The 108350-nt window shown below is 73.3% G+C and carries 130 protein-coding genes, 4 tRNA genes and 3 pseudogenes (1 of these 137 running past the window's edge); 67 read left to right on the top strand and 70 right to left on the bottom strand.

Features of this window, described 5'->3' with window-relative positions:
* Together ACFSJS_RS22845 and ACFSJS_RS22840 are read left to right on the top strand one after the other, a co-directional pair.
* Positions 1–1791, top strand: the 3' portion of a protein-coding gene (locus ACFSJS_RS22845) for a tetratricopeptide repeat protein (protein ID WP_380903393.1). Its footprint begins 390 nt before the window's first position; only the last 1791 of its 2181 coding nucleotides appear in the window; the start codon falls outside the window, past its left edge; its stop codon occupies positions 1789–1791.
* Between the two features lie 455 nt (positions 1792–2246).
* Positions 2247–2831, top strand: a complete 585-nt coding sequence (locus tag ACFSJS_RS22840; protein ID WP_380903391.1) for an HD domain-containing protein — start codon at positions 2247–2249, stop codon at positions 2829–2831.
* A 3-nt stretch (positions 2832–2834) separates the two neighbouring features.
* Here the strand turns inward: ACFSJS_RS22840 and ACFSJS_RS22835 are convergent, their stop codons facing one another.
* Positions 2835–3059 carry an e9imm peptide gene (locus ACFSJS_RS22835; protein ID WP_380903389.1) on the bottom strand — a complete coding sequence of 75 codons (225 nt, stop codon included), beginning with the start codon at positions 3057–3059 and terminating at the stop codon, positions 2835–2837.
* Complete coding sequence (locus ACFSJS_RS22830; protein WP_380903387.1) at positions 3034–3540, bottom strand: NUDIX domain-containing protein; 507 nt, start codon at positions 3538–3540, stop codon at positions 3034–3036. The genes ACFSJS_RS22835 and ACFSJS_RS22830 overlap by 26 nt, the downstream gene beginning before the upstream one ends.
* Positions 3541–3827: 287 nt before the next feature.
* Here ACFSJS_RS22830 and ACFSJS_RS22825 point away from each other — a divergent pair, with 287 nt between their 5' ends.
* Entirely contained in the window at positions 3828–4046 is a 219-nt protein-coding gene (locus ACFSJS_RS22825; RefSeq protein ID WP_380903385.1) for a hypothetical protein, read from the top strand.
* A 141-nt stretch (positions 4047–4187) separates the two neighbouring features.
* Here ACFSJS_RS22825 and ACFSJS_RS22820 read toward each other — a convergent pair whose 3' ends face one another.
* The 5 genes from ACFSJS_RS22820 to rpsB form a co-directional block, all read right to left on the bottom strand.
* The gene (locus tag ACFSJS_RS22820) at positions 4188–5348 is read right to left on the bottom strand and encodes a phosphatidate cytidylyltransferase (protein WP_380903383.1); all 1161 of its coding nucleotides are present in this window, start codon (positions 5346–5348) and stop codon (positions 4188–4190) included.
* Positions 5349–5369: 21 nt separating this feature from the next.
* Positions 5370–5927, bottom strand: coding sequence for a ribosome recycling factor (gene frr / locus ACFSJS_RS22815; RefSeq protein ID WP_380903381.1), 558 nt, complete (start codon positions 5925–5927; stop codon positions 5370–5372).
* Positions 5928–6102: 175 nt separating this feature from the next.
* Positions 6103–6873 (bottom strand): UMP kinase, encoded by a 771-nt coding sequence (gene pyrH, locus ACFSJS_RS22810; RefSeq protein WP_380903379.1) that lies wholly within the window; start codon positions 6871–6873, stop codon positions 6103–6105.
* Positions 6874–7075: 202 nt separating this feature from the next.
* Positions 7076–7912 (bottom strand): translation elongation factor Ts, encoded by an 837-nt coding sequence (gene tsf, locus ACFSJS_RS22805; RefSeq protein WP_380903377.1) that lies wholly within the window; start codon positions 7910–7912, stop codon positions 7076–7078.
* Between the two features lie 109 nt (positions 7913–8021).
* On the bottom strand, positions 8022–8921 hold the full coding sequence (rpsB, locus tag ACFSJS_RS22800; protein ID WP_380903375.1) for a 30S ribosomal protein S2: 900 nt from the start codon (positions 8919–8921) through the stop codon (positions 8022–8024).
* Positions 8922–9339: 418 nt separating this feature from the next.
* On the opposite strand from rpsB, the gene ACFSJS_RS22795 reads away from it, so the two are divergent.
* Positions 9340–10044 (top strand): M23 family metallopeptidase, encoded by a 705-nt coding sequence (locus ACFSJS_RS22795; RefSeq protein ID WP_380903373.1) that lies wholly within the window; start codon positions 9340–9342, stop codon positions 10042–10044.
* A gap of 55 nt (positions 10045–10099) precedes the next feature.
* Here the strand turns inward: ACFSJS_RS22795 and ACFSJS_RS22790 are convergent, their stop codons facing one another.
* From ACFSJS_RS22790 to ACFSJS_RS22765, 6 genes and pseudogenes are all read right to left on the bottom strand, one after another.
* The gene (locus ACFSJS_RS22790) at positions 10100–10657 is read right to left on the bottom strand and encodes a TetR/AcrR family transcriptional regulator (protein ID WP_380903441.1); all 558 of its coding nucleotides are present in this window, start codon (positions 10655–10657) and stop codon (positions 10100–10102) included.
* A gap of 55 nt (positions 10658–10712) precedes the next feature.
* On the bottom strand, positions 10713–11555 hold the full coding sequence (gene whiG, locus ACFSJS_RS22785) for an RNA polymerase sigma factor WhiG (protein WP_380903371.1): 843 nt from the start codon (positions 11553–11555) through the stop codon (positions 10713–10715).
* Positions 11556–11819: 264 nt separating this feature from the next.
* A complete protein-coding gene (gene dprA, locus ACFSJS_RS22780) occupies positions 11820–12950 on the bottom strand; it encodes a DNA-processing protein DprA (protein ID WP_380903369.1) in 1131 nt (376 codons plus the stop codon).
* Positions 12947–14338, bottom strand: a pseudogene (locus ACFSJS_RS22775) (YifB family Mg chelatase-like AAA ATPase); the annotation flags it as partial. The pseudogene ACFSJS_RS22775 and the gene dprA, both read right to left, overlap by 4 nt.
* A gap of 76 nt (positions 14339–14414) precedes the next feature.
* A complete protein-coding gene (locus ACFSJS_RS22770) occupies positions 14415–14651 on the bottom strand; it encodes a hypothetical protein (RefSeq protein ID WP_380903367.1) in 237 nt (78 codons plus the stop codon).
* A gap of 137 nt (positions 14652–14788) precedes the next feature.
* The gene (locus ACFSJS_RS22765) at positions 14789–15181 is read right to left on the bottom strand and encodes a helix-turn-helix domain-containing protein (RefSeq protein WP_380903365.1); all 393 of its coding nucleotides are present in this window, start codon (positions 15179–15181) and stop codon (positions 14789–14791) included.
* A gap of 280 nt (positions 15182–15461) precedes the next feature.
* Between ACFSJS_RS22765 and ACFSJS_RS22760 the strand changes: the two genes are divergently transcribed.
* The 21 genes from ACFSJS_RS22760 to ACFSJS_RS22660 all read left to right on the top strand — a co-directional run bounded on the left by ACFSJS_RS22760 (position 15462) and on the right by ACFSJS_RS22660 (position 25945).
* Positions 15462–15770, top strand: a complete 309-nt coding sequence (locus ACFSJS_RS22760; RefSeq protein WP_380903363.1) for an XRE family transcriptional regulator — start codon at positions 15462–15464, stop codon at positions 15768–15770.
* Entirely contained in the window at positions 15770–15967 is a 198-nt protein-coding gene (locus ACFSJS_RS22755; protein ID WP_380903361.1) for a hypothetical protein, read from the top strand. The genes ACFSJS_RS22760 and ACFSJS_RS22755 overlap by 1 nt, the downstream gene beginning before the upstream one ends.
* 92 nt (positions 15968–16059) lie before the next feature.
* Entirely contained in the window at positions 16060–16386 is a 327-nt protein-coding gene (locus ACFSJS_RS22750) for a hypothetical protein (RefSeq protein ID WP_380903358.1), read from the top strand.
* Complete coding sequence (locus ACFSJS_RS22745; protein WP_380903356.1) at positions 16383–16736, top strand: hypothetical protein; 354 nt, start codon at positions 16383–16385, stop codon at positions 16734–16736. The genes ACFSJS_RS22750 and ACFSJS_RS22745 overlap by 4 nt, the downstream gene beginning before the upstream one ends.
* Entirely contained in the window at positions 16733–16978 is a 246-nt protein-coding gene (locus ACFSJS_RS22740) for a hypothetical protein (RefSeq protein WP_380903354.1), read from the top strand. Before ACFSJS_RS22745 ends, ACFSJS_RS22740 begins: the two co-directional genes overlap by 4 nt.
* A complete protein-coding gene (locus ACFSJS_RS22735) occupies positions 16972–17100 on the top strand; it encodes a hypothetical protein (protein ID WP_380903352.1) in 129 nt (42 codons plus the stop codon). The genes ACFSJS_RS22740 and ACFSJS_RS22735 overlap by 7 nt, the downstream gene beginning before the upstream one ends.
* Positions 17097–18017, top strand: coding sequence for a YqaJ viral recombinase family nuclease (locus ACFSJS_RS22730; RefSeq protein WP_380903350.1), 921 nt, complete (start codon positions 17097–17099; stop codon positions 18015–18017). Before ACFSJS_RS22735 ends, ACFSJS_RS22730 begins: the two co-directional genes overlap by 4 nt.
* Positions 18014–18889, top strand: a complete 876-nt coding sequence (locus tag ACFSJS_RS22725; RefSeq protein ID WP_380903348.1) for a recombinase RecT — start codon at positions 18014–18016, stop codon at positions 18887–18889. The genes ACFSJS_RS22730 and ACFSJS_RS22725 overlap by 4 nt, the downstream gene beginning before the upstream one ends.
* On the top strand, positions 18886–19104 hold the full coding sequence (locus ACFSJS_RS22720) for a hypothetical protein (protein WP_380903346.1): 219 nt from the start codon (positions 18886–18888) through the stop codon (positions 19102–19104). Before ACFSJS_RS22725 ends, ACFSJS_RS22720 begins: the two co-directional genes overlap by 4 nt.
* Positions 19101–19682 carry a hypothetical protein gene (locus tag ACFSJS_RS22715; RefSeq protein ID WP_380903344.1) on the top strand — a complete coding sequence of 194 codons (582 nt, stop codon included), beginning with the start codon at positions 19101–19103 and terminating at the stop codon, positions 19680–19682. The genes ACFSJS_RS22720 and ACFSJS_RS22715 overlap by 4 nt, the downstream gene beginning before the upstream one ends.
* Positions 19679–20860 (top strand): DNA cytosine methyltransferase, encoded by a 1182-nt coding sequence (locus ACFSJS_RS22710; protein ID WP_380903342.1) that lies wholly within the window; start codon positions 19679–19681, stop codon positions 20858–20860. The genes ACFSJS_RS22715 and ACFSJS_RS22710 overlap by 4 nt, the downstream gene beginning before the upstream one ends.
* A complete protein-coding gene (locus ACFSJS_RS22705; protein WP_380903340.1) occupies positions 20857–21102 on the top strand; it encodes a hypothetical protein in 246 nt (81 codons plus the stop codon). Before ACFSJS_RS22710 ends, ACFSJS_RS22705 begins: the two co-directional genes overlap by 4 nt.
* A 74-nt stretch (positions 21103–21176) precedes the next feature.
* Positions 21177–21464 (top strand): hypothetical protein, encoded by a 288-nt coding sequence (locus ACFSJS_RS22700; RefSeq protein ID WP_380903338.1) that lies wholly within the window; start codon positions 21177–21179, stop codon positions 21462–21464.
* A 24-nt stretch (positions 21465–21488) separates the two neighbouring features.
* The gene (locus ACFSJS_RS22695; RefSeq protein WP_380903336.1) at positions 21489–23189 is read left to right on the top strand and encodes an AAA family ATPase; all 1701 of its coding nucleotides are present in this window, start codon (positions 21489–21491) and stop codon (positions 23187–23189) included.
* A gap of 46 nt (positions 23190–23235) precedes the next feature.
* Positions 23236–23820, top strand: coding sequence for a WhiB family transcriptional regulator (locus ACFSJS_RS22690; protein ID WP_380903334.1), 585 nt, complete (start codon positions 23236–23238; stop codon positions 23818–23820).
* A complete protein-coding gene (locus ACFSJS_RS22685; protein ID WP_380903332.1) occupies positions 23820–23987 on the top strand; it encodes a hypothetical protein in 168 nt (55 codons plus the stop codon). Before ACFSJS_RS22690 ends, ACFSJS_RS22685 begins: the two co-directional genes overlap by 1 nt.
* Positions 23988–24057: 70 nt before the next feature.
* On the top strand, positions 24058–24270 hold the full coding sequence (locus ACFSJS_RS22680) for a hypothetical protein (RefSeq protein WP_380903330.1): 213 nt from the start codon (positions 24058–24060) through the stop codon (positions 24268–24270).
* Positions 24267–24518, top strand: coding sequence for a hypothetical protein (locus ACFSJS_RS22675; protein ID WP_380903328.1), 252 nt, complete (start codon positions 24267–24269; stop codon positions 24516–24518). The genes ACFSJS_RS22680 and ACFSJS_RS22675 overlap by 4 nt, the downstream gene beginning before the upstream one ends.
* Positions 24519–24576: 58 nt before the next feature.
* Positions 24577–25347 carry a hypothetical protein gene (locus tag ACFSJS_RS22670; RefSeq protein ID WP_380903326.1) on the top strand — a complete coding sequence of 257 codons (771 nt, stop codon included), beginning with the start codon at positions 24577–24579 and terminating at the stop codon, positions 25345–25347.
* On the top strand, positions 25344–25853 hold the full coding sequence (locus ACFSJS_RS22665) for a hypothetical protein (RefSeq protein ID WP_380903324.1): 510 nt from the start codon (positions 25344–25346) through the stop codon (positions 25851–25853). The genes ACFSJS_RS22670 and ACFSJS_RS22665 overlap by 4 nt, the downstream gene beginning before the upstream one ends.
* 9 nt (positions 25854–25862) lie before the next feature.
* Positions 25863–25945 (top strand) — tRNA-Leu (locus ACFSJS_RS22660).
* A gap of 50 nt (positions 25946–25995) precedes the next feature.
* Here the strand turns inward: ACFSJS_RS22660 and ACFSJS_RS22655 are convergent.
* A complete protein-coding gene (locus ACFSJS_RS22655) occupies positions 25996–26367 on the bottom strand; it encodes a helix-turn-helix transcriptional regulator (RefSeq protein WP_380903322.1) in 372 nt (123 codons plus the stop codon).
* Between the two features lie 120 nt (positions 26368–26487).
* A complete protein-coding gene (locus ACFSJS_RS22650; RefSeq protein ID WP_380903320.1) occupies positions 26488–26778 on the bottom strand; it encodes a hypothetical protein in 291 nt (96 codons plus the stop codon).
* Positions 26779–26994: 216 nt separating this feature from the next.
* Between ACFSJS_RS22650 and ACFSJS_RS22645 the strand changes: the two genes are divergently transcribed.
* The 33 genes from ACFSJS_RS22645 (at position 26995) to ACFSJS_RS22485 (ending at position 50156) form a co-directional block, all read left to right on the top strand.
* Positions 26995–27135 (top strand): hypothetical protein, encoded by a 141-nt coding sequence (locus tag ACFSJS_RS22645; protein WP_380903318.1) that lies wholly within the window; start codon positions 26995–26997, stop codon positions 27133–27135.
* 34 nt (positions 27136–27169) lie between these two features.
* Positions 27170–27505, top strand: a complete 336-nt coding sequence (locus ACFSJS_RS22640) for a hypothetical protein (protein ID WP_380903316.1) — start codon at positions 27170–27172, stop codon at positions 27503–27505.
* Positions 27506–27614: 109 nt separating this feature from the next.
* A complete protein-coding gene (locus tag ACFSJS_RS22635; RefSeq protein ID WP_380903314.1) occupies positions 27615–27866 on the top strand; it encodes a hypothetical protein in 252 nt (83 codons plus the stop codon).
* A gap of 63 nt (positions 27867–27929) precedes the next feature.
* A complete protein-coding gene (locus ACFSJS_RS22630; protein WP_380903312.1) occupies positions 27930–28832 on the top strand; it encodes a hypothetical protein in 903 nt (300 codons plus the stop codon).
* Positions 28832–28978, top strand: coding sequence for a hypothetical protein (locus ACFSJS_RS22625; protein WP_380903310.1), 147 nt, complete (start codon positions 28832–28834; stop codon positions 28976–28978). The genes ACFSJS_RS22630 and ACFSJS_RS22625 overlap by 1 nt, the downstream gene beginning before the upstream one ends.
* A gap of 8 nt (positions 28979–28986) precedes the next feature.
* On the top strand, positions 28987–29532 hold the full coding sequence (locus ACFSJS_RS22620) for a hypothetical protein (protein ID WP_380903308.1): 546 nt from the start codon (positions 28987–28989) through the stop codon (positions 29530–29532).
* The gene (locus ACFSJS_RS22615) at positions 29529–30038 is read left to right on the top strand and encodes a hypothetical protein (RefSeq protein WP_380903306.1); all 510 of its coding nucleotides are present in this window, start codon (positions 29529–29531) and stop codon (positions 30036–30038) included. The genes ACFSJS_RS22620 and ACFSJS_RS22615 overlap by 4 nt, the downstream gene beginning before the upstream one ends.
* Positions 30035–30628, top strand: coding sequence for a hypothetical protein (locus tag ACFSJS_RS22610; protein WP_380903304.1), 594 nt, complete (start codon positions 30035–30037; stop codon positions 30626–30628). The genes ACFSJS_RS22615 and ACFSJS_RS22610 overlap by 4 nt, the downstream gene beginning before the upstream one ends.
* A gap of 153 nt (positions 30629–30781) precedes the next feature.
* Positions 30782–30904 carry a hypothetical protein gene (locus ACFSJS_RS22605; RefSeq protein ID WP_380903303.1) on the top strand — a complete coding sequence of 41 codons (123 nt, stop codon included), beginning with the start codon at positions 30782–30784 and terminating at the stop codon, positions 30902–30904.
* Between the two features lie 89 nt (positions 30905–30993).
* The gene (locus ACFSJS_RS22600; protein WP_380903301.1) at positions 30994–31242 is read left to right on the top strand and encodes a hypothetical protein; all 249 of its coding nucleotides are present in this window, start codon (positions 30994–30996) and stop codon (positions 31240–31242) included.
* A 151-nt stretch (positions 31243–31393) separates the two neighbouring features.
* On the top strand, positions 31394–31807 hold the full coding sequence (locus tag ACFSJS_RS22595) for a sigma-70 RNA polymerase sigma factor region 4 domain-containing protein (RefSeq protein ID WP_380903299.1): 414 nt from the start codon (positions 31394–31396) through the stop codon (positions 31805–31807).
* Positions 31804–33153, top strand: coding sequence for a terminase large subunit domain-containing protein (locus ACFSJS_RS22590; RefSeq protein WP_380903297.1), 1350 nt, complete (start codon positions 31804–31806; stop codon positions 33151–33153). The genes ACFSJS_RS22595 and ACFSJS_RS22590 overlap by 4 nt, the downstream gene beginning before the upstream one ends.
* 9 nt (positions 33154–33162) lie before the next feature.
* Positions 33163–35436, top strand: a complete 2274-nt coding sequence (locus tag ACFSJS_RS22585; protein WP_380903295.1) for a phage portal protein — start codon at positions 33163–33165, stop codon at positions 35434–35436.
* 2 nt (positions 35437–35438) lie between these two features.
* Entirely contained in the window at positions 35439–35783 is a 345-nt protein-coding gene (locus ACFSJS_RS22580) for a hypothetical protein (RefSeq protein WP_380903293.1), read from the top strand.
* Positions 35780–36421, top strand: a complete 642-nt coding sequence (locus ACFSJS_RS22575; protein ID WP_380903291.1) for an HK97 family phage prohead protease — start codon at positions 35780–35782, stop codon at positions 36419–36421. The genes ACFSJS_RS22580 and ACFSJS_RS22575 overlap by 4 nt, the downstream gene beginning before the upstream one ends.
* Positions 36421–36567 (top strand): hypothetical protein, encoded by a 147-nt coding sequence (locus tag ACFSJS_RS22570; protein WP_380903289.1) that lies wholly within the window; start codon positions 36421–36423, stop codon positions 36565–36567. Before ACFSJS_RS22575 ends, ACFSJS_RS22570 begins: the two co-directional genes overlap by 1 nt.
* A 194-nt stretch (positions 36568–36761) precedes the next feature.
* Positions 36762–38012 carry a phage major capsid protein gene (locus ACFSJS_RS22565; protein ID WP_380903287.1) on the top strand — a complete coding sequence of 417 codons (1251 nt, stop codon included), beginning with the start codon at positions 36762–36764 and terminating at the stop codon, positions 38010–38012.
* A 26-nt stretch (positions 38013–38038) separates the two neighbouring features.
* Complete coding sequence (locus tag ACFSJS_RS22560) at positions 38039–38332, top strand: hypothetical protein (protein WP_380903285.1); 294 nt, start codon at positions 38039–38041, stop codon at positions 38330–38332.
* 6 nt (positions 38333–38338) lie between these two features.
* A complete protein-coding gene (locus ACFSJS_RS22555; protein ID WP_380903283.1) occupies positions 38339–39010 on the top strand; it encodes a hypothetical protein in 672 nt (223 codons plus the stop codon).
* Positions 39010–39459 carry an HK97-gp10 family putative phage morphogenesis protein gene (locus ACFSJS_RS22550; protein WP_380903281.1) on the top strand — a complete coding sequence of 150 codons (450 nt, stop codon included), beginning with the start codon at positions 39010–39012 and terminating at the stop codon, positions 39457–39459. Before ACFSJS_RS22555 ends, ACFSJS_RS22550 begins: the two co-directional genes overlap by 1 nt.
* 2 nt (positions 39460–39461) lie before the next feature.
* Positions 39462–39911 (top strand): hypothetical protein, encoded by a 450-nt coding sequence (locus tag ACFSJS_RS22545; protein ID WP_380903279.1) that lies wholly within the window; start codon positions 39462–39464, stop codon positions 39909–39911.
* Positions 39908–40243, top strand: a complete 336-nt coding sequence (locus ACFSJS_RS22540) for a hypothetical protein (RefSeq protein WP_380903277.1) — start codon at positions 39908–39910, stop codon at positions 40241–40243. The genes ACFSJS_RS22545 and ACFSJS_RS22540 overlap by 4 nt, the downstream gene beginning before the upstream one ends.
* A 36-nt stretch (positions 40244–40279) precedes the next feature.
* Positions 40280–40858 carry a major tail protein gene (locus ACFSJS_RS22535; RefSeq protein ID WP_380903275.1) on the top strand — a complete coding sequence of 193 codons (579 nt, stop codon included), beginning with the start codon at positions 40280–40282 and terminating at the stop codon, positions 40856–40858.
* 86 nt (positions 40859–40944) lie between these two features.
* Complete coding sequence (locus tag ACFSJS_RS22530) at positions 40945–41460, top strand: hypothetical protein (RefSeq protein WP_380903273.1); 516 nt, start codon at positions 40945–40947, stop codon at positions 41458–41460.
* Positions 41433–41591 carry a hypothetical protein gene (locus ACFSJS_RS22525; RefSeq protein WP_380903439.1) on the top strand — a complete coding sequence of 53 codons (159 nt, stop codon included), beginning with the start codon at positions 41433–41435 and terminating at the stop codon, positions 41589–41591. Before ACFSJS_RS22530 ends, ACFSJS_RS22525 begins: the two co-directional genes overlap by 28 nt.
* 24 nt (positions 41592–41615) lie before the next feature.
* Entirely contained in the window at positions 41616–44453 is a 2838-nt protein-coding gene (locus tag ACFSJS_RS22520) for a phage tail protein (protein ID WP_380903271.1), read from the top strand.
* Entirely contained in the window at positions 44453–45304 is an 852-nt protein-coding gene (locus tag ACFSJS_RS22515; protein ID WP_380903269.1) for a phage distal tail protein, read from the top strand. The genes ACFSJS_RS22520 and ACFSJS_RS22515 overlap by 1 nt, the downstream gene beginning before the upstream one ends.
* 15 nt (positions 45305–45319) lie before the next feature.
* The gene (locus tag ACFSJS_RS22510; RefSeq protein ID WP_380903267.1) at positions 45320–46366 is read left to right on the top strand and encodes a hypothetical protein; all 1047 of its coding nucleotides are present in this window, start codon (positions 45320–45322) and stop codon (positions 46364–46366) included.
* Positions 46363–47577, top strand: coding sequence for a hypothetical protein (locus ACFSJS_RS22505; RefSeq protein WP_380903265.1), 1215 nt, complete (start codon positions 46363–46365; stop codon positions 47575–47577). The genes ACFSJS_RS22510 and ACFSJS_RS22505 overlap by 4 nt, the downstream gene beginning before the upstream one ends.
* Positions 47578–47592: 15 nt before the next feature.
* Positions 47593–48069: a hypothetical protein gene (locus ACFSJS_RS22500; protein WP_380903263.1), complete on the top strand. Its 477-nt coding sequence runs from the start codon at positions 47593–47595 to the stop codon at positions 48067–48069.
* Positions 48070–48080: 11 nt separating this feature from the next.
* Positions 48081–49085 carry an N-acetylmuramoyl-L-alanine amidase gene (locus ACFSJS_RS22495; protein WP_380903261.1) on the top strand — a complete coding sequence of 335 codons (1005 nt, stop codon included), beginning with the start codon at positions 48081–48083 and terminating at the stop codon, positions 49083–49085.
* A 23-nt stretch (positions 49086–49108) separates the two neighbouring features.
* On the top strand, positions 49109–49381 hold the full coding sequence (locus ACFSJS_RS22490; protein WP_380903259.1) for a hypothetical protein: 273 nt from the start codon (positions 49109–49111) through the stop codon (positions 49379–49381).
* A gap of 445 nt (positions 49382–49826) precedes the next feature.
* The gene (locus ACFSJS_RS22485) at positions 49827–50156 is read left to right on the top strand and encodes a hypothetical protein (protein ID WP_380903257.1); all 330 of its coding nucleotides are present in this window, start codon (positions 49827–49829) and stop codon (positions 50154–50156) included.
* A gap of 103 nt (positions 50157–50259) precedes the next feature.
* On the opposite strand, the gene ACFSJS_RS22480 is transcribed toward ACFSJS_RS22485, so the two are convergent.
* The 3 genes from ACFSJS_RS22480 to ACFSJS_RS22470 all read right to left on the bottom strand — a co-directional run bounded on the left by ACFSJS_RS22480 (position 50260) and on the right by ACFSJS_RS22470 (position 51372).
* Complete coding sequence (locus tag ACFSJS_RS22480; RefSeq protein ID WP_380903255.1) at positions 50260–50490, bottom strand: hypothetical protein; 231 nt, start codon at positions 50488–50490, stop codon at positions 50260–50262.
* A gap of 75 nt (positions 50491–50565) precedes the next feature.
* Positions 50566–50865, bottom strand: a complete 300-nt coding sequence (locus ACFSJS_RS22475) for a hypothetical protein (protein ID WP_380903253.1) — start codon at positions 50863–50865, stop codon at positions 50566–50568.
* Positions 50866–51120: 255 nt separating this feature from the next.
* On the bottom strand, positions 51121–51372 hold the full coding sequence (locus ACFSJS_RS22470) for a winged helix-turn-helix domain-containing protein (protein WP_380903251.1): 252 nt from the start codon (positions 51370–51372) through the stop codon (positions 51121–51123).
* Positions 51373–51551: 179 nt separating this feature from the next.
* Between ACFSJS_RS22470 and ACFSJS_RS22465 the strand changes: the two genes are divergently transcribed.
* A complete protein-coding gene (locus ACFSJS_RS22465; RefSeq protein ID WP_380903249.1) occupies positions 51552–52055 on the top strand; it encodes a DUF6415 family natural product biosynthesis protein in 504 nt (167 codons plus the stop codon).
* A gap of 115 nt (positions 52056–52170) precedes the next feature.
* Here ACFSJS_RS22465 and ACFSJS_RS22460 read toward each other — a convergent pair whose 3' ends face one another.
* The 16 genes and pseudogenes from ACFSJS_RS22460 to proS form a co-directional block, all read right to left on the bottom strand.
* The gene (locus ACFSJS_RS22460; RefSeq protein WP_380903247.1) at positions 52171–52413 is read right to left on the bottom strand and encodes a helix-turn-helix domain-containing protein; all 243 of its coding nucleotides are present in this window, start codon (positions 52411–52413) and stop codon (positions 52171–52173) included.
* A 188-nt stretch (positions 52414–52601) separates the two neighbouring features.
* A complete protein-coding gene (locus tag ACFSJS_RS22455; RefSeq protein WP_380903245.1) occupies positions 52602–54026 on the bottom strand; it encodes a recombinase family protein in 1425 nt (474 codons plus the stop codon).
* 41 nt (positions 54027–54067) lie between these two features.
* Positions 54068–54319: pseudogene (locus tag ACFSJS_RS22450) on the bottom strand (magnesium chelatase domain-containing protein); the annotation flags it as partial.
* 1 nt (position 54320) lies between these two features.
* Complete coding sequence (locus ACFSJS_RS22445; protein ID WP_380903243.1) at positions 54321–54773, bottom strand: YraN family protein; 453 nt, start codon at positions 54771–54773, stop codon at positions 54321–54323.
* 223 nt (positions 54774–54996) lie between these two features.
* Positions 54997–55320: a DUF2469 domain-containing protein gene (locus tag ACFSJS_RS22440; RefSeq protein ID WP_380903241.1), complete on the bottom strand. Its 324-nt coding sequence runs from the start codon at positions 55318–55320 to the stop codon at positions 54997–54999.
* A 13-nt stretch (positions 55321–55333) separates the two neighbouring features.
* Positions 55334–56080 carry a signal peptidase I gene (gene lepB, locus ACFSJS_RS22435; RefSeq protein ID WP_380903239.1) on the bottom strand — a complete coding sequence of 249 codons (747 nt, stop codon included), beginning with the start codon at positions 56078–56080 and terminating at the stop codon, positions 55334–55336.
* A gap of 72 nt (positions 56081–56152) precedes the next feature.
* A complete protein-coding gene (lepB, locus tag ACFSJS_RS22430; RefSeq protein ID WP_380903237.1) occupies positions 56153–57118 on the bottom strand; it encodes a signal peptidase I in 966 nt (321 codons plus the stop codon).
* Positions 57015–58094 (bottom strand): signal peptidase I, encoded by a 1080-nt coding sequence (lepB, locus tag ACFSJS_RS22425; RefSeq protein WP_380903235.1) that lies wholly within the window; start codon positions 58092–58094, stop codon positions 57015–57017. The genes lepB (ACFSJS_RS22430) and lepB (ACFSJS_RS22425) overlap by 104 nt, the downstream gene beginning before the upstream one ends.
* On the bottom strand, positions 58087–58728 hold the full coding sequence (gene lepB, locus ACFSJS_RS22420; RefSeq protein WP_380903233.1) for a signal peptidase I: 642 nt from the start codon (positions 58726–58728) through the stop codon (positions 58087–58089). The genes lepB (ACFSJS_RS22425) and lepB (ACFSJS_RS22420) overlap by 8 nt, the downstream gene beginning before the upstream one ends.
* Before the next feature lie 124 nt (positions 58729–58852).
* Entirely contained in the window at positions 58853–59200 is a 348-nt protein-coding gene (gene rplS, locus ACFSJS_RS22415) for a 50S ribosomal protein L19 (RefSeq protein ID WP_380903231.1), read from the bottom strand.
* Positions 59201–59330: 130 nt separating this feature from the next.
* Positions 59331–60182 carry a tRNA (guanosine(37)-N1)-methyltransferase TrmD gene (gene trmD / locus ACFSJS_RS22410; protein ID WP_380903229.1) on the bottom strand — a complete coding sequence of 284 codons (852 nt, stop codon included), beginning with the start codon at positions 60180–60182 and terminating at the stop codon, positions 59331–59333.
* Positions 60182–60787, bottom strand: coding sequence for a ribosome maturation factor RimM (gene rimM / locus ACFSJS_RS22405; RefSeq protein WP_380903227.1), 606 nt, complete (start codon positions 60785–60787; stop codon positions 60182–60184). Before rimM ends, trmD begins: the two co-directional genes overlap by 1 nt.
* Positions 60788–60888: 101 nt before the next feature.
* Positions 60889–61128, bottom strand: coding sequence for an RNA-binding protein (locus tag ACFSJS_RS22400; protein WP_380903225.1), 240 nt, complete (start codon positions 61126–61128; stop codon positions 60889–60891).
* 2 nt (positions 61129–61130) lie between these two features.
* On the bottom strand, positions 61131–61565 hold the full coding sequence (rpsP, locus tag ACFSJS_RS22395; protein ID WP_380903223.1) for a 30S ribosomal protein S16: 435 nt from the start codon (positions 61563–61565) through the stop codon (positions 61131–61133).
* A gap of 224 nt (positions 61566–61789) precedes the next feature.
* On the bottom strand, positions 61790–62386 hold the full coding sequence (locus ACFSJS_RS22390) for a hypothetical protein (protein WP_380903221.1): 597 nt from the start codon (positions 62384–62386) through the stop codon (positions 61790–61792).
* A gap of 205 nt (positions 62387–62591) precedes the next feature.
* Complete coding sequence (gene proS, locus ACFSJS_RS22385) at positions 62592–64007, bottom strand: proline--tRNA ligase (protein ID WP_380903219.1); 1416 nt, start codon at positions 64005–64007, stop codon at positions 62592–62594.
* Between the two features lie 209 nt (positions 64008–64216).
* Here proS and ACFSJS_RS22380 point away from each other — a divergent pair, with 209 nt between their 5' ends.
* Complete coding sequence (locus ACFSJS_RS22380) at positions 64217–65026, top strand: methyltransferase domain-containing protein (RefSeq protein ID WP_380903217.1); 810 nt, start codon at positions 64217–64219, stop codon at positions 65024–65026.
* Between the two features lie 149 nt (positions 65027–65175).
* Here the strand turns inward: ACFSJS_RS22380 and ffh are convergent, their stop codons facing one another.
* The 5 genes from ffh to nsdA all read right to left on the bottom strand — a co-directional run bounded on the left by ffh (position 65176) and on the right by nsdA (position 72710).
* Complete coding sequence (gene ffh / locus ACFSJS_RS22375; protein WP_380903215.1) at positions 65176–66729, bottom strand: signal recognition particle protein; 1554 nt, start codon at positions 66727–66729, stop codon at positions 65176–65178.
* 72 nt (positions 66730–66801) lie between these two features.
* Positions 66802–69216, bottom strand: a complete 2415-nt coding sequence (locus ACFSJS_RS22370) for a [protein-PII] uridylyltransferase (protein ID WP_380903213.1) — start codon at positions 69214–69216, stop codon at positions 66802–66804.
* Between the two features lie 70 nt (positions 69217–69286).
* A complete protein-coding gene (locus tag ACFSJS_RS22365; protein WP_380903211.1) occupies positions 69287–69625 on the bottom strand; it encodes a P-II family nitrogen regulator in 339 nt (112 codons plus the stop codon).
* On the bottom strand, positions 69622–70920 hold the full coding sequence (locus tag ACFSJS_RS22360) for an ammonium transporter (RefSeq protein ID WP_380903209.1): 1299 nt from the start codon (positions 70918–70920) through the stop codon (positions 69622–69624). The genes ACFSJS_RS22365 and ACFSJS_RS22360 overlap by 4 nt, the downstream gene beginning before the upstream one ends.
* A gap of 290 nt (positions 70921–71210) precedes the next feature.
* Entirely contained in the window at positions 71211–72710 is a 1500-nt protein-coding gene (nsdA, locus tag ACFSJS_RS22355) for a transcriptional repressor NsdA (protein WP_380903207.1), read from the bottom strand.
* 389 nt (positions 72711–73099) lie between these two features.
* Between nsdA and ACFSJS_RS22350 the strand changes: the two genes are divergently transcribed.
* Positions 73100–73789 (top strand): bifunctional DNA primase/polymerase, encoded by a 690-nt coding sequence (locus ACFSJS_RS22350; protein WP_380903205.1) that lies wholly within the window; start codon positions 73100–73102, stop codon positions 73787–73789.
* A gap of 103 nt (positions 73790–73892) precedes the next feature.
* On the opposite strand, the gene ftsY is transcribed toward ACFSJS_RS22350, so the two are convergent.
* The 5 genes from ftsY to ACFSJS_RS22325 form a co-directional block, all read right to left on the bottom strand.
* Positions 73893–75116 carry a signal recognition particle-docking protein FtsY gene (gene ftsY / locus ACFSJS_RS22345; protein ID WP_380903203.1) on the bottom strand — a complete coding sequence of 408 codons (1224 nt, stop codon included), beginning with the start codon at positions 75114–75116 and terminating at the stop codon, positions 73893–73895.
* 165 nt (positions 75117–75281) lie between these two features.
* Entirely contained in the window at positions 75282–76715 is a 1434-nt protein-coding gene (locus ACFSJS_RS22340; protein WP_380903202.1) for a sugar porter family MFS transporter, read from the bottom strand.
* A gap of 238 nt (positions 76716–76953) precedes the next feature.
* Complete coding sequence (gene smc, locus ACFSJS_RS22335) at positions 76954–80523, bottom strand: chromosome segregation protein SMC (RefSeq protein WP_380903201.1); 3570 nt, start codon at positions 80521–80523, stop codon at positions 76954–76956.
* A gap of 182 nt (positions 80524–80705) precedes the next feature.
* Positions 80706–80915 (bottom strand): hypothetical protein, encoded by a 210-nt coding sequence (locus tag ACFSJS_RS22330; protein WP_380903200.1) that lies wholly within the window; start codon positions 80913–80915, stop codon positions 80706–80708.
* Between the two features lie 283 nt (positions 80916–81198).
* Positions 81199–81516, bottom strand: a complete 318-nt coding sequence (locus ACFSJS_RS22325; RefSeq protein ID WP_380903199.1) for an acylphosphatase — start codon at positions 81514–81516, stop codon at positions 81199–81201.
* 189 nt (positions 81517–81705) lie between these two features.
* Here ACFSJS_RS22325 and ACFSJS_RS22320 point away from each other — a divergent pair, with 189 nt between their 5' ends.
* Together ACFSJS_RS22320 and ACFSJS_RS22315 are read left to right on the top strand one after the other, a co-directional pair.
* On the top strand, positions 81706–82656 hold the full coding sequence (locus tag ACFSJS_RS22320) for a CAP domain-containing protein (RefSeq protein WP_380903198.1): 951 nt from the start codon (positions 81706–81708) through the stop codon (positions 82654–82656).
* Positions 82657–82966: 310 nt separating this feature from the next.
* Entirely contained in the window at positions 82967–83260 is a 294-nt protein-coding gene (locus ACFSJS_RS22315) for a hypothetical protein (protein ID WP_380903197.1), read from the top strand.
* A gap of 156 nt (positions 83261–83416) precedes the next feature.
* On the opposite strand, the gene mutM is transcribed toward ACFSJS_RS22315, so the two are convergent.
* The 10 genes from mutM to ACFSJS_RS22265 form a co-directional block, all read right to left on the bottom strand.
* A complete protein-coding gene (gene mutM / locus ACFSJS_RS22310) occupies positions 83417–84277 on the bottom strand; it encodes a bifunctional DNA-formamidopyrimidine glycosylase/DNA-(apurinic or apyrimidinic site) lyase (RefSeq protein ID WP_380903196.1) in 861 nt (286 codons plus the stop codon).
* Positions 84278–84444: 167 nt separating this feature from the next.
* Positions 84445–85278, bottom strand: a complete 834-nt coding sequence (gene rnc, locus ACFSJS_RS22305) for a ribonuclease III (RefSeq protein ID WP_380903195.1) — start codon at positions 85276–85278, stop codon at positions 84445–84447.
* Between the two features lie 19 nt (positions 85279–85297).
* Positions 85298–85471: a 50S ribosomal protein L32 gene (gene rpmF, locus ACFSJS_RS22300; RefSeq protein ID WP_031508259.1), complete on the bottom strand. Its 174-nt coding sequence runs from the start codon at positions 85469–85471 to the stop codon at positions 85298–85300.
* A gap of 2 nt (positions 85472–85473) precedes the next feature.
* Positions 85474–86133, bottom strand: coding sequence for a YceD family protein (locus ACFSJS_RS22295; protein WP_380903192.1), 660 nt, complete (start codon positions 86131–86133; stop codon positions 85474–85476).
* 148 nt (positions 86134–86281) lie between these two features.
* Positions 86282–87457: a cell division initiation protein gene (locus ACFSJS_RS22290; protein ID WP_380903190.1), complete on the bottom strand. Its 1176-nt coding sequence runs from the start codon at positions 87455–87457 to the stop codon at positions 86282–86284.
* Between the two features lie 107 nt (positions 87458–87564).
* Positions 87565–88044: a pantetheine-phosphate adenylyltransferase gene (gene coaD / locus ACFSJS_RS22285; RefSeq protein ID WP_380903437.1), complete on the bottom strand. Its 480-nt coding sequence runs from the start codon at positions 88042–88044 to the stop codon at positions 87565–87567.
* Positions 88045–88070: 26 nt separating this feature from the next.
* Positions 88071–88688 carry a 16S rRNA (guanine(966)-N(2))-methyltransferase RsmD gene (rsmD, locus tag ACFSJS_RS22280; protein ID WP_380903188.1) on the bottom strand — a complete coding sequence of 206 codons (618 nt, stop codon included), beginning with the start codon at positions 88686–88688 and terminating at the stop codon, positions 88071–88073.
* An 85-nt stretch (positions 88689–88773) separates the two neighbouring features.
* On the bottom strand, positions 88774–89307 hold the full coding sequence (locus ACFSJS_RS22275; RefSeq protein ID WP_380903186.1) for a hypothetical protein: 534 nt from the start codon (positions 89305–89307) through the stop codon (positions 88774–88776).
* A gap of 116 nt (positions 89308–89423) precedes the next feature.
* Complete coding sequence (recG, locus tag ACFSJS_RS22270) at positions 89424–91604, bottom strand: ATP-dependent DNA helicase RecG (RefSeq protein ID WP_380903435.1); 2181 nt, start codon at positions 91602–91604, stop codon at positions 89424–89426.
* 128 nt (positions 91605–91732) lie between these two features.
* The gene (locus tag ACFSJS_RS22265; protein ID WP_380903184.1) at positions 91733–93454 is read right to left on the bottom strand and encodes a DAK2 domain-containing protein; all 1722 of its coding nucleotides are present in this window, start codon (positions 93452–93454) and stop codon (positions 91733–91735) included.
* Between the two features lie 265 nt (positions 93455–93719).
* On the opposite strand from ACFSJS_RS22265, the gene rpmB reads away from it, so the two are divergent.
* On the top strand, positions 93720–93905 hold the full coding sequence (gene rpmB, locus ACFSJS_RS22260; protein WP_093662092.1) for a 50S ribosomal protein L28: 186 nt from the start codon (positions 93720–93722) through the stop codon (positions 93903–93905).
* 190 nt (positions 93906–94095) lie between these two features.
* Here the strand turns inward: rpmB and thiD are convergent, their stop codons facing one another.
* Positions 94096–94902 (bottom strand): bifunctional hydroxymethylpyrimidine kinase/phosphomethylpyrimidine kinase, encoded by an 807-nt coding sequence (thiD, locus tag ACFSJS_RS22255; protein WP_380903182.1) that lies wholly within the window; start codon positions 94900–94902, stop codon positions 94096–94098.
* Between the two features lie 44 nt (positions 94903–94946).
* On the bottom strand, positions 94947–95891 hold the full coding sequence (locus ACFSJS_RS22250; protein ID WP_380903180.1) for a thiamine-phosphate kinase: 945 nt from the start codon (positions 95889–95891) through the stop codon (positions 94947–94949).
* A 266-nt stretch (positions 95892–96157) separates the two neighbouring features.
* Here ACFSJS_RS22250 and ACFSJS_RS22245 point away from each other — a divergent pair, with 266 nt between their 5' ends.
* A complete protein-coding gene (locus tag ACFSJS_RS22245) occupies positions 96158–96391 on the top strand; it encodes an Lrp/AsnC family transcriptional regulator (RefSeq protein ID WP_380903178.1) in 234 nt (77 codons plus the stop codon).
* Positions 96392–96679: 288 nt separating this feature from the next.
* Here the strand turns inward: ACFSJS_RS22245 and ACFSJS_RS22240 are convergent, their stop codons facing one another.
* Genes ACFSJS_RS22240 through ACFSJS_RS22230 form a run of 3 tightly spaced genes read right to left on the bottom strand, consistent with a single transcriptional unit; the run spans position 96680 to position 99656 of the window.
* On the bottom strand, positions 96680–97822 hold the full coding sequence (locus ACFSJS_RS22240) for a D-alanine--D-alanine ligase family protein (RefSeq protein WP_380903176.1): 1143 nt from the start codon (positions 97820–97822) through the stop codon (positions 96680–96682).
* Positions 97823–97860: 38 nt separating this feature from the next.
* Positions 97861–98862 (bottom strand): NAD(P)H-dependent glycerol-3-phosphate dehydrogenase, encoded by a 1002-nt coding sequence (locus tag ACFSJS_RS22235; RefSeq protein WP_380903174.1) that lies wholly within the window; start codon positions 98860–98862, stop codon positions 97861–97863.
* Entirely contained in the window at positions 98859–99656 is a 798-nt protein-coding gene (locus ACFSJS_RS22230) for a lysophospholipid acyltransferase family protein (protein WP_380903172.1), read from the bottom strand. Before ACFSJS_RS22230 ends, ACFSJS_RS22235 begins: the two co-directional genes overlap by 4 nt.
* Positions 99657–99790: 134 nt before the next feature.
* Here ACFSJS_RS22230 and cofC point away from each other — a divergent pair, with 134 nt between their 5' ends.
* Positions 99791–100459 carry a 2-phospho-L-lactate guanylyltransferase gene (gene cofC / locus ACFSJS_RS22225; RefSeq protein WP_380903170.1) on the top strand — a complete coding sequence of 223 codons (669 nt, stop codon included), beginning with the start codon at positions 99791–99793 and terminating at the stop codon, positions 100457–100459.
* Here cofC and ACFSJS_RS22220 read toward each other — a convergent pair.
* From ACFSJS_RS22220 to leuC, 5 genes are all read right to left on the bottom strand, one after another.
* On the bottom strand, positions 100431–100634 hold the full coding sequence (locus tag ACFSJS_RS22220; protein ID WP_380903168.1) for a hypothetical protein: 204 nt from the start codon (positions 100632–100634) through the stop codon (positions 100431–100433). The genes cofC and ACFSJS_RS22220 overlap by 29 nt on opposite strands.
* A 108-nt stretch (positions 100635–100742) precedes the next feature.
* Complete coding sequence (locus tag ACFSJS_RS22215) at positions 100743–101363, bottom strand: HU family DNA-binding protein (RefSeq protein ID WP_380903166.1); 621 nt, start codon at positions 101361–101363, stop codon at positions 100743–100745.
* Positions 101364–101488: 125 nt separating this feature from the next.
* Positions 101489–101743, bottom strand: a complete 255-nt coding sequence (locus tag ACFSJS_RS22210) for an SCO5555 family protein (protein ID WP_380903164.1) — start codon at positions 101741–101743, stop codon at positions 101489–101491.
* Between the two features lie 220 nt (positions 101744–101963).
* Positions 101964–102557 carry a 3-isopropylmalate dehydratase small subunit gene (gene leuD / locus ACFSJS_RS22205; protein ID WP_380903162.1) on the bottom strand — a complete coding sequence of 198 codons (594 nt, stop codon included), beginning with the start codon at positions 102555–102557 and terminating at the stop codon, positions 101964–101966.
* A gap of 8 nt (positions 102558–102565) precedes the next feature.
* Positions 102566–103990 carry a 3-isopropylmalate dehydratase large subunit gene (gene leuC, locus ACFSJS_RS22200; RefSeq protein ID WP_380903160.1) on the bottom strand — a complete coding sequence of 475 codons (1425 nt, stop codon included), beginning with the start codon at positions 103988–103990 and terminating at the stop codon, positions 102566–102568.
* Between the two features lie 152 nt (positions 103991–104142).
* Here leuC and ndgR point away from each other — a divergent pair, with 152 nt between their 5' ends.
* On the top strand, positions 104143–104862 hold the full coding sequence (ndgR, locus tag ACFSJS_RS22195) for an IclR family transcriptional regulator NdgR (protein WP_380903158.1): 720 nt from the start codon (positions 104143–104145) through the stop codon (positions 104860–104862).
* A gap of 204 nt (positions 104863–105066) precedes the next feature.
* On the opposite strand, the gene ACFSJS_RS22190 is transcribed toward ndgR, so the two are convergent.
* The 6 genes and pseudogenes from ACFSJS_RS22190 to ACFSJS_RS22165 all read right to left on the bottom strand — a co-directional run.
* Positions 105067–105139: transfer RNA gene (locus ACFSJS_RS22190), tRNA-Glu, on the bottom strand.
* 26 nt (positions 105140–105165) lie between these two features.
* Positions 105166–105238 (bottom strand) — tRNA-Glu (locus tag ACFSJS_RS22185).
* A gap of 25 nt (positions 105239–105263) precedes the next feature.
* Positions 105264–105335 (bottom strand) — tRNA-Gln (locus tag ACFSJS_RS22180).
* A gap of 424 nt (positions 105336–105759) precedes the next feature.
* Positions 105760–107250: a glutamate--tRNA ligase gene (gene gltX / locus ACFSJS_RS22175; protein WP_380903156.1), complete on the bottom strand. Its 1491-nt coding sequence runs from the start codon at positions 107248–107250 to the stop codon at positions 105760–105762.
* A complete protein-coding gene (locus ACFSJS_RS22170; protein WP_380903154.1) occupies positions 107243–108025 on the bottom strand; it encodes a fumarylacetoacetate hydrolase family protein in 783 nt (260 codons plus the stop codon). The genes gltX and ACFSJS_RS22170 overlap by 8 nt, the downstream gene beginning before the upstream one ends.
* Positions 108026–108251: 226 nt before the next feature.
* Positions 108252–108350, bottom strand: a pseudogene (locus ACFSJS_RS22165) (ATP-binding protein); the annotation flags it as partial.

Here is a 108350-nt window from a genome sequence, read left to right as displayed (position 1 = left end):
GTCACCGCGGGGCTGGCCGGACTGGCCGCCGCGCTGGACCCGGTACATGCGGCGCTGCCGCTGGCCGAGGCCGCCCAGTGGGCGGTCACCTGGCTGCAGGGCCGCACCGGATGGCTGCTGGTCTTCGACAACGTCGAGGACCCCGCCCCCCTGCGCCCCCTGCTGGGGAGACTCACCACCGGGCAGGTGCTGATCACCACCCGGCGCGACCTGCCCTGGCAGGACCTGGGCACCACCGTGTACCTGAACACTCTCACCCCGCCAGCGGCGCTGGCCGTGCTGCAGGACCTCACCGGCCGCCACAGCGAGGATGATGCCGCGGTGCTGGCCGAGCTGGCCGGTGAGTTGGGGCACCTGCCGCTGGCACTGCAGCAGGCCGGCGCCTACCTGGCCCAGACCCGCGCTCACCCGGCCGCCTACCTGGAGCGGCTGCGCACCGACCCGGCCACCACCCTCGCTGTCGCCGCCCCGGGTGATCCCCACCAGCGCACCATCGCCCGCCTGTGGACCCTCACCCTCGACGCCCTGCAGGAGGCCGATGCGGGCGCGGTGGAGCTGCTGCGGATCCTGGCCTACTGCGCCCCCGATCCCCTGCCCCGCGACGTACTGGCCCCGGCCCTGCCCGATGCGCACGCGGTGGACCAGGCGCTGGGGCTGCTGGCCGCCTACAGCATGGTCACCCTCACAAGGACCACCGTCACCGTCCACCGCCTGGTCCAGACCGTGCTGCGCACCACCACCCCACCCCCCGCCCCTCCGCCGCGGCCCTCATGGCTGCGGCGGCTCCTCCGGTGCCCCCGCGCCGATACCGCACCGCACCCCAGCGCAGCCGCTCTGTCCCTGCTCTACCTGGCCCTGCCACCCGGTAGCCCCGAGGAGGTCAGCGGCTGGCCGCGCTGGCAGCCCCTCCTGCCCCACCTCCAGGCCGTGGCCGCCCACCACGACGACACCCGCCCCCACCCGCAGGCAGCCCTCCTCCTGGGAGAGACCGGCTTCCATCTCCGAGCCCGGGGGCAGGCCGCATCGGCCCTGCCGCTGGAGGAGCGGGCCCTGGCCATCACCGAGACCACCCTGGGCCCCGGCCACCCCGTAACCGCCCTCCGCCTGGGCAACCTCGCCGCCACGCTGGGGGAGCTGGGGCGCCACACCGACGCCCTCCCCCTGGCAGAACGAGCCCTGACCACCGCCGAGACCACCCTGGGACCCGACCACCCCACCACCGCCCGCTGCCTGAGCAACCTCGCCCACACACTGGGAGAGCTGGGGCGCCACACCGACGCCCTCCCCCTGGCAGAACGAGCCCTGACCACCGCCGAGACCACCCTGGGACCCGACCACCCCGCAACCGCCCTCCGCCTGGGCAACCTCGCCGTCATGCTGACACAGCTGGGGCGCCACACCGACGCCCTGCCGCTGGAGGAGCGGGCCCTGGCCATCACCGAGACCACCCTGGGCCCCGACCACCCCGCAACCGCCACCCGCCTGGGCAACCTCGCCGTCACGCTGGGGGAGCTGGGGCGCCACACCGACGCCCTCCCCCTGGCAGAACGAGCCCTGACCACCGCCGAGACCACCTTGGGCTCCGATCACCCCACCACCGCCCGCTGCCTGAGCAACCTCGCCCACACACTGGGGGACCTGGGACGCCACACCGACGCCCTCCCCCTGGCAGAACGAGCCCTGACCACCGCCGAGACCACCCTGGGCCCCGACCACCCCGACACCGCCCTCTACCGGGGCAGCCTGTCTCACTTGAGACAGATGTCAGCCGGCGGCGATGACAGTCCTTAGCCGCCCAGGTCCGACGGGCGTTCACAGGCAATCGTTGAGAAGTGGTGCGCCATCCTCTCGACCTTCGGCAGCAGGGTGGCGGCACAGCGTACCGAGAGGGCGGCGGAGCGGCTTTGGGCGGGAGCTGCCTTGGGGCGAGAGATCGGGGCCCGTAAGCTTTCGGCGACTCGGACGGTCTGTGGACCTGCCCGCCAATGCCCGATGTGGGCCCCGACCCCCGAGGCTCGCCCCAAGGTGGCCGCCTGAAGCCGTGGAGCCGACCACCCCAGCCACCGCGGGTTTCTCCTCAGCCAACCCCTCGCCGTTCGGCGCGTGGCCGGCGGTCTGGGCCGGAGCGGGGCGAAGACAGGATCGTCGGTCCGACCGCCGGGCCGCGCGACGCCGCGCCGTGCGCGGCGGAAGCGCCTTGATGAAGTAGGGAAACTCTTACCGCGCTGCTCGGCTCCCGGGCCCTGATGTCGGTGCTTCTGCTCGGCTACCGCGTGGGCGTGTCGTCTTCGCTGGATACGCCCCAGGGCGCGGCCGAGCCGGCCGAGTCGCTGCTGCCCCCGCTCGGGAACCGATGGCTGCACACTCAGGCAGTCGCGGAGCGGGCCCGTGAGGCGTCTCCGGCCGTGCCCGAGGATGAGTGGAACTTCCTCGTCTCCGCGGCCTGGCTGCACGACATCGGGTACGCGCCCGAGCTGCGGCAGACCGGCTTCCATCCGCTCGATGGTGCCCGGCACCTCGAATCGCTGGGCGCTCCGCGTCGGCTCGTCTGTCTGGTCGCCCACCACTCCGGCGCCGTCTACGAGGCTGAGCAGCGGGGTCTGGTCGCCGAGCTCAGCCCCTACGAGCGGGAAGAATCACCGCTCCTGGACGCCCTGATCCACTCGGACATGACCACCGGACCGGCGGGCCAGCGCTTCGACTCCGGCCGGCGCATTGACGAGATCCTGGTGCGCTACGAACCGGGCAGTGAGGTGCACACCGCGATCAGCAAGGCTCGCCCCTGTCTCGGCGCTGCGGTCGAGCGCACTCGGGCACGTCTTGGCGGATGACTGTCACCGGGCAGTCGACCTGTACGCCAAGGCTCGATCGACCACCTCGTCAGCGGTGGTCTCAGGCCCCCGGTCGCAGTGGATGTAGTCGCCGACGTGGGGACAGACCAGGCCGCGTTCGAAACCGTCCACCAGGGCGTCGCCCTCTGCCTCGTCGGCGTAGTCGCCCTCCAGCAGGCGCCGCACCAGGAGGAGCGCCTCCTCACGGGTCATGGTGCGACCGGTCATGTGTGATCTCCCATCCGATGTAGGGCTGTGCCCGGTCTTCGAGACCGTGGTCGATCCGCATCCGCATCGACGGATGGATGTTCAGCTCGTCCAGCCGGTCCGGGGCGACGAACGCGACTTCCTCGCTTTCGCTGCTGGTCCGCAGCTCATCGTCCGTGATCCGCGCGGCGAAGCAGATGGAGAGCTGCTGCCGTACCTCGCCGTCGTCGTAGGCCATGACGTGCGCGGAGCTGGGGTAGGGGCCGACCAGTCCGGTGATCTCGACGTCCGAGCCGGTCTCTTCCCTGGTCTCGCGTACCGCCGCGTCGGGTGCCGACTCGCCGAGGCCGGCACCGCCGCCGGGCAGCGCCCAGAGGTCGTTGTCGGTCCTGTGGATCAGCAGGACTTCTCCGGCCCCGTTCCGGGCCACCGCTGTCACGGAAGGAACGAGGTTGTTCGCCTTGGGCGCCTGCGGATCGTTGAGGTAGTCGACGCGGGCCATGCCCTCAGTGTGCCGCGGACGCCCGCGGCCATGCGGACCCGGCCCGGTCCCAGTCGTCGTCGAAGCTGCGCATGTAGTGCCGGAACGTCCGGCCGCCGAGTGCAGGCACAACCCCTCCGGTGCCGCAGATCGACTCCGATCCCCGGGCCGGAGCAGGGAGGCCGTGGTCACCCTCGGCCGTCGTCTGTCATCGTCGGCCGCCCTCGCACGGCCCGGCGCCCCCGTGAACGGCGTCACGACCGCCGCTTCCGCCGGTGAGGCGAACGGGGTCGCGGGAAAACGGATGGATGACTCCTCGATTGCGCCGCATCGCCGACGCGGCCGCCACGGCGGCGTCCATCGCCGTGGCCTGCCTGCTGTGCTTCGGCTCCCCCCGGGACTGGGAGGGCGGTCCGGAATGGATGCGCTACGGCCTGCCGGCGGCCTCTGTGGGGGGAGTGAGGTTCGGCGCCCGGCTGATGTTCTCCGGCGCTGCGAAGGGCACGGCGGACACGGCACCCGGCTAGCCGGCGGGTGCGGCCCCGGGGGAGCCGCTGAACCGGGCGGGCGGTCACCGTTGGAGGAGTGGCGGGCCGTACCGCGCCGCGGACGCCCCGGGGCCCGGCGCCGTGCGGCGCCGGGCCCCGGGGCGGGCGGGAGGAGCCGTGTCAGCCGGCGCCGACGAAGACGGTCAGCAGCAGCCAGACCACGGGGGCGGTCGGCAGCAGGGAGTCCAGGCGGTCCATGATGCCGCCGTGCCCCGGGAGCAGGGTGCCCATGTCCTTGATGCCCAGGTCGCGCTTGATCATCGACTCGCCGAGATCGCCCAGGGTCGCGCTGACGGCCACGGCCAGACCGAGCAGCAGCCCCTGCCACCAGACGCCGCCGTCGATGAGGAGGTGCATGCACAGCGCGCCGGCGGCCATGGCGAAGGCCACCGCTCCCAGCAGGCCCTCGCGGGTCTTTCCGGGGCTGATGCGCGGGGCCAGCTTGCGGCGGCCGAAGCGCCAGCCCACGGCGTACGCCCCGGTGTCGCTGACGACGGTGAGCAGCAGGAAGGTGAGCACCCGCTGCGGCCCGTCACCGTCGGCGGCGAGCATCATGGCGACGAAGGTGGCCAGGAAGGGGACGTAGAAGGCGGTGAAGACACCCGCGGTGACGTCCCGCAGGTAGTTCACCGGCTCCTCCGTCATCCGCCACACCAGGACGGCCAGGGCGGTGAGCGCCACCGCGACCCAGGCGCCCTCCGCGCCCCGGACGTACCCGGCGACGATCATCGCGGAGCCGCCCACGGCCAGCGGCACCAGCGGCACCCGGATCTGCTTGCGTTCGGCGAGACGGGAGGTGAGCTCCCACAGCCCGACCACGACGGCGACCACTATCACGCCGAGGAAGACGGGCTTGTAGACGAAGAGCGAGGCGAGGATGACGGCGCCCAGCCCCACGCCCACCCCTATGGCGGCTCGCAGGTCGCGGCCGGCCCGCTTGCGGCTCCGGGAGCGGCCGTGGGGAGCGGGGCCGACCGGGGCCGGGGTCGCCTCGGGGCCGGCCGACGGTCCGGGGAGACCGCCGCCGGTGCGGGGGCCGTCGCCGGGCGGACGCCCGGCCGCCCGGCCGTCGCGATCGTCCTGGTCACCGCCGGGGGCGTCGGGCACGATGGGCATAGGCCGAGTCTGCGACGCGTCGCCGCCCTCGCGCACGTAACCCGCCGGGGCCGGAGCGGCCTCCGTACGGAGCGGGGAGTGCGGATCCCTGCCGGAGGGGCTCCAGTAGCCGGATCGGCCGGGGGGTCCGGCGCCCGGCGGCGCTCCCCAGGATGAGTCGTTCACGGAAATCGCAGCCCTATGACCTCAGACCTCGAGCAGTTCGGCTTCCTTGTGCTTGAGCAGCTCGTCCACCTGTGCGACGTACTTGGCGGTGGTGTCGTCGAGCTCCTTCTCCGCGCGGCGGCCCTCGTCCTCGCCGATGTCACCGTCCTTGACGGCCTTGTCGATGGCCTCCTTGGCCTTGCGGCGGACGCTGCGGATGGAGATCTTGGCGTCCTCGGCCTTGGTCTTGGCGACCTTGATGTACTCGCGGCGGCGCTCCTCGGTCAGTTCCGGGAAGACGACGCGGATGATGTTGCCGTCGTTGGAGGGGTTGACGCCGAGGTCGGAGTCACGGATCGCCTGCTCGATGTTGCGCAGCGCGCTCTTGTCGAACGGGGTGACCACGGCCATCCGCGGCTCGGGCACCGAGAACGACGCGAGCTGGTTGATCGGGGTCATCGCGCCGTAGTAGTCCGCCACGATCTTGTTGAACATCGCCGGGTGCGCACGGCCGGTGCGGATCGCGGCGAAGTCCTCCTTGGCGACGACGACCGCCTTCTCCATCTTCTCCTCGGCTTCGAGGAGGGTCTCTTCGATCACCACGTGCTCCTGGTTCGATGATTGAGCCGGAAAGCCCTGATTCCTGCACGGTGTCCGACCGGCAGGCTGTTGTCCATCCCCGTACCGTGCCCATCGTGCGGCACGGAGTTGCCGCGCCGGGGCCGTGTACACCGACCCCGGCACGGACGTCGTGTTGCGTGCCCGGTGCCGGTGGTCAGCTCCGGGAGCCCTGGTCGCTCACCAGCGTGCCGATCTTCTCACCCCGGACCGCCCTTGCGATATTGCCCTCGGCCAGCAGCTCGAAGACGAGGATCGGCAGTTTGTTGTCGCGGCAGAGGGTGATGGCGGTGGCGTCGGCGACCCGCAGCTCGCGGGCGATGACCTCGCCGTACTCCAGGGCGTCGAACCGCACCGCGTCGGGGTTGGTCGCCGGGTCGGAGTCGTAGACGCCGTCGACACCGTTCTTGCCCATCAGCAGGGCCTCGGCGTGGATCTCCAGGGCGCGCTGGGCGGCGGTGGTGTCGGTGGAGAAGTACGGCATCCCCATGCCCGCGCCGAAGATGACCACACGCCCCTTCTCCAGGTGCCGTACGGCGCGCAGCGGGATGTACGGCTCCGCGACCTGGCCCATGGTGATGGCGGTCTGGACGCGGGAGTCGATGCCCTCCTTCTCCAGGAAGTCCTGGAGGGCGAGGCAGTTCATGACCGTGCCGAGCATGCCCATGTAGTCGGAGCGGGCCCGGTCCATGCCGCGCTGCTGGAGCTCGGCACCGCGGAAGAAGTTGCCGCCGCCGATGACGACGGCGATCTCGGCGCCGTCGCGGACCACGGCGGCGATCTCACGGGCGACCTTGTGCACGACGTCGGGGTCGACTCCGAGCCCCCCGCCGCCGGCGAACGCCTCGCCGGAGAGTTTCAGCAGGAAGCGGCGGCGGCCGCGCTCCTTGTCGGAGGCTTTGTCTCCGGGGTCGATGCCCTGTTTCATGCGGATCTCCTCGTGCACATGCTGAGGAGGCCATTGCCGGTGGTCCCTTTCGGTCCCTGGTAGCGGCAATGGCCTCCTCGTCACAACTGCGGTCGTCCTGTCCGGGCGCGCCGTGCACGCCGTGCGCGACGACCGGGACGGGCCCCGTGTTCGACCCTAGCCGGGTGTGTCCGGTCCGCCGTGGACGTCACGGCGGTGCGGGTCAGGCGCCGACGCGGAAGCGGGCGAAGCGCTTCAGCGTGACACCGGCCTCGTCCAGCACCTTCTGGACGGACTTCTTGTTGTCCTTGGCGAAGGGCTGGTCCAGGAGGCAGTTCTCCTTGAAGAAGCCGTTCACGCGACCCTCGACGATCTTCGGCAGGGCCTGCTCGGGCTTGCCCTCCTCGCGGGCGGTGGCCTCGGCGACGCGGCGCTCGTTGGCGACGGTCTCCTCCGGCACGTCCTCGCGGGAGAGGAACTTCGGGGCGAACGCGGCGATGTGCTGCGCCACGTCCTTGGCCACCTCGGCGTTCTCCTGCTCCAGCTCGACCAGGACGCCGACCTGCGGCGGCAGGTCCGGGCTGGTGCGGTGCATGTAGGCGGCCACGTAGCCGCCGGAGAACTGGGCGAAGCGGTCGAGGACGATCTTCTCGCCGAGGGTGGCGTTGGCCTCGTCCACGTACGCCTGGACGGTCTTGCCGGACTCGATCTCGGAGGCGAGCAGGGCCTCGGTGTCGGCCGGGGAGGTGGCGGCGACGTGCGCGGCGATGGCGTCGGCGACGGCGACGAACTTCTCGCCCTTGGCGACGAAGTCCGTCTCGCACTTCAGCTCGACCAGCACGCCGGAGGTGTTGTCGTCGGCGATCAGGGAGACGACGGCGCCGTTCTCGGCGGTGCGGGACTCGCGCTTGGCGACGCCCTTCTGGCCCTTGACACGGAGGATCTCGACGGCCTTGTCGACGTTGCCCTCGGCCTCGTCCAGCGCCTTCTTGCAGTCCATCATGCCGGCGCCGGTGAGCTCGCGGAGCTTCTTGACGTCGGCGGCGGTGTAGTTCGCCATGGTCGGTGAATCTCTTCCCGGGAAGTCGATGAGGATGGATCGAGTGACGGGTGTACGCCGGGGGCGGCGCTCACGCCACCGCCCCCGGCCGTACCACCTGCGGCGTGGGTCAGGCCTGCTCGGCCGGCTCCTCGCCCTCGGCGGGGGCGGCCTGCTCGGCCGGCTTCTCGTCCTCGGCGGGGGCGGCCTGCTCGGCGGCCGGGGCCTCGGTCTCCTTGGTCTCGGCGGCCTTCTGGGCGTCGCCCTCGAGCAGCTCGCGCTCCCACTCGGCGAGCGGCTCGCCGGCGGCCTTCTCGCTCTTGCCCTCGCCGGCACCGCCGGAGCGGGCGATGAGGCCCTCGGCGACAGCGTCGGCGATCACACGGGTGAGCAGGGTGACGGAGCGGATCGCGTCGTCGTTGCCCGGGATCTTGTAGTCGACCTCGTCCGGGTCGCAGTTGGTGTCGAGGATCGCGACGACCGGGATGTTGAGCTTGCGCGCCTCACCGACGGCGATGTGCTCCTTCTTGGTGTCCACGATCCAGACGGCGCTGGGCACCTTCTGCATGTCGCGGATACCGCCGAGCGTCTTCTCCAGCTTGGCCTTCTCGCGGGAGAGGACCAGCAGCTCCTTCTTGGTGAGGCCGGAGGCGGCCACGTCCTCGAAGTCGATCTGCTCGAGCTCCTTCAGGCGCTGGAGGCGCTTGTGGACGGTGGAGAAGTTGGTCAGCATGCCGCCGAGCCAGCGCTGGTTGACGTAGGGCATGCCCACGCGGGTGGCCTGCTCGGCGATGGCCTCCTGCGCCTGCTTCTTGGTGCCGACGAACATGATGGAGCCGCCGTGGGCGACGGTCTCCTTGACGAACTCGTAGGCGCGGTCGATGTACGACAGCGACTGGAGCAGGTCGATGATGTAGATGCCGTTGCGCTCGGTGAAGATGAAGCGCTTCATCTTCGGGTTCCAGCGGCGGGTCTGGTGCCCGAAGTGGACGCCGCTCTCCAGCAGCTCCCGCATCGTGACGACGGCCATGGCCGTATCTCCTCGGAGTACTCGGTTGTCCGCGGCGGCCGGACGGCCGCCGCTCCTGACGCCCCGGCGCGCTGCCTGCGAAGCCGTTGGGGGCCGGTGGCCGTTCGTCTTGCAGGACCGAGTGCGCGGCCGCCGCGGGGGCGGCGGGGCGTGCGAAGTCGACCCGGTGACCCGGATCGCACCAGAAGTGTACGGGACCGGGGAACCGGCAGGCGACACGCACCGGGTGCGCGCGGAAGGCGCCGGCGGGAGCGGCCGCGGCGGACGGCCGGGCCGGACGCGGGGTGGGGAGGGGGCGGGTCGCCGGGCCGTCGGCGCCTCCACCGGAACGGGTGACGGAGTTCTCCACAACCGGCCGGTACTCCACCGTTCCGGCCGCCCGCCCGCCCCCGTCCCCGCCCTCCCTCACGCTGGGGCCATGGGACTTCGACTCTGCGCGGTACTGCTGTGCTGCCTTCCGTTCCTCTCCTCTTGGGCGGCGCCCGCCCGCGCGGCCCCCGCGGACGGCGGTGCCGCCGGCGGAGCCGGGCGGGTCCGGCCGGTGCCGGGACCGGTGGAGCGCGGCTGGCTCCCGCCTCCCGAGCGGTGGGCGGCGGGGCACCGGGGGGTGGACCTGGCGGCCCGGCCCGGAACTCCGGTGCGCGCCGCGGCGGCGGGCCGGGTCTCGTTCGCGGGGAGGGTGGCGGGGCGGGGTGTGGTGTCGGTGGAGCTGGCGGGTACGGGTACGCCGCCGCTGCGCACGACGTACGAACCGGTCGCGGCGCGGGTGAGCGAGGGCGACCGGGTCGGGGCGGGCGACGTGGTGGGCGTCCTGGAGGCGGACGGCTCCCACTGTCCGGCCGGCTGCCTCCACTGGGGGCTGCGCCGCGGCGACTCCTACCTGGATCCGCTGTCCCTGCTGGGGTCCGGGCGCTCCCGGCTGCTCCCGGTGCTGGGAGCGCCTCCGGAGCGGGGGCGGCCGGGAGCGGGGGACGCCTCGGGGGCGCCGGAGCCGGCGCGGGCGGTGGCCGGCGGGGCCTCGCCCGCCGGACCGGCGGCCGGGGGGACGGCGGCGGCCCTGGCGGCGGCCGCGCTCTGGGCGCACCGGCGCCACGTCCGCCCGCGCGGCCGCCCCTCCCCGTGAGGCGGACGGCCGCCGGCCCCGGACCCGCGGCGGGGCGGGAGGGGAAGGGGCGGGCTCAGCCTCCGACGCCGTACAGCACCATCGACACCGCCGCCCGGGCGATGCGCTCCGGTTCCTCGGCGGCTCCCAGTTCGAGGCGGCGGACCGCCGCGTCCACGACGCCCTGCAGAAGGGTGGCGGTCAGCCGGGGGTCCTCGTGGCCGAGCGAGGTGAGGGCGTCCACGACCATGGTGATCAGCCCGCCGTGAGCGGCCCGGATCTTCTCGCGGGCGCCGGCGTCCAGCTCGCCCGCCGAGATCGCGACGACGGCCCGGTGGCGGCGGTCCCCGGCCAGCGCCAGCTGCCGCCGCACATACGCCTCGACCTTCGCCTCGGGGGTGCCCGCCTCCGCCATGGCGGCTTCCACCTCGGCCGCCCAGACGGGGAAGTCGACGGCGCACAGCTCCTCGACGACGGCGGCGCGGGAGCGGAAGTACTCGTAGACGGAGGAGCGCGCCAGTCCCGTGCGTTCGGCCAGCGCGGGGAAGGTCAGTGCTTCGGTTCCGCCTTCGGAGAGCAGGGATCGTGCTGCCTCCAGCAGGGCGTCGCGCTGCATCGTCCGGTGCTCGGCCACGGAGGCCGCTCGAATCCTGGGCACGGGTCCCACTGTACGGACCGGGGGTTCCGGCTCAACGGCCGACGTCCGCGAGCTTGGCCCTGAGCTGCAGCACGGACTTGGTGTGGATCTGGCTGACCCGGCTCTCGGTCACCCCCAGCACCTGTCCGATCTCGGCGAGGGTGAACCCTTCGTAGTAGTAGAGGGTCACCACGGTCTTCTCGCGCTCGGGGAGGGTGTTGACGGCACGGGCCAGCAGCCGCCGCAGTTCCCGGTCCTCGGCGATCTCGACGGGGTTGTCGGCGCCGGTGTCCTCCAGGGTCTCCATGAGGCTGAGGCGGTCGCCGCCCTCACCGCCGGCGTGGAGGACCTCCTCCAGCGCCACCATGTTGGCCAGCGGGAACTGACTGAAGATCCCGTGGAGCTCCTCCAGGGGGATCCCCATCTCGTCGGCCACCTCGGCCTCCGAGGGGGTGCGCCGCAGCGTCGCCTCCAAGGCGGCGTGGGCCCGCTCGAAGGCACGGGCCTTCTGCCGGACGGAGCGGGGGATCCAGTCCAGCGCCCGCAGCTCGTCGATCATGGCCCCGCGGATACGGGTGATGGCGTAGGTCTCGAACTTGATGGAGCGGTCCGGGTCGAACTTCTCGATGGCGTCGATCAGCCCGAACACCCCGGAGGAGACGAAGTCGGCCTGCTCCACGTTGGCGGGCAGACCGACGCTGACCCGTCCGGCCACGTACTTGACCAGGGGCGAGTAGTGGAGGATCAGCTGTTCCCGCAGCCGCTCGTCGCCCGTGCGCTTGTACGTCCGCCACAGCTCGTCGAGCGATCTGGGCGGGGCAGGGCGCGCAGCACCGTCGGCTGCCGTCGGTTCTGCCGTGGCCGTGCGGTCGGGCCCGGGGGTGTGGTGGGGCATACGTCGTCTTGAGCCGTTCTGCCGTGTTCTGTGCGCTGACGCCTGTGGGACCGGTGGGGACCAGGGGCCATGGGAGCCTAGCGTGACCGGAGTGTCGCTCAGTGCGACGAACGGTCGGTCGGGCATCCGCAGATACGTTCCGCTACCCGCACCTCGGGGTTACCCCGGTGGCCGGGCCGGGGTGGCGCAGCTATGCGGAACGAACCATTCAGCGGTCATGTTCTCACCCTTTCACCCGACCGCTCGGGGTCAAGGATTCCTCTGTCACCTGTTGGAGTGTTGGTTCTCCCGCCCCGCCAGTTGCCAGTGGTCACCGTGCCGCTCGACGAAGCCGAGCGACCTCAGTTCCTGGAGGCGGGCGAGTGCGCGCTCCCCGGTGAGGGCGGACGCACGCGCCACCGCGTCGGCCGTGATCGCGCTGCGGGCCGGCAGCGCCTCCAGGACGCGCGCCGTCTCGGGGGCCAGCAGGTCGCGCGGGAGGGTCGGACCGCGCCGTTCGGGGGCGAGCTCCCCGATGGCCCCGACGAGTTCGACGACCTCGTCGGCGTCGGTGACGACCTGGCCCTCGCCGCGCAGGAGTTGGTGGACCCCGGCCGACAGGCTGCTGGTGACCGGGCCGGGGACGCCCATGGTGATCCTGCCGAGCGCCAGCGCCCGCCGGGCGGTGACCAGGGAGCCGCTGCGCAGTTCGGCTTCCACCACCACCGTCCCCCTGGTGAGGGCCGCGATCACGCGGTTGCGCAGCACGAAGCGGCTGCGGGTGGGATGGGCGCCGGGCGGCAGCTCGGCGACCAGCAGTCCCTCCTGCCCGATGCGCCGGATCAGGGAGCCGTTGCCCGGTGGGTAGGCGACGTCGACCCCGCAGGCCAGCGCGGCGACGGTGGCCCCACCCGCGGCGAGCGCGCCGTGGTGGGCGGCCGCGTCGACCCCGTAGGCCGCGCCGGAGGCCACCGTCCAGCCGCGTGCGGCCAGGCCGGAGCCGAGGACCGACGCGACGTGGGCCCCGTAGTCGGTGCAGGCACGGGCCCCGACGACGGCGACCGAGCGCAGGGCCCACAGGCGCAGCGAGGCACGGCCGAGCACCCACAGTCCGACGGGACGGACCTCCCCGAGGTCGTCCAGCTGGCTCGGCCACTCGTTGTCCCCCGGGCAGACGAAGCGCCCGCCGATTCTGCCCGCGGCCTCGAGGTCGGCTTCGGGGCACAGCCCGCGGGCCCGCCCGCACAGTCCGGCCCAGCGGGTCCGCGAGACGCCCGGCAGCGGCGACCCGGAGGCGAGGGCCTCGAGCGTCCCCACCGCCCCATAGCGGTCGAGCCACCTGTTCAGTGCCGCGTCACCGGGTTCGCCGACCCTGGTGAGTGCCGCCCGCGCCGCGCGCTCCTCCTCGCCGGTCACCTCCGGCCCCCGGTGGGCGCCGCGCCGCGCCTCACTCCCGTGCGCAGTTCCAGCGCCCCGTCCACGTCCTCGGCGGTGGGCCGGTCGTGTCCGGCGAGGTCGGCCAGAGTCCAGGCGACCCTGAGGACCCTGTCCAGACCGCGCGCGGTGAGCAGGCCGCGTTCCATGTCCTCCTCGGCGCGGCCCAGGGCTCCGGGCGCCGTGGGCCAGCGGGTGCGCAGTTCGTGGCCGGGCACCTCGCTGTTGGTGTGCCAGGGCGTACCGGCGTACCGGGCGGCGGCGCGCTCCCGCGCCGCCCGGACCCGCGCCGCCACGGCGGCGGTGGACTCCCCGTGCGCGGTGGGCGAGATCAGTTCGGCGCGGGTGACGGGCTCGACGGTGACCCGGAGGTCGACACGGTCCAGGAGGGGGCCGGAGAGACGGGAGCGGTAGCGCCGGACGGAGGAGGGCCGGCACTCGCAGCCGCCGCCCCTCGATCCGTGCCGGCCGCAGGGGCAGGGGTTGGCCGCCAGGACGAGCAGGAAGCGGGCGGGCATGCGCATCATGCCCTGGGCCCGTGCCACCGTGACCCGACCGGACTCCAGCGGCTGGCGCAGCGCGTCCAGCACCCGCGCGCTGCACTCGGCGGCCTCGTCCAGGAAGAGGACGCCGTGGTGGGCCAGGGAGACGGCCCCGGGCCGGGGCAGGCCGCTGCCGCCGCCGACGAGGGAGGCGGTGGTGGCCGAGTGGTGGGGTGCGCAGTAGGGCGGCCTCTCGACCAGCGGGCGGCCCGGGGGCAGGGTGCCGGCGACGGAGTGGACGGCGGTGGCCTCCAGGGCCTCCTGGGGGGTGAGGGGAGGCAGCAGACCGGGGAGCCGTTCGGCGAGCATGGTCTTGCCGGCGCCGGGCGGCCCCGTGAAGAAGAGGTGGTGCCGGCCGGCCGCGGCCACCTCCAGGGCCCTGCGGGCCGCGGTCTGGCCGGCCACCTCGGCGAGGTCGACCTGCCGCTCACCGGCCGCCCCCGGAATCGCCGATCCGGTGCCGGGCACGGCGAGTCCGGCGAGCAGGGCGGCGGCGGGGCCGTCCTCGGCCGGGTCCTCGTCGGGGACGGGCGCGTCGGTCAGGACGGCGACGAGCTGGCGCAGGGAGCGGACGCCGAGCACCGACACCCCGGGGACGAGGGCCGCCTCCGAGGCCGTCTGCTCGGCGACGACGACCTGGCGGTGCCCGGCCTCGGCGGCGGCCAGGACGGACGGCAGGACGCCGCGCACGGGCCGCACGCGGCCGTCGAGCCCGAGTTCCCCGATCATCACCAGATCGGTGAGGGTGCGGGGGTCGATCAGCTCCGCGGCGCCGAGCACCGCGCACGCCACGGCGAGGTCGAAAACCCGCGAATCACCCTTATAGACGTGCAGGTCACAGCGTTACGGGCATGAGAGAGGGCCCCGGCCGCAGCCAGAGCCCCGCATCTCACCGCCCGCACACTCAGCCCCTGTCGGGCCCACTCTCCTGGGCCGCCCCCGGCAGATCACCGGGCCAGTGCTGCTCCCACGTACCGCTGTCGATCTCGTACTGCAATCGCTGCTGAAGCGATTCGGCGATCCGCTCCACCGGCTCACCCTTCTTCAGCAGGAAGTCGATCCGGCCCGGCTTCTCCATCACCATCGTGACCTCTCCCCCGGGCAGGGTGTCGACAACTCTGACTCGTGCTTCTGGAACCACCCGCAGCTCCTCACACCTAGGCGCACGTCCCCCGTGCGCGCACGACGGCCACAGGGCCCCCCTGCCGGCCGCGCCCCCAAGCGCGATCACCAGAATGCCCGTTTGAGCTGCGAGTTACCAGAGGCACAGACGGGACACTACTGTCCGTCATCCTCCCCGGAACGCCTGGACCGGGCGAACGCCTCGACCATCGCCCGCAGCGCGCGCCGGTCCTCCTCGGAGAACGTCTCCAGGTAGTCCACGATCGCCCGCGCGTCGCCGTCGGTGGAGTACTCCTCACTGATTCCGAGGAACTGCTGGCCGGCCGCCCGGGCAACTTGCTGCGGGGGGAGTCGCAGGCCGCGCGCCAAGGCTTCGAGGCGCTCGCGGGAAGGGATCTCGCGGATCTTCCCTTGTTCGAGGCGCGTGATCCATGAGGAGTGAAGCGTGGGGTCCCCAGACGCTTCGGCTACGCGGGCGAGGCTGACGCCCAGCTCGGCGCGGCGCTCCCGCGTCAGGCGCGACAACTGGTCGCGGGTCTCTTCGAGCATGGCAGTCATCATCTCGTGTCTCCGTGTGCGCGTGTCTACCTGGGGTTGGTCAAGCCTCAGCAATCCCGCTGGTTACAGCGGCTCGCGTTGCACCACGGGAACGTAGTGTCCCCTAACTGACATGGGTTGCGCCAGTGGGGGCACGTGTCGCACGTCAACAACTCGCCACTCCTGCGCCAGAACGCATATGCCACTCCCATGGAGTAGACACGACGTTCCCGCCGTGCAATGCTTATTCCGCTCCCACACGGGAGCGAAACACCGCAGGAGGAGCATGCACATGCCGCACCACCGGCCAGCACCCGACGACAAACCGCTCCGCTACCGGCCCGTGAACCGCCAGATGCTGCGCCAGATCATGCAGCGCACCGGCGACGGCACCAGCGCCTCCATGCGCGACATCGCCGCCGCCACCGGCGTCCACCCCAGCCTCATAAACGAGGTCCTCTCCGGAGAACAGGACACCGTCAGCCCCGACGTCGCCGCCGCATGGGCCGAGCGCGTCGGATGCGACCTCCTCGTCCTGTGGGTGCCGGTCCAGCGAACCACCACGGCACGCACCCGCCGCCACGCCAGGGCGGTCGCCTGATGGCCGGGCAGTTCGACCGCGAAGCGGCGATGCGCCGGCTGGGTCCGGCCGCGGTGGAAGCAGCTCGTCGGGAGGTGGCCGCGGCGCCGCCGCTGTCCCCCGAGATTCGGGCCCGGCTGCGGGCCCTGTTCGCGCCGGCCGTGGCGAAGGCCGCGGCCCGCCGGGCGGCTGCTGCTGAGCAGCAGCGCGCCGCCTGACCCCCTTCAACGAGGCAGGGGCCGCCCCAACAGCCAAGTCCGGGCGACCCCCATGGCCTCACCCCTACACCGAGTGAAAGAGAGGCAAGGCCGTGAATTCACAGCCTAACCGTCAGAACGGCGCCGCGAGGGCGCTGGTACAGCTCACCGATGAGTTCCCCGGGCTGCCGATCGTGGAGTGGCACGTCCACAGCTCCGGCACCCTGCATGGCCACCTGCACGGCGGAGGGTTCGAGGCGCTGGGCGCTTGGGCTGGGGTGCTGGGTGGCGAGATCGCTCCGGTGGGCCGTGACTGGGCGCTGGATGGGCGGCGGGTGCGGACGCATCGGCTGGCCACGACGTGGCGTGATGTGCGGGTTGAGGTGGTCGTGGTGGTGCCGGTGGGCGCTGCTGCTGCTGGTGAGCAGGTGGCCGCGTGAGCGCCCGGGAGCCGCTGACGGCGGAGCGCGAGGCCGAGCGCCGCGAGCGATATGTAGAGGCGGTGCTGCGGGTGACGAGCGCCGCTGGCCTCTACAGGGACATCCACCCCTACATCTACCCGGTGCTGAACGTGGCGGACGAGGAGATGGCCGCGCTGCGGGCCGAGGTGGAGCGGCTGGAGCGCGAGCGGGACGAGGCGCGGGCGCGGGTCGCCGAGCTGGAGCAGCAGACCGCCGCCACCGGGCCGACCTGCCCGAACATGCTGGCCGTCAACGGGCGCGCCACGTCCTGTTCGGGCGCGTCCGGTCACGACGGCGAATGCACCCCCGAGGCGGGTGAGCCCCGGTGACGACCGCGCTGATCGTGCTCCTGAGCGCCGCCGGCCCCACCGCCCTCGCGTGCGGGCTCCTCGCCGAACGCATCGCCCCACCGTCGGGCCCGGCCCGGACCGCACCCGCACTCGACACCTGCGCCGCATCCGGATGCACCCGCCCGGTCCTCACCGGCCAGCCCTGGTGCTCCGGCCTGTGCCGCCACCTCGATGACCCGCGCGACTACTACGACGACCTCTGGGGGGACGACGAGTGCTGACCCACGACTGGGCCGACGAGCCCACCGACGACGAGCCGACCGACGACTACGCGCAGGCCCTCGCCGAGGACGGCTACAGCCTCCGCCAGCAGCGCCGCATCGTGCGGGGTGAGGCCGCGTGACGATCGCACCCGAGCGCGCCGGGGCTTCGGCCCCGGCCGTTCCGGCCGACCTCATCGGCTGGTTCGAACCCGGCACCCCCGAATGGCACGCCGCCCGCGCCCACGGCATCGGCGGCAGCGAGATCGCCGCCGTCCTCGGCCTGAGCCCGCACGAGTCCCCCTTCTCCCTCTGGCACCGCAAGGCCGGCCGCATCGGCCCGGTCGAGGAGTCCGAGGAGATGTACTGGGGCAAGGTTCACGAGCCCGCCATCTGCGCCCGGTTCGCCGCCCTCCACCCGGACCTGACCGTCGTCCCCTCCCCGACGTATGCGGCGGTCGGCCGGCCGTGGCACATCGTCAACCCCGACCGGCTCGCCATCACCGCCGACGGCTCGGTGGAGGTCGTGGAGGCCAAGACGTCCCGCGACGGCATCGGCTGGGGCGACGAGGGCACTGACCAGATCCCCGTGCACTACAAGGCGCAGGTCCGCTGGTACTGCGCCGCCCTGGCCGCCCGCCGGGCGCACGTCGCCGTGCTGATCGCCGGGTCGGAGTACCGCGAGTACATCGTGGAGCACGACCCCGCCGACGAGGCCCTGATGCTCGACCGCGCGCAGGCGTTCATGGACTCCCTCGCCGCAGGGACACCGCCGCCGATCGACGGCCACACCGCCACCTATCAGGTGGTCAAGGCCCTGCCCGACGGGGTGGAGGACGTGGACGTGGAGATACCCGGCCCGCTCCGGGACCGGTACTTCACCGCCCTCGACGCCTGCAAAGCCGCCGAAGAGGAGAAGCGCGCCGCCTCCGGCCTCGTCCTCGCCGCGATCGGCAACGGCCGCCGCGCCACCTGCCTCGGCGAACACGTCGCCACCCGCACCGCCCGCAACGGGCGCACCCACAGCCTTCAGCCCGCACGCACCAGGAGCAACCCGTGACCGAACAGTCCGTCTCCGCCGCCGTCGCCGTCCGCGACACCGGCCCCGCCGCCATGGTCGAGCAGTACCGCACCGAGTACGCCGCCCTCGTCCCCTCCCACGTCAACGCCGACCAGTGGATCCGTCTCGCCGTCGGCGCCATCCGCGGCAACAACGATCTGATGCAGGCCGCGCAGAACGACGTCGGCACCTTCCTGCGGGAGCTGAAGACCGCCGCCCGCCTGGGCCTGGAGCCCGGCACGGAGCAGTTCTACCTCACGCCCCGGAAGAAGGGCGGCCGGAAGGTCATCCAGGGCATCGTCGGCTACCAGGGCATCGTGGAGCTGATCTACCGGGCCGGCGCCGTGTCGTCGGTGGTGGTGGAGACCGTCCGCGCCCGCGATTCCTTCCGGTACGTCATCGGCCGCGACGAGCGCCCCGTGCACGACGTCGACTGGTTCGGCGGCGACCGCGGCGAGCTGGTGGGTGTGTACGCCTACGCGGTGATGAAGGACGGCGCCACCAGCAAGGTCGTCATCCTCAACCGCGCGCAGGTCATGGCCGCGAAAGCCAAGTCCGACGGCCGGAACTCCGAGTACTCCCCGTGGAACACCAACGAGGAGGCCATGTGGTTGAAGACCGCGGTGCGGCGCCTCGCCAAGTGGGTGCCCACGTCCGCGGAGTACATGCGGGAGCAGCTCCGGGCCCAGGCCGAGGTCGCTGCCGAGACGGGCTCAGGTGACGCCCCGGCAGGGGCGCAGCAGTCCGCGGACCTCCCGGACGACGACGTGCCCGACGGGGACGAGGGGCCGATCGTCGCGGAGTTCGTGGACGACGAACCCACCGGCGTCTGGCCGGCGGTGGCGCAGCCCGGACAGGGGGCGGCCCAGTGACCGCCGCCGGTACCGCCGCCCTCGCCCGCGAGCTCGACGCCACCCAGACCGCGCTCATCACCACCCAGCGCGTCATCGCCCAGCACATCGCCGACGGCCTCGCCGTGGGCGGCGCCGCCGCGGACCTCGCCCGGTCCCTCGCCACCGAGCTGGCGGTGGCCGGAGTGCCGATCGACCGCCACATCGCACGCGCCACCGAGAGGAGCGGCTGGTGAGCGCTCTGTTCCCGGCCCCGACCGTCCCCGCCCCCGCGGCGGGGACGGCCCCCGGCCTCCGCGTCATCGGCCTCGACCTGTCGCTGACCTCCACCGGCGTCGCCCTCCCCGACGGCACCACCTACCGCATCCGCACCCGCCAGGCTGACGGAGACGCCCGCCTCGGCGTCATCCGCGACCTCATCACCCGCGACCTCGGCGAAGACCGCCCCCACCTGGCCGTCATCGAGGATCTCCCGCGGCACGCCATGGGCGCCGGGGTCACGGCCATGGTCCACGGCGTGGTGCGGGCCGCGCTCGCCGACGAGGGCATTCCCTACGCGCTGGTGGTCCCGGCCACGCTCAAGGCGTTCGCGTGCGACAACGGCCGGGCGAGCAAGGACGACATGGCCGCGGCCGCGTACCTCGCCGCCGGGGTGAAGTTCCCCGGCGACCCCGGCGGCGACCAGTGCGACGCCTGGTGGCTCCGCGCCGCCGGCCACGACTGGTACGGCGCCCCGCTGTTCACTCTCCCGGCCGCGCAGCGGGCCCGACTCGCGAAGGTGCAGTGGCCGCCGAAGGAGGCGGTGATCCGATGATCCTCGACCTGTTCGCCGGCCCCGGAGGCTGGTCCACCGGCCTCCGGACCCTCGGCCTCACCGACATCGGCCTGGAGTGGGACGCCGCAGCCTGCGCCACCCGCGCAGCCGCCGGGCACCTGACCGTCCGCTGCGACGTCGCCCAGTACCCCACGGCTCCGTTCGCCGGCCGCGTCACGGGGCTGATCGCCTCCCCGCCATGCCAGGCATGGTCCCGCGCAGGCAAGGGCCTCGGCCTGAAGGACCAGCCGCTCGTGCACCAGGCCGTCCACGACCTCGCCCACGGCCGCGACACCCGCCCAGCCCTGCTGGAGCAGTGCCGCGACGCGCGGTCGCTGCTGGCCGCCGAGCCGATGCGCTGGCTGTACGACCTGCGCCCCGAGTGGGTGGCGATGGAGGAGGTCCCCGACGTGCTGCCGCTGTTCCGGCACATCGCCGAGATCCTCCGCGGCTGGGGCTACAGCGCCTGGTGCGGGGTGCTGAACGCCGCCGACTACGGCGTCCCCCAGACCCGCCGGCGGGCGATTCTCATCGCCTCCCGCGTCCGGACGGTGGCGCCGCCGGAGCCGACGCACTCCCAGCACGGCGAGGAGCCGTCGCTGTTCGGACCGGGCCGGCCGCGCTGGGTGTCGATGGCCGAGGCCCTCGGTTGGGGCGCCACCGACCGGGTATCGCCGACCGTGACCGCGGGCGGGGGCAAGACCGGCGGGGCGGAGCCGTTCCCGACGCAGGCGCGGCAGGCTCTCCTCGACGCGCAGCACCGCGGCGCATGGGTGCTGCACACCAACCGCAACCAACAGCCGGACGGTTCCCGCCAAACGACAGACCCGCACGGTTCTCCGGCTCCGGTCTTCACATCTAAGTCCGGCGGCCAGTGGGTGCTCAAACGTCCGGCCACCACGGTGTGCGCCACGGACCGCATAGCCCCGCCCGGCCACCGCGACCGCTCCCCTGGGGGCGAGTCGCAGTTCGCCAGCCCCGACACCGTGCGCATCACCCAGGCCGAGGCGGCCGTCCTCCAGTCGTTCCCCGCCGACTACCTCTGGCAGGGCACGAAGACCAAGCAGTTCGAGCAGATCGGCAATGCCATGCCGCCGCTGCTGGCCGCGCACGTCGCGGCCGCCGCGACCGGCCTGCCCGCCCCCGCCGCCGCCCCGGCCGAGGGGAGGGCCGCGTGAGCCGCATTGCCATCACCGGGGCCCTGTTCGTGGACATGGGCGAAGGCCACGCCATCCGCTCAGGAGACCGCGCCGGCCAGATCACCTACAAGCGGCAGCCCCGCGCCCGCTACGAGTGCCTCACCTGCCGCGCCACCGAGGGTCCCGTGGAGGGCCCGGCAGCGGTGGCCCGGTTCGTCGCCGAGGTCCGCGCCGTCCACGCCGCCCGCTGCGGCACCCCTGCGGCCAGACAGGCCGCCTGACTCCCCGGGGCGGGGCCGGCCCAGAGCCTCCCGCCCCGGGCGCACCACCACCCACCACAACCCGAGAGGAACCCATGAAACGGCCCGCAGCAGACGGCACCACCCGGTGCCCCACCTGCCGCGCGCCCACCCTCCGCCAGACCGTCGGCCACACCGCAGCCCTCACCATCACCGCCGACCTCCAACCCCTCACCCCCCAGCAACAGGCCGACCTGTGGGAGCCCAACCGGCTCACCTGGTGCCTCGTCACCATCGCCGGCCTCCCACCCCGCCTCCGCTGGATACACCCCTGGCACCCCGCCCAGTGCCCCCACCCCCACGTCACCGAACACCGCTGCCCCCACACAGCGACCCTCTTCTGAACCACACGACAGGAGCCACCGGCCGTGGAGAACGTCCACCACCTCGCACCCCGCGACAGGGACGGCGACCCCGCCATCGACGCCGAACGCACGGTGCTCGCCAGCTGCATGGTCTACCCGCGGCTCATCCCCGCCTGCGCCGCCACCATCACCGGCGCCGACTTCTCCCGACCGGCCCACGAAACCATCTGGAACGCCATCACCACCCTCGCCGGCCGAGGCGAACCCACCGAACCCCCGGCCGTCATCATGCACCTCGAAGGCACCGGCGACCTCCGCCGCGTCGGCGGGCCCGTCGCCATCCACCAACTCACCGACTACGCCCAGCCCAACGGCGACTACTACGCCCTCAAAGTCCGCGAACGCGCCGACCTCCGCGACGAACTCGCCCTCGGCCAGCGCATCGCCCAAGCCGCCACCTCCGAAGGCGCCCAACCCGGCGCTGCCGTGAGCTTCATCGAGGACTACCTCGCCCGCCGCAAGGAACGCGCCGCCGGCCGCTCCGGCGACCCCATCGACGCCCTCCTCGCCGAGATGCTCGACACCAGCGCCCTCGACAACATGCCCGCGCTGGAACCCCTCGTCGGCGACCTCCTCCATCTCGACTCCCTCGCGAGGATCATCGGCCCGTCCGGGCACATGAAGTCGTTCGTCACCATCGACCTCGCCGGACACGTCGGCACCGGCATGAACTGGCACGGCCACTACGTCCGCCAAGGCACCGTCGTGTACCTCGTCGCCGAAGGCGCCCGCGGCATCCGCAAACGAGTGCGCGCCTGGGAACAGCACTACGGGCTGAAGATGGACAACGTCCTCTTCCTCCCCCGCCCCGTCCAGGCCATGGGACCCGAGTGGGACACCTTCATCGAGGCCATGCGCCGCCTGGAACCGGCCCTCGTCGTCATCGACACCCAGGCCCGCGTCTCCGTCGGCGTGGAGGAGAACTCCAACACCGAAGTCGGCGTCGTCATCGAACGCATCGAAGACGTCCGCCGCGCCACCGGCGCCTGCGTCCTCGTCATCCACCACACCGGACATGTCGGCGAGCACGGCCGCGGCGCCTCCTCCGCCAAGGGCGCCCTCCAGTCCGAGCTCCACGTGTCCAAGAAGGGCGACCGCGCCGCCAACACCATCGTCACCGTCAAGGTCGGCAAACAAAAGGACGACGAACAGCAGGGCGAGATGCAGTTCGGTCTCCACGTCGTCCGCCTGCACGGCGAAGCCAAGCCCGACGGGTCTCCGGTCACCTCCGTCGTCCTCCAGAGCCTCGACGCGCGCAGCCCCGCCGACGAACTCGCCGAGCGGCTCGACAAGGCCGGCGTCCCCCTCCACTACGGGCGCGACAAGCTCCGCTCCGAGTGCCAGCGGCTGGGCATCTCCGTCCGTACCGAAGTGCTCGCCGAAGCGGCCCGTATCCGCAAGAGCCGAACCGGACAGAACGGCACAGACCACCTGTCCCCAAACCTGTCCCCGGCCCAAAATCACCAACCTGTCCCACTCCCCGAGCCAGGGACAGGCGAAACCGCAGGTCAGACCTGTACCGGACAGGTCGGGGACAGCACGGGACAGGCCGCTCCCGGACCTGTCCCCCCTGTCCCCACCCCCAGGGGGGGACAGGGGGACGGGCAGCCCGACCCCAGCGGCCCCCACTGCACCGTCTGCGGACGCCCCCTCGACCCCCACTGGGCAGCCAACGGCAACACCACCCACACCGCCTGCGGCTGACCCCCACCACCCGGTTCCAGCACACCCCGCGCACAGGAGCAACCCCATGCCCAACCCCTCCAACACCCCCCGACCCAACGACCCCCCAACCGCCAACCACGCCGCCTGCACCACCCCCGGCGTCGACCCCGACCTGTGGTTCTCCGACCACCCCACCGACCGCACCCGCGCCAAGCGGCTGTGCGCCGGCTGTCCGCTCCTCGACCCCTGCCGCGCCTACGGCCTCGACACCGACCAGCTTTGGGGCGTGTGGGGCGGCCTCGACCGCGCCGACCGCCGCCGCATCCTCCGCGGCGTCGTCTGCGGCACCGAGACCGCGCTGAAAATCCACCGCCGCTACGGAGAGCGCTGCACCGTGTGCGAGACCGCGCACGACCGCAGGGTGGAGACCCGCCGCCGCCAGTCGCTGGCCGCTGCGCACGCCCGCGGTGGCACCGCCGCCTCTGCTCAACTCCATCGCAAGCTCGGCGAGCCGGTGTGCGCGCCGTGTCGGAGGGCCGAACTCGCGGCCGAGGAAGCCAGGCGCAGGGCGCGCGGTATACCGCCGCGTGACGCCCGCACGGGGGACGGCCGGACGCGGGGGTCCGGCACGCCCTCTGTAGGCGCTCACACGACCGCACAGGCCGCCTGATGCCGCTGCCCGCCTGCCTCGCCGACCCGTCCGCGCCCTGCCTGTGGGACGGACAAGCCCAGCTCTGCCCCTGCGACGACGACCCTGACGGGCCGGAGCCCGACGACCGGCCCCACTACCGAGGCCGCCCCATCGAGGACGTCCCCACCATCGGGGAGCTGCTGTGACCGGGCTGCTGGCCGCGGCCGGCCCGATCGCCAGCAGCGTCCTCGTGGCGGTGCTGATCCTCACCCCCGCGTGGATGGCGCTGACCGCGCCCACCGCCGCGCCGAGGCGATGGAGCGCGCCATGCAGTCCACCGCCGCCGACGCCCTCGCGCACAGCGGATGCCACCGCAAGTTGATGGCGCAGTGCCAGCGCGCCGAGCGTGCCGAGGCCGCCCTCGCCCGCGTCCGCGCCCTCGCCGCCGACCTCCGCAACGCCCTCGACACCGACAGGAGCCAGCCGTGACCCACACCCGAGTCCACACCTACATCACCTTCGCGAACCCGTACCTCGTCTGCTCCGCCTGCGGTCAGCCCGTACCCCGCTGGCACGACGACACGAAGTGCGGCTGCGCCGCGGGCTGGTGGAACGACCCCTGCGGCCACCGCGCCGACTTCGACAGCGTCTGCCCCTCCTGGGACCCGGTGGACGGCTGCCAGTGCGCCGAGAAGCTCGGCCACGTCCCGCACCCGCCCGCGCCCCAGCAGCAGTAGCCCCGCCCTCGCCCGGCCGCCCCACCGGCCGAGCCCCGAGCACCACCAGGAGCACACCGTGAACACCACCGCCGTACCCCTCCGCCACGGCTACACCCTCACCGACCTCGACCACCTCGCCCGCACCGTGGCCACCAGCAACCTCGTCTGGTGGGCCGCCAGCGACCGCGACGACCTGTACACCGCCGCCTGGCACGGCATCGTCGAACACCTCTACACCGCCCACGAGAAGCCCACCCGCACCGACCTCAGAAACGCCGGCCTGACCGCCCTGGAACACGACACCCGGAACACCATGCGCCACCGCGGCGCCATCCACGACGGCCGCACCGGCCAGCGATACGCCGCCTACTGGGAATGGGCAGGCCGCGCCACACCCGGCCCCGAAGCCACCGTCATCGACCGGCACGCGCTCCACCAGATCTGGCCCAGGCTCTCCCCCCGGCACCGGCAGGTTCTGGCAGCGCTCGCGGCCACCGGCGACCACACCCAGGCCGCCGCCGCGCTCGGCCTGGCGGCCGGCACCTACAGGTCGCACCTGTTCGCCGCGCGCCGCACCTTCCTCGCCCTGTGGCACCAGGGCGAGACCCCGTCCCGGCTGTGGCGCGCCGACCAGCGCGCGGCCCGCTCCGGAGACGGGCCCCGGGGCAGCCGTCGACTGACCGTCTCCCAGGTGGAGGCGTACCGGCAGCGCTGCCTGGCCGGGGAGCCGCGGGCCGCTCTCGCCGCCGAGGCGGGCGTCCACGTCAAGACCCTCAACGCCCTGCTGCGCGGCCGGTCCAAGCCGGCCCCCGACAACCCGCATCGCGCCGAGGGGGTGGCGGCGTGAGTGCCCCGGCGCAGGCTGAGACCCTGCGGCAGGAGTACGAGCGGCTGTGCGACGCCCAAGCCGCCGTCGAGTCGATCGCCCGCCGCGGAGGCGAGATCGCCCCCGAGATCCGCCAGCAGTACACCGCCACCGCCGCCCGGCTACGGGAAATCCTCGCCGTCCCCCCGGACGGGTACACCCTGCCCAGAGCCGCGGCTGATCTGGTGGCGCACGCCGCCGCGCACGGCTGGCAGACGCTCGTGCAGTGGACCCCGCCCGGATGGGACGGCGAGCCGTATGTGCGCGTGCAGGTCGGTCGGCGGCTGACGGCCGAGGAGGCCGCCGACCACCCCGCGGGGGTCTACCTGTATGAGCTGACCTGGCACTCCCGCGACTGCCCGCCGGGCCGTCTCCGCCGGTTCGGCTCCGGTCTGGCCCGCACCCCGGACCGCCCGGCCGCTCACGGCGCCCCGTCGGTGCGGGCGATCCGCGCCGTCATCGCCGCCCATCCGGCCCCGACCCTGTAGTTGCGTCCCGCCCGGGTGGCGGAACGGTAGACGCTGCCGCCTTAAAAGCGGAGGCCCCGTGGGGCGTGCGGGTTCGACTCCCGCCCCGGGCACGACAAGGCCCCCACTCGACACGGGTGGGGGCCTCCGTCGCGTTCCAGGGTTACGACGTCCGAACCGCTGCACGCAACGCCGCGTTCATCACCCGCTCCATACGGTCCATGTCCTCCCGCATCCGCCGCATCTGCTCCCGCACCGCCAGACAGCCCTGGCACTGCTCATCACCAGGAGCCTGCGCTGGAACTGGCGCAACGGCCTCCGTCAGCTTGATTCCGCGTTTCTCCATCAACCGCAACACGTCCGACCGGCGGACACGTGCTGCGCCCTTGACCCCGAGTTCGTCCGCAACCGGAATTTCCCCGCGTTCCAGGAAGCCGCGGAAGGTGGAACGGGTCACGCGCATGAGCCGGTGCGCCTGCGCTTGGGTCAGGATCTCGTCGTCGCCCTCGGGGAGGGGGATTTGGTTGGTCGTCATGTACAGCCAACGCCGCCAGCCATCGGGATGGCTTGGCGTGGTTAGGAAGATCACTCGGCCGGAGCAGCAGACACGGCGGAGGCCCCCACCCAACCGGGCGGGGGCCCTCGCGCGTCCCGGTTACTCGCCCTCGGCCGGCGGCCGCTCCCGCAGCAGATCAGTCCGCTGCCCCTGCCGCGACTTCCTCGTCCGGAAGTACGGCGCGGCCAGCCTGTAGTCCACGGCCTTCGACCGGCCCACCTTGATCGTCGGCGGGAACTCCGGATCGTCCCGCGAGAGCTGCGACACGCGCTGATGCGTGATCCGCTCCACGACGCCATCGGCCACCAGTCTTCGCGCCAGTTCGCGGAAGCTCACCATGTCCGGCCCTCCTTCGGCCTCGGCCATGGACACCATCCTGTCTGACCTCATTGCCATATGGCAAGGAAGTCCGCTACGGTCATCGTGCACCAACAGAACGGCCCCGGTGGAGCGGCAACTCCACCGGGGCCGGCCATCCACCTGACGACACCAGGAGATGACCTGCCATGCAGCGTACCGACGCGCCCCCGCCCCCGCCCAGCACCCCGCACCCCTCCCAGGCCGGCGAAGCCGACGAGGCCCTCCGCCGCGTCAGGGGTGACCGCCGTGGCTGAACAGGACCTCCGCGACTACGGCACCCCCGAGGAGCGCGCCGAGCGGGAGGCCGCCGCCCGCGGCCAGCTCGCCGACGCCCGCCGCCACGCCGCCGAACAGGCCGGCACCCCCGGCCGCCGCCCCACCCGCTGACACCCACCCCACACGCCACGACAGGAGCACCCCCATGCACACCACGGGCCTCACCCACGACCGACTCGTCGCCCAGACCCCGATCGGCAGCTACGCCCTCGTCCGGATCCCCGAGCGGTACCTGACCGGACAGGCCGACCACACCATCGTCTGCCGCGTCACCGGCCACGACCTCCGCGGCCGCGTGGAGCTGCTGGAGATCCGCACCGGGGACGCCCACACCGCCCGCCCGGAGTACGTCCGCCCGATCAGCCCCGCCGAGATCATGCGGGACATCGACACCGCGGCCCTGGACGCCGGTGACCTCCTCGGGGCCGGTGACGTGTGGCTCCGCCGCTGGCACGGCGCCCAGCCCGAGAGCGTCCAGTGATCGGACTCGTCCTCGCCGCCGAGCTGTATACCGCCTGACCCGCCCCCACCGGCCGGGCCCGAGGACTGACCGGGCCCGGCCACCCCACCCGAGAGGACACCGACCACCCATGACCACCGCTCTCACCACCGCATGGCCGGAGGGCGTCATCGCCCGCTACCTCACCGTCGCCGGGGCCGCGCTCGGCCGCGACGACATCGCCGTCGACGTCAGCGACAAGGGCGAGGAGACGTACTGGCGCTACGGGGTCACCTGCTCCGGATGCTCGATGACCGACGAGACCAGCGAGCGGGACCGCGCGGACCACAGCGCTCAAGCGCACGCCGAGCGCTGCCGCGCCGTCCCCCGTCCCACCGCCTGACCACCCCTGGCCAGCCGGGCCCGCACCCACGCGGGCCCGGCCGCCGCCCCTCAGGAGCACACCGTGAAAAGCCCACTGATCTACCCCGCCGCCGCCCTCTCCGCCGCGTCCCTCGCCTGGACCACCTGGAGCCTCACCGACCTCCTCGGCACCGGCCTCATCGGCATCACCGTCGCCGCCGGCGCCGACATCATCTGGGCGTCCGTCATCGTCGCCGAAGCCCGCGGCCTCCGCGTCGCCGGCCGCGGCTGGGTCGTGCCCACCATCGGCTGGGCCGCGCTCCTCGCGGTCGCCGCGTTCCTCGCCTGGCACGGCATCGACCGCGACTCCGCCGCGATGGCCGCCGCCGGGCCGCTCCTCCCGCTGGGCGCGAAAGTCGTGTGGGCCCTCGCCCTCGCCGACATGCGCGACCCCGCCGCCCTCACCGACGACGAGCGCCACGCCCTCGCGAGCCTGGAGCGCGGCATGCGGTTCGAGGAAGCGCGGCACCGCATCGAGATGCGCCGCCGCGAGATGAACGCCGAGCTGTTGCTGACCGAGGTCTCCACGGACTTCGACATCGAACTCACCCGGCAGGAGCGCACCCGCGAACTCCAGCGGCGCCGACCCCCCGCACTGACCGCCATTGAGCCCCCGGCTCACCCGGCTCAGCCCACCATCGAGCCCCCGGCCCAGGCCCCTGAGTCCACCGGCTCACCGACCCCCACCGCGCTCGTATCCGAGCAGGTCGCAGCGCCTGAGCCCCCGGTTCGACCCGCACCGTCCACCGTGCCGGCCAAAGGGCACGGGTTCGGGTTCACCGCCGCACCGTCGCCCCAGTCGGCTCAGAAGGCTCAGGCCGTGGCTCGGGTCGCTGCGCTCTTGGCTCAGGACCCTGGGCTTACCTCGGGCCAGGTCGCCGAGCACCTCCAGGTGAGCCCCGCCACCGCGAAGCGGTACCTCCGTGAAGCCCGCCGGAGCGCCTGATGCATCCCGCGTTCGCTGCCGTGTCCCTCGCCGCCGCCGTCGGCTCCTACGCCGCCCTCGCCCACTACCGAGCCGACCGCGCCCCCATCGGGTTCCTCCTCGGCCTGATCGCCGGGCTCCTCCTCGCCATCTCCCTCGTCCAGTGAGGACCACCGTGACCAACCGCCCGATTACCCCGTCCCGGATCATCCCGGCCGGACAGCCGATCCCGACCGCCCCGCCGATGCCGCCGCCCCCGCCCGGCGCCACTGACCTGCCGCCGTGGCGCGAGCCCCCGGCACCACCTCCGCCCCCGCCGGCCGCACCACCGCCCGGTGAGGTCGTGGTCCGCCACACCGTGGAGCTGGTGTGGGCCGAGCCGGAGCCCGAGCCCTCCCGCTGGGCCCGCCTGTGGGCCTGGGCCACCCGCTACGTCCGCCCGTGGCAGGCCGTCGCCGCGGTCGCCGGCGCGCTCGTCCCGATCCCGTGGACCGGCTACAGCGTGGCCACGACGTGGGCCTACACCATGTCCGAGGCCCGCGGCATGCACGTCGGGCTCGGCTACACCCTCGCCATCGGCGCGTTCGGCCTGGCCACGTACCGGCTCATCCGCGCCCCCCGCACCCTCCACCTGTTCGCCACCGTCGTCACCGGCATCGGCGTCCTCGGCGCGATCGACCTCTACGACCCCGTCCAGATCCTCACCGGAGTACGCCCGTGAACGTCGCCATCAACCTCGGCTCCGTCGCCGTCGCCCTCGCCATCCTGTGGGCCAACCTCCGCCCCTGGTGGAAAGGCGGCCGCGACCCGAAAGCGCTGTTGCCGTTCGGTGCCGGGGCCGGCATCGGCTCCCTCGCCACCATCTGCGTCGGCGGTGTCCTGGGCTGGGGAGCGGCCCGCGCCGCCGGGACGTCCGCGTCGCTCGGGGAGAAGGGCGTGTCCACCACCACCGGCGTCAGCGGCTCGTCCTCCCTGCCGGTCGCCCAGATGGGTGTGCTCACCCCGGAGGGCGCCGTCGTCACGGTGCTGCTGCTGGTGGCCGTGGTGCTGCTGTTCAAGGCGTCCGGGAAGCAGGACAAGCGCCGCATCGTCGGCGGGGCGCTCAGCTTCGCGATCCTGGCGTTCCTGCCCGGCGTCGCCGCCACCCTCCAGTGGTGGCCGCAGACGGTCAACTGGGCCGGCACCCAGGCCGTGGCCATGCTGAGCAGTGGCGGTGGGCTCCTGTGAAGCGCCTCGCCGCCGCCTGGGCCGACCGGTGCCAGGCCGCCGACCGCATCACCCGCGGCTCCGCCCTCGTCTACCAGCGCCGCGCCGACGCCCTCACCGCATGGGTGCGCGCCGGCCGCCGCGACGACCTGGACGGGTGGCGGGCCGCGCTCGGCCCCCTCGTCCGCCTCGCCATGCTCGGTGCCGCCGCTGCCGCCCTGTACGGGATCGTGCGGGCCGTGCCGTGGCTGATGTGGCTGGTCACCGGAGCGTGGCTGCGGGCCGCGTGGAAGGCCGGCCGCGCCCCCGCCGAGACGGCCGGGGAGGCCCCCGAGGAGGCCCCCGCGGAGCCCGGCCGGGACGCCGTCCTCACCCTCCTCCAGGAGCTGATCGCCGACCGCCCCGGCGTGCACCTCTCGGCCGTCCTCGCCCACCTCCAGCAGCACGGCCAGGGGGAGGGCTGGACGGTGGCCGATGTGCGCGCCCGCCTGGACGCTCTCGGGGTGCCCTCTCGGCGGTCGGTGAAGGTGGCCGGCCGGGTGTCGTGGGGGGTGCACCGGGACGACCTCCCGACCCCTGCCCCAGCCGAGGTGCCCGAGCGGGCCGCGTAACCCGTCTACCCCCGGTCTACCTGCGGCTTCTACCTGCATCTACCTGCGATCTACCCCCGTCTACCGGGGGTCGTCTACCCCGGGGCGGCCGCCATCCGCCAAGACATCGGCCGCCCCGGTCCCCGTCCCGACCACGAGACAGGACCACACATCATGGCACTGCGCCCCCTGCCCATCCGAGACGAGAGCCGCAAGGACCCGGCCACCGTCTACGACCCGCGCCGCGGCGGCTGGTACCCGCCGAAGGACAACCGGCCGCAACCGAAGAAGCGTTGAATCGCGTACAACCAGGGGGTGTTCGTGGCAGTCTCACGAGCGCCCCCCACGCGCGCTACTGACCGACCCCGCCATCCGGGAGACCCACCGTGACCCAGCCTCCGTACCAGCCCCCGCAGCCGCAGACCGTCGTCCACAAGCGCGGCGCGAACCACGGCCTGCACATCTTCCTGACCATCATCACGTGCGGGCTGTGGGCCATCACCGGCTGGCCGATCGCGGCGATCATGGGGCGGAAGACGAAGACCACCGTCTACCCCCAGCAGGTGCCGCCGCCCGGCGCGTACCCTCCGCCCGGCCAGCAGTACCCGCCGCAGCAGCCTCCCCACCAGCCCTGACCGCGTGCCACACTGGGCAACTGACCGCCCAGCAAGAGGCCCCGCCGCATTCCCGCGGCGGGGCCTTCGCCGTACCCGCGACTATCACCACCCCACCCCACCACCAGCCATGATCTCCGTACCCTGCCCCCTAGCAGGGAGGTGACGGACCGTGGCAACGAAGATGGAAATGGACATCGCGGCCACCCGCGAATCCGAAGCGATCCTGCTCCGCACCCGCGAGCGGCTCACCTTCCGCCAGATCGCCGAGCGCCTCGGCTGCGACGTGAAGGAAGCCCACACCGCCTGGAAGCGCGGCACGAAGAAGCTGGCCGACGCCGCCGCCGCGAGCCACGGCGAGTACGTCGGTGCGCAGCTCGCCACCGTGCAGGAGATCATCACCGGGCTCATGCCGAAGGTCTGCGCCGGCGACGCGAAAGCGGCTGAGGCGATGATCCGCGCGATGGACCATGAGGCGAAGCTGCTGGGCCTGTACGCCCCCGTCAAGGCGTCCGTGACCGTCACCGACGAGATGACCGCCCGCGTCCGCGCGCTTGCGGAGGAGCTGGCGGGGCTGGACTCGTGACCGCGCTGGACGACCTCGACGCGAAACTGCGCGGCCTCACCCCTGCTGAGCTGGAGCTACTGGAGCAGGAGTTGGCCGCGAAGCTGTGGGAGAAGCGCTGGCGGCGGTGGCGGCCGTACCCGTGGCAGGTCCCCCCGGACCGGATCCCCACGCTCGGCTGGTGGCTCCAGCTCGGCGGCCGCGGCACCGGCAAGACGGACGGGTGCGCCCGCTACATGGTCGCTCACGTCAACGGCCCACCGTGCGACCCGCGGCTGCGCGGCGGGCACCGCATGGCCATCGTCGCCCCGACGCAGGGCGACGCCGTGGAGGCGTGCGTCAACGGCCCGTCCGGGTTGAAGGCGCACGACCCGCGGGTCGTCCTGCGCACCACCGCCGGCGGCACGTTCGCCCGCTGGCCCAACGGCGCCGAGGCCAAGCTGTTCGGGGCCCACACCCCCGACGACGTCGAACGGCTCCGCGCCGGCGGCAACCGCTGCTTGGTGTGGATGGAGGAGGCCGCCGCGATGCGGCGCCTCCGCGACGCGATCACCCACTCCGAGATGGGTCTCCGCCTCGGGGCGAACCCCCACTACATCGCGTCCACCACGCCCAAGCCGCGCACCGAGCTGATCGAGCTGACGAAGCGCGACGACGTTCACGTCACCCGCGGCCGGACCCGCGACGCGATCCACCTCCCTGCCGCGCAGCGCGAGCACCTGATGCGCAAGTACGCCGGCACCCGCATCGCCGCGCAGGAGCTGGACGGGGAGCTGCTCACGGACATCGAGGGCGCGCTGTGGACCCGGGACGGACTCGACCGCACCCGCGTCGGCGCGGCCCCGCCGCTGGCCCGCGTGGTGGTCGCCATGGACCCCGCCGCCACCAGCGGGGACGAGGCCGACGAGATGGGCATCATCGTCGCCGGGCTCGGCACCCAGTACCTCCCCGACCGCACGGGGTTCGCCCGGCGTCACGGGTACGCGCTCGATGACCTGTCCGGGCGGATGCCGCCGGTGGAGGCCGCGCGCCGCGCGATCAAGGCGTACCACGAGCATCGGGCGGACGCGATCGTCGCGGAGGTCAACAACGGCGGCGAGTGGATCGGCACGGTGGTCCGGCAGCTCGACCCGACGGTGAACTACCGCACCGTCCGCGCGTCCCGGGGCAAGGCCACCCGGGCCGAACCCATCGCCGCCCTCACTGAGCAGCAGGCCGCGCACATCGTCGGCAGCCTCCCCGAACTCGAAGAACAGCTCGTGTCGTGGGTGCCGGGCGACGCCTCCCCCGACCGGCTCGACGCCTACGTGTGGGCCCTCACCGACCTGATGCTCACGTCCGCCGGCAACCTCGCCGCGGTCGCGTAAGGAGACCTGATGGGACGCTTCCGAGACGTGTTGGACGTCGCGATGGGCCGGCGGGCGGTGGTGGGGCTGGACGCGCTGCGGGACCGCCGACCGGTGACGGTCGCCTCCATCGGGGGGCAGCAGTCGCTGACCCTGGACCTGGACGCGGAGGCCCGCGGCTACGCCCACAGCGCGGTGGCGTACCGGTGCGTGGCGGCGATCGCCGACAACGGCTCCAGTGTGCCGTTGGTGGTGCGCCGCCCGGACGGGGAGATCATCCCCGGGCACCCGGTCGAGAGGCTGTTCAACAAGCGGCCCAACCCCTTGATGAGCGCCCGCGCGTTCAAGTCCATCATGCTCCAGCAGCTCGAACTCGCAGGGCAGTCGTTCGTGTGGCTCGACCGCGGGGAGACCGGCCTGGACGAGCCGACCGCCGTGCACCCGGTGTTCGATGACGTGGACGTCATCGTGAACAAGCCGATCGCTCAGCAGCCCACCGTCGCGGACATCATCGGGTTCATGATCCGCCGGGCGGACGGGGCCCGCGTGCCGGTCCTGCCCGAGGAGATGCTGTGGCTCCGGTACCCGCACCCGTTCGACCCGCTCGGCGCGCTCGCCCCGTGGAAAGCGGCGCGGCACGCCGTCGACATGGACGCCTACGCCCGCGAGTGGCAGCGCTCCTCCTACGCCAACGGTGCCCGGCCCAACGGCGTGGTCTACCTGGGCGACATGAGCGACGAGGAGTTCATCGCGACGAAAGCCGCGTGGCGCTCCAGCATGCAGGGCCCGGAGAACGCGGGCAAGCACCTGCTGGTGCGCTCCACACCGGGCGGTGTGGGGGACAGCGGCGGCAAGGGCATTTCCTACGCGCGGCTCGGCCTGACGCCGGAAGAGATGGACTACCTGGAGTCGCGGATGGCGAACGCGGCTGAGGTCATGATGGCGTTCGGCGTGCCGCACGACTACCTCGCCGCCGGGACCACCTACGAGAACCGGGCCGCAGCCAAGAGCACCCTCTGGAGTGACACGATCCTCCCGAAGCTGGAGATGATCTCCAGCGACGTGGACCGGCTGCTGCTGCCCTCCGACACCGAAGAGGCCGGATGGGACCTGTCCGGCGTGGACGCCCTGCGAGAGTCCCGGGACGCCGTCGTCACTCGTACTACCCGGCTCGCCGAATCCGACATTCTCACCCTCGATGAGGCCCGAGCCGAGGTCGGGTATGACGAGCTGCCGGGCGGAATCGGCGGTCAGACCCTGACGGCGTACCGCGCCCAGTACGACCCCACCCCGCAGGCCCCGGCCGGCTCCCGGTTCGACCCGGCAGCGCTGGAGGCGACCGTGCAGCGGGCCGTCGCTGCCGTTCTGGCGCCGCTGATCCAGGCCGTGCCGCCGTCGCCGGAGCGCCCGGCGCTCGCCCGTGTCACCGCTCCGTCGTCGCCGTCGCTGGAGGACATCAACGCCGACTACGAGCGGCTGGAGGCCGACGGCCGGGACACCGTGCGGGCCCTGGCGCGGGAGCAGCGGGAGCGGGTGCTCCGCGACTTCGATCGGCTGATGCGGCGCCCGAACCGGTCCGCGGCGTGGCTGGCCGAGGTGCGGGCCCAGGCGTGCGCGCTCGCCCGGGAGCAGTCGGTCCGGCTCGCCGTGCCGGACCCGGACGTCGTGACGGCGGACTGCCTCACCGACCTGGAGGTCGCGCACGGCCCCGCGGGGTGGGAGGAGCGCATCCGGGTGTGGGACCTGTTCGACGGGAAGTACTGGCGGACCCGGACGCAGAAGCTGATGCGGCCGTTCGTGGAGCGGGTCTGGCGCCGGGGCGGCGCCTCGATCACCGGCTCGTTCGACCTGGACGAGCCGGACGTGGCGGCCGAGCTGGACGCACGGCTGGAGGAACTCGCGGGCCGGATCACGGCGACGACAGAGGCCGTGCTGCGGTCGCAGATCCTCGCGCACGGCGTGGCCGAGGGCGAGAGCGTGGATGAGTTGCGCGCCCGGATCCAGCAGGTGTTCGCCAACCTCAGCGACTACCGGGCCACGATGATCGCCCGCACCGAGACCGTCGGCGGGTACAACGCCGCGGCGCTCCGGTCCGCCGTCGCCGCCGGGGCGACACGCAAGACGTGGCTGGCGACCGACGATGCCCGGACCCGGGCCACGCACCGGTCGTGCAACGGGAAGGTCGCCCCGATCGAGGGCGTGTTCACCCTGACGCAGTCGCGGTGGCCGGCTGACCCGCAGGCCCCGGCCGCGCAATCCATTCAGTGCCGGTGCAGCTTGACGTTCCAGTTCGAGGAGGACTGACCATGCCCACTCTGCTGCGCGGTGAGGTGCCGTGCGTGCTCCAGGCCGCCGAGTACCCGCAGTACCGGGAGGCGTACCGGCCGGCCGGGGTGCCGCTGCGGGAGGTGCGGCGCGGGCCGTATGACGGGCAGCGCGGCGCCGTCCGCCCGGACACGAACGGCGACCTCCCCCGCGTGCTGGTCTTCGCGCACGGCCGGATCGTCTACGAGCTCGACCGCGTCACCGACGGCACCGCCACGTACCGGTATGCCCCCGCCCTGTCTCCCGCGCACCGGCCGCTGATGGACGCGGTCGCCCAGCAGTACGCCGAGCACGCCGCCCGTGAGGCGCAGAAGAGGAGCGCATGATGACTGAGATCGAGTTCCGCAGCTTCGAGGACATCGAGTGGCGCGTCAGCGACGATCAGGACGGCACGTTCGAGGGGTTCGCCTGCCGCTACGGCAAGCGCGACTCCTACGGCACCACCTTCCAGGCAGGGTGCTTCAAGCGCGGCATCGACCGCCGGGACTACGCCCTCCTCTTCATGCACGACCCCACCCGGCCCGTCGGCACCTTCCGGGCCGAGGAACGCGACGACCACCTGTGGATCACCGGCCGATACGACGACACCCAGGCCGGCCGGGACGCCCGCGCCATGGCCCGGTCCGGCAGCGCGCCGGAACTCAGCGTGGGGTTCGTCCGGACGGACATCGACCCGCGCAAGCTCGCCGAGATGGACGAGGAGGCGTACCGCGACGCGGTGGAGAACATCCGCTCGGCGCGGCTGGTAGAGGTGTCCCAGATCACCGCCCGCATGGCGGCCGTGCCCGGCTCCAAGCTGAAGACCGTCCGGTCCGCGCTCGGTGAGCTGTACGCCGCGACCGACGCACCCACGCTGGACGAGCGGGTGCGCGAGGAGCGGGAGCGGATCGCCGCGGAGGAGCGGCTTCGGGAGCGGCAGCGGCGCGCGGCCCTGCTCCGCTTGACGACGATCGGAGGCGCCTGATGGCCCGCAAGTTCAGCTCGCGCAAGCAGTGGGCGTGGGCGTTCGCCACCCGCCAACCGTTCGCCCGCCGGTGGGCCCACCGCAACGAGCGCTCCCGCCCGTACCGCACCCTGCCGCTGCGCTCCCGCGGCCGCCGACGCCGCTGACCACCCCGCGACTATCACCACCCCACCCCACACACCTGAACGGTTGATCTACCCTCCACACCATCCGGGCCGCACTGACCGGACGTAAAAGCCCAGTGCACGCCGGGCGCGACCCACCGGCCGTGAAAGACGGGCGCAGACACCCATGACGACATGGGCGGCTGCGAGCCCGCCCACGGACCGAGGAGGACGCGATGCCCCAGGCACGAACCCTCGCCGAGGAGCGCGACGAGATCGCCAGGCTCCTCGCTGACCCGGACTACGACGGCGACATGGACGAGCTGTACCAGCGCGCCGACGAGATCGCCGCGAAGATCGAGCAGGCCCAGCAGCGCGACGCCCGCCTCCGCGCCCTCCAGGCTGCGCAGCTCCCCGCCGGCGACCCGGCCCCGGAGCAGCGTCGCGAGACGCCCGGCATGCAGCCCGACAACCGCGGCGGCGAGCACCCCGTTTCCGTCGCGGAGGCGTTCGTCCGGTCCAAGGCGCTGGAGCAGTTCCGCGCGGGCGGGATGCGCGGCAAGTTCGGCGTCGACTTCTCCCAGCCCGTGGAGACCCGCGACGCCCCCGCCGGCACGGTCACGACCGGCACCTACCCGCTCCAGAACACCCGCGTTCCCGGGGTCATCCCGCAGAACCCGGACTACCCGCTGCTGGTGGCGAACCTGCTGGACCGCCAGACCTCGGACGGGACCACGCTGGAGTACCTGCGTGACACGTCCGGCCCGGTCACCGGCACCGGCACGTGGAACCACGCGCGGGTGGTGGCCGAGGGCGCGACGAAGCCCATGAGCGGCCCGTTCTCGTTCGACACGATCACCACCACGCTGAAAACGATCGCGCACTGGGTGCCCATCACACGACAGGCCGCCGACGACAACGGCCAGCTCATGGGCTACATCAACGGCCGCCTCACCTACGGGCTCGACTTCAAGCTCGACCGGGAGATCCTCACCGGCAACGGCACCACCGAAGTCCAGGGCATCCTCACCACTCCCGGGATCGGCACCTACCAGCCCGGCGTCGGCTCCACCGACGCCAAGCTCATCACCGTCCGCAAGGCGCGCACCCAGGCTGAGCTGGCGATGTACCCGCCGGACGCCGTGGTGATGAACCCGCTGGACTGGCAGGACATTCAGCTCGACGAGGACGCCAACGGCCAGTTCAGGGTGATCACGTCGGTGCAGGACCCGGGCGCCCCGAACCGGCTGTGGGGCCTGACCGTGGTCACCACCGTGGCCATGGCCGCCGGCACCGCGCTGATCGGCGGGTTCCGGACCGGCGCGACGCTGTGGGAGCGGCAGGGCATCACGATCCTCATGACCGACAGTCACGCCAACTTCTTCATCGAGAACACGCTGGTGATCCTCGCCGAGCGCCGCGCCAACGTCGCCGTCCACACCCCGGCCGCGTTCGTGCAGGTGACGTTCGCTGCGGCCACCGCCTGACCCGCCTGAGCTGAGGAGTACTCGTCATGGCCACACGCAAGCAGAGCAGCGAGACGCAGACCAGCGAGGAGACGCGCCCCGCGGCCACGGTCCGCACGCAGGAGTACGACGCCGGGGAGGGCTGGCAGGTCGGGCAGCGCGCCCCGCAGGACGCCTACCGGGCCCTGGACGCGCAGGGCACCGGCGCCCCGACCGGGCCGGTGGTGCACACCCACCCGGGCGGCTACGCCCGCCTGATCGTCGCCAAGGGGCAGGTCGTCACGGAGGGCGTGCGCCGGGAGCTGGACGCCGCCGAGAACGACGAGAGCGGCGAGGGCTGACCGGCCGTGTACTGCACCCTGGAGCAGGCCCGCGACGCCGGGACCACGGGCGACGACACCGAGGTCACCGCGTGGATCGAGGCTGCCCAGGACCGCATCACGGCCTACACGAGTCAGCTGTTTGAGCCCACTGTGATGGCGGTGGTGGCGGACGTCGGCGCGGGGGGACTGGTCATCCTCCCGCGCCGCGTCCGGGCGGTGACCGCCGTGGTGCCCTACGCCTCCGGTGACGACGGGCCGGCGCTGCCGCCGTCGGCGTACCGAGTGACGTCGTCGGAGGTGCTGGGCGCGATCGACGCCGTGCACCTGGCGGTCGGCGGCTGGGATGACCTGGTGGCCGGGGCGGAGTCCTACTCCGGCGGGTGGGCGGGGCTGTGGGACCGGTGGGGCGCCGACCAGGTCCGCGTGGAGGGCACGTTCGGGTACGCGCAGGTGCCGCCGCTGGTGGCCCGCGCGACGGCGCTGCTGGCCGCGCACCTCCAGGCCGAGGCCCAGCCGGACGACGACGATGCCCCGGACGCCGGGCTGGACGTGGACGACGAGGGCAACAACGTCGCCATCGAGGACGCCGAGCCCGATGACGGGCCGGTGTCACCGCGCGCTTCGACCGGCTCGCCGCAGGTGGATGCGCTCCTGGTGAACTACGTCAACACGTCCTCTCGGGTGGTGGGTGTGTGATGGCCCGCTACGTCAACACCTCCGCGTCGGCCCGGGTCGATACCCGCGCCTACGAGCGTGGCCTGCGCCGCTACCTGGGCCGCATGTCCAACGACGTGCGCCGGGCGGTGGAGCGCACCGCGGTGGACGTGCAGAACGAGGCGAGGCGCCGGGCGCCGGTGGACACTGGGCGGCTGCGCTCCAGCATCGTGCACCGGATGGAGAACCGCGGCCGGTCGGTGAGCTACAGCGTGGGTACGAACGTGAACTACGCGGCCGCGGTGGAGTTCGGTACGGCGCCGCACGTGATCGTGCCGAAGAACCGGAAGGCCCTGTACTGGCCGGGCGCCGCGCATCCGGTGGCGAAGGTCAACCACCCCGGCACCGCCGCGCGGCCGTTCCTGCGGCCCGCGATCGAGCTGACGGAGCAGTTCTTCCGCAAGAACCTCTCCCAGATCAGGGGGCGGTGACCGTGGCCGCGACGACCGAGGGCGCCATCAAGGCCCGCCTCGAAGGACTCGGGTTCGGGGTGCCGGTCTTCCGCGACGGCCCCCGCGAGGGCCAGGACCCGCCGTTCATCGTGGTGGAGCAGCAGAGCATCACCACCAACCCGGCCGCGGCTGGCGATTTCGGCGACCCGGCGGCGGAGATCACCGTCACGGAGATCCTCACCGTGGACCTGATCGAGCGGGCCCGCGTGAAGGCCAGCCCCCGCGTGGCCCGCAACGCGCAGCGGTACGGCCTCGCGGAGGCCATCGCGCACGCCCTCCACGGCTGCCGCCTCCCTGCCGCTCCGACACCGGTCACCGCTGTGAGGGTCCGGGATCTCGACCGGTTCCCCATCGCCGACAACCGCGTCCGCTCCTCGATCACGGTCGAGATCCACCGCCCCCTACTCACCGCTGAGGTGACCCCCGCGTGAACACCTTCTACATGGCCATGTCCCGCGACTACGTCCTCCAGCAGCTCGCGCACCACTGGCCCCCGACGCCCGGCACCCCCATCCTCCGCCTCGCCGACGACGTGCAGATCACCGACGGCGCCGCCGTGGTCTACCCCCAGCCCGGACAGCCCGGCTACTCGTGGTGGGTCGTGGACCGCACCATCCCCCGCCAGGAGGCCGGCACGCCCAGCGAGGAGCTGGCGGCGCTGCTGCCCGGGTCGGTGCTGGAGACCGTGCCCGAGGCGGAGCCCGAGCCCGAGCCTGAGCCGCACCCCAACGACGACCCCACCTCTTCTGCGCCCTCCGTGTAGCGGGCCGAATCCCGGCACCAGGAAGGAACCCACGCCATGCCCATCTCCCGAGTGACGAAGCTGTACGCGGTCACCGACGCGAAGATCGCGCCGCTGCTGGCCGACCCGGAGGGCGGCACGCCGTCCTACGGGGCCGGGATCGACGTGCCCGGCATCAAGAGCATGGAGATCTCCGGCGAGATGGAGACGCGCGAGCTGCGCGGCGACAACCGGCTGCTGGACTCCGACAGCTTCCTGACGAACGTCACCGTGTCCTTCCCGCACGCCAAGCTCAGCTTGGACGTGCTGGCCGCGCTGCTGGGCGGCGACGTCACCGACGCCGGCACCACCCCCGCGCAGTCCTCCACCTGGGACCTGGGCAGCAGCGCGAAGCCGCTGCCGTTCCGGCTGGAGGGCGCGACCCCGACCGGCGGCAGTGACCAGATCGGCGGCGACGTGCACTTCATCCTCCACAAGTGCGTGCTGAGCAGCTTCCCGTCGATGGGTCTGGCGGAGGAGGACTACCGCACGATCGAGATGGAGGCCCGCGCCGTGCCGCTCATCTCCACCGGCAAGTGGCTCACCGTCGCGATCAACGAGACCGCCGTGCCGATCCCGACCGCCGCCACCCCGTAACGCCCCGGGCGGGCGACCCCCGCCCGCCCGGCCCCCCCTTCTTCTGTCCGGCAGGCCGAAACCCGGCACTGACATCGGAGAACCTCATGACGACTGGCCTCGACCTCCTCGCCGAGGGCGGCACCATCACCCTCACCGACGGCACGACCGTCCCCCTCCGCTACAGCTTCCGCGCGCTCGCCCTGCTGGAGGCCCGCTTCGGCAGCGTCGCCGCCGTGCAGGACGCCATCGACGCCACCGGCAAGAAACCTGCGTTCGGGCCGCTGCTCCAGATGGTCGGCGCCGGATGCGTCGGCCCCGGCGGCTTCGAACCCCTCGTCCGCGAGTACCAGGACGCCAAGGGCGAACGCCGCGTGCAGGACATCGTCTACCGGCGCCGCACCGACGGCACGGACCTCGCCGACCTCCTCCACCCCGGCCGCCTCACCGAGTACATCTCGGCGTTCTCCGCCGCGCTCGGCAAGGCACTGGAAGACCAGGCCCGGGACGGCCAGGGAAACGGACAGGCGGGGACACCGACGACGACGGTTTCCCCTGGGCCGAGTGCTACTACCTCGCCGTCGGTGCCCTCCACATTCCTCCCCACGAGTTCTGGGGCATGACGCTGCGGCAGCTCATGACGCTGGCCGAGCAACACCGCATCGCCCACCGCGCCGACCAGTCCCCCCAGCCCGACCCGCAGCCCGCCGACGGCGCCAGCCTGCTGGCGTTCGCGGGGATGCGCCGCGCCTGACCCACCGAGAGGAGGTGACCCGCCGTGGCCGACGACATCAACATGCCGAACCTGGTGAGTCACCTCCAGGTCAACCTCCAGAACACCAGCGGGATCGTCGCGGACGCCACCCGGCAGGGCTCCAGCGTCGGAGCCGCCGTCGGCCGCGGCATGCAGAACACCCTCCGCGACGCCCTCTCTGGCCTCCCCGAGATCGAACTCGACGCCAACTCCAGTCAGCTCGATCGGGACCTTGCGCGGGTCCGCGGCGACCTCCAGAGCCTCGCCGACCAGCGCATCGGCGTAGACATCAGCATCGAGGAGGCTCTCCGCCGGATGGCGGAGCTGGAACCCCACCTCGACCGGCTCACCCACGAGCACCCCAACGTCACCGTCCGCGCCACCGTCACCGGCGCGCTCGCCGACCTCCAGGCCCTGCGGCAGGCAGCCCAGCAGGCAGACGACACCGACGTTGAGATCGACGTGGAGGTGGACACCGAGCCTGCGGACCGGCTCGGCGCCACCCTGGGCCGCCTCGCCGGGATGGCCGGGCCGCTGCGGGGTGTGGCTGCCTCGATCGGGACGCTCGGCGCCGCCCTGGGCGCGGCGGTGCCGGTCGCGGCCGGCCTGGCGGCGGCGGTCGCTCAGATCGCCCCGGCTGCTGGCGTGGCAGTGTCGGCGCAACTCGCGCTGCGGCAGGCTACGGCCGCGGTGCAGCTCGGCATGACCGGCGTGGAGGACGCCGTCACGGCGGCTCTCGACCCGGACAGGGCGGAGGAGTTCGAGGAGGCGCTGAAGAAGCTGGCGCCCGAGGCCCGCGCGTTCGCCACCGCGGTCCGCGAGCTGGCGCCTCAGTTCCGCGAGCTCCAGCAGGCTGTGCAGAACACCCTCTTCACGGGGCTGGCCGAGGAGATGGAGCGCACTGCCACGGCCGTCATGCCGATCTTGAAGGCCGAGCTGACCGACACCGCAGGCGCGCTCAACGCGATGGCCAGCGGTGTGGCCAGCGCGGCGCGAGGGCTGGCGAAGGACGGCACGTTGGGGCAGGCCATGGGGTCCGCGTCGGCCGGTCTGCACAACCTCTCGGGTGTCCCGGGCACCGTCGCCACCAGCCTGGGGCAGATCGCCGCGGCGGCGGGGCCGTCCTTCGAGCGGCTGACCGCTGCCGCAGGCGGCGCGGCGGCAGACATCGGCACCCGGCTGGGGCAGGCGTTCGAGTCCGGCGCGATGCAGGACGCGATCGAGCAGGCCATCAGCCTGATCGGGGACCTCGCTGACGTAGCAGGCAACGTGTTCGGGATCGTCAGCGAGATCTTCGGCGCGGCTGAGGCGTCGGGCGGGGGGTTCCTCAACACCCTGAAGGAGATCACCGGCAGCATCCGGGAAGCGTTCGCCAGCCCGGAAGTGCAGGCCGGGTTGCAGGCCCTGTTCCGGATGATGGCCCAGCTCGCCCAGACCGCGGGCCCGCTGCTGGCCACGGCCCTCCGGATCATCGGGCAGATTTTCGAGCAACTGGGCCCGCCGGTGGAGACGGTCATCGAGGCGCTCGGCGACGCCCTCGCCCCGGTCCTGGACGAGCTGGGCCCGCTGCTGGTCACCGCCGCCAAGGCGGTCGGGGTGCTGGTGACCGCGCTCGCGCCGCTGCTCCCGCCCATCGGCAGGCTCGTCGCGGCGCTGCTGCCCGCACTCCAGCCGCTGCTGAACGCGCTGATCGTGGTGTTCCAGGCGCTGGCCCCGGTGGTCGGCACGCTCGCCGAGATCCTGGAGCGCACCCTGACACCGATCCTGGACGAACTGCCCGGGATCATCACACCGCTCGCGAACCTGCTGGCCAACAACCTCGTCACCGTGATCACGATCCTCGGTGACCTGCTGGTGGCGCTCGCCCCGTCGCTGGTGTCCCTGGGCCAGTCGTTCGCGCGGCTCATGGTCGCCGTCGCCCCCCTGATCGAGATCTTCGCGCGGCTGATGAGCGAGGCGCTGGAGCGGATGGTCCCGCTCATCACCCCGGTGATCGGCATCATCGGCCGGCTCGCCGCGATGTGCGCTGATGATCTGGCGACGGCCGTCACCCAGTACGCCGTCCCTGCCCTGCGGAAGATCGTGGAGTGGATGCGCACGGCGAAGGAGAAGTTCCGGCCGATGATCGACGCCGTCGACTGGATCGTTGACAAGGTGTCCGGCGCGTTCGAATGGCTCAGTGATCACCTGGTGGGGAACTCCGTCATCCCCGACATGATCAACGACATCGTGTGGTGGTTCGCCGGGCTCCCCAGCCGCGCGTGGAACGCCCTGTCGAGCCTGGCCGGGAACATCGCCGGGCGGGTGCGGGACGCCGGGGCCCGCATGGTCGCTGCCGTCCGCGAGAAGATCGACGACGTCGTCAGCAGGGTCCGCGGCATGCCGGGGCGGGCGGCGTCCGCACTCGGTGACCTCGGCTCCCGCCTGTGGACCAGCGGCCGGGCTCTGATCCAGGGCTTCGTCGACGGCATCAAGAGCAAGATCGGTGACGTGGTGGATGCTGTCAAGGACACCGTGAACAGGGCACGCGACTACTTCCCTTTCAGCCCCGCAAAGAAGGGGCCTTTCTCCGGCCGGGGCTATACCACCTACTCCGGTGCCGCGCTCATCCGCGGGTTCGAGGAGGGCATCGCCTCCCGCATCCCCGCCCTCCGCGCCCAGCTCAACCAGCTCGCCACCCTGCCGCAGATGTCCATCCCCCTCGACATGGCCATGCCCCGCGCGGGGGCCATGGCCGGGGTGTACGCGGGCACCGCCAACCAGAGCACGACGAACCACTTCAACCTGTACGGCGGCGACGCCAGCCCGGACGGCATCCTGCGCGCACTGACCTGGCGCGGCCTCGTGGGAAGGACGGCCTGATGGGACAGAGAATCGGCCGCATCCGCTGGGACGGGCTGGAGTTCGGGCCCGGCTCCCGCTACCACGTGTCCGAGGTCACCGGGATCGACGACATGCCGGAGATCCGGGCCGACGACCTCGCCCGGACCGGCGCGCACGGCGACTACACCGGCCCCGACTACACCGGCCCCCGCATCGTCCAGCTCGGCCTCTCCCTGCGCGGCGACACCCCCGACCACCTGCGGGAGCTGACCGTGGCCCTGCGCGCGGCGACGCAGCCGCAGCGGCAGCCCGCCCCGCTGGAGCTGCTGGACTGGGGCGTCCTCGTCTACGGCAAGGTCCGCCGCCGCTCCCTGCCCTACGACGCGCAGGGCCTGTGGCGCACCGGCACCGCGGCGCTGGAGTGGTACTGCGCCGACCCTTACCTGTACGGGCTGGAGGAGCACGCCGTCTCCACCACCGCCTACTCCCCGGCCGCGGGCCGCTCCTACAACCTCGTCTTCAACCGGGTCTACGGCGACCCCGGATCCGCGGGCAGGCTGACCGCGGCCAACGCCGGGGCCGCGCCGACCTACCCGACGCTGCGGATCGATGGACCCGTGGCCGACCCGTCGATCGAGCAGACCAACACGGGCGCGATCCTCACCATCGACGCCACTCTCCAGGCCGGGGAGTACCTGCTGATCGACACCCGCTCCCGGGCGGTGCTCCTCCAGGGGACGACGCCGCGCCGCTCCTGGGTCCGCGCCGGGTCGCTGTGGCCGATCCTCCAGCCCGGCCCGAACGAGATCGCCTACCGCGGCTCCAGCCTGCCGGGCTCGCCGGGGCAACCGTCCCTGCTCACCGTCACCTGGCGAGACGCCAGCCTGTAGAAGAGAGGACCACTCGTGGCTGAGATCAACCCGCCGCCGTGGATGCAGGCCGGCTCCTATCCGGCCCGCACGGACCGGCTCGGCGTCATCTCCGCGGGCCTGTCGTACCCCGGGTTTTCCACCGATGAGGCGACGCCGCTGCGGATCCGGCAGGGCGTCAAGCCCAGCTACCAGAACTACCAGCTCAAGGTGCGGGCGGCGGCGACGCCGAACATGACCGTCATCGTGTCCGCGGGCTACTGCTGGGTGGACAACCACGACGTCGGCGGGTACGGCGCGTACTGCTGCGTCAACGACGCCGACCGGGTGCTGACCATCGCCCCGGCCGGGGCCGCCGGCCAGTACCGCAAGGACACCGTCGTCGCGAGCGTGTACGACGCGGAGACCGCGGGCACCGCCTCCGAGTGGCGGCTGGAGGTCATCCAGGGCCCGTACGCCTCCACCGCCGGGGCGACCGTGCGGGGCACCCTGCCCCCGTCCGCGCAGGTCCTCGCGGACATCGCCATCGCCCCCGGACAGACGTCCGTGACCAACTCCAACATCTCCGACCTGCGGAATTACACGGTGGCCGCGGGCGGTGTCCTGCCGGTCTCCTCCAGCGTGGTGCCCAACCGGCCCCACCCCGGGCAGGTGCTGTACCTCACCGACCTGGACCGGTTCCGGTATGGCCGATCCGACGGCACCACCCGCGACATGCACGCCGCCTTTTTCTCCGGGTGGCGGCCGCTCACTTCCTACGGCAGCTTCCTGTCCGGGGCGACGGCGGGAACCCCGACCCCGGAGGTCGCGGACATCACCATCGGCGGCTACCGGGAGAGGGTCTTCCGAGGCGTCATCAACCTCAGCGGGGTGGGCACCGGGGCCTACGGCTTCTTCAACTGGAACGCCGACTACCGCCCGACCTACGAGCGGAACTGGGCGGCCGCGGGCGGCGGCGTCGGCACCTACCGCATCTACCTGTCCACCGCCGGGAACTGGGGCATGACCAACCAGCAGGCTGGGCAGACTGCCCTGCCGCTGGGGCAGCTCCGCATCTCCGACCCGCCGGGGGTGATCTCGTGACCACCCCCATGGAACTGGCCATGGCGCCGGGCGGCACGCTGGGCCGCGGCGACTACCCCGACCACACCTACACGTTCCTGTTCTGCGACCTGCGCACCGACGAGCTGCTGGCCGAACTCCCCCTGGCCGACGTGCAGTACTCGTTCGAGCTCAACGGGATCGGCAGCCTCCGCGGGACGATCCCCTACAACGACGAGACGCTGCGCCTGGACCCGGAGACCGCGAGCATGCCCGGCCGCACCGCCCTGTGGGTGGACCGCGACGGCGTCATCGTGTGGGGCGGCATCGTCTGGACCCGCCAGCCCACCCGCGGCGGCAAGCAGATTCAAGCCGCCGAGTTCATGTCGTACTACCAACGCCGGTTCGTCACCGAGACCCTGTCCACCGACACCTCCCAACTGTCCAACCCGGCCTACGTGCCGGACGGGCAGCGCCTCTACCGTGACCAGCGGTACCAGGTGTGGTCCCTGCTGGTGTGGGCGGCGTATCAGCCGGGCGGATACATCGGCGTCGATGCCTCCTACCTGTCGGCGATTGCCGGGCCGACGGGGGTGGACCGGTACGCGACGTACCTCGCCTCGGAGCGGCCGGAGATCTACCGCATCATCGCCGATCTGGCTGCGGCGGAGAACGGGTTCGATTTCGGGATCGAGGTCGGCTGGACGCCCGCCGCGAACAACGTCCCCCCGCGCCGCTTCAAGCGCGCCATGGTCTGGTACCCGAGGAGGGGCCGCACCTACAGGGAGTCGGACCTGGTGTTCTCCAAGGGCGGCCCCGACGGCTCGATCCTGGCCTACGACTGGCCCGAGGACGGCACCGCCCTGGCCACCGCCACCCACGGGCTGGGCGGCGGCACCGGCCTCTCCCGCATGGCGGCGACCTCCCGCGCCGACGACATGATCGCCGCCGGATGGCCCCTGATCGAAACGGTCACCACCTACAACGACGTAGAGGAGATGGACCGGCTCCGGGCAAACACGGCCGCGGAGTTGGCCGCCCGCCAGCAAGGGCTGGTGCAGCCGACGTTCGAGGTGGTCGCCGACGGCGACCCCCAATTCGGCTCCTACCAGGTCGGGGACGAAGCCCTGTTCGTCATCGAGCCCGAGCCCCAGGCCCCGGCCGGCAGGGAGCAGGTGCTGAGGATCCTCCGCATCGAGACCACCGCCGGCACCGGGCCCGAGCGGGTTCGCCTGACGTGTACGGCGGTGTGAGCGATGCCCCAGTACGTGACGACTCCGGATCCGCTGGAGCGCATCACCCGCCTGGAGGAGCGGCTGGCCGCGCTGGAGCAGGGCACTGTGCCGCCGCCCCCGGACGAGGTGCCGTTCTACCCGACGTCGTTCAACGGGCTGGCGTGGATCGATGCCACCTCGTTCACCACGGCGTGGGAGACGCTCATCACGCCGCGCACGCTGACGCTGGCCCTGGGCCTGGTGCTGATCGGGGACTCGGTGGGCGGGGTGAACACGGGCGGTGAGTGGCGGGTCGTGCTCAACGACACCGGCATCGTCCGGTCCGGCACGGTCCCGGCGTCGTTCTCGTGGGTGTTCCCGGCTGAGGTCATCGACCTGTCGGCGCACCTGACCTCCACCTCCCTAAAGATCCAGATTCAGGCTCGCCGCACTGCGGGCGCGGCGACGGGCGGCCGGTACGGCAACGGCGGCGCGGTCGGCTGCTCCCCCCGGTACGCCCGCCTGCTGTGAAAGGAACCGCGATGGCTGCACCACTGACCGACGACCGCCTGTTGCAGGCCCTCCGCGCTGAGGGCGTGGACGTGGTCGAGCACACGGGATGGAGGGTCCGCGCCCGGCCGGCGAGCACTGGGGCGTGGGGCCCGATCAACGGGGTGATGGTCCACCACACCGTCACGTCCGGGACGTCCGGCAGCGTGGACCTGTGCATCCGCGGCCACTCCAGCCTCCCGGGCCCGTTGTGCCACCTCGTCATCTCCAAGGACGGCCAAGCGCACCTGATCTCCAACGGCCGCGCGAACCACGCCGGCCGCGGAGACTCCGGCGTGCTGGCCCGGGTGCGGGCGGAGGACTACAACCGCGACTCGCTGCTGCGCCCGGCCCGCGCCGACACGGACGGCAACGCCCGCTTCTACGGCTTCGAGTGCATCAACCTCGGCGACGGGCGGGACCCGTGGCCGGAGGCGCAGCGGGACTGCATCGTGCGGGCGGCGGCCGCGATCTGCCGGGTCTACGGCTGGGGCGCGCGGTCGGTGATCGGGCACCTGGAGTGGCAGCCCGGCAAGATCGACCCCCGCACCGGCAGCGGTGGGGTGGACGTGTCTCCGCCGACCCTGCGCCGCCTGATCGATGAGCGCCTCGCGCACCCCGCTACCTGGAGCCCCGGACGGGGCTCCACCACTCCTGAGGAGGACGACATGCCGCTGTCCGGCGACGACCTGAAGCGCGTGCACCACACGGTGTGGCGCACCGACGACATGCCCGTGGCGTGGGGCACCGACTCCAACCCCAGGTGGACGCCGGAGTCGATGCTGCACTACGCCTGCGACCTGGGCCGGGAGAACCGCGGCCGCATCAAGGCCATCCAGGAGACCCTCGCCGCGCAGTCCGCTGCGATCCGGGAGCTGGCCGCCGCGCTGGCGGCCCGGGACGAGGCGGTCGACGTGGACGCGCTGGTGTCCCGGATCGAGTCCGCGATCGAGCGGATGACCGTCCGCGTGGAGGTCGCGTCGGACGACGCGGCCTGAGTACCGAGAGAAGAGAGACGATCATGACATCGAACCTTCCCACCTCCGGCGACGTGGAGACCGTCGTCAAGACGGGCACCACCTACGCCAAGGACCTGGCGGAGCGCATCGTGTGGACGTTCCTCACGGCGGTGGCTGGCGCCGCGGTCCTCGCCGGCCCCGCCGACGTGTTCTCCCTGTCGTTCTGGGAGCAGGTGGGGCTGGCCGGTACGGCGGCGGTGGGCTCGCTGCTGAAGGGCCTGGTGGCCCGGGTCATCGGCGCGCGGAACTCCGCCAGCACGGTGACGGGCGTGTGATGGGGTGCCGCGCGGCCCGGCGGCTGCGGGTCTGCCTGGGCTGGCGCGGCACCGCCCTCGCCATCCTCGGTGTCGGGAAGGTGACCTACGGCGCGAGCTTCTTCCTCATCCCGCCGCGGCCGGACGGGCTTGACCTCCTCGTCCGGTTCTGCGACCTGCGGTACTGGTCGTGGCTGTGGATCATCTGCGGCGCTATCACCGCTGTGTCCGCGTTCGCTCCCGTCGGCCGGGACCGGTGGGGGTTCGTCGCCGCTCTGGTGCCCCCAATCGTGTGGGGTACCGCGTATGCGACGGCCGCCGCAACGGGCGCATACCCGCGCGGCGCGTTCGTGGCCGCCTGGTACGCCACGTCGCACGTGATGCTGATCGTGTGGATCTCGCGAGTCCCGGAGCCCGGGGTGCCACGCCGTACGACTGCGCGCCGGGGCGCTGATAGGAGACCCGGGTGAGCACACTCGTGGCTGTAGCGGGGGCGGTGGCCGCTGTCCTCGCCGCTGTGGTGGCGGGCTGGTTCAGCGTGCGGGGGTCCCGCGTGGCCGCGCGGATCTCGACCGCCCCGCAGGCGAAGGAAGTGGATCTGTCCGTCCTTCAAGCGTCCGTGGAGCGGCTGAAGGAGGAGAGCGGCGAGCTGCGGCAGGAGATCACCCGCGTGCGGGGAGTGCTGTGGTCGGTGTCGCGGTGGGCGCTGCTGCTGCGGGATCAGGTGACGGGGCTGGGCGGTACGCCTGAGCCGCCGCCGCGGGAGGTGGAGGAGTACTACCGGTCAGGGGTGTGAGGCCCGGTCCGGCCCCGGGCTGTGAGGCCGGACCGGGTGTCTGTGTCGTCCCATCGTGTGCCCCCGTCGTTCCCCTTCATGGGGGGCGACGGGGGCGCTTTCGTCATGCCGTACTGGGGAGGTCGGTGCGGGCGCCACGTCCCGGCCGGGCGGCGTGGGCGGCGCGGACCTCGGCCGCGTCGTACCTCGCTTCGGGTCGGCCATTGCTGCTGGGGACGTACTCGCGGGTGATGCCCCATCGGGACATCTGCCGGCGGACGCTGCCGGGTTGTATGCCGAGATGGTCGGCGACCTGGGCCGCCGTCCACCACTCATGGCCGGTAGTTTCGGGCATCGGGGCTCCCTCCTGTGCCGGAGCGGCCCGCCGCCGAGGTGCCTCCGGGGGCGGGCCGCTCATTGTCGGTGGGTGTCAGGCGGCGTTCTCGTACTGGGCGGCGAGGGCATCGCGGATCTCCTGCGCCGTCTCGTCGGAGACCGTCAGCCACCAGTAAACATCCAGGTCGTGAGGGTTGGACTCCAGGAGTTCCGGGCGGATGGGGCGCTGCTCCAGCACTACGTCGCCATCAATGTCGGCGATTTGGTCAAGCATGGCGTGGATAGCCTCGTGTGCCTCACGGTCGCTGAGGTTGTGACGCTCGGCGATCTCGTCAAGGAGGGGGTAAGGGTGGATGGTGCGACCGGGAATGTTGCTGGCAATCTCGGTGGCCATCGCAGGCTCCTTCCGCAGTTGGGGCCGCCGTGGTTCGCCGACCTCACACCCCAACCTTGCCCCAGGTGGGGCGAGGTTGTCAACGAGTTGAGCCTCCCTTGACTCGCAACCCTCTCCACCCGCTACAGTGGCGCCCGTCCCCGCTTGTGCGGGGGTGGCCCTTGGGAAGAGGAACCGTCCAAGTGGCATATGAAGTGTTCCCCGCACTTGCGGGGCTACGACGACCCCCGCCCAATTGAGCGGGGGTCGTCGCATCTAGGGCGTGTCCGGCCGCCGGGAGCGGATCACGAACGTCCCGGCGCCCGGCTTCATCGCCACCAGTCCCCGCTCCCGCAGCAGCTTGAGCGCGGACCGCACCGTGTTCAGGGAGACGCCGCGCATGTCCGCCATCTCCCGCTCGCCCTCCAGCCGCGCACCCACCGGCAGCCGCCCCGAGGCGATCTCGGCCTCCAGGTCGGCGGCGAGACGCTCGTAGGCGTACAGAGGGATGACCGGCTCCTCGTCCATACCCGCCAGCGTCGCGCGGTCGGGTGCGCACGGCATCTTGTGAGCGCGGTCGAGAGTTCTTGAGATCGGATGGACGCGGACGGACGCGATTCCGGTACGGTGGGCCCACACAGAGTGATCCCCCGCGACCACGGGCGTGTGATCCGGGGGGACGGCCGACCTGATGGGAGCAGGGCGACATGACTCAGGCTACCGGCGCACCACCCGACACGACCCCTCCCGGGCGCGACACCGCCCACGAGGCAGCCCGCGAGGCCCTCGCCACCGAGGACGGGCCACTGCCCCGCCACGACACCCTCACCGACCTGCGGGACCGCCTCCTCAGGCACATCACGGCACTCCTGCCCCCGGCCAGCGTCCGCGTATCCCGCATGTGGCAGGGCGGCTGCGACTGGTACGGCGCCGCTCTGCGGCTCGACGCGATCCGGGAGCGGCTCACGACCGGCCCCGGTCAGGGCCTCGCCTCCGCCCACCAGCACGTGCTCCAGCTCGCGCGGGACGTGGAGTGGCTGCTGGCCCGCACCGACCGGGAGAGCCCGGCCGCTCCTGTCTGCTGCCGCTGCCACCTCCCCGGCGACCTCCAGCCTGTGTACGACCCGCCCGGGGAGACCCGGGCCGCCCCCACGGTCGTGTGGTGCCGCAGCTGCCGAGAGGGCGCCGGCTACCCGGACGGCCCCCACTGACTGCCCGGGGTCCTGGACTCGCCTCGGCGGAGGCGGACGGCGTACCACCAGGATCCCGGGCGCACGGGGCCCCGTCTGCTGCTCTCCACCCCCGGAAGGGCACGCAGGCGGGGCCCTACTCGTCGGGCAGCAGCGACGCCGGAGACACCTCCAGCACACGGGCGATGTGCAGGATCCGGTCCAGCGGCGGCGACGTGGCCCCGGCTTCCAGGCGGTGGATGGTCCGCCGCTCCATGTAGAGGAGCCCGGCCAGTTGCTCCTGCGATAACCCGGCGGCGCGGCGGTAGTTGCGGATGCGGGCGCCGACCTCCCGTCTCCAGGCGGTGAGCCAATCGGGGGGCGGGTCGTGGGCGTGCACGCGCTCACGCTGAAGCGGCGGTGATCGTTTGTCAGTGCCACACGGTGTGACATTCATCTGGGGCGCGTGTTAGACAAGGTGTTCATGGGGGTAGAGGGACCGTTGCCCCCCACGCGACGGCCGCGCACGGAGGCCGCCCCCAAGCGCCCGTGCACGGCCAGCTGAGCCCCGGCCTGATCAACCGGGGCTCAGCGCTTCCACTCGATCCGCACCGCCGACGGGTCGAAGTAGCCGCCGCCTGGGCGCCGGCCGCGGGGGGCCGGGAGCACCGTCACCGTCATCAGAGAGGCCAGCACCGCCCGCCGCCTGCTGAGGTCCATGCCGTTCCACGCCTCCGTGGGGTCCTCAGCGGCCACCAGCGCCGCCACAGGATCCGCCCGGACCGCACCCGCCAGCGTCCGCTCCGCGCGCTCCATACGGGCACGCGCGGCCTGCGACGCCACCCGCCACTCCTGCATGTCCATCTCCCCAGCGCCGAGCGCCGCGGCGAGCGAGTCCAGCGTCGCCCGCGCCTGCTGAATGTCCGCCTGCGCCCCGGCCACGTCCACCGGATCCTCCTCCACGGCCAGCAGATCCGCCGCATCCAGCCGCGCCACCCGGTCCAGGAGTATCAGCGTCACGTAGTCGTCCAGCGGGTCGGTGCGGCGGGTCAAGTGTTTCCGGCGGCGGCACCCGTAGTCCGGGACGCGGTGCCCGCCGGACGTGGCGCTGCTGGTGGTACACCGCATCGTCGTCCCGTCCGCACACACCCCGCACAAGTAGATCCCGCTGCCCAAGTACTTGCGTTCGTTGCCCGGAGTGGTGCGCCGCTCCGGATCGGTGAGCACCGCCACGACGGACCGCCATAGCGGCTCCTCCAGCACCGCCGGCCACGACGCGGGCCCGGCCTCCTCCCCGCGGTGGCGGACTATCCCCGCGTTCCGAGGACGCCGGAGCATCGCCCCGACCTCGGCCCCCTCCCACTCGGACCCGGTGGAGGTGCGGATGCCCCGCTGGTTCCAGTCGGCGGCGATGGCGCGCAGCGACGCCCCGGCGAGTACGGCGTGGGCCGCCTCGCGGATCAGCGCCGCCTCCTCCTCGCGGACGGTCACCCCATCCGCCTCGTACCCGAACGGCCGCCTGCCGCCGAACCAGACGCCGCGCTGAGCCATCTGATCCCGCGTCCGGCGCTGCCGCTCCACCATCCGCTCCACCTCGTACCGGGCCTGGACGCCGAGCTGCCGGGCGATCATCCGCCCGGACGCGGTGGACAGGTCCAGCGCCCCCGCCTTCACCGTGCGGGTCTGCACGTCGCGGGGCTGGCACACGTCGATGTACTCCTCCAGCTCGGCCGGGGAGCGGTGGAGACGGTCGGTGTGCCACGCCAGCACGGTGTCCGCGCGCCCGGCACGGAGGTCGTCCAGAAGCTGCCGGTAACCCGGCCTGGGCTTGCCGCTGTAGGCGGACAGGTCGTTGTCGGAGTAGACCGCGACGACCTCGACGCCGAGCTGCGCGGCGAGCGCCTCGCAGTCCTCCCGTTGCCGCTCGACACCGAGGCCGGCGCCCTCGCGGTCGCGGCTGATGCGGCAGTAGATGATGGCGCGGGTGGGGACGGTGGGCGGGTCGAAGCGCATGGCCGTATCCTGCCACGCTATAAGGGTGGTTCACCAGGATTCGCTAGATCGAAGCCGCTGCCACTCTTGGGGACCGACGCGGGGCTGAGGCCGACGGTGAGCTTCCGCTGGGGCCAGTCGATGCCCGAGTTGACGACGGCGGCCCTGACCCGGTCGCGGCTCTCGACCAGGCTCTTGTCCGGCAGTCCGACGAGGGTGAAGGTCGCCAGGCCGGGTTCGAGGTCGGCCTGGACCTCGACGACCACTCCGTCGACGCCGACGAGGGCGACCGAGCAGGTGCGGGCGAAACCCATGTCAGGCCACCCCCTTCAGGTGCTGCACCTGGGGGGCGCCCCGGTCGGGCAGGACGATGCCGACGAGGTCGATGCGCACCCCGCCGGCCGGGAGGCGGCCGTAGCGGGCGAGCCACCGCTGGGTGAGCCAGTGGGAGGCCAGCCTGCGCAGCCGTGCGGCCCTGCTCGGGCTGATGGCGGCCGCCGGATGCCCGTAGGGCCCCGTCCTGCGGGTCTTGACCTCGCAGACGACCAGGGCGTCGGCGTCTCGGGCGACGATGTCGATCTCACCGTCCCGGCAGCGCCAGTTGCGGTCGAGGACGACCATGCCCGCCTCGCGCAGGCGCCGGGCGGCCAGGTCCTCGCCGTAGCGCCCGAGCGCGTTGCCGGCCCGGCCGCCGCCGTACCGGACGTTGCCTCCGTACCTGCCGTTGTCGTTCCTGCCGTTGCCGTTCCCGGCGTCGTTGCCGCTCATCGGAACCACCTCCGGGTCCGACTGTGACGGCGCAGGGGGCGGTCGGGCGGTTCGCGGCCCGTTTCGGTGGACTACCCGCCGGTTGTGGACAACTCGCCCACCCGTGCGGGTGAGCGGCGCGGGCCGGCGTGGACGGGCCGGCCGCCCCTCCCCCGGCTCCCGCGGGCCGGTTCCCGGAACCGCCCGGCCCCCCTTCCCTCGGGCGCGGGGCCGCGGAGATCGCTCACCGCTTGAAGCCGGTGTCCTCGGGCAGGTCGAGGTCGCTCTTGTTGAGCTCCTCGATGTTGACGTCCTTGAAGGTGAGCACCCTGACCTGCTTGACGAAGCGGGCCGGCCGGTACATGTCCCACACCCAGGCGTCGGCCATGGACACCTCGAAGAAGACCTCGCCCTGGACGGAGTGCACCTGCATCTCGTAGTCGTTGGTGAGGTAGAAGCGCCGTTCGGTCTCGATCACGTACCGGAACAGCCCGACGACGTCCCGGTACTCCCGGTAGAGCTTCAGCTCCATCTCGGTCTCGTACTTCTCGAGATCCTCGGCGCTCATGGCGTGTTCCCCTTCAGCGGTGCGTCCCCCCATTGTGCGACAGCCGGGCCCGCTTCCCGCGGACCGAGGCGACCGCCCCCTGCGCGGCGCCGCCGAAGATCAAGGCGGCGCCGGCGGCGATCGCCAGCAGGGCGGGCCGCAGCGGCCCCGGCCGGGAGATCCCGCCGGGCAGCGCCGCGAAGCCCTCCGGGCGCTCGACCATGCCCGCGCTGCCCGGGGGCCAGACGGTGGCGTCGAGACGGCCGGTCACCGCGGCGCGGTCGACGGAGCCGTTGCCGGCGTCCTCCAGGTGCGTGCGGGAGTCCAGCGAGGAGCCGCGGTGGTCCCCGAGGAGGAAGAGCTTCCCCTCCGGGACGGTCGCCTCGAAGGCGGAGAAGGAGGCGTGGCCCCGCTGCTTCAGGTAGGGCTCCTCCAGGGGCTCGCCGTCGATGGTCAGCCTGCCGTCGCGGTCGCAGCACCGGACGGTCTCGCCGCCCACGCCGACGACCCGCTTGATCATCGGCATGTTGCCCCACAGGGGATCCAGGAAGACCACCACGTCGCCGCGCCTGACCTCGTCCCCGTCGATGCGCTCGGCCAGGACGCGGTCCCCGGCCTCCACGGTGGGCGCCATGGAGCCGGTGGGCACGGTGTAGGGCCGGTAGAGCAGGGCGGCCCACACGAAACCGCCCAGGAAGAGGACGCAGCCCACCGCGACGGCCAGCGACGACAGGACGTGGCCCAGACGGCCCCGGCCCCCGGTTCGTTCGGCTCTGCTCACTGGTGCGCTCTCCCGGGAGGTGTGGATCCGCCGACGGCCTGGCCGCAGCCTACCTCCGGGTACGCGCGCGGGTCAGCCCTCGGAGCGGCCGGCCTCCTTCCACCCGCGGGCGGCCCGGGGCTCCGTCCGGGCCGTCAGGCGCCGGCGCCGCCACAGCACCAGCGGCAGCGCGCCCGCGACGCCCAGCGCCGCCGGGGCGGCGGCCAGGCCCTTCTCGGCGAAGGCGTCCGGAACCGGGAGGGTGCCCCACCGGTCGATCGGCCACGCCTTGACGACGGCCCGTCCGACGACCTGGTCCACCGGGACGGTGCCCCGCCCCTCGAGGTCCTGGTGGAAGCGGGAGTCCAGGGAGTTCTGGCGGTTGTCGCCCATCACCCAGATCCGCCCCTCGGGGATCTTCACCGGCCCGAAGCCCTCGGGGCCGCAGGGAGCGCTTCCGGGGAAGATGTAGGACCGCTCGTCCAGGGCCTTGCCGTTGACGGTGACGGGGCCGTTCCTCTCACAGGCCACGGTGTCTCCGCCGACCGCGACGACCCGCTTGATCAGGTCCTGGTCCTCGGCCGAGGGCATCAGGCCGATGAAGCTCATGAACCCCTGGAAGGCCCCGGCGATGCCGCCGGGGTCGCTCTGGGTGCTCTCGTCCAGCCAGCCGCCCGGGTCGTGGAAGACGACGACCTCGCCCCGCTCGGGTTCGGAGCCGAACCAGGGCGTCAGTTTGTCCACCAGGACCCGGTCGCCCCGCTGCAGGGTGTTCTGCATCGAGTCGGAGGGGATGGAGAACGCCTGAAGGAGGAACGTCTTGATCAGCAGGGCCAGGAGCAGGGCGACGCCGATCAGGATGGGGAGTTCCTTGAGGAAGGAGCGCTGCTTCTTCTCCGTCACGTCTCCTCCGCCGCCTCCTCCCGCGCCGCCCGGGTCCGCGCCGCCCTCCGGATCACGGCCTTCCGGGCTCGCGTCCGACCGCTCGCCTCGCTCCGCCTGCTCCTCCTCGGCCCGCCTGTCCGGTCCGTCCGCGCCGGAGCGTGCTCCGACCGCCACGTCCCCCACATCCACTCCTCACACTGCTCGTACTGCGTCGTCGCCCGCGCCTCAGCCGGTGCAGGCCGACGCCTGCCACTCCCATAACGAGCGGAAGTTCCGCAGGGCGCGGGATCCGCATCAACTCATTGTCGCCGCCCGCCGCCGCGGAGGTGGACGCGCCGCGCGGGTCCGGCACGGAGGCGTAGGTCTCGGGCTCCTCCAGCCGTCGCCAGTGGGAGTACGGCCAGGCGATGACCATGGCCTTGCCCACCACGAGGCTCTCCGGGATGGTCCCCTTCCCCGGCTCCTTCAAGTGGTAACGGGAGTCGGCGGAGTTGGCGCGGTGGTCGCCCATGACGAAGATGCGGTCCTCGGGCACCTCCACCTCGAACGGCATCTGCGAGGGGGCGTTCCCGGGGTGGAGGTAGGGCTCGTCGAGGGACGTGCCGTTGACCGTGATCCGGCCGTCCTCGTCGCAGCACCCGACGGTGTCGCCGCCGACCGCGATGACCCGTTTGATCAGGTCCTGTTCGTCGTCCGAGGGCAGCAGGCCGATGAACGTCAGGAACTGCCTGCCCTGCTTGACGCCGACGGGGTCGTTCCGCTCGGGCTTCTCCTGCGGCGGCAGCCAGCCCCCGGGGTCCTTGAAGACGACCACGTCGCCGCGTTCGGGACGGGAGCCGAACCAGGGGGTCAGCTTGTCCACCAGGACCCGGTCGTCGATCCTGATGGTCTGCTCCATGGAGCCGGAGGGGATGACGAACGCCTGGACCAGGAACGTCTTCAGCACCAGGGCGATCAGCAGCGCGACACCCACCAGGACGGGTATCTCCTTGGTGACCGACAGCCTCCGGCGCCGTCTGATCCGCCGGGCCGCGCGCCGCCGGTCGGCCCGCCCCTCCCCGGGCCTGCGCGGCGTCCCGGGGTCGTGCGGCTCCGCGGCGGGGGCCCCGTCGGTCTCCCGGCCCCCCCTGGGCCGTCCGCGCCTACCCATGCCGGCCCCGCAGGGAGCCGATGCGCTCGACGGGCCAGACGATCCAGTCGGCCCGGCCGACGACGCGGTCCACCGGGACGGTGCCCCCTCCGGGGGAGCCGAGGTGGTCCCGGGAGTCGCTCGACCGGGACCGGTGGTCGCCCATCACCCACAGCCGCCCTTCGGGGACCTCGACGTCGAAGGGCACGGCCGAGGGCCGGTCGCCGGGATGGAGGTACGCCTCGTCCACGGGTTCGCCGTTCACCTCGATCCTCCCCCGCTCGTCGCAGCACGTCACCCGGTCCCCGCCGACCCCGACGACCCGCTTGACGTAGTCGGAACCGCCCGAGCGCGCCGGGTCGAACGAACCGGCGCCGTCGAACACGACAACGTCCCCGCGGGCCGGAAGGTTGCCGAAACGGTACGCCAGCTTGTTCACCAGGGCCCGGTCGCCGGTTTCGAGGGTGTTCGCCATCGAGTCGCTCGGGATGCGGAAAGGCTCCAGCACGAAGGCGTGGATCAGCAAGAGCACTCCGGCCGCCCCCGCCGCCAGGGCCGTACAACGCACGGAGCGCGACCGGCGTCCCCGCCCCCGGCCGGGGTGCGGGGCGCGGTCGCGCTCCGTGGGAGGTGTGTGCCGTCCTTCGGTGTCCATCGAGCCGAGAGCCTAACCCGGCCGCGGCGGTCTCCGGACGGACGGCGGCGCGACGGCCCCCTCGGGGCGGCCGGGACGGGCGCGCGTGCGCCGCGCCGGCCGCCTCCGCGGGGCCGTGCCGCGGTCACTTCTCGCGCTTCTCCTTGATCTTCGCGGCCTTGCCGCGCAGCTCGCGCAGGTAGTACAGCTTGGCGCGGCGGACGTCACCGCGGGTGACGACCTCGATCTTCTCGACGACCGGGGTGTGCACCGGGAAGGTGCGCTCCACGCCGACGCTGAAGCTGACCTTGCGGACGGTGAAGGTCTCGCGGACGCCCGAGCCCTGGCGGCGGATGACGACGCCCTTGAACTGCTGCACGCGGGAGCGGTTGCCCTCGATGACGCGGACGTGGACGTTGACGGTGTCACCGGGGCGGAAGCTGGGGATGTCGCTGCGCAGCGAGGCGGAGTCGACGCTGTCGAGCAGGTGCATGTCGGTCTGCTTTCCTCGCCGATGCCACAGGTCATCGGCGGAACGGTTCGTCTGGGATGTCGGAGGGCCACCGCACCGGCGGGCGTCGGTCCCCCTGTGGCAGGGTCGCGCGCCGGACGTGGGCAGCGGCCTATTCTTCCACGCCGGTGGCGGCACGCCCAAATCGGCCGTCGGGTCCCTCGCTCCAGCCCAGCTCCGCCAGCAGCTCGCGGTCCGCGGCGTCCAGCGCGGCGGGGTCGCAGCGCTCGATGAGGTCGGGGCGGTGCCGCGCGGTGCGGATGAAGGCCTGGTCGCGGCGCCAGCGGGCGATCCGCCCGTGGTGGCCGCTGAGCAGCACCTCGGGGATGCCGCGGCCGCGCCACACCGGTGGCTTGGTGTAGACGGGGCCCTCGAGGAGGTCGGCCATGGCCCCGGGGGCGAAGGAATCGTCGCGGTGGGACTCGGCGTTGCCCAGCACGCCGGGCAGCAGCCGGGCGACGGCCTCGACCATGACCAGCACGGGCGCCTCCCCGCCGGCCAGCACGTAGTCGCCGATGGACAGCTCCCGCACCCTCAGGCGCTCGCCGTACTCGTCGATCACGCGGCGGTCGATGCCCTCGTAGCGGGCCGGGGTGAAGACCAGCCAGGGTTCGGCGGCCAGCTCGACGGCGGTCGCCTGGGTGAACGGGCTGCCGCTGGGAGTGGGGACGACGACGACCGGTCCGCCCGCGCCGGAGTCCCCCGCCGCGGCCCCGTCCCCGGCGCCGCTCCGGCCGGAGGCGATGACCGCGTCCAGGGCCTCGCCCCAGGGCTCGGGCTTCATCACCATGCCGGGGCCGCCCCCGTAGGGGGTGTCGTCGACGGTGTTGTGCCGGTCGTGCGTCCACTGCCGCAGGTCGTGGACGCGCACGTCGAGCAGTCCGCGGGCGCGGGCCTTGCCGACGAGGGAGACGTTCAGGGGTTCCAGGTACTCGGGGAAGATCGTGACGATGTCGAGCCGCATCAGGCCCCTCCCCCCTTCCGGCCGCCGTCCGCGCCGCTCCTCCCGGCGCCGCCGCCGTCGCCGTCCTCCTCCGTGCGGGAGCCGGCGATGACGGCCCGGTCGTCCAGCAGACCCGGGGGCGGGTCGACGACCGCGCGCTGCGCCTCCAGGTCGATCTCGGGCACGATCTCGGCGACGAAGGGGATCAGCACCTCTCCCCCGTCCTCCCTGCGCACCACGAGCAGGTCCTGGTAGGGCAGGTGGGCGATCTCCTCGATCCGGCCGACGGCCGCTCCGTCGCGGGTGACGACGTCGAGGTCGACCAGCTGGTGGTCGTAGTACTCGTCGGGGTCCTCGGGGGTCTCGTCCGGGTCGACCTCCGCGATCAGGAGGGTGTTCCGCAGCGCCTCGGCGGCGGTGCGGTCGCGCACGCCCTCGAAGCGCAGCAGCAGCCGTCCGCTGTGGACGCGGCCGGCGGCGATGGTCAGCGGGCCGACGGAGGCGGGATCGGTGGCCAGGACCGCGCCGGGGGCCAGTCGCACCTCGGGCTCGTCGGTGCGCACCTCCACCGTGACCTCGCCCTTGATGCCGTGGGCGCGGCCGATGCGTGCGACTACCAGCTGCACTGCTCGTCACTCCAGGTTGTTCTCGTACAGGACGGCACGGGCCGGGGGCGGCGGTGCCGCCCCCGGCCCGTGCCGGTGCCTCGTGCTGTTCGCTGTGACTCTCAGCGGATCTGGTCGACGTCGACGAGGTCGACGCGGACGCCCCGCCCGCCGAGGGCCCCGACGACGGTGCGCAGCGCGCGTGCGGTCCGGCCGTTGCGGCCGATCACCTTGCCGAGGTCGTCGGGGTGGACCCGGACCTCCAGCACGCGCCCGCGACGCAGGGTGCGGGATTCGACCTGCACCTCGTCGGGGTGGTCGACGATGCCCTTCACCAGATGGTCGAGGGCCTCTTCCAGCATGGTCACGCCTCGGTCGACTCGGCGGGGGCCTCGGCCTCGTCCGCCTTCTTGTCGGCCTTCTTCGCCTTCGGGGTGATGGCCTCACCCTTGGGCTCGTCCCCCGACGCCTTGGCGGCGGCCTCGAAGAGGGCGCGCTTGTCGGGCTTGGGCTCGGCGACCTTCATCGGCTCCGGGGCGGGCAGGCCCTTGAACTTCTGCCAGTCGCCGGTGACCTTCAGAATGGCCAGGACCGGCTCGGTCGGCTGCGCGCCGACACCCAGCCAGTACTGGACGCGCTCCGAGTCGACCTCGATGCGCGAGGGGTTCTGCACCGGGTGGTACAGACCGATCTCCTCGATGGCCCGGCCGTCGCGACGCGTGCGGGAGTCGGCGACGATGATGCGGTAGTGAGGCGAACGGATCTTGCCCAGTCGCTTCAGCTTGATCTTGACTGCCACGGCTGTGGTGTCTCCTGGTGTTGGCGTGGTGGGACCCGGCGGGATGCCACGTGGGGTGGTGGTACCCGAGAGGTCCGATGGACGCGTCAGCCGGAGGAGAGAGGGGTCCTGTGCGGCTGTCGAGTACAGCCGCCCATTGTGCCACACCTCGCGGTCGCGTTTCCCCCCGGCCGCCGGCCCCCTTCCGGCTCCCCCCGGCGCCCTCCGGCCGCTGCGCGTCCTGTTCAACCCACCCCGACCGCCTCCTTCTCCGGGATGCGGAACGGCTTCCCGCAGGCTCCGCACATGATCGGCGCCTGCGCCAGGACGGACGGCACGACCCGGACGTTGCGCCCGCAGTCGCAGACCGCCTTGACCCTCACCCCGCCGCCGGAGGACCCGTGCCGGGCGGCCGGCCCCCGGAAGGCGCGGGAGGTGTCGGTGGCGGTGGCGGCGCTGTGGGCGCGCAGGGCGCGTTGGAGCCGTTCGATGGTGGGCCGGTAGCGCTTCCGCGTCTCGGGCTCCATGACGACCAGCGAGAACCCGCTGCTCGGATGCGGCTCATCCGAGTGCGCCAGGCCCAGTTCCTCGGCGATCGCCAGGAAGCGGCGGTTGTGGTATCGGCCGGCACGCGAGGTGTCCCGGACTCCGCGGGCGGCGGCGATCCCGTGGACTGCCTCGTGCAGCAGCCTCTCGAAGGAGAGCTCGGCGCCGCATGCGGACGACGACTCCCCGATCAGCGATTCGGGCGCGGCCAGGTCGGGCAGCTCGGGGTGGTGCCGTTGAATGTCGGCCCATGCGAGTGCCAGCTCGGCGGCGAGTACAGGTGGTGTCGTGCTCACGTCGTGCACAACGAGCCAGAGTGTCCCGGTGTTCCGATTACGGGGCATCCCAAATAATTTTGCACGTACCAGTCAGTTCAGGTTGATGCATGCCCGACGGGGGCGGGTGCGCCGATCCGGGGATGACCCGGCCCCACCCGCCCCAAGAGGGGGCGTACCGGCCTGCCGGCGCGCCCCCGTGCAAGCCGTCGGGCGCTCCGGCGGCTCAGTAGGCGCGGGCCACCACGGCCACCGTACCGGGAGCGTCGTCGGACCGGGGAACCGACCCGTCCTCGCCCACCAGGCACCGGACGGTGACGGCCTGCTCGGCCAGCTTCGCCTCGCCCTCGGGCCCCAGGTCGGCCCAGGGGATGCGGGCCCAGCCCCCGCCGGCGGCGACCTCGGCGGCCTCCTCCGGCGTCCGCACGTCCGCGGTGCGGGCCTCACGGCGCTCGCGGGACTGGCGCAGCAGCAGCGCCTGGTCCTCCTCCAGCAGCCCGGGGCACAGCTCGGCCAGCGCGTCGACGGCCACCGGCTCCTTGCCCCCGGCGATGCGGCGGACCAGCATCGCGGTGCCGCTCTCCAGATCGCGCGGGCCGATCTCGATCCGCAGCGGGACGCCCTTGAGCTCCCAGTCCACCGCACGGCGGCCGAAGGGGGTGTCGGTGCGGTCGTCGACCTTCACCCGGACCCCGGCAGCGGCGAGCCGGTCGCCGACCTCGCGGGCCTTGGCGAGCACCGCCTCGTCGCCCTTGATGGCCAGGACGACGGCCTGGACCGGGGCCAGGCGCGGCGGGACGCGCAGGCCGTGGTCGTCGCCGTGCATCATCACCAGGGCGCCGATCATCCGGGTGGTCGAGCCCCAGGAGGTCTGCCAGACGTACTCCCGCCCGCCGTCCCTCGACAGGTACCGGGTGTCGAACGCCTTGGCGAAGTTCTGGCCCAGTTCGTGGCTGGTGCCCATCTGGAGCGCCTTGCCGTCGCCCATCATGCCCTCCAGGGTGAGGGTGTTGAGGGCGCCCGCGAAGCGCTCCTTGGGGGTCTTGCGGCCCAGCACGACGTCCATGGCCAGGACGTTCTCCATGAAGTCGGCGTAGACGTGCCGGTGGATGCGGGCCGCGAAGTCCCGTGCGTCCTCGTAGGTGGCGTGGGCGGTGTGCCCCTCCTGCCACAGGAACTCACTCGTTCGCAGGAAGAGGCGGGGACGCATTTCCCAGCGCACCACATTGGCCCACTGGTTGATCAGCAGGGGCAGGTCGCGGTAGCTCTGCACCCACTTGGAGAAGTAGTCGTTGACGATCGTCTCGGAGGTGGGCCGGACGACCACCGGCTCCTCCAGCTCCTTGCCGCCGCCGTGCGTGACCACCGCGAGCTCCGGGGCGAAGCCCTCGACGTGCTCGGCCTCCCGGGACAGGTAGGACTGCGGGATGAACAGGGGGAAGTAGGCGTTCTCCACGCCCTGGGCCTTGATGCGGGCGTCCATGTCCCGCTGCATCCGCTCCCAGAGCCCGTACCCGTACGGCCGGATGACCATGGTGCCGCGCACCGGTCCGTTGTCGGCCAGCTCGGCCTTGCTGATCACGTCCTGGTACCAGCGCGGGAAGTCGTCCGCCCGGGGAGTGAGTACGGGAGCCTTTGCCATGTCGCGCATGTTACGGCGCGGTGCTGCGGATGCGTGAACCGGGATGTCGGGGGAACGTAGGAATGCGCGCGGGCGGCGCGGGCGAGACATCCCGGCGCACCCTCTGGACTCGGGGACAGATGCGCAGTTCCCTGCTTTCGGGGACACCTCTCGGGGGACAGACGGCGGCCGGGTTTCCGGCGATCTTCCATCGGAATGGGGATGTTGCGATGGCACCCACGCTCGCACAGCGGCACCTCCCGCGGCCCGCCCGGGACTGGGCGGAGATCCAGGAACGGATGCTGGTTCCGCTCTACGAGGCGGTGTACGAACGGTTCGAGGTCGGACGGCACACGCACGTGCTGGGTCTGGGCTGCGGCTCCGGACTGGCGCTGGTGATGGCAGCCGCCCGCGGCGCCACCGTCACGGGGACGGACACCGACGAGGCACGCCTGGAGCTGGCCCGGCAGCGGCTGCTGCCGGAGCCGCAGTGGGGGGCGCGGCACTGGAGCGCGCGGGTGCTTCCCGGCGGACCGGACGGCGGGCCGGAGGCCGCGGCGCTGCGCGAGGGGCCGCCGCCGACCCTGGTGACGGCCTTCGACACCCTGCCCGGCCCGGAGGTGCTGGCGCGGGTGGCGCAGGTGACGGGACGGGGCGTTCCGGTGGTGCTGGCGGGCTGGGGCCCGGCCGAGCGCTGCGCCGCCGCCCCCGCGCTGCGGGTGGCCGAGCGGCTGGCCGAGCCGCGGCGGACGGCCGGGCGCTGCTGGCGGCCCGGCGGCCGGGACGACCTGGAGGACCTGGCCCGGCGGGCCGGGCTCCGGCCCGACGGCTCGGGGCGGGTGGCGTGCCCGTTCGGCTACGCCGACCTGGACAGCGCGGTGCGGGGCCTGGTCTCCACCGGCCTGTACGACGCGGCGGTCCGGGCGACGGACGAGGGGCAGGTCACCAAGGAGCTGGCCGAGGCGCTGCGTCCGCACGTGCGGCCCGACGGCACCGTGTGGATGCAGAACCTGTTCCGGTACGTCGTCGCCATGACCTGACGGGCGCCGCCGCGTCCGGGCCGTGTGCCCGGCGCCGGGCACACGGCCCGGAGGCGCGGGAGCGGGGCCGCCCCGGGGAACGGGCGGGCGGGTCCTGAAGGACCCGCCCGCCCGTTCCGCGCCCGCCGTCCGCGCCGGCGGGCGCCGTGTCACTTGGGCGGGAGGAGGTCCTTGAACTCCTGGGGCAGCTCGAAGTCGTCCGGGACCTGCCCGCCGGGCAGGCCGAAGGCGCTGCCCTGGGCCGCGGCGCGGCGCTCGGCCAGCGCCTGCTCCTCCGCCTTGCGCTTCATCGGGTTGCCCGAGCGCTGCTTGCCCTTGGCCTTCTTCTGCTTGCCCTTCTTGCGGGCGCCGCCCGCCCCCGGCAGGCCCGGCATCCCGGGCATGCCCGGCATCCCGCCGCCCTGGGCCATCCGCGACATCATCTTGCGGGCCTCGAAGAAGCGCTCCACGAGGTTCTTCACCGCGCTGACGTCCACGCCGGAGCCCCGGGCGATGCGGGCCCGCCGCGAGCCGTTGATGATCGTGGGGTCCTCGCGCTCGGCGGGGGTCATCGACTTGATGATCGCGGCGGTGCGGTCCACGTCGCGCTCGTCGATGCTGTTGATCTGCTCCCGCATCTGCCCCATGCCGGGCATCATCCCCAGCAGCTTGGAGAGGGAGCCCATCTTGCGGACCTGCTCCATCTGGGACAGGAAGTCGTCGAGGGTGAACTCCTTCGGCCCCTTGGCCAGCTTGGCGGCCATCTTCTCGGCCTCTTGCCGGCTGAAGGTCTGCTCGGCCTTCTCGATGAGGCTGAGGACGTCGCCCATGCCCAGGATGCGGGATGCCATCCGGTCGGGGTGGAAGGCGTCGAAGTCGTCCAGCTTCTCGCCGTTGGAGGCGAACATGACCTGGCGGCCGGTGACGTGCGCGATCGACAGGGCCGCACCGCCGCGGGCGTCGCCGTCGAGCTTGGAGAGGACCACGCCGTCGAAGCCGACGCCGTCGCGGAAGGCCTCGGCGGTGTTGACGGCGTCCTGGCCGATCATGGCGTCGACGACGAAGAGGACCTCGTCGGGGCGGACCGCGTCGCGGATGTCGGCGGCCTGCCGCATCAGCTCCTCGTCGATGCCCAGGCGTCCGGCGGTGTCGACGATGACCACGTCGTACTGCTTGGTGCGGGCGTACTCGATCGAGTCCTGGGCGACCTTGACCGGGTCGCCGACGCCGTTGCCCGGCTCGGGGGCGTAGACGCCCACGCCCGCGCGCTCGGCGACGACGGTGAGCTGGTTGACGGCGTTGGGTCGCTGGAGGTCGCAGGCGACCAGCAGCGGGGCGTGGCCCTGGGCCTTGAGCCAGTGGCCCAGCTTGCCCGCCAGGGTCGTCTTGCCCGCGCCCTGGAGGCCGGCGAGCATGATCACGGTGGGCGGGGTCTTGGCGAACCGCAGGCGGCGGGTCTCGCCGCCGAGGATGCCGATGAGCTCCTCGTTGACGATCTTGACGACCTGCTGCGCGGGGTTCAGGGCCTTGGAGACCTCCGCGCCCGTGGCGCGCTCCTTGACCTGCTTGATGAAGGCCCGCACCACGGGCAGGGCGACGTCGGCCTCCAGCAGGGCGATACGGATCTCGCGCGCCGTGGCGTCGATGTCCGCCTCGCTCAGACGGCCCTTGCCCCTGAGGTTCTTGAACGTCGCTGTGAGGCGATCGGAGAGAGTGTCGAACACGGCGGTCGCGGATCCTTCGCGTTGCGGCGGTGGCGGTCGACCTCCAAGGGTATCGGCCCGTCCGCGGTGCGGTCAGCCGCCCAGGGCCCGCTCCAGCTCCCGGGCGAGGCCGGCGGCCTCCGCGTCGGGCAGCGGCGCGCCGCCGGGACCGGTGACGTAGAAGGCGTCCACGGCGTCGGCGCCGAGCGTGCTGACGCGGGCACTGCGCACGGTCACGCCCGCGCCGTCCAGGGCCCGCCCGATGCGGTAGAGCAGCCCGGGGGCGTCCTGGGCGCGCACCTCGATCACCGTCGCCAGCCGTGATCCGGCCGGGGCGACCGTCACCCTGGGCGGCGGTGCCCCGCCGCCGCGGCGGGCGCGGTGGGCCCTGCGGTGGGCGGCCTCGCGCTCGGCGAGGCGGGCGGGCACGTCCAGCGAGCCGTCCAGGGCTCGGACCAGGTCGGCGCGGAGCCGGTCGGGGCCGGGGAGCGAGCCGTACTCGGCGGCGATCCGCCAGCTCAGCAGCAGGACGGGCGCCTCGTCCGGGGCCGCGCCGGACGGACCGGCGGTGTGCAGGTCGGCCGCGCGGACGGTCAGCCGGTGCAGGGCCAGGACGCCGGCCGCGGCGGGCAGGACGCCGGGCCGGTCCGGCAGGGCGATGCGCAGCTCGGCGCCGACCGGGCCGGGGGCGGGCGGGCCGGACCCCCCGTCCACCGGGGCCTCGGCGCGGGTGTGCAGGGAGAGCACCGGGCCACCGGTGCGCCGCGCCTCCCGCGCGAGCCGCTCGTCCTCGGCACCGGCCCCGGGGCGCGCGAGGCGGCCCCCCTCCCCGTGCGGGGGCTCCCCGGCCAGCACCGCCCTGGTCCGCCCGACCAGGTCGGCCACCAGGCCCGCGCGCCACGCCGACCACGCGGCCGGGCCGGTGGCCAGGGCGTCGGCCTCGGTGAGGGCGTGCAGCAGCTCCAGGGTGCCGGTGTCGCCGACGGCGCCGGCGACGGTGCGGACGGTGGCGGGGTCGTCCAGGTCGCGCCGGGTGGCGGTCTCCACCAGCAGCAGGTGGTGGCGGACGAGCGTGGCCAGGACGGCCGTGTCGGCCGCTTCGAAGCCCATCCGGGCGGCCAGGTCGCGGGCGATGGCCCCGCCGGTGACGCTGTGGTCGCCGGGCCCGCCCTTGCCGATGTCGTGCAGCAGGGCGGCGACCAGCAGCAGGTCGGGGCGGCCGACCCGGCGGACGTGCGAGCGGGCCCGCACCACGGTCTCGACCAGGTGGCGGTCCACCGTCCAGCGGTGCACGGCGTTGCGCTGCGGCCGGCACCGCACCCGCTCCCAGTCCGGCAGCAGGGCGGTGACCAGCCCCTCGGCGTCCAGCGCCTCCCACACCCCGACGGTCGCCTCGCCGGCTCCGAGCAGGGTGACGAACGCCTCACGGGCCTCCGCGGGCCAGGGCACCGGGAGGGGCGGCGCGACGGCGGCCATCCGGCGCACCGCGGGACGGGCCAGGGGCAGTCCGGTCTGGGCGGCGGCCGCGGCGGCGCGCAGCGGCAGCACCGGGTCGCGTTCGAGGCGGGCGGTGCGGGCCGGCACCACCTCGCCGTCCTGCTCGACGACGCCCTCGGCGAGAGGGGCGCGCGGAGCGGGGCGCCGGGCGCGCATGGTGCGCGAGCGCAGCACGCGGCCCACCTCGCGCCAGGTGACGTCCCCCGCGTAGGAGATCACCCGTGCCGCCTCGTACACGCGGCGCAGCAGCGCGTCCGCGTCCGGCAGCCCGAGCGCTCCGGCGACCTGGTCCTGCTCCTGGAGGGCGAGGCGGTCGCCCGGGCGCCCGGTGGCCAGGTGGAGGGCGTCGCGCACGTCGAGCAGGGCGCAGCGGGCCTCCTCCAGCCCCTCGCGGGGGGCGTCGGCCAGCCAGGACGCGGCGACGGCGCGCAGGGCGGTGGCGTCGCGCAGGCCACCGCGGGCCTCCTTGAGGTCGGGTTCGAGGAGGAAGCGCAGCTCACCGTGGCGGCCGGCGCGCTCCTGGGCGGCCTCGCGCAGCTCCGGCAGCCGCCGGTGGGCGTCGGCGCGCCAGCGGGCGAGCTGCTCGGCGCGCAGGGAGGCCGTCAGCTCCGCGTCCCCGGCGACGTGCCGTGCGTCCAGCAGCCCGAGCTGCACCCGCAGGTCGTCGGCGGCGGCACGGCGGACCTCCTCGAGGGTGCGCACCGAGTGGTCCAGGGCGATCCCCTGGTCCCACACCGGGTACCAGACGCGGTCGGCGAGGCCGGCGACGGCACGGGGGTCGCGGCCGTCGTGGAGGAGCAGCAGGTCGAGGTCGCTGCGCGGGGAGAGCTCCCCGCGGCCGTAGCCCCCGACGGCCACCAGGGCGATCCCGCGCCCCGCCTCGCCCAGGAGCCCGGCGAGCCAGGCGTCGGTCAGCTCCGCGAGGGCGGCGCGGCGCGGCGGCCCGGACCGCCCCTCCCCGGTGAGGAGGCGCAGCCGGGCCGCCGCGTAGCCGCCGGGTTCCGCGCTCATGCGGCGGCCCGGACCGCGCCCCGCGCGGCGGCGGTGCCGGCGGGCCGGGCCGCCGGGTCCCCGGGCCGGATCACAGGGCGTCCGGGCCGCGCTCACCGGTGCGGACCCGCACCGCCGTCTCGACCGGGACGCTCCAGACCTTGCCGTCACCGATCTTCCCCGTGCGGGCGGCCCTGACCACCACGTCGATCAGCTGCTCGGCGTCCTCGTCCTCGACCAGGACCTCGACGCGGACCTTGGGCACCAGGTCGACGGTGTACTCGGCGCCCCGGTACACCTCGGTGTGGCCCCGCTGCCGCCCGTAGCCGCTGGCCTCGGTGACGGTCAGGCCCTGGACCCCGAACGCCTGCAGCGCGTCCTTCACCTCGTCCAGGCGGTGCGGCTTGATGACTGCCGTGATGAGCTTCACGCGTCCACCTTCTTGTCGAGCGACGCGGCCGTCGCGCTGTTGTCGGAGCTTGCGGCGCCGGACGCGCCGGCCGTGCCGCGGGACGCGGGCGACCCGCCCACCGCGCTGAAGTCGTAGGCGGTCTCGGCGTGGTACGCCTGGTCCAGGCCGGCGGTCTCGGCGTCCTCGTCGGCGCGGAAGCCGACGACGGCGTCCACCAGCTTGGCCAGGACCCAGGAGACCGCGAAGGAGAAGGCCATCACCGAGAAGGCACCGAGGGCCTGCTTGCCGAACTGCTCCACGCCGCCGACCCCGTCGACGGCCAGGAAGCCGACCAGCAGGGTGCCGACGACACCGCCGACGAGGTGGACGCCGACGACGTCCAGGGAGTCGTCGTAGCCGAGCTTGTACTTCAGGCTGACGGCCCAGGAGCAGACCAGGCCGGCGACCAGGCCGATGACGATCGCGCCCACGGCGTTCACGTGCGCGCCGGCGGGGGTGATGGCGACCAGGCCGGCGACGGCTCCGGAGGCGGCGCCCAGGGTGGTGAAGGCGCCGTGGCGGACGCGCTCGTAGGCGAGCCAGCCCAGAACGGCGGCGGCGGTGGCGACCTGCGTGTTCAGGGCCATGGTGGCGGCGGTTCCGTTGGCGCCCAGCGCGGAACCGGCGTTGAAGCCGAACCAGCCGAACCACAGCAGGGCCGCGCCGAGGACCACCAGGGGGAGGCTGTGGGGCCGCATGGGCTCCTTCTTGAAGCCGATGCGCTTGCCCACCACCAGGACGGCGGCCAGCGCGCCGACGCCCGCGTTGATGTGGACGGCCGTGCCGCCGGCGAAGTCGATGACCTCCAGCTCGAAGAGCCAGCCGCCCTCGGCCCACACCCAGTGGGCGACGGGGAAGTAGACGACGGTGGCCCACAGGGTGATGAACAGCGCCCAGGCGCTGAACTTCACGCGGTCGGCCAGTGCGCCGCTCATCAGGGCGGGCGTCAGGACGGCGAACATCAGCTGGAAGACGACGAAGGCGAGGACGGGGATGCCCTCGTCGCCTCCGGTCAGCGTCTCGACGTCGATGCCGCTCAGGCCGACGTGCTCGAGGCTCCCGATCAGGCCGCCGGTGTCGGTGCCGAAGGCGAGCGAGTAACCGTAGAGCACCCAGAGGACGCTGACGATGCCCAGGGAGATGAAGGACATCATGAGCATGTTCAGGGCGCTCTTGACCCGGACCATGCCGCCGTAGAACAGGGCCAGCCCGGGTGTCATCAGCATGACCAGCGCCGCGCTGATCAGTACGAAAGCGGTATCCGCGCCGTTCAATGTGGGCGTCTCCTCGCGTGCGCGACCCGTGGGGGCGGATCTGGGGGTCAGGATGCGCCACAGGTTCGCGAAGCCCCGTTTCCTGGGGTGCAGCGCGGCGTTTCACGGCGGTGACGAAGACGTCCCCCGTGTTACGTCCGGATGAACCCGCCCGCCCGTCCGCGCCCCGCGGCCGCCCTCCCCCGCACCGCAGCGCTGCCCGCGGGCCGCGGCGGCCGCCGGGCACCCGGTGGCCGCCGCGGTCGTATGACAACCCGGGGGCGGCGGCAGAGCGGCCGGGAAGCGCTCCCTCACACGGCGAGGGCCACGCCGCCCTCGGGGAGCTCCCCGGCGAGCCGCCCGCTGAGCTCGGTGATCTCGGCGACGTCGCCGAACTCCCGGGCGGCCGAGGCGACGGTCGTGCGGATGCGGGTGTTGACCCGCTCCGAGCGCAGCCGCCCGGCCACGTCCAGGGCCCGGCCGGCCAGTGCGGCGCACTGCTCGGGCTCCCTCTTGAGCAGGTGGACGGTGGCCATCCCGGCGAGGTTCAGGGCGTAGGAGCGCTGGTGGCCGCTGCCGTCCTCGCGGCACTCGCGGGCGAACAGCTCCACGGCCTTCTCCATCTCGGGCTGGGCGAGCGAGGCGTAGGTGGGGCTGCGGCCGGCGACGTAGGCGAGGTCGCGGTAGGAGTGGGCGTTCTCGGCGCAGAGCTCGGCCTCGGAGAAGAAGCCGATCCAGTCGGGGTCGGCGTCGCCCGGGGAGGCCTCGGCGAAGGTGTCCTGCGCCATCCGCACCGCCCGGTGGCACCTGTCGGGGCGGCCCATGTTGGCGTAGGCCCGCGCCTCCACGGCGTGGAGCATGGCCTGGGTGCGGGGGGTGGCGTCCTCCCGGCTGCCGTACTGGGCGAGGTGGACCAGTTCCAGCGCGTCCTCGGGGCGGCCCAGGTGGATCATCTGGCGGCTCATGTCGGAGAGCACGTAGGCGCCCAGCGGCCGGTCGCCGGCCTCCTTGGCGGCGTGCAGGGCGAGGACGAAGTACTTCTGCGCGGTCGGCTGGAGGCCGACGTCGTAGCTCATCCATCCGGCCAGCTCGGCCAGCTCGGCGGTCACCCTGAACAGCCGTCGCCGCACCGGCTCGGGGTGGGAGTCCTGGAGGAGCTCGGTGACCTCGTGGAGCTGGCCGACGACGGCCTTGCGCCGCAGGCCGCCGCCGCACTGGGCGTCCCACTGGCGGAACATCACGATGGCCTGCTCCAGCAGTTCCAGCTCGGGTTCGGAGATCCGGTCCGTCCCCCGCCCGCCGTGTTCCCGGGACGGGGCGGCCGCGGTGCCCGCGGGACACGGCGCCAGCCAGCGCTGCATCGGCTCGACGAGGGCCGGCCCCGCGGCCATGCTCAGGGAGGTGCCGAGGAAGCCGCGGCGGGCCAGCATCAGGTCGCTGCGCGAGAACTCGCTGATGGCGGCCACGGTCTGCGGCCCCGTCCAGGGCAGGTCGACGCCGCCGGCGGAGGCGGTGGGACGGCCGGCGTGCAGTCCGAGGTCCTCGATGGCGACCACGCTGCCGAAGCGCTCGGAGAACAGCTCGGAGAGGATGCGCGGGATCGGTTCGCGGGGCTGCTCGCCGTCGAGCCAGCGGCGCACCCGGGAGGTGTCGGTGCTGATGTGGTGGGCGCCCAGCCGGCGGGCGCGGCGGTTCACCTGCCGCGCCAGCTCGCCCTTGGACCAGCCGCTGCGCACGAACCACGAGGCGAGCCGCTCGTTCGGGCGCTTCCCGGCGGTGCCGCCTCCGCCGCTGCTGCCGTTGCCGCCCACTGGAACGCCCCCATCCCGGCCCGTCGTCCGTGCGTCGCTGCCCGGTGCGCATGTCACCGCGGCATGCCGTTGGCATAGGCGCACGACGGGCGTCTTCATGTGTCTGTGTCGCCGTGTGAACCGAAAGTAATCCTACGATCACTGGCGTGGCGAGTGAAATTGCAAAACCGCCACCATTCGCCACCCCTTCGGATGAACCCATGGAGACGTCCGCGCGGTTCACTGGAGCCAGGGCGACCCCTATCGGTTGGAGTGGTGCGTGCCAGGGGCGCATGCCATGCGCCGCACTCCTCCGCGAACCCCGGCACCTCGCTCCGCACGGGGTCACTCTGCGTCGCTCCGGGCGACGATCTCGTAACCAAGAGCACACGGGACCCGTTGGAGGGGGCATGGGCTTCACAATCGGCAGCATCCGGGAGATGCGGGAGCTCCGGGAGATGCGGTCCGGCGCCCGTCGCCGGGGCCGCGCCCCGGTGTGCACGGCCGTGGCCGAGTACACCGGCCTGTGGGGCTGGGACGTCGTCCCCGGCGCCCGGGCCGTGCGCAGCGGCGGCCGCACCGCCTGCTCCTGCCGGGCCCCCGGCTGCCCCGCTCCCGGCGCCCACCCCCTCGACGGGGCCCCGGTGGTGTCCGCGGGCGCCACGCTGGACGAGGCCGCACGGGCGTGGGGACGGGTACCCGGCGCGGCGGTCCTGCTGCCGGTGGGCCGGTCCTTCGACGTCATCGAGGTGCCCGAGGCGGCGGGGCGGCGCGCCCTGGTGCGGATGGAGCGGATGGGACTCCCGCTCGGTCCGGTCGCCGCCGCTCCGGACGGCCGCGCCTGGTTCTTCGTCGCTCCCGGTGCCGCCGCCCGCCTGCCCGAGCTGCTGTACCGGATGGGCTGGGACGACTGCGTCCCGTCCCTGCGCGGCCTGGGCCCCGGGGACCACGTCACCGCCCCGCCCTCCGACCTGGGCGGGCTGGGCCCGGTCAGGTGGCTGCGCCCGCCCACCCTGGAGGGCGCCGGCCGGCCGCCGCACGCCCGGCTCCTGCTGGGCACCCTGGCCTACGTCTGCCACCGCGCCCCGGCCTGCGGCTGACCGCGCCGGCTCCCGGCACGGACCCGCCGGACCCCGCCGCGGCCGCTCGCCTGCCGCGGCGCGTGCGGCGGGGTCCGGCGCGGGCGCCGGGCAGCCCCCGGCGTCAGTCCCCGATGAGGGCGTCGACGAACGCCTCCGGCTCGAACGGCGCCAGGTCGTCCGCGCCCTCGCCCAGGCCGATCAGCTTGACCGGGACGTTCAGCTCGCGCTGGACCGCGACGACGATGCCGCCCTTGGCCGTCCCGTCGAGCTTGGTGAGCACGATTCCGGTGATGTCCACGACCTCGGCGAAGACCCGGGCCTGGATCAGGCCGTTCTGGCCGGTGGTGGCGTCCAGGACGAGCAGCACCTCGTCCACCGGGCCGTGCTTCTCCACCACCCGCTTGACCTTGCCCAGCTCGTCCATGAGGCCGGTCTTGGTGTGCAGCCGGCCCGCGGTGTCGACCAGGACGACGTCCGCGCTCTCGGCGATGCCCTCCTTGACCGCGTCGAAGGCGACCGAGGCCGGGTCGCCGCCCTCGGGGCCGCGGACGGTGCGGGCGCCCACCCTCTCGCCCCAGGTCTGGAGCTGGTCGGCGGCGGCGGCGCGGAAGGTGTCGGCGGCTCCCAGCACGACCGACTTGCCGTCGGCCACCAGGACGCGGGCGAGCTTGCCGGTGGTGGTGGTCTTGCCGGTGCCGTTGACGCCGACGACCAGGACCACGCCCGGACGCACCACGCCCTCGGACGAGACGCCGCCCTCGGTGTGGACGGTGCGGTCCAGATCGGTGCCCACCAGGTTCAGCAGCTCCTCGCGCAGGAGCGCGCGCAGCTCGTCGGGCGTGCGGGTGCCCAGCACCCGCACCCGCTCGCGCAGCCGCTCCACCAGCTCCTGGGTGGGGGCGACGCCGACGTCCGCCGTGAGCAGGGTGTCCTCGATCTCCTCCCAGGTGTCCTCGTCGAGGTGGTCGCGGGAGAGCAGGGTCAGCAGGCCGCGGCCCAGGGTGTTCTGGGAGCGCGACAGGCGCTCGCGCAGCCGCACCAGCCTGCCCGCGGTGGGTGCGGGCGTCTCGATCCCGGGCTCGGGGGGCGCGACGGCCTCCGCGTCCGTCGCCCCGGCCGGGGCCGGAGGCAGGCCCACCTCCTCGATGGTGCGGCGTTCCTCCGTGCGGGGCGGCCCCGCATCCTCCCCGACCTGCGGTTCCCGGGTCGGGGGCGGGGTGATGGTCGGTGGGGCGGAACGGGGGGGAACCGGTGTCTTCTTCTTCCTGACGCCGGTGACCACGAGTCCGCCGATCGCGGCGAGGGCGACCACGGCGATGACGACAACGAGAATGAGGATGTCCATAGCAGGTCCAGTATCGGCCACGGCCGTCCCCGCACGGCGGGTCCGCGGCGCCCGGCGGTGCCGGGAGGCGGGCGGGCGGTGTCCGGCGGGCGCGAAAAACCGGGCGCCGCCCCGGCGTGGTGGCCGGGGCGGCGCCCGTGGTGCGAGGAGGCGGGCGGCGGGGGGTCAGCCCATCTCCTCCAGCGCCCTGCCCTTGGTCTCCGGCACCCACTTGAGGATGAACGGGATCGAGAGCACGGCGAAGGCCGTGTAGATGACGTACGCGCCCGACAGGTTCCACTCGGACAGGCTCGGGAACGTGACGGTGATCAGCCAGTTCGCCACCCACTGGGCTCCGGCCGCGACGCCCAGGGCGGCGGCGCGGATGCGGTTGGGGAAGATCTCCCCGAGCATCACCCAGACCACCACGCCCCAGGAGAGGGCGAAGAAGAGGACGAAGGAGTGGGCGGCGACCAGGGCGACGGTGCCCTGGGTGTCGGGCAGCGTGATGTTCTCGCCGGTGCCGGTCTTGTAGGAGAACGCCCAGGCCGCGGTGCCGAGCGAGAGCGCCATGCCGGCGGAGCCGATCAGGGCCAGCGGCTTGCGGCCGATCCGGTCCACCAGGAGCATCGCGATCACCGTGCCGATGATGTTGATGATCGAGGTGGTGAAGGAGTAGAAGAACGAGCTGCCGGGGTCGATGCCGACCGACTGCCACAGCGAGGCGCTGTAGTAGAAGATCACGTTGATGCCGACCAGCTGCTGGAAGATCGACAGGCCGACGCCCACCCACACGATCGGCAGCAGGCCGAAGCGCCCGCCCAGCAGGTCGCGCAGGTTCGGCTTGCGCTCGCCGCGCATGCGCTCGTCGATCTCGGCGATCCGGGCGTCCAGGTCGGTGCCCTCGGGCTCGACGCCCGCGAGGACGGCCTTGGCCTCGGCCGTCCGGCCCTGGGCGACGAGGTGACGCGGGGACTCGGGTATGCGCAGTGTCAGCAGCCCGTAGAGCACGGCGGGGACGACCTCGATGCCGAGCATGAGCTGCCAGGCCTCCACGCCCAGCAGGTGGCCGCGCTGCTCGCCGTCGGCGAGGTTCAGTACGCCCCAGTTGACGAGCTGCGAGACGGCGATGCCCAGCACGATCGCGGCCTGCTGGAAGGAGGCGAGCCGGCCGCGGTACTCGGCCGGGGCGACCTCGGCGATGTAGGCCGGGGCGATCACCGAGGCCATGCCGATGGCCACGCCGCCCAGGGTCCGCCAGAAGGCCAGGTCCCACAGGGCGAAGGGCAGCATGGAGCCGATGGCGCTGAGGGTGAAGAGCACCGCGGCGATCTGCATCACCCGGATGCGGCCGAGCCGGTCGGCGAGCCGGCCCGCGGTGGCGGCGCCGATCGCGGCGCCGATCAGGGCTGCGGCGATGACCTGGGCGAGCGCTCCGGACCCGACCTCGAATCTGCCGCGGATGCCCTCGACCGCACCGTTGATCACGGAGCTGTCGTAGCCGAAGAGGAAGCCTCCCATCGCCGCCGCGGCGGCGATGAAGACGACGTGTCTGAGGTGCTGGTGCCGTACGGCCGGGGCGTCCGGCCCGTCCGACCTCACCTGCGCGGTGCTGGTCACGGTGTGTACTCCTGCGATCCCCGGCGACGGTGCCGGGCGGGCTGCCAAATGGTTGCCGCCTTGTACCCGACATGAACAAACGCATGCCGTCGTTTGAAGGCGGGACCAACCATGCAGAGACTATTCCTTCAAAAGTTGAAGTCAATAGCTGAGAAGTACCGACTTTGAATCGCGGATGTGACTTTCAACCTTCGAGAGGTGAAGCGATGGTGAAGGGGTGCGACGGGAGCGGGCTCCCTCAGCGGAGCCGCTGGCTGATCACCTTCGAAACCCCGTCGCCCTGCATCGACACCCCGTAGAGGGCGTCGGCGACCTCCATGGTCCGCTTCTGGTGGGTGATCACGATCAGCTGGGAACTCTCCTGCAGTTCCTTCATGATTCCGATCAGCCGCTGGAGGTTGGTGTCGTCCAGGGCCGCCTCGACCTCGTCCATCACGTAGAACGGGCTGGGCCGCGCCTTGAAGATCGACACCAGCAGCGCCACGGCCGTCAGCGAGCGCTCCCCGCCCGACAGCAGCGACAGCCGCTTGACCTTCTTCCCCGGCGGCCGCGCCTCGACGTCCACACCCGTGGTGAGCATGTTCTGCGGGTCGGTGAGGACCAGCCGTCCCTCACCGCCGGGGAAGAGGCGCGCGAAGACGCCCTCGAACTCGCGGGCCGTGTCGTGGTAGGCCTCGGAGAAGACCTGCTCGACCCGCTCGTCCACCTCCCTGACGACCTGGAGGAGGTCGGCCCGGGTCTTCTTCAGGTCCTCCAGCTGCTCACTGAGGAAGCGGTGCCGCTCCTCCAGGGCCGCGAACTCCTCCAGCGCCAGCGGATTGACCTTGCCCAGCTGCTGGTACGCCCGCTCCGCCGCCTTCAGGCGCTTCTCCTGCTCGGCGCGGACGAAGGGGACGGGCCGGTTGCGCGGGTGGTCCGGGTCGTCCGGCAGTACCTCGCCGTCTGCGGGCGGGGACGGCGGTACGGGCTGGTCGGGGCCGTACTCGCGGACCAGCACGGCCGGCTCGACGCCCAGCTCCTCCAGGGACCTGGCCTCCAGCTGCTCGATCCGCAGCCGCTTCTCCGCGCCCAGCACCTCGCCGCGGTGCACGGAGTCGGTGAGCTTGTCCAGCTCCTCCTTCAGCTCGCGGCCCCGGTTGCGCTCGGCGACCAGCTCCCGCTCCTGCTCCGCCTTCGCGCGCGCGGCGGCCGCGCGCTCCTCCTCGGCCCGGGCCAGCGACACCTCCACGTGCGCCAGCAGCTGGCGGGCCCCGGAGGCCACCGCCGAGGCGACCTCCCGCTCGTGCCGCAGCCGGGCGCGGCGCCGTTCGGCGCGCGCCCGCGCCTCCCGCTCGGCGCGCGCCGCCCTGTCGAGCGAGTCCGCCCGTCCCGCCAGGCCCCTGACGCGCTCCTCGTGGGTGCGGACCTGGAGGCGGGCCTCCATCTCCGTCTGCCGGGCGCTCGCGCCGTCGGCCGCCAGCCGGTCGCGCACCGAGGTGTCCGGCTCCTCCTCGCCCGGTTCCTCCTCGGCCACCGCCAGGCGCTCGGCCAGCTCCTCGGCCTCCTCGCGGGCCCTCGCCAGCGCCTCCTCCGCCTTCGCCACGGCCGCCGCGGCGCGCTCCGCCTCACCCGCCGCGGCCCGCGCCTCACCTCCCAGGCGGCCCAGTCCCGTGGCGACCTGCGACTTCTCCCGCTCCGCGGCGCTGCGCCGCGCCCCCAGCTCCTCCACCCGGGCCGCGCACCCGCGCCGCCGTTCGCGCGCCCTCTCCAGCCGCCCGGCCAGTTCCTCCACCCGGGCGTCCAGCTCCGCCAGTTCGGCCGCGGCCTCGTCCACCGAGGCCTGCACCTCCAGCAGCGACGGCGCACCGGCCGAGCCGCCCTGGGCGAAGCGGGCCCCCAGCAGGTCGCCGTCGGCGGTCACCGCGGTGAGCTCCGGGTGCTCCGCGACCAGGTCCGCCGCCTCCCGGAGGGTCCCGACCACCACCGTGTCGCGCAGCATCCACCGCAGCGCGGGCAGCAGCTCCTCGGGGCCGGCCACCAGATCGGCGGCCCGGCGCACACCGGGCACGGCCGGGCCCCCGGCGGCGTCCGAAGCCTCCGGGGCACCGCCCACCAGCAGCGCCGCCCGGCCGGCGTCCTCCTCGCGCAGCAGGCGCAGCGCCCCGGCGGCCGCGGCGGGGCCGTCCACGGCGACCGCGTCCGCCGCCGGTCCCAGTGCGGCGGCGATCGCGACCTCGTGGCCGGGGGTGACGGTGAGCAGTTCGGCGGCCGGTCCGAGCAGCCCGGCGAGGCGTTCGCCGGCGCCCAGCAGCGCGCCGGTGCCGTCCTTGCGGCGCAGCCCCAGGGCCAGGGCGTCCCGGCGGGCGGAGACGGCCGCGCGCTCGCGTTCGGCGGCCGACAGCGCGTCGCGGGCCGCGTTCAGCTCCGCCTCCGCCCCGGCCAGCTCCCGCCTGGCCGCCTCGTGCTCCTCCGCCAGCTCGGCGTCGCCCGCGTCGAGCCCCTCCACCTCGGCCCGCAGCGCTTCGTACTCCTCCTGCGCCGCCGCGGCGCGCTCGCGCGCCGCGTCCCGCGCCTCCGCCAGGCGGTCGATCTCGGCCTGGGCGGAGGCGGCCCGGCCGCGGGCGGCCGTCACCCTGCCCTGCAGCCGGGCGAGCCCCTCGCGGCGGTCGGCGATGGTGCGGGCGGCGTCCCTGAGCCTGCGCTCCTCCTCGGCCAGCCGCCGCTCCAGTTCGGCGCGGTGCGCGACGGTGTCCTCCAGCGCCCGGCTCGCCGCCTCCAGCGCGGCCGTCAGCTCCGCCTCCTGCTCCCGGACGCGGGCGGCCTCGCGCTCCATGTCCTCCGGGTCGCGCCCCCGGCGTTCCTCGACGGGCTCGGCGGAAGCGCTGCGGACCCGGGCGTCGGCCAGGTTCAGGGTGCCGCGCACCCGCTCGGCCAACTGCGACAGCTCGTACCAGGTCTGCTGCGCCCTCTCCAGCCGCGGCGCCAGGTCCCTCAGCCGCTGCTCCAGCACCGCCTCGCGCTGGAGCGCCTCCCCCAGCTCCGCCTCCACGGCCTCCTTGCGCTCCTTGAGCGCGGCCTCGTCGGCGAGTTCGGCCCTGAGCGCCGCGCGCAGCGCGACCAGGTCGTCGGCGAGCAGCCGCAGCCGGGCGTCGCGCAGGTCGGCCTGGATCACCGCGGCCCGGCGGGCGACGGCCGCCTGCCGGCCCAGCGGCTTGAGCTGGCGGCGCAGCTCGTCGGTCAGGTCCTGGACACGGGCGAGGTTGGCCTGCATCGCGTCCAGCTTCCGCAGCGCCTTCTCCTTGCGCTTGCGGTGCTTGAGGACGCCGGCCGCCTCCTCGATGAAGGCGCGGCGGCCCGCGGGGTCGGCGTGCAGGACGGAGTCGAGCTGGCCCTGGCCGACGATGACGTGCATCTCACGGCCGATGCCGGAGTCCGACAGCAGCTCCTGGATGTCCAGCAGGCGGCAGGTGTCGCCGTTGATCTGGTACTCGCTGCCGCCGTTGCGGAACATGATCCGCGTGATGGTGACCTCGGAGTACTCGATGGGCAGCGCGCCGTCGGAGTTGTCGATGGTCAGGGAGACCTCGGCGCGGCCGAGCGGGGGGCGGCCGGCGGGACCGGCGGTGCCGGCGAAGATGACGTCCTCCATCTTGCCGCCCCGCAGCGACTTGGCGCCCTGCTCGCCCATCACCCACGACAGGGCGTCCACCACGTTGGACTTGCCCGAGCCGTTGGGGCCCACCACGCACGTGATGCCCGGCTCGAACCGCAATGTGGTGGCCGAGGCGAAGGACTTGAACCCGCGCAGGGTCAGGCTCTTGAGGTGCACGATCCCGGACTTTACTCCCAGGTGTCGCTTTCCCGACCGAGGCGAGTTTCGCCGTTGAACGGGAGGGGCACATCACACGGTAGGCACCGCACCCGCGGGCCGGAAACGACGAAGGGACGCCGAAGCGTCCCTTGCAGTTTTCTCCAGCGACCTGGACTGCGTTCCCTGGACCGGCCGACCGGTCAGGTGAGCGCAGGCTCGGCCTTGGAAACGTCGATGCCGTCCAGCAGCGAGTCGCCGTGACGTGCCACGGCAGCCGACAGAGCGTCGTTCTCGGCCTGGATCCGTACGAGCTCGGACTCCAGGTCCTGGACACGCTGCTGCAGCCGCCGCATCTCGGCGAGGACTCGGGGGTCAGGACCGCCGACGTAACCGAGAAGCGCCTTTGCCATGATGGATGGTCCTCCGCACTGAAGTGACCGACCGAAACGGTGGTGGGTCGTGAGGGATTCGCACCCGCGGTCCCTGCCCTGCCTTCATTCCCAAGGCAGAACAGTTGCGGTGCGCGGGGCTTCCAGCGTCTCACCAAAAGTTTTGGCGGTCAACACGATCACGCCGCCCGCCCCGGCGGCCTTGACTCGACGGCACTCAACTTGCCGGAGGGCTCGCGGGGGTTCCGGGGGCTTCGTTGGCGGCAGCCTTGCACGTCGCGCGGTGAAAGGCAACCGTTTTCGATCAACGAATCGAGAAGCCCTCGTATCCCCCGCGCGGGGGACCCCAGATCTCGGTCACCCCGTCCACCCGGCCGGGCGTGTCCCCTGTGCGGAGCCACTCCAGCAGCCGCTCGCAGCGCTCCCGCGGCCCCTCGGCGAGCACCTGGACCCGGCCGTCGCCGAGGTTGAGCGCGAAGCCCTCCAGCCCGCCGATCCGCAGCGCGGCCGCCCGCGTGTACCACCGGAAGCCGACGCCCTGGACCCGGCCGCGCACCCAGGCGGTCATCCGCACGGCCTCGTCCGCCCCGCCGGCCCCTTCGGCCACGGCATTCGCATCCATGGCACGCACGCTATCCAAAGGCCGGGCACCGCGGCACCGGACCCGCACACCGCACCCGTCTCCTTGTGATTGCTCACGTTTCTCACTGTTCGCTCCTCCCTCCTTCACGAATGCCGTACAGTCACGCGGCAATGGGTTTCACCCTTTCGAGTGAAACAAGTGATGCCGATCACGTGAGGACTGCAGCAGATGGGACGCCACCGCCGCTCCGAACCGGCCCCCGTCGCCCCCGAACGCCGCACGGCGGGAGGCCGCCACCGCAGCCCGCACCGCAGGCGGGGCGGCACCTCCGTCCGCACCGGGCTCCTCGGCGCCTCCGCCGCGATGGCGATGGGTGCCGTGGCGGTGGCCTCCGGCCTGCTTCCCGGCCCGAACGGCAGCTACAGCATCGGCGGAGGACTCACCGGTCCCTCCGGGAGCGCCCCCGGCAACCTGGCGGACCTGCAGACCCAGGGGGCCGCGACGCCGGGCCCCGCCGACCGCGGCGGGGAGCCCACCGCCGGCCGCAGCGGCGGACGCACCGCCTCCCCCGGGACCGGGTCCCCGCGCGGTGCGGTGGAGGAGAGCGGTGCCGAGCCGTCCGGGAAGCCCACCGGACCGGCCCCCTCCCGCAGCGGCGGCGGCAGTACGCCCCCGTCCGCCGAGGAGAGGAAGACCCCCGAGGCGCCCGCGGCGGAGCCCCCGGCTCCGCTCCGGAGCGAGCCGGCCTCGCCGTCCGCCCCGCGGCAGCCCGCCCCGGCGGCCTCCCCCACCACCGACGCCGAGACGGCCGCCGAGGCCGAAGTGCTGCGACTGGTGAACCTGGAACGCGCCGAGGCCGGCTGCAAGCCGCTCACCGCCGATCCCGAGCTGGCCGAGCTGGCCGGGCGGTTCAGCCGGGACATGGCCGCCCAGGGCTTCTTCTCCCACACCGATCCCGACGGCGACACCCCCTGGGACCGCGCCGAGGCGGCCGGGATCGAGAACCTCGCCGCCGAGAACATAGCCCGCGGCCAGGCCAACGCCCAGTCGGTGATGGACGCCTGGATGGACAGCCCCGGCCACCGCGCCAACATCCTCAACTGCGACTACCGGACCCTGGGCGTGGGAGTGCATTTCGCCGAGGGCGGCCCGTGGTGGACGCAGAACTTCGGCTTCTGAGAGACCCGCAGGTCAGAGCCCTGATCCGGTCTCTGGGCCGTGCTCGGGCCGTCATCAAGGCACCCGGCCGCGCCCACACTCCTGTCTTCACCCCGCTCGGCGCGCCGTCCGCCGTCGCACGCCCACACGTGGACAGGGCCGGCGGCCGTGAGTCGGGCACCGCAGAGCACGGCCCGCGGTCAAGACAGCGCCTCCGGCGGGAGATCGGCCGGCACCGGGGCGGAGGGGACGCCGTTTTCCGGCTGCGGGTCCGTAGCGGCGTGCGCGGGGAGCTGGGGTGAGTGGTGGGTTGAGGAGGCATGATGCCGCCATGCCAGATGATTCGAGGCGTCCCCTCAGCGAGCTTCGCCAAGGCGAAACGGTCCGAGCAACGATCACCAGCCACGAGCCGTGGGGCCTCATGGCGGAACTCACCGAATACGAGCCCGTGGGCGCATCGCTGGACATCTGTCGCCGCAGCCGCGAGCCCGGAGTGCGGCGACTCGCCCAGGAGCTGCCGCCTGTGGGGGCGGCCGTTGACCTCGTCATAGGCAAAGTGCGCACGTGGCACCGCAAGCCGTGGATATGGGTGGACCTCACGGCACCCGGCCACGGCGAAGGCTGACCGTGCGCCCTGCGTGCCCCCGATTGACCAGCGAGTGACGGTGACCCACGGGGAACGTCGGCGAGTGCACGGCGAATACGCAGGTCGGCGTCTCTCCAGGTCAGGCACCGCCCAGTTACGCGATCTTCCAGGCCGGGGCCGGCCGCGCCCGTCGTCTCAGCGGGACGGGCGGGGCGGGCGCTGGCAGCGGGGACAGAAGTAGCTGGAGCGGTTCATCCACGGACTGCGGCGCATCGGGGTGGCGCAGCGGCGGCAGGGCAGCCCCTCGCGCCCGTAGGCGTCCAGGGAGCGCTCGAAGTAGCCCGACTCGCCGTTGACGTTGACGTACAGGCTGTCGAAGCTCGTTCCGCCGACGGCGAGCGCCGCGGTCATCACGTCGCGGACGTGACCGAGCAGCTCGGCGGTGCGCGGCCGGGTGAGGGTGGCGGTGGGACGGTCGTAGTGGAGGCGGGAGCGCCACAGCGCCTCGTCCGCGTAGATGTTGCCGACCCCGCTGATCAGCGACTGGTCGAGCAGGGCCCGTTTGACCGTGCTGCGGCGGCGGCGCAGGGCGGCGTGGAAGGCCGCCTCGTCGAAGGCCGGGTCCAGCGGGTCCCGGGCAATGTGGGCTATGACGTCGGGCAGTCCGTCGGGGGTGGTCCCGTGGAGCGACAGCCCGCCGAAGGTGCGCTGGTCGACGAAGCGCAGTTCGGTGCCCGCCCCGTCGGCGAAGCGGACGCGGACGCGCAGGTGCTTCTCGTCGGGGGCGTCGTGCGGCTGGACGAGGAGCTGTCCGCTCATGCCCAGGTGGGCCAGGACGCAGTGGCCGGTGTCCTCCAGCGGCAGCCACAGGTACTTGCCGCGGCGCAGGGGGGTGCCGATCCGGACACCCCGCAGCCGGGCGGCGAAGTCGGCCGCGCCGGCGGGGTGGCGGCGGACCGCGCGCGGGTGGAGCACCTCGGTGTCGGCGACGGTGCGGCCGCCGACCCAGCGCTCCAGTCCGCGCCGGACGACCTCGACCTCGGGCAGCTCTGGCAAGGACGGCTCCTCAGGGTCGGGCGGACGGGGGAAGGGCCGCCGGACGGCGGGCACGGCGGCGGGCCGCCCGGGGCGTTCGGTGGAACGGCGCGCCCACCCGCCCCTGTTCCGGGCGGGTGGGCGTCGGCGCGGATCGTGTACGGGTGGCGGAGCCCGGTCCGGGACCGTCAGGAGACCTTCTCGGCGGCCTGCTCGGCGGTGCCGTTCCGGTCGCCCTCCCGCCCGTCCCCGCCGCCGTCGGCGGCGGCCCGGATCGCGCGCCAGGCGGCCTCGGCCGCCTGCTGCTCGGCTTCCTTCTTGCTGCGGCCGGTGCCGGTGCCGTACGCGACACCACCGACGCGGGCGGCAGCCGTGAAGGTCTTCTCGTGGTCGGGGCCGGTCTCGCTGACCAGGTACTCCGGGACACCGAGGCCCTCGGCCGCGGTCAGCTCCTGGAGGCTGGTCTTCCAGTCCAGCCCGGCGCCGAGGTTGGAGGACCTCTCGATCAGCGGGTCGAAGAGCCGGTGCACCAGCTCGCTCGCCGCCTCCAGTCCCCGGTCCAGGTAGACCGCGCCGATCACGGCCTCCAGGGTGTCCGCGAGGATCGACGCCTTGTCCCGCCCCCCGGTGCCCTCCTCGCCCCGGCCGAGCCGGACGAAGGCGCCCAGGTCGAGGCCGCGTGCGACCCCCGCGAGGGCGCGCGAGTTGACCACGGCGGCACGCAGCTTGGCGAGCTGCCCCTCGGGCAGATCGGGGTGGGTGCGGTAGAGGGTGTCGGTGACCACCAGCCCCAGGACGGAGTCCCCGAGGAACTCCAGGCGCTCGTTGGTGGGCAGACCGCCGTTCTCGTACGCGTAGCTGCGGTGCGTCAGCGCACGTGTCAGAAGGGCGGCATCGAGCTGGTACCCGAGCCGCCCTTCCAGGAGCGTGAGGGACGAGGCCGCGTCCACCAGACCCTCCTGCGCCGCCGCCTCACCCCCGTCACGGCGGGGGGAGCCTCCAGGCGTAGTGGCGTCTGACATGGAGCCCGTCACCCGCCGATCAGACCTCGAGGACCTGGCGGCGGTTGTAGGTGCCGCAGTTCGGGCAGGCGATGTGCTGCTGACGGGGCTCCTGGCAGCGCTCGCACTTCACCAGGGTGGGGACCGCAGCCTTCCACTGCGACCGGCGGTGGCGCGTGTTGCTGCGCGACATCTTCCGCTTCGGAACAGCCACGGCTATTTCTCCTGTGGTTCGTCCCCGTCGCTGCGGGGTTCGTTGTCTTCTGCCTCCCCGCCGTCCCGCATGGAGCCGGCGAGTCCTTCGAGGGCCGCCCACCTGATGTCGACGGCCTCGTTGTGGTCGTGGTCGGGATCGTCCGCGAGCCGCGCCCCGCAGCGGGGGCACAGTCCGGGGCAGTCCTCCCGGCACACCGGCTGCAGCGGCAGTGAGAGCACCACCGCGTCGCGCAGCACGGGCTCGAGGTCGAGCAGGTCGCCCTCGAGCCGGAACGTCTCCTCGTCCTCGGCGTCGTCGCCGGTGTCCGCGAAGCGGCTCCGGTCGTCGGCGTCGGGGTAGGAGAACAGTTCCTGGAAGTCCGCCTCGCACTCCTGCTCCAGCGGCTCCAGACACCTTACGCACTCCCCCGTGAGCGGCGCACGAGCGGTGCCCGTGACGAGCACCCCGTCCATGACCGACTCCAGGCGGAGGTCGAGTTCCACGGGAGCGCCCTCCGGCACTCCGATGACCTCGATGCCGAGGTCCTTGGGGGCCGGAACCGTGCGGGAGAACTCCTTGAGCGTACCGGGACGACGCCCCAGCTCGCGCGTGTCCAGCACGAGGGGGGAACGGGGGTCGAGGGGGGCGTTCAGGGCTTCCTGCTTTCTACGGTCTGACACCGGCTGACTCCATCGTCCATGTGCTGTGGGCAGCCGAACGTCGCGGGCGTACCACGACCGAATGGCCAGGATACTGGACGGTCCGCCCGGGGCCCAATCCGGGCGGACGGTCGGGCCCGGCCGGAGCCGTCCCGGCCCGGCGCCGCGGTCAGCGGCCCTGCTCGTACTGCCTGATCTGCTCCATGTCGATCATGCTGGTGTCGAAGAAGCTGGTCTCGTCGAGCGCCGCGGGCTGCTGGGCCTGCTGCGGCTGGTACGGCGGCAGGGCGGGCACCCCGTCCTGCTGCCCGTAGTGCTGGGGGTAGCCGTAGCCGTCCTGCGGCTGCCCGTAGCCGTACGGATCGGCGGCCGGCTGCTGGTAGCCGGCCTGCTGCGGCTCGTAGGCGGGCTGCTGGGCCTGCTGCTGGTAGCCGTACGGGTCCTGCTGCCCGTAGTGCTGGGGGTAGCCGTAGCCGTCCTGCGGCTGCCCGGCCTCCTGCGGCTGCCCGTAGCCGTACGGATCGGCGGCCGGCTGGGGCGGTTCGTAGGCCGGCTGCGGCGGGGGGGCCGGTTCCGCGGGGCGGGGGTGCTGCCGGGCCGCGGCGGGGGCCGGGCTCTGGGCCGCGGCCGCGAGGTCGGCCAGGTAGTCGGCGTCGCTCTGCTGCGCGCCCTGCTCGTCCTGGGCCGCGAGGTGGGCGCCCAGCTCGTCGACGGGCCGGTGGCCGGTGAGCTTCTGGCGGCCGCGTCCGACGGCCTCCAGCGTCTTGGCCAGCACCGCCTCGAACGCGCGGAACTGGGCCTCCACGTAGGAGTCGGCGCGACGGCGCAGCTCCTCGGGGTCCGCGGAGCGCTCGGGGACGTCCTCGCCCTCCTCCTCCTCCCCGTACCCGGCGGCGCCCGGGGCGCGGCCGAGCAGCTTCTCGCGCCCCCGGTCGACCGAACCGATGGTCTTGCTGAGCACGACCTCGAAGTTGGCGAGCTTGCTGTCGACGTAGTCGTCGGCCTCGGCCCTGATCTCCTCGGCCTCCTGGCGGGCCTGGGCGAGGATGCGGTCGGCCTCCTCCTGGGCGCGGCGGGCGACCTCGGTGCCGGAGACCAGCGAACCGCGCTCGGCCTGCGCGGAATCGATGATCCGCTGGGCCTCCTGCCGGGCCTCGGCGATCATCTGCTCCCGGCCGCCGAGCAGTTCCTGCGCCTGGGCCAGCGAGCCGGGCAGTGCCTGCCGCACCTCCTCCAGCATCGCCAGCAACTCCCCGCGGTTGACCACGCAGGAGGCCGACATGGGCATGGAGCGGGCACTCTCGACCGCCGCGACGATGTCGTCGAGTTTCTGCTGTACGTCCACGGAAGCGACTGTACGGGCACCACGGGCCTGTGCGACACCGGATGCCGCAAGCGGGCCGGGCGCGGCCGGGGAGGGCCGACCGGGCGGGTGCGGGACGCGCGGCCGGTTCAGGGACGGGTGAGGCGGCTGCGCAGGGCCTCGAGCACGACGGGCGGAACCAGGTGGGCGACGTCCCCGCCCCAGGCCGCGACCTCCTTGACCAGGCTGGAGGAGAGGAAGCTGTAGGCCGGGTTCGTCGGCACGAACAGCGTTTCCACGCCGGAGAGCCCGTTGTTCATCTGGGCCATCTGCAGTTCGTAGTCGAAGTCGCTGACCGCGCGCAGGCCCTTGACGATGGCCGGGATGTCGCGCTGCTTGCAGAAGTCCACCAGCAGTCCGTGGAAGGCCTCGACCCGAACGTTGCCGTAGTCGCCGGTCACCTCGCGGATCAGGTCGATGCGCTCCTCGACCGTGAACAGGCCCCTCTTGGACTTGTTGATCATCACCGCGACGTACACCTCGTCGTAGAGCTTGGAGGCGCGGGCGATGATGTCGAGGTGTCCGTTGGTGACGGGGTCGAAGGACCCCGGGCAGACGGCGCGGCGCACTGGCGTCTCCTCGCTCTCCGTGCGGGTCATGGTGCTTCGGCGGCTTCCTGTTCGCCGGTACCGCCGGTCCTGCCGGCGCGTTCGGCGGCGCGACCGTACCAGAGCGTCCCCTCGCCGTAGCGGCGGGAGCGCAGCCCCTCGAACCCTTCAGGCCAGCGGAATTCGCCGCCTCTGGTGCTGCGTTCCACGGTGGCCAGGGCGTCGTCCGCGATCCACCCCCCGGAGCCGAGTGTGAGAAGGATCTCGCGGAGGTCACCGTCCGCGACGGCGTACGGTGGGTCGAGGAAGACCAGGTCGTACGGCTCGGCGGGAGCGGGTCCGCGCACCACCTGCTCGGCCCGCCCCTGCCGCAGCTCGGCGCCGGGCAGACCCAACTCCCGGATGTTCCGGCGGATGGTGCGCGCCGCCCGGGCGTCGGACTCGACCAGCAGCACGTGGGCCGCGCCGCGCGAGAGCGCCTCCAGGCCGACCGCGCCCGAGCCCCCGTACAGGTCGAGCACCCGCAGGCCCGCCAGCGGGCCCAGCAGCGACTCCCAGGTCGAGAACAGCCCCTCGCGGGCCCGGTCGGACGTCGGGCGCGTGCCCTGGCCGGGCGGCACCGCCAGCCGGCGGCCTCCGGCGGCTCCGGCGATCACGCGGGTCATCGCTGCATCGTTCCTCGGGTACTGGGGCGGCGGTGGTCGGCGGCCCTCGGACCGCCGACCACCACGATAGGCGCCGCCGGAGGCGTCAGCCCGCCGCGCGTCCCTCCCGGGCCGAGCCGTCGGAGGCGCCCACCAGGGCGGGCGAGGCGTAGCGCGACCAGGACAGGCAGCCGTCGGGCGGGCAGTACTCGGGGTGGCGCGGGTCGTGGCCCAGTTCGCGCAGCTTGGTGCGCACCGAGTCCGGGGTGCGGCCGAAGCGGGCGGCTATCCGGGCGATCGTCTCGCCGGCGTGGAACCGCTGGGCGAGGTCCTCCTCGTGCTGGGGCACCCAGGGGGCGCCGTGGCCGGGGAAGAGCTCGCGCAGCACGTCCCGGTCGGGGATGGGCTCGGCGACGTCGGCGACGAGGGCCAGGGCCCGCAGGGCGCGGTTGAGCGCGATCCGCAGCGCGGGCACCTCGGCCAGGGGCAGGGACAGCTCGCCGGAGGCGAGGGGCCGGTCGGGGGCGTCCTCGTGCCACCCGGTCAGGGAGAGGGTCACGGTGGAGTCGTCGTCGCTGGCGAGCTCGATGCGGAACACCTTGTCGCCGAGCGGCAGTTCGTTCAGGTGCTTGAATGCCATGGAAGCAGCCCCCAGTGGTCCAGGCCGACCGATCCCCGTGCGGACCGGTCCGGAACACCTCGATTCTCCCGTCCACCACTGACAGTGACGCTCCGTGAACACCTGCGGGACGCGGCTCAGCCCTTCTCCAGGTACTCCTCGCGCTCCTCGTCGAGCAGGGCGTCCAGGGCGGCGCGGAGCTCGGGCAGCCGCTCCAGACCGGGGTCGCCGGAGACGATCGCGGTCGCCTTCTCGCGGGCGGCCACGATGACCTCCTCGTCGTCGATGACGGCGAGCATCCGCAGCGACGAGCGGGCGCCGGACTGCGCCTGGCCCAGCACGTCGCCCTCGCGGCGCTGCTCCAGGTCGATCCGGGAGAGCTCGAAGCCGTCCAGCGTGGCGGCGACCGCCCCCAGCCGGGCGCGGGCCGGGGAGCCCTCGGGCGCCTCGCTGACCAGCAGGCACAGTCCCGGCGCGCTGCCGCGCCCGACCCGGCCGCGGAGCTGGTGGAGCTGGGAGACGCCGAAGCGGTCCGCGTCCATGATCACCATCACGGTGGCGTTGGGGACGTTCACACCCACCTCGATGACGGTGGTGGCCACCAGGACGTCCACCTCCCCCGCGGCGAAGCGGCGCATCACCTCGTCCTTGGCGTCCGGCTGCATCCGGCCGTGCAGCGCCGCGACGCGCAGCCCCTTCAGAGGTCCGTCGGCGAGCTGCCCGGCGATGTCGAGGACGGCCAGCGGCGGGCGGCGCTCGCCGTCCGCGCCGCCGTCCCCGTCGGCCCCCTTCCCCCCGCCGGTGTCCTTCGCCCCGCGGCCGGAGTCCGCGGCCTCCCGCTCCTCCTCGTCGCCGATGCGGGGGCAGACCACGTACGCCTGGTGCCCGGCCGCCACCTCCTCACGCACCCGCTCCCAGGCGCGCGCCAGGAAGTGGGGCTTCTCGGCGGCGGGCACCACGTGGCTGGCGATGGGCGAGCGACCGGCCGGGAGCTGGTCCAGCACGGAGGTCTCCAGGTCGCCGAAGACGGTCATCGCCACGGTGCGCGGGATGGGCGTCGCCGTCATCACCAGCAGGTGCGGGGGCTGCTTCCCCTTGGAGCGCAGGGCGTCGCGCTGCTCGACGCCGAAGCGGTGCTGCTCGTCGACCACGACCAGGCCGAGGTCGTGGAAGCGGACCTTGTCCTCGATCAGGGCGTGGGTGCCGATCACGATCCCGGCCTCACCGGTGGCCAGGTCGAGCAGGGCCCGGCGGCGGGCCGCGGCGCCCATCGAACCGGTGAGCAGCACCACCTTGGTGGCGTGCTCGGCGCCGCCCAGCGTCCCGCCCTCGGCCAGCTCGCCCATCATCTCGGTGATCGAGCGGTGGTGCTGCTGGGCCAGGACCTCGGTGGGGGCGAGCATCGCGGCCTGCCCGCCCGCGTCCACCACCGCGAGCATGGCGCGCAGCGCCACCAGCGTCTTGCCCGAACCGACCTCGCCCTGGAGCAGCCGGTGCATGGGGTGCTCGCCGGCCAGGTCGTCGAAGATCTCCCGGCTGACGGCCCGCTGCCCGTCGGTGAGGGTGAACGGCAGCCGGGCGTCGAAGGCGTCCAGCAGACCGCCCTCGCGCGGTGTGCGGGGCACCGCGGGCAACTGGTCCTCGGCGAGGCGGCGGCGGGCCAGGGCGACCTGGAGGACGAACGCCTCGTCCCACTTCAGGCGGGCCCGCGCCTGCTCCAGATCGGCCTTGGAGCGCGGCCGGTGGACCTTCTCCAGGGCCTCCGGCAGGGTGGGCAGGCCCCGCTCGGCGCGCAGCGCGGCGGGCAGCGGATCCGCGACCCCGGCCCAGCCGGTGGCCTCCAGGGCGTCCAGGACGGTGGCGACGGCTTTGGCGATCTTCCAGGACTCCATCTGCTTGCAGGCCGGGTAGATCGGCATCAGCCGCCCGGCGAAGGCGTCCACCGCGTCCGCGCCGCTGTCGGCGCCCAGCAGTTCGTAGGCGGGGTGGGAGAGCTGGAGCCTGCGGTTGAAGACCCCGACCCGGCCGGCGAACATCCCGCGGCGGCCGGGCAGCAGCTCCCGGTGGTGGTGGTGGACCGTCCGGCCGAAGAAGACCAGCTGGAGGCGGCCGCTGCCGTCGGTGAGGGTGACCTCCAGCCGTTTGCCGCGCCCGTGGTTGAAGGTGTGCACCCGGGCGTCGGCGACCTGGGCGACGACGGTGACGTGCTCGTCCAGCGGCAGGTCGGCGAGGCGGGTCAGCTCGCCGCGCTCGGCGTACCTGCGCGGGTAGTGGTGCAGCAGGTCGCCGACGGTGTCCAGGCCGAGGTGCTCGGCCATCACCTTCGCGGTGGTACCGCCGAGCACCGTCCTCAGCGGCTCCGTCAGGGGGTCTTTCCGGGTCTTCTCCAGCTCGGGCACGCCCCCATTGCACACCACGGCACCGACAGCGGAGGCACGGCGCCCCGTCACTCCACGCCGATGAGCAGCGGCCCGCTCTGCCGGCCCTCGTGGACGAGGGTGTCGACGGCCAGGTGGGACCGCCTCACGTGCTCCTCCAGGTGCGCGGCCAGCCCCTCCGGGGCGTCCGCGCCGACCACCAGGGTGACCAGCTCCCCGCCGCCCGAGAGCATCCGGTCCAGTACGGCCGCGGCCACCGCGGCCGGTTCCGCGCCGATCAGCGCCACGTCCCCCTCGATCAGGCCCAGGACGTCCCCGGCCTGGCAGACCCCGGCCGTGGTCCACGCCTGCCGCTCGGCGACGCACACCTCGCCGTACCGGGTGGCCCCGGCGGCCGCGGTCATGGCCACGACGTCCTCGTCGAAGCGGCGGCCGGGCTCGTGGACGGCGAGCGCCGCGATGCCCTGCACCGGTGAGCGGGTGGGGACGATGGCGACCCTCAGCCCCCCGGAGCGGGCCTGCTCGGCGGCCGCGGCGGCGGTGTGCCGCAGCTCGGGGTCGTTGGGCAGCAGGACGACCTCGGGGGCGCCCGTCCGCCGCAGCGCCTGCGCCAGCTCTCCGCTGGCGGGCGGCTCCCCGGGGCGCACGGTGACGGTCGTCGCACCCGCCTCGGCGCACAGCTCGGCGAGCCCGTCCCCGGGCACCACCGCCACCACGGCGCGGGGCGGGGGCGGGCCGGCGGCGTGCCCGGCGCGCCGGCCGGGCGCGCCGCCGAAGTGGGTGATGCCGATGCGGAAGGGGCGGCCCGCCTCGATGCCGGCCTCCACGGCGGCACCGGCGTCGTCCACGTGGACGTGGACGTTCCACAGTCCGTCGCCGCCGACCACCACCAGGCTGTCGCCGAGGGCGTCCAGCCGGGCGCGCAGGGCGCCGACGGCGGCGTCGTCGGCCTCCAGCAGGTAGACGACCTCGTAGGCCGGGCCGCCGGAGGCGTCCGCGCCGTCCGCGGCCCCGCCGGTCCCGCAGCCGGCGGCGGGAGCGCCCTCCGCCGCCCCCGACTCCCGCGCCTCCCGGCACGGCGGCTGCGGCACCCCGGGGGCGGGGGCCCGGGAGGCGCCGGCGGGCGGGTCCGCGGGCCGCTCCCCGCAGAGCGCCCCCACCAGGGCGCCCAGGACCGTGACCAGGCCGTACCCGCCCGCGTCCACCACGCCCGCGCGGGCGAGCACCGGCAGCCGGCCGGGGGTGGCGTCCAGGGCGGCCCGGGCCGCCGCCCAGGCGGCGCGGGCCACCGCGGCGCAGTCCCCGCCGGCGTCCCGGGCGCCCTCGGCGGCGGCGTCGGCGACCGTGAGGACGGTCCCGTCCACGGGGTGCGCCACCGCCGCACGGGCCGAGTCGGCGGCCCGGCGGAGCGCGCACCGCAGCAGCTCGGCGTCGTCCTCCGCCGCGCCCGCGGCCTCCCCGCGGCCGCGGCCGCCGTCCTCCCGCGCCCCGAGCTCGTCGGCCATGCCGCGCAGCAGCTGCGCCAGGATCGTGCCGGAGTTGCCCCGCGCGCCGATCAGCGCTCCGTGGGCCATGGCCCGGACCGCCTGCGCCGGGGTGGGCCGCCCCGCGCAGGCCGCCTCCACGGCCCGGGCGGCGGACTCCACGGTGAGGTAGAGGTTGGTGCCGGTGTCGGAGTCGGCCACGGGGTAGACGTTGATCGCGTCGATCGTCTCGCGGTTGCGGCCCAGCGCGTCGAGCGCCTGGGCGCACCAGTCCCGCACCGCGGCGGCGTCGAGCGGTTGCGGCACGGACGGGCCTCCTGGGGGCTGCGGCCGGACGGCCGGTGGACAGCGGCGACGGGCGAAGGCTAGTGCCGCCGCGGCGGCGGCCCGGTGGCGGGGCCGCGGCGGCGGAGCGGGGGGATTTCCTCCTCACCCGGCGGCCGGGGTATGCTGGACCGGTTGCCTGACCCGTGTCGGGCTCTATTCAATTCCCTGGCAGTGCCGGTCATCCCTTGATCCTGCCGACGCCGGGATTTCACTGTAAGTGCATCTGAAGTCTTTGGAGTGACCCGTGGCTGCCAACTGCGACGTCTGCGGCAAGGGGCCGGGCTTCGGCAACAACATCTCGCACTCGCACCGCCGTACGTCCCGCCGTTGGAATCCCAACATCCAGCGCGTGCGTGCGATGGTCGGTCGGACGCCGAAGCGGCTCAACGTGTGCACCTCGTGCATCAAGGCCGGCAAGGTCTCGCGCTGAGCGCCTGACCTCTCCCCGCCGCAGCGGGGAAGACCCGGTCCCGCGCTGACGCACCGCCCAGCGCGGCCACTGCCGGTCCACGGAAGCCGGTCCACCTCGTGTGGACCGGCTTCTCGGCGTGTCCGGGGAGACCTCCGGAGGCCGGGGCGGCCGGTGTGCCGCAGCGCGCCGGCCCGCAGGTGACGCGCTCCTACCCCCGCCCTGCGTCCAGGCGCCAGCCGTGGTCGACCGGCCCGATGCCCCCGCCGAGGGCGAACCCCGCGGCGATGGCCCCCGTCACGTACTCCTTGGCCCCCTCGACCGCCTCGGGCACGGGGAGTCCCCGAGCCAGCAGGGCGGCGATCGCGCTGGCCAGGGTGCAGCCGGTGCCGTGGGTGTGGCGGTTGTCGTGGCGCGGGGCGCGCAGCCAGTGCTCGACGGTGCCGTCGGTGAGCAGGTCCACCGCCTCCGCGTCCTTCAGATGGCCGCCCTTGACCAGCGCCCACCCGGGCCCGTACGCCAGGACGGCCTCCGCGGCGCGCCGCAGGTCGTCCTCCGTCTCGGCCCGTACGCCGGTGAGCTGGGCGACCTCGTCCAGGTTGGGGGTGGCGACGGTGGCCCGGGGCAGCAGCTCGGTGCGGACCACCTCCAGCGCCTCGGCCGCCAGCAGGGGGTCGCCGTGCTTGGAGACTCCGACGGGGTCGACGACCACGGGGACGGTGAGCCCGCCGAGCAGGTCCGCGACCGTCCCGACCAGTTCGGCGGTGGCCAGCATGCCGGTCTTGACCGCCTGCACCCCGATGTCGTCCACGACGCTGCGGAACTGCTGCCGCACCGCCTCGGCGGGCAGTTCCCAGGCGCCCTGCACGCCCAGGGAGTTCTGCGCGGTGACGGCCGTGAGCACGCTCATGCCGTGGGTGCCCAGCGCCAGCATGGTCTTCAGGTCGGCCTGGATGCCCGCCCCGCCGCCCGAGTCGGACCCGGCGACGGTGAGCACCCGCGGTGGTGGTGTACGCATGGCGGCAGCCTACGGCCGGGCGCGCGGCGCCGGCCCGGGGGGCCTCAGTCCCCGAAGTGGTCCCAGCCGCCGCCCGCCGTCCACGGCGCGCCGTCCACCGTCACCTGCGGCGTCGCCGAGGGGTGGAGCACCTCGCCGACGCGGCGCCAGCGGGCGGGCAGCTTGGTGCCGGGCGGGAAGGTGGCGACGATGGCGTGGTCCTCTCCCCCGGTGAGCACCCACCGCAGCGGGTCGACGCCCACGGCCTGGCCGATGTCGGACATCTGGGCGGGGACGTCCAGGGCGGCCGTCCGGATGTCGATGCGGACCCTGCTCGCCTCGGCGACGTGCCCGAGGTCGGCGACGAGCCCGTCGCTGACGTCCGTCATCGCGGTGGCGCCCAGCCCGGCCGCCGCGGGGCCCGCGTGGTAGGGCGGCTCGGGACGGCGGTGGGCCTCGACGAAGGCGCGCGGGGAGCGGAAGCCCCGGGCGAGCACCGCGTACCCGGCCGCCGACCACCCCAGCCAGCCGGTGACCGCGACGAAGTCGCCGGGCCGGGCCCCCGAGCGGGTGACCGGTTCGCGGCCCTGGAGGTCGCCCAGGGCGGTGATCGCCACGGTGATGGTGTCGCCGCGCACCACGTCCCCGCCGACCACGGCCGCACCCGCCACCCGGCACTCGTCGTGGAGGCCGTCCATCAGCTCGGCGGGCCAGGTCGCCGGGAGTTCGGCCGGGACGACCAGGCCGAGCAGCAGGGCGGTGGGCGCGGCTCCCATGGCGGCGATGTCGGCGAGGTTCTGCGCGGCCGCCTTGCGGCCCACGTCGTAGGCGGTGGACCAGTCGCGGCGGAAGTGGCGCCCCTCCAGCAGCAGGTCGGTGCTGGCCACGACGCGCCGGTCGGGTGCCGCCACCACGGCCGCGTCGTCGCCCGGACCGATCCGCACGGCCGGGGTGGGGGTGATCCGCGAGGTCAGCTCCCGGATCAGCCCGAACTCCCCGAGCTCCCCCACGGTCCGGCCGGGGGTCCTGGGAACGCCCCCGGAGAAGTGAGGGGGAGGCTGCCCTCCGGGAGTACTCAGCATCGTCGTGCCCCTTCGTGTGTGCGCTCGAACGGTACCGCCGGGGCCGCCCCCGGGGTGCGCCGCCCCGTTCCGGCCCCCGCCGCCGTCCTCCTGCCGCGCCCGCCGGCGGTGCGGGTCTCCCCGGTGGCACCGGCGACGCGGTACCGTGGCGTCCCTTCTTCCCACATGATCCTCGTGGCCGCCCTGGAGGTTCCGTGGTACAGGCGTACATCCTGATCCAGACCGAGGTCGGCAAGGCCTCGACCGTCGCCGAGATCGTCGGCGGGATCCCGGGAGTGGTCCAGGCCGAGGACGTGACCGGCCCCTACGACGTGATCGTGCGCGCGCAGGCGGACACGGTGGACGACCTGGGCCGGATGGTGGTGGCCAGGATCCAGCACGTGGAGGGCATCACCCGCACCCTGACCTGCCCGGTCGTGCACCTGTAGCCCTCCCGTGCGTCCATCCGGTGAGCTGCTCGCCCCGCCGGTCACCGCGGACGGCCCTCCTGTCGTTCGCGCGGCCGGTCCCACCACACCGAGCGCCGCGGCGGCCTCGCACATCACGGCCGCCGCCGTTTCCCGCGGTGACGGTGCGCGCCGGCGGTCCGCTCCGGGCGCGTGGACGGGCGGCCGCGGGTCGCGGCCGGGGTGCGGTGCGCCGCCCGCGGGAGGGCGGGCGCCGCCGCGCCGGGGCAGGTGCCCGGCGCGGCGAGCGGCTCACCGGGTGGACGCGCCTCAGCGCAGGCCGGTGGAGCGGCCCAGCGCTGCCCTGATCAGGCGGTCGACCAGTTCCGGGTAGCTCACGCCGCTCGCCTCCCACATGCGCGGGTACATGGAGATGGGGGTGAAGCCGGGCATGGTGTTGATCTCGTTGATGACGAACTCGCCGCTGTCCAGCAGGAAGAAGTCGGCACGGACCAGTCCCTCGCAGGAGGCGGCGTCGAAGGCGCGCACCGCCAGCTCCTGCACCTGCCTGGTCTGCTCCTCGGTCAGCGGGGCGGGCACGACGCCCTCGGCCGAGTCGATGTACTTGGCCTCGAAGTCGTAGAAGTCGTGGGCGGTGGCCGGGGGGATCTCGGCCGGGAGGCTGGCGCGCGGGCCGTCCTCGAACTCCAGGACGCCGCATTCGATCTCGCGGCCCCGCAGCAGGGACTCGACGATGATCTTGGGGTCGTGGCGCCGCGCCTCGGCGATCGCCTCGTCCAGGGCGGCCAGGTCGTCGACCTTGGTGATGCCGAAGGACGAGCCGGCCCGGGCGGGCTTGACGAAGACGGGCCAGCCGTGGTCGCCGGCGAAGTCCACGATCTTCTTCCGGGCCGCCGTCTCGTCCCGCTCCCACTCGCGCGGCCGGACCACCGTGTACGGGCCGACGGGCAGGCCGAAGGAGGCGAAGATCCGCTTCATGTACTCCTTGTCCATGCCGACCGCCGAGGCCAGGACGCCCGACCCGACGTAGGGCACCCCGGCCAGCTCCAGCAGGCCCTGGAGCGTGCCGTCCTCGCCGTAGGGGCCGTGCAGCATGGGGAAGACGACGTCGACCTCGCCGAGCACCTTGGGCACCGAGCCGGGCTCGGTGTAGATGACCTCCCGGTTGGCGGGCTCGGCCGGCAGCAGCACCGAGCCGCTGTCGGACTCGGCGAGCTGCTCGACGCTGGGGAGCGTGCGGCCGGTGATGGCCATCCGCTCGGGGTCGTCGGCGGTCAGCGCCCAGCGGCCGTCCGCGGTGATGCCGATCGGCAGGACGTCGTACGCCGTGCGGTCGATGGCGCGCAGGACGGCGCCCGCGGTCACCACGGAGATCGCGTGCTCGGAGCTGCGGCCGCCGAAGACGACGGCGACGCGCGGCCGGGGGTTCTGGGGAGAGGACTGGCTGCTCATATCCGGTCGAGATTACCTAACGTGCGGGCTGTCGTCGGTCAGCGGCGCTCGGCTTTGGCGCTGCGGGACATCAGTTCCTTCAGCGCGACCAGCGGCGGCTTGCCCTCGTGGACGATGCCGACGACCGTCTCGGTGATGGGCATCTCGACGCCGTGCCGCCGGGCCAGGTCCAGCACCGACTCGCAGGACTTGACGCCCTCGGCGGTCTGCCGGGTGGCGGCGATGGTCTCCTCCAGCGTCCTCCCCCGGCCGAGGCTGCGGCCGAAGGTGTTGTTGCGCGACAGCGGGGAGGAGCAGGTGGCGACGAGGTCCCCCATGCCCGCCAGTCCGGCGAAGGTGTGCGCGTCGGCGCCCATGGCCAGGCCCAGCCGGGTGGTCTCGGCCAGCCCGCGGGTGATCAGGGACGCCTTGGCGTTGTCGCCCAGTCCCATGCCGTCGGCGATGCCCACCGCCAGCGCGATGACGTTCTTCACCGCACCGCCCAGCTCGCAGCCGACGACGTCGGTGTTGGTGTACGGGCGGAAGTAGGGGGTGTGGCAGGCGGCCTGGAGCCTGCGGGCCACCTCCTCGTCACGGCAGGCGACCACGGAGGCGGCCGGCTGGCGTTCGGCGATCTCGCGGGCGAGGTTGGGGCCGCTGAGCACGGCGATCCGCTCCGGGCCGGCCCCGGCGACCTCCTCGACGACCTCGCTCATCCGCTTGGCGGTGCCCAGTTCGACCCCCTTCATCAAGGAGACGAGCACGGTGTCGGCGGACAGCAGCGGCTTCCACTGCGCGAGGTTGCCGCGCAGGGTCTGGGAGGGCACGGCCAGCACCGCGAACTCGGCGCCCTCGGCCGCCTCGGCGGGATCGGTGGTGGCCCGCACGGTCTCGGGGAGCGTGACGCCCGGCAGGTAGTCGGGGTTGGTGCGGGTGGTGTTGACCGCCTCGGCCAGTTCGGCCCGGCGCCCCCACAAGGTCACCTGGCAGCCCGCGTCGGCCAGCACCATCGCGAAGGCGGTGCCCCATGATCCGGTGCCGTAGACGGCGACTCGCGTCACGCCTGCTCCCCCTCGGCGGCCGTCTCGTTCCCGGCGGTGTCCCCGGCCCCGGCGCGCGCGACCGGCTCGCGCCGGTCGCCGGCGAGGGCCCTGCGGCGGTCGTAGCGCCGGGCGGGCGCGGGCTCACCGCGCAGCTCGACCAGCAGCTCGGTGATCGCGTCCATCAGGACGTCGGTGACCTCGCGCAGCAGTTCCGCGGTGGGCTCGCGGTCGTAGAACCGGGAGAGGTCGACGGGCGGCCCGGCCAGCACCTTCAACGTCTTGCGCGGGAAGAGCCGCACCCTGTCCTTCTTCGCGTACGGCGGCACGGCCTCGTTGGCGCCCCACTGGGCGACGGGGATGACCGGGGCCCTGGTGAGCAGCGCGACACGGGCGGCACCGGTCTTGCCCTCCATCGGCCACATGTCGGGGTCGCGGGTGAGGGTGCCCTCGGGGTAGAAGGCCACGCACTCGCCCTTGTTGATCGCCTCCACGGCGGCGCGGAAGGCGTTGGCCGCGTCGACGGAGTCGCGGTAGACCGGGATCTGCCCGGTGCCGCGCATCACCGCGCCGACGAACCCGCTGCCGAACAGGGATTCCTTGGCGAGGAAGCGGGGGACGCGTCCGGTGTTGTACTGGAAGTGCGCGTAGGAGAGCGGGTCGAGATAGGAGTTGTGATTCACCACCGTGATGAATCCGCCCTCGGCCGGAATGTGCTCCATTCCCCGCCATTCCCGCTTGAACAGCGCCACCAGGGGCGGTTTCGCCAGGACCGCGGCGAGGCGGTACCAGAAGCCGATTCTGCGGCGGGACACCGGGACACCATCTCCTCTTGCTGCTGCGGCGCACACACCGCCGGAACGACCGCACAAGTGTCGCCCCGGGTCGCCGCCCTGTCGAGCACACCGTAACCCCGCGGGCGGCGGACGGATCCGGCGGCGGGGGGAGAATGGTGCCGATGCATCGTGACGACACACCGCAGACCAGGGCCGACTGGACGCTGGTGGTGCCCCTGCGCCCCTTGTCCCGGGCCAAGAGCAGGCTGGCCGCGGCGGCCGGCGAGGAGCTGCGGCCCCGCCTGGCCCTCGCCTTCGCCCAGGACACCGTGGCCGCGGCCGCGGCCTGTCCGGCGGTGGAGGGTGTGGTGGTCGTCACGGACGACCCGCTCGCGGGGGCGGAGCTGGCCGCGCTGGGGGCGCGGATCGTGCCCGACGTCCCCGGCGCCGGACTGAACCCCGCGCTGGAGCACGGCGAGGCGGTGGTGCGGGCGGAGCGCCCCGGCGCTCCGGTGGCCGCGCTCAACGCGGACCTGCCGGCGCTGCGGCCGGCCGAACTGGCGCGGGTGCTGGGGGCGGCGCGGGCGCACCGGCGGTCGTTCCTGGCCGATGCCGCCGGGGTGGGCACCACCCTGCTCGCCGCGGTCGGCGGCGTCGCTCTGGCCCCGGCCTTCGGGGGCGCCTCGCGGGCCGGGCACCTGGCCTCGGGGGCGGTGGAGATGAGGCTGCCGGACGTGGAGAGCGTCCGGCTGGACGTGGACACCGGCGAGGACCTGGCGGCGGCGCTGGCCCTGGGCGTGGGCCCGCACACCCTCAGAACGTCTGCAACGTCACCAGCGTGATCCGGCGGTCGGGGCCCTCGCCGCCGGTCTCGATCCGCACCCGTTGTCCCGGGCGCAGCAGCCGCAGGCCGCCCGCGTCGAAGGCGGCGGAGTCGAAGGGGAGGGGCGTGCCGTCGTCGAGGAGCACACTGCCGCTGCGGGTCTCGGGATCGTAGGTGTACGCGGTGGCCTGCATGGCGACGAGCCTAGGGGAAGCGGGCACCGCCGCAGGGCCGCAGCCGTCCGGACGGACCGCGGACCGGGCTCCGCCCGAGCCCGGTCCGGCGCGGCCGGCGGGCCCGTCTCACTTCCTGCGGGCGGCGGCCCTCTTGCGCGCGGAGGTCCTGCGGCCGGAGGACTTCTTGGCGGGGGCCTTCTTGGCGGCGGACTTCTTCGCCGTGGTGCTCTTGGCGGCCGTCTTCTTCGCCGTCGTCTTGGCCGCGCCGGTCTTCTTGGCCGGGGCGGCCTTCTTGGCGGTGGCGGCCGTCTTCTTGGCCGGGGCGGCCTTCTTGGCGGTGGCGGCCGCCTTCTTGGCCGGGGCGGCCTTCTTGGCCGCCGCCTTCTTCGCCGTCGCCTTGCGGGTGGCGGTGCCGCCCGAGAGGCTGCCCTTGGGTGCCTTCTTGACCGCCACGTCGTTCTTGGGAAGCTTCTTGGCGCCGCTCACCAGGTCCTTGAAGCCCTGCCCGGCGCGGAAGCGCGGGACGGAGGTCTTCTTGACCCTGACACGCTCACCGGTCTGGGGGTTGCGGGCGTAGCGGGCCGGACGTTCGACCTTCTCGAACGAGCCGAATCCGGTGACCGAGACCCGGTCCCCGGCGACGACCGCGCGGACGATCGCGTCCAGCACCACGTCCACCGCGTCGGCGGCCTGCTGCCGTCCGCCGAGCTTGTCGGCAATTGCTTCAACGAGCTGCGCCTTGTTCACGTCTTCCCCTTCGGAGGCATTGCCAGAACGAATCTGTCCGAGCTTTTTCGCACGTTAGGCAGATATTTACCGCAAATCAAACGCGAAACGTGCGAATCACCCTTGTGTCGCAACAAAATCGACCATCACGCGCTTCTGTCGGTGCGCGGATCCTCCTGCCACGCGGGAAGTCCGTCCGCGCCGAGGTCCGCCATGAAGCGCTCCAGCCTCCGAGCCGCACCGGACGGATCGTGTTTGGCGGCCGCCGTGATGACCAGCAGCCTGCGGGCGAGCGCCCTGCGCACGTCCTCCGGCGCGTGCAGCCGGCGCACCCTGGAGTGCGCATCCTTCAGACGAGCGGCGACGAGGTCGTAGAAGGGGAGTTGACCGTCGCTGTCCATGCACCGATTGTGCCATTGACGGCGAGTTGTCACCCGGGAGGGGCCAACGCCCGCGGAAGGCCGGAGCGGACGGCCGCACCGGCCTCCGACTCGGTGCCGGCGGCCGGTACTTGGCCCGGACGGCCGAGGCGCACCGGGTTTTCCACGCCCCCGCGCGGATGTGCCCCCGGTCCTGCGGGACCGGGGGCACATCCGCGCCGTGCGGGCGTCCGCGCGCCGCTCAGACCGTGAGGGTCCGCGGCTTGAAGGGGGGGCGTCCGGCCTCGTAGGCGGCGATGGCGTCCTCGTGGCGGAGGGTGATGCTGATGTCGTCCAGCCCTTCCAGCAGCCGCCAGCGGGCGTTCTCGTCCAGCTCGAAGTCGGCCTCCACGCCGGGGGCGGTGACCTTGCGCCCGACGAGGTCGACGGTGATCTCCACCGCCGGGTCGGCCTCGGTCAGCTCCCACAGCGCGTCCACCGTCGACTGCGGCAGGACGACGGTGAGCAGGCCGTTCTTCAGCGAGTTGCCCCGGAAGATATCGGCGAAGCGGGGGGAGATCACCGCCTTGAAGCCGTAGTTCTGCAGCGCCCAGACGGCGTGCTCGCGCGAGGAGCCGGTGCCGAAGTCGGGGCCGGCCACCAGCACGGTGGCGCCCTGCCGCTCGGGCCGGTTGAGCACGAACTGCGGATCCTTGCGCCAAGCCTCGAACAGGCCGTCCTCGAAGCCGTCGCGGGTGACCTTCTTCAACCAGTGCGCGGGGATGATCTGGTCGGTGTCGACGTTGGAGCGGCGCAGCGGAACGGCGCGGCCGGTGTGGGTGGTGAAGGCGTCCATGGCTCTCCTCAGACTCCCGCGGGCTGGACTGCGTCGGACAGGTCGGCGGGCGAGGCCAGTCGGCCCAGCACGGCCGTGGCGGCGGCGACCTGCGGGGAGACCAGGTGGGTGCGGCCGCCCTTGCCCTGCCGCCCCTCGAAGTTGCGGTTGGAGGTGGACGCGGAGCGCTCCCCCGGCTTGAGCTGGTCGGGGTTCATGCCCAGGCACATCGAGCAGCCCGCGTGCCGCCACTCGGCGCCGGCGGCGGTGAACACCTTGTCCAGCCCCTCCTCCACCGCCTGGAGGGCGACGCGCACCGAACCGGGTACGACGAGCATCCGCACCCCGTCGGCGACCCTGCGGCCCTCCAGCACGGCCGCGGCCGAGCGCAGGTCCTCGATCCGGCCGTTGGTGCAGGAGCCGACGAAGACGGTGTCCACGGCGATCTCGCGCAGCGGCCGGCCGGGCTCCAGCCCCATGTACTCCAGCGCCTTCTCCGCGGCCAGCCTCTCGCTGGGGTCGGCGAAGGAGGCCGGGTCCGGCACCGAGGCGCTCAGCGGCGCGCCCTGCCCGGGGTTGGTGCCCCAGGTGACGAACGGCGCCAGCTCGGACGCCTCGATGACGACCTCGTGGTCGAAGACGGCGTCGTCGTCGGTGCGCAGGGTCCGCCAGTACTCCACGGCCGCGTCCCAGTCGGCGCCCTTCGGCGCGTGGTCGCGGCCGGCGAGGTACGCGAACGTGGTCTCGTCCGGGGCGATCATGCCGGCCCGGGCGCCGGCCTCGATGGACATGTTGCAGATGGTCATCCGCGCTTCCATCGACAGCTTCTCGACGGCCTCACCGCGGTACTCGATGACGTAGCCCTGGCCGCCGCCGGTGCCGATCCGCGCGATGATCGCCAGGATCAGGTCCTTGGCGGTCACGTCCTCGGGCAGTTCGCCGTCGACCGTGATGGCCATGGTCTTGAACGGGGCCATCGGCAGCGTCTGGGTGGCCAGGACGTGCTCGACCTGGCTGGTTCCGATGCCGAACGCCAGCGCGCCGAAGGCGCCGTGCGTGGAGGTGTGGCTGTCGCCGCAGACCACGGTCATGCCCGGCTGGGTCAGTCCCAGCTGCGGTCCCACGACGTGGACGACGCCCTGCTCGACGTCGCCGAGCGGGTGCAGCCGCACGCCGAACTCCGCGCAGTTCTTGCGCAGCGTCTCCAGCTGGGTGCGCGAGACCGGGTCCGCGATGGGCTTGTCGATGTCGAGGGTCGGGGTGTTGTGGTCCTCGGTGGCGATGGTGAGGTCGGTCCGCCGCACCCGGCGCCCGCTCTTGCGCAGCCCGTCGAACGCCTGCGGGCTGGTGACCTCGTGCAGCAGGTGCAGGTCGATGAAGAGGAGGTCGGGCTCGCCTTCGGCGCGCCGGACGACGTGGTCGTCCCAGACCTTCTCCGCGAGTGTCCGTCCCATCGCTTTCCCTCCGGCCGGCCGCGTTGCCGGCCACGTCTCGGCGTCCATGCCGCCGCCTCCGCGGGGCGGAGGTGGCGACCGTCACTCCAGCTTGGCGGGTCCCGCGGGAAATTGAACTTGCGTTTCGTAATGTGAGACGCGAGTATCGTTGCATGGACAACTCTAGCGGCGTCGGCGTACTCGACAAGGCGGCTCTGGTCTTGAGCGCTCTGGAGTCCGGTCCGGCCACCCTCGCCGGGCTGGTCGGGGCGACCGGGCTCGCGCGCCCCACGGCGCACCGGCTCGCGGTGGCACTGGAACACCACCGCTTCGTGGCCCGCGACATGCAGGGCCGGTTCATCCTGGGCCCGCGGCTGGCCGAGCTGGCCGCCGCCGCGGGCGAGGACCGCCTGCTCGCCTCGGCGGGCCCGGTGCTCACGCACCTGCGCGACGTGACCGGGGAGAGCGCGCAGCTCTACCGGCGCCAGGGCGACATGCGCATCTGCGTGGCGGCGGCGGAGCGGCTGTCCGGACTGCGGGACACCGTCCCCGTGGGCTCCACCCTCCCGATGAAGGCGGGCTCGGCGGCCCAGGTCCTCATGGCCTGGGAGGAGCCGGAGCGGCTGCACCGCGGCCTGCAGGGCGCCCGGTTCACGGCAACGGCCCTGTCGGGCGTACGGCGGCGCGGCTGGGCCCAGTCCATCGGCGAGCGCGAGCCCGGTGTCGCCTCGGTCTCCGCCCCCGTGCGCGGCCCCTCCAACCGCGTGGTGGCGGCCGTGTCGGTCTCCGGACCCATCGAGCGGCTGACCCGCCACCCGGGCAGGATGCACGCCCAGTCCATCGTGGAGGCCGCCAACCGCCTCACCGAGGCGCTGCGCCGCAACGGGGGCTGAGCGGCGGGCCGGGCGGAGTGCCCGCCCCTCGGCCCGGCCCCCTCGCACCGCCTTCCCGGCCGCTCCGCCGCGCCCTGTCCGCGGCGGCCGGCGGCTGGGGACGAGCCGGCGCGGCGCCACGGGGTGTGGGACCGATCACCGGACGGTGCCGGAGAACGAGGAGAGGCCCTCCGCCGAAGCGGAGGGCCTCTCCCTTTTCTCCCGTACCCCCGACCGGATTCGAACCGGCGCTACCGCCTTGAGAGGGCGGCGTGCTAGGCCGCTACACAACGGGGGCCCCAGCTTCGGTCCCGAGGGACCGAGTACCCCCGACCGGATTCGAACCGGCGCTACCGCCTTGAGAGGGCGGCGTGCTAGGCCGCTACACAACGGGGGCTTGAGATCTCGCTGGGAAGATCGCGCTGGGGTACCAGGACTCGAACCTAGACTAACTGAACCAGAATCAGTCGTGCTGCCAATTACACCATACCCCACCAGAACTCAACCTCTTGCGAGGATTTCGTTCGGGTGATCGCCTTGCGTTTCCCGGCCTTTCGGCCCGTCCCGCCCGGCGACAGGAAGAACATTACCCGATGGCGGTCCATGCTCCAAAACGGGTTCCCGCCGGGCCGGTCGGCTGTGTCGGCGCCCCCTTTCCCGCACCCCGCCCGCACCCCGCCCGCGGCCCGGCCTGCCGCGTCGTGCGGCCGCGCGGTCCCGGCTCCGTGGCGGCCCCGCGACTCCGGCCCGGCCGTGGCGGCCGGGCCGGGAACCGCTTCTGCGGGGGCCGGGCGACCCGTGGCCCGCACCCGGGAGGAGCGGGCCCGGGGACACGGGAGGAGGCCGGGAGCCTGGCTCCCGGCCTCCTCCTGCGGCACTCGCACCGTGCCCCGGTCCCCCCGCGGGGTTCCCGGCCTCTCAGGCCTGCGCCTGCGCCTCCAGCTTCGCCAGGGCGGCGTCCACGCGGGCCAGGGTCCGCTCCCGGCCCAGGACCTCCAGGGACTCGAAGAGCGGCAGGCCGACGGTGCGGCCGGTGACGGCCACGCGGACCGGGGCCTGTGCCTTGCCCAGCTTCAGGCCGTGCTCCTCGCCGGCGGCCAGGACGGCCTCCTTGAGCGCCTCGGCGCTCCACTCGGCCTCCGCCAGCCTCGTCCGCGCCGTGCGCAGCAGGGCGTCCGCTCCGGGCTTCATGGCCTTGTTCCACGACGCCTCGTCCTCCACCGGCTCCGCCAGGAAGAGGAAGTCGACGTTGGCGGTGATGTCCGACAGGACGGTCAGGCGGGTCTGCGCCAGGGGGGCCAGGGCCTCGAAGGCGGCGCGGTCGAAGCTCTCCGGCGCCCATGGGGCGTGCGGGGCCCTCAGCCACGGCTCGCAGCGGGCGATGAAGTCCTTGGTGTCCAGCTCGCGGATGTGGGTGGCGTTGATCGCCTCGCACTTCTTGAGGTCGAAGCGCGCCGGGTTGGCGTTGACGCTGCCGATCTCGAAGGCCGCGACCATCTCGTCCATCGAGAAGATGTCCCGGTCCTCGGCGAGCGACCAGCCGAGCAGGGCCAGGTAGTTGAGCAGGCCCTCGGGGAGGAAGCCCCGCTCGCGGTAGAGGTTGAGCGAGGACTGCGGGTCCCGCTTGGAGAGCTTCTTGTTGCCCTCCCCCATCACGTACGGCAGGTGCCCGAACTCCGGGATGCTCCCGTTGCCGACGCCGATCTCGGCCAGCGCCCGGTACAGGGCGATCTGGCGCGGGGTGGAGGACAGGAGGTCCTCGCCGCGCAGGACGTGGGTGATCTCCATCAGCGCGTCGTCGACCGGGTTGACCAGCGTGTACAGCGGGGCGCCGTTGGCCCGGACGATGCCGTAGTCGGGCACGTTCTCCGGGGTGAAGGTCAGCTCGCCGCGGACCAGGTCGGTGAAGGTGATCGGCGTGTCCGGCATCCGGAACCGGACGATCGGGGTGCGGCCCTCGGCCTCGTAGGCGGCCCGCTGCCCGTCGGAGAGGTCGCGGCACTTGCCGTCGTAGCCGGAGGGGCGGCCGGCCTTGCGGGCGGCCTCGCGGCGCTCCTCCAGTTCCTCGGTGGTGCAGTAGCAGCGGTAGGCGTGGCCGGCCTCCAGCAGCCTCCGGGCGACGTCCGCGTAGAGGTCCATCCGCTGGGACTGGCGGTAGGGGGCGTGCGGCCCGCCGACCCCGGGGCCCTCGTCCCACTCGAAGCCCAGCCAGCGCATGGAGTCCAGGAGCTGCTCGTAGGACTCCTCGGAGTCGCGCGCCGCGTCGGTGTCCTCGATGCGGAAGACGAAGGTGCCGCCGTGGTGCCGGGCGAAGGCCCAGTTGAACAGGGCGGTGCGGACCAGGCCCACGTGGGGGTTGCCGGTCGGCGAGGGACAGAACCGTACGCGTACGTCAGATGCGCTAGCCACGCTTGATCACCTTGTTGGTGAGAGTGCCGATGCCTTCGATGGTGACGGCGACCTCGTCGCCGACGGTGAGGGGTCCGACACCCGCCGGGGTGCCGGTGAGGATGACGTCCCCGGGGAGCAGCGTCATCGCCTCGGTGACGTGGACGACCAGGTCCTCCACCGAGCGCACCATCTGGCTGGTGCGGCCCAGCTGCCGCTGCTCGCCGTTGACGGTGCACATGATCGCCAGGTCCGACGGGTCGACGTCGGTGACCACCCACGGGCCCAGCGGACAGGAGCTGTCGAAGCCCTTGGCCCTGGCCCACTGGTCCTCGGTGCGCTGGACGTCACGGGCGGTGACGTCGTTGGCGCAGGTGTAGCCCAGGATCACGTCCGCGACCCGCTCCCGGGGGACCTGGCTGCACATGCGCCCGATCACCACGGCCAGCTCGGCCTCGTGGTGCACCTCCTGCGAGAAGGAGGGGTAGGTGATCGGGTCGTCGGGGCCCACCACGGAGGTGGAGGGCTTGAAGAAGGCGACGGGGACGTCGGGCACCTCGTTGCCCAGCTCCGCGGCGTGCTCGGCGTAGTTGCGGCCGATCGCCACCACCTTGTTGGGCAGCACGGGCGGCAGCAGGCGGACCTTGTCCACCGGGACGCGCCGGCCCGAGCGCTCGAACTCGGCGAAGGGGTGGCCCTTGATGATGTCGAGGACGAGGCCGTCGCCGGCCCGGGCGTCCCCTTCCACGACTCCGAACGCGACGTTGCCGTCGATGGAGAACCTGGCGATGCGCACGGGTGGTGCTGCCCCTCGTTGATCACGGACGGTAGATGACACTCCAGGGTAAGCCCCGTGCGGTCCCGGCGTGCCGCACGGTCTCGCCGCCCCGCCGGGCGAGGCCGGGGGACCGGCGGACGCGTCCGGGCCCCGCACACGGGAGGTGTGCGGGGCCCGGGATGCGGGTGTGGCGGCGCGTCCTGCGGGTACGTGCGGTATCCGGGGGCGAAGGCCTCGGATCCGGTCAGCGCAGCCGTGCCATGAGCGCGTGCTCGACCAGGGTGATCAGCGTGCTCTTGGCCTCCGCCCGCCGCCGGGCGTCGGTGGTGATGATCGGCGCGTC

The sequence above is a fragment of the Streptomyces desertarenae genome, from assembly GCF_042681365.1.
Lineage (GTDB): Bacteria > Actinomycetota > Actinomycetes > Streptomycetales > Streptomycetaceae > Streptomyces > Streptomyces desertarenae.
This window is presented reverse-complemented; position numbering and strand designations above follow the sequence as displayed.

What these genes read in the sequence shown, in the direction of transcription:
- ACFSJS_RS22330 (WP_380903200.1), bottom strand. Translation starts at nt 80,915, where the DNA reads ATGGCAAAGGCGCTTCTCGGTTACGTCGGCGGTCCTGACCCCCGAGTC.
- ACFSJS_RS22480 (WP_380903255.1), bottom strand. Translation starts at nt 50,490, where the DNA reads ATGCCCGAAACTACCGGCCATGAGTGGTGGACGGCGGCCCAGGTCGCC.
- ACFSJS_RS22565 (WP_380903287.1), top strand. Translation starts at nt 36,762, where the DNA reads ATGCCCCAGGCACGAACCCTCGCCGAGGAGCGCGACGAGATCGCCAGG.
- ACFSJS_RS22530 (WP_380903273.1), top strand. Translation starts at nt 40,945, where the DNA reads ATGACGACTGGCCTCGACCTCCTCGCCGAGGGCGGCACCATCACCCTC.
- ACFSJS_RS22625 (WP_380903310.1), top strand. Translation starts at nt 28,832, where the DNA reads ATGCATCCCGCGTTCGCTGCCGTGTCCCTCGCCGCCGCCGTCGGCTCC.
- ACFSJS_RS22490 (WP_380903259.1), top strand. Translation starts at nt 49,109, where the DNA reads ATGACATCGAACCTTCCCACCTCCGGCGACGTGGAGACCGTCGTCAAG.
- trmD (WP_380903229.1), bottom strand. Translation starts at nt 60,182, where the DNA reads ATGCGGCTCGACATCGTCACGATCTTCCCCGAGTACCTGGAACCCCTG.
- thiD (WP_380903182.1), bottom strand. Translation starts at nt 94,902, where the DNA reads ATGCGTACACCACCACCGCGGGTGCTCACCGTCGCCGGGTCCGACTCG.
- ACFSJS_RS22240 (WP_380903176.1), bottom strand. Translation starts at nt 97,822, where the DNA reads ATGAGCAGCCAGTCCTCTCCCCAGAACCCCCGGCCGCGCGTCGCCGTC.
- ACFSJS_RS22400 (WP_380903225.1), bottom strand. Translation starts at nt 61,128, where the DNA reads ATGCTGGAAGAGGCCCTCGACCATCTGGTGAAGGGCATCGTCGACCAC.
- ACFSJS_RS22830 (WP_380903387.1), bottom strand. Translation starts at nt 3,540, where the DNA reads ATGGCCCGCGTCGACTACCTCAACGATCCGCAGGCGCCCAAGGCGAAC.
- tsf (WP_380903377.1), bottom strand. Translation starts at nt 7,912, where the DNA reads ATGGCGAACTACACCGCCGCCGACGTCAAGAAGCTCCGCGAGCTCACC.
- leuC (WP_380903160.1), bottom strand. Translation starts at nt 103,990, where the DNA reads ATGGGACGGACACTCGCGGAGAAGGTCTGGGACGACCACGTCGTCCGG.
- ACFSJS_RS22515 (WP_380903269.1), top strand. Translation starts at nt 44,453, where the DNA reads ATGGGACAGAGAATCGGCCGCATCCGCTGGGACGGGCTGGAGTTCGGG.
- ACFSJS_RS22690 (WP_380903334.1), top strand. Translation starts at nt 23,236, where the DNA reads ATGCCCAACCCCTCCAACACCCCCCGACCCAACGACCCCCCAACCGCC.
- ACFSJS_RS22650 (WP_380903320.1), bottom strand. Translation starts at nt 26,778, where the DNA reads ATGAGGTCAGACAGGATGGTGTCCATGGCCGAGGCCGAAGGAGGGCCG.
- ACFSJS_RS22445 (WP_380903243.1), bottom strand. Translation starts at nt 54,773, where the DNA reads ATGAGCGGCAACGACGCCGGGAACGGCAACGGCAGGAACGACAACGGC.
- ACFSJS_RS22605 (WP_380903303.1), top strand. Translation starts at nt 30,782, where the DNA reads ATGGCACTGCGCCCCCTGCCCATCCGAGACGAGAGCCGCAAGGACCCG.
- ACFSJS_RS22700 (WP_380903338.1), top strand. Translation starts at nt 21,177, where the DNA reads ATGAAACGGCCCGCAGCAGACGGCACCACCCGGTGCCCCACCTGCCGC.
- ACFSJS_RS22440 (WP_380903241.1), bottom strand. Translation starts at nt 55,320, where the DNA reads ATGAGCGCCGAGGATCTCGAGAAGTACGAGACCGAGATGGAGCTGAAG.
- ACFSJS_RS22560 (WP_380903285.1), top strand. Translation starts at nt 38,039, where the DNA reads ATGGCCACACGCAAGCAGAGCAGCGAGACGCAGACCAGCGAGGAGACG.
- ACFSJS_RS22765 (WP_380903365.1), bottom strand. Translation starts at nt 15,181, where the DNA reads ATGCTCGAAGAGACCCGCGACCAGTTGTCGCGCCTGACGCGGGAGCGC.
- whiG (WP_380903371.1), bottom strand. Translation starts at nt 11,555, where the DNA reads ATGCCCCACCACACCCCCGGGCCCGACCGCACGGCCACGGCAGAACCG.
- ACFSJS_RS22580 (WP_380903293.1), top strand. Translation starts at nt 35,439, where the DNA reads ATGCCCACTCTGCTGCGCGGTGAGGTGCCGTGCGTGCTCCAGGCCGCC.
- ACFSJS_RS22465 (WP_380903249.1), top strand. Translation starts at nt 51,552, where the DNA reads ATGACTCAGGCTACCGGCGCACCACCCGACACGACCCCTCCCGGGCGC.
- pyrH (WP_380903379.1), bottom strand. Translation starts at nt 6,873, where the DNA reads ATGAAACAGGGCATCGACCCCGGAGACAAAGCCTCCGACAAGGAGCGC.
- ACFSJS_RS22325 (WP_380903199.1), bottom strand. Translation starts at nt 81,516, where the DNA reads ATGGATGCGAATGCCGTGGCCGAAGGGGCCGGCGGGGCGGACGAGGCC.
- ACFSJS_RS22320 (WP_380903198.1), top strand. Translation starts at nt 81,706, where the DNA reads ATGGGACGCCACCGCCGCTCCGAACCGGCCCCCGTCGCCCCCGAACGC.
- ACFSJS_RS22455 (WP_380903245.1), bottom strand. Translation starts at nt 54,026, where the DNA reads ATGCGCTTCGACCCGCCCACCGTCCCCACCCGCGCCATCATCTACTGC.
- ACFSJS_RS22475 (WP_380903253.1), bottom strand. Translation starts at nt 50,865, where the DNA reads ATGGCCACCGAGATTGCCAGCAACATTCCCGGTCGCACCATCCACCCT.
- ACFSJS_RS22210 (WP_380903164.1), bottom strand. Translation starts at nt 101,743, where the DNA reads ATGGACAGCGACGGTCAACTCCCCTTCTACGACCTCGTCGCCGCTCGT.
- ACFSJS_RS22585 (WP_380903295.1), top strand. Translation starts at nt 33,163, where the DNA reads ATGGGACGCTTCCGAGACGTGTTGGACGTCGCGATGGGCCGGCGGGCG.
- ACFSJS_RS22795 (WP_380903373.1), top strand. Translation starts at nt 9,340, where the DNA reads ATGGGACTTCGACTCTGCGCGGTACTGCTGTGCTGCCTTCCGTTCCTC.
- rnc (WP_380903195.1), bottom strand. Translation starts at nt 85,278, where the DNA reads ATGTCAGACGCCACTACGCCTGGAGGCTCCCCCCGCCGTGACGGGGGT.
- ACFSJS_RS22570 (WP_380903289.1), top strand. Translation starts at nt 36,421, where the DNA reads ATGGCCCGCAAGTTCAGCTCGCGCAAGCAGTGGGCGTGGGCGTTCGCC.
- ACFSJS_RS22840 (WP_380903391.1), top strand. Translation starts at nt 2,247, where the DNA reads ATGTCGGTGCTTCTGCTCGGCTACCGCGTGGGCGTGTCGTCTTCGCTG.
- ACFSJS_RS22760 (WP_380903363.1), top strand. Translation starts at nt 15,462, where the DNA reads ATGCCGCACCACCGGCCAGCACCCGACGACAAACCGCTCCGCTACCGG.
- rsmD (WP_380903188.1), bottom strand. Translation starts at nt 88,688, where the DNA reads ATGACCCGCGTGATCGCCGGAGCCGCCGGAGGCCGCCGGCTGGCGGTG.
- ACFSJS_RS22350 (WP_380903205.1), top strand. Translation starts at nt 73,100, where the DNA reads ATGGGCTTCACAATCGGCAGCATCCGGGAGATGCGGGAGCTCCGGGAG.
- ACFSJS_RS22635 (WP_380903314.1), top strand. Translation starts at nt 27,615, where the DNA reads ATGACCACCGCTCTCACCACCGCATGGCCGGAGGGCGTCATCGCCCGC.
- ndgR (WP_380903158.1), top strand. Translation starts at nt 104,143, where the DNA reads ATGGACAACTCTAGCGGCGTCGGCGTACTCGACAAGGCGGCTCTGGTC.
- ACFSJS_RS22315 (WP_380903197.1), top strand. Translation starts at nt 82,967, where the DNA reads ATGCCAGATGATTCGAGGCGTCCCCTCAGCGAGCTTCGCCAAGGCGAA.
- proS (WP_380903219.1), bottom strand. Translation starts at nt 64,007, where the DNA reads ATGGCAAAGGCTCCCGTACTCACTCCCCGGGCGGACGACTTCCCGCGC.
- ACFSJS_RS22835 (WP_380903389.1), bottom strand. Translation starts at nt 3,059, where the DNA reads ATGACCGGTCGCACCATGACCCGTGAGGAGGCGCTCCTCCTGGTGCGG.
- rpsB (WP_380903375.1), bottom strand. Translation starts at nt 8,921, where the DNA reads ATGGCCGTCGTCACGATGCGGGAGCTGCTGGAGAGCGGCGTCCACTTC.
- ACFSJS_RS22575 (WP_380903291.1), top strand. Translation starts at nt 35,780, where the DNA reads ATGATGACTGAGATCGAGTTCCGCAGCTTCGAGGACATCGAGTGGCGC.
- ACFSJS_RS22470 (WP_380903251.1), bottom strand. Translation starts at nt 51,372, where the DNA reads ATGGACGAGGAGCCGGTCATCCCTCTGTACGCCTACGAGCGTCTCGCC.
- ACFSJS_RS22685 (WP_380903332.1), top strand. Translation starts at nt 23,820, where the DNA reads ATGCCGCTGCCCGCCTGCCTCGCCGACCCGTCCGCGCCCTGCCTGTGG.
- recG (WP_380903435.1), bottom strand. Translation starts at nt 91,604, where the DNA reads ATGGCCGAGCACCTCGGCCTGGACACCGTCGGCGACCTGCTGCACCAC.
- ACFSJS_RS22370 (WP_380903213.1), bottom strand. Translation starts at nt 69,216, where the DNA reads ATGAGCGCGGAACCCGGCGGCTACGCGGCGGCCCGGCTGCGCCTCCTC.
- cofC (WP_380903170.1), top strand. Translation starts at nt 99,791, where the DNA reads ATGGTGCCGATGCATCGTGACGACACACCGCAGACCAGGGCCGACTGG.
- leuD (WP_380903162.1), bottom strand. Translation starts at nt 102,557, where the DNA reads ATGGACGCCTTCACCACCCACACCGGCCGCGCCGTTCCGCTGCGCCGC.
- ACFSJS_RS22550 (WP_380903281.1), top strand. Translation starts at nt 39,010, where the DNA reads ATGGCCCGCTACGTCAACACCTCCGCGTCGGCCCGGGTCGATACCCGC.
- ACFSJS_RS22535 (WP_380903275.1), top strand. Translation starts at nt 40,280, where the DNA reads ATGCCCATCTCCCGAGTGACGAAGCTGTACGCGGTCACCGACGCGAAG.
- lepB (WP_380903233.1), bottom strand. Translation starts at nt 58,728, where the DNA reads ATGGACACCGAAGGACGGCACACACCTCCCACGGAGCGCGACCGCGCC.
- ftsY (WP_380903203.1), bottom strand. Translation starts at nt 75,116, where the DNA reads ATGGACATCCTCATTCTCGTTGTCGTCATCGCCGTGGTCGCCCTCGCC.
- ACFSJS_RS22220 (WP_380903168.1), bottom strand. Translation starts at nt 100,634, where the DNA reads ATGCAGGCCACCGCGTACACCTACGATCCCGAGACCCGCAGCGGCAGT.
- ACFSJS_RS22640 (WP_380903316.1), top strand. Translation starts at nt 27,170, where the DNA reads ATGCACACCACGGGCCTCACCCACGACCGACTCGTCGCCCAGACCCCG.
- ACFSJS_RS22655 (WP_380903322.1), bottom strand. Translation starts at nt 26,367, where the DNA reads ATGACGACCAACCAAATCCCCCTCCCCGAGGGCGACGACGAGATCCTG.
- ACFSJS_RS22710 (WP_380903342.1), top strand. Translation starts at nt 19,679, where the DNA reads ATGATCCTCGACCTGTTCGCCGGCCCCGGAGGCTGGTCCACCGGCCTC.
- ACFSJS_RS22380 (WP_380903217.1), top strand. Translation starts at nt 64,217, where the DNA reads ATGGCACCCACGCTCGCACAGCGGCACCTCCCGCGGCCCGCCCGGGAC.
- rplS (WP_380903231.1), bottom strand. Translation starts at nt 59,200, where the DNA reads ATGCACCTGCTCGACAGCGTCGACTCCGCCTCGCTGCGCAGCGACATC.
- ACFSJS_RS22495 (WP_380903261.1), top strand. Translation starts at nt 48,081, where the DNA reads ATGGCTGCACCACTGACCGACGACCGCCTGTTGCAGGCCCTCCGCGCT.
- ACFSJS_RS22825 (WP_380903385.1), top strand. Translation starts at nt 3,828, where the DNA reads ATGACTCCTCGATTGCGCCGCATCGCCGACGCGGCCGCCACGGCGGCG.
- lepB (WP_380903235.1), bottom strand. Translation starts at nt 58,094, where the DNA reads ATGGGTAGGCGCGGACGGCCCAGGGGGGGCCGGGAGACCGACGGGGCC.
- ACFSJS_RS22275 (WP_380903186.1), bottom strand. Translation starts at nt 89,307, where the DNA reads ATGGCATTCAAGCACCTGAACGAACTGCCGCTCGGCGACAAGGTGTTC.
- ACFSJS_RS22755 (WP_380903361.1), top strand. Translation starts at nt 15,770, where the DNA reads ATGGCCGGGCAGTTCGACCGCGAAGCGGCGATGCGCCGGCTGGGTCCG.